Source organism: Pseudomonas sp. ChxA, from assembly GCF_030263855.1.
Lineage (GTDB): Bacteria > Pseudomonadota > Gammaproteobacteria > Pseudomonadales > Pseudomonadaceae > Aquipseudomonas > Aquipseudomonas fluorescens_CB.
Window position 1 is genome coordinate 1 of the sequence record NZ_JARPMK010000004.1, and the last position, 114,246, is coordinate 114,246.

108 protein-coding genes and 10 pseudogenes (1 of these 118 only partly in view) are annotated in these 114,246 nt (G+C 52.7%); 51 read left to right on the forward strand and 67 right to left on the reverse strand.

Annotated elements, in window-relative coordinates:
• The 3 genes from P5706_RS33885 to P5706_RS33895 all read left to right on the forward strand — a co-directional run.
• On the forward strand, positions 1 to 1,170 hold a 1,170-nt coding region (locus tag P5706_RS33885; RefSeq protein WP_285685013.1), incomplete at its 5' end, for a Y-family DNA polymerase.
• Positions 1,171 to 1,219: 49 nt separating this feature from the next.
• Positions 1,220 to 2,011 carry a hypothetical protein gene (locus tag P5706_RS33890; protein ID WP_285685014.1) on the forward strand — a complete coding sequence of 264 codons (792 nt, stop codon included), beginning with the start codon at positions 1,220 to 1,222 and terminating at the stop codon, positions 2,009 to 2,011.
• A 338-nt stretch (positions 2,012 to 2,349) separates the two neighbouring features.
• Positions 2,350 to 2,772, forward strand: a complete 423-nt coding sequence (locus tag P5706_RS33895; RefSeq protein WP_285685016.1) for a hypothetical protein — start codon at positions 2,350 to 2,352, stop codon at positions 2,770 to 2,772.
• Positions 2,773 to 2,936: 164 nt separating this feature from the next.
• Here P5706_RS33895 and P5706_RS33900 read toward each other — a convergent pair whose 3' ends face one another.
• From P5706_RS33900 to P5706_RS33925, 6 genes are all read right to left on the reverse strand, one after another.
• Positions 2,937 to 3,944 (reverse strand): aldo/keto reductase, encoded by a 1,008-nt coding sequence (locus P5706_RS33900; protein ID WP_285685018.1) that lies wholly within the window; start codon positions 3,942 to 3,944, stop codon positions 2,937 to 2,939.
• 77 nt (positions 3,945 to 4,021) lie between these two features.
• Positions 4,022 to 4,345, reverse strand: a complete 324-nt coding sequence (locus P5706_RS33905) for a hypothetical protein (protein ID WP_285685020.1) — start codon at positions 4,343 to 4,345, stop codon at positions 4,022 to 4,024.
• Positions 4,346 to 4,369: 24 nt separating this feature from the next.
• Positions 4,370 to 5,368: an NADP-dependent oxidoreductase gene (locus P5706_RS33910; protein ID WP_285685022.1), complete on the reverse strand. Its 999-nt coding sequence runs from the start codon at positions 5,366 to 5,368 to the stop codon at positions 4,370 to 4,372.
• A gap of 64 nt (positions 5,369 to 5,432) precedes the next feature.
• Positions 5,433 to 6,302, reverse strand: a complete 870-nt coding sequence (locus tag P5706_RS33915) for an alpha/beta fold hydrolase (RefSeq protein WP_285685024.1) — start codon at positions 6,300 to 6,302, stop codon at positions 5,433 to 5,435.
• 109 nt (positions 6,303 to 6,411) lie between these two features.
• Positions 6,412 to 7,194 (reverse strand): SDR family NAD(P)-dependent oxidoreductase, encoded by a 783-nt coding sequence (locus P5706_RS33920; RefSeq protein ID WP_285685026.1) that lies wholly within the window; start codon positions 7,192 to 7,194, stop codon positions 6,412 to 6,414.
• A 52-nt stretch (positions 7,195 to 7,246) separates the two neighbouring features.
• Positions 7,247 to 8,347 carry an alkene reductase gene (locus tag P5706_RS33925; RefSeq protein WP_285685028.1) on the reverse strand — a complete coding sequence of 367 codons (1,101 nt, stop codon included), beginning with the start codon at positions 8,345 to 8,347 and terminating at the stop codon, positions 7,247 to 7,249.
• A 168-nt stretch (positions 8,348 to 8,515) separates the two neighbouring features.
• Between P5706_RS33925 and P5706_RS33930 the strand changes: the two genes are divergently transcribed.
• Positions 8,516 to 9,118, forward strand: coding sequence for a TetR/AcrR family transcriptional regulator (locus P5706_RS33930; RefSeq protein WP_285685030.1), 603 nt, complete (start codon positions 8,516 to 8,518; stop codon positions 9,116 to 9,118).
• A gap of 1,028 nt (positions 9,119 to 10,146) precedes the next feature.
• Here the strand turns inward: P5706_RS33930 and P5706_RS33935 are convergent.
• The 6 genes from P5706_RS33935 to P5706_RS33960 all read right to left on the reverse strand — a co-directional run bounded on the left by P5706_RS33935 (position 10,147) and on the right by P5706_RS33960 (position 19,271).
• Complete coding sequence (locus tag P5706_RS33935) at positions 10,147 to 11,442, reverse strand: CobW family GTP-binding protein (protein WP_285685032.1); 1,296 nt, start codon at positions 11,440 to 11,442, stop codon at positions 10,147 to 10,149.
• Positions 11,443 to 11,551: 109 nt separating this feature from the next.
• Positions 11,552 to 12,424 (reverse strand): hypothetical protein, encoded by an 873-nt coding sequence (locus P5706_RS33940; RefSeq protein ID WP_285685034.1) that lies wholly within the window; start codon positions 12,422 to 12,424, stop codon positions 11,552 to 11,554.
• Positions 12,421 to 14,697 carry a hydantoinase B/oxoprolinase family protein gene (locus P5706_RS33945; protein ID WP_285685036.1) on the reverse strand — a complete coding sequence of 759 codons (2,277 nt, stop codon included), beginning with the start codon at positions 14,695 to 14,697 and terminating at the stop codon, positions 12,421 to 12,423. The genes P5706_RS33940 and P5706_RS33945 overlap by 4 nt, the downstream gene beginning before the upstream one ends.
• Positions 14,698 to 14,734: 37 nt before the next feature.
• Positions 14,735 to 16,882 (reverse strand): hydantoinase/oxoprolinase family protein, encoded by a 2,148-nt coding sequence (locus P5706_RS33950; protein WP_098949325.1) that lies wholly within the window; start codon positions 16,880 to 16,882, stop codon positions 14,735 to 14,737.
• Between the two features lie 41 nt (positions 16,883 to 16,923).
• On the reverse strand, positions 16,924 to 17,325 hold the full coding sequence (locus P5706_RS33955; RefSeq protein ID WP_178081011.1) for an acetone carboxylase subunit gamma: 402 nt from the start codon (positions 17,323 to 17,325) through the stop codon (positions 16,924 to 16,926).
• Positions 17,326 to 17,327: 2 nt separating this feature from the next.
• Positions 17,328 to 19,271 carry a hydantoinase/oxoprolinase family protein gene (locus tag P5706_RS33960; RefSeq protein ID WP_282411246.1) on the reverse strand — a complete coding sequence of 648 codons (1,944 nt, stop codon included), beginning with the start codon at positions 19,269 to 19,271 and terminating at the stop codon, positions 17,328 to 17,330.
• Between the two features lie 505 nt (positions 19,272 to 19,776).
• Between P5706_RS33960 and P5706_RS33965 the strand changes: the two genes are divergently transcribed.
• From P5706_RS33965 to P5706_RS37350, 3 genes and pseudogenes are all read left to right on the forward strand, one after another.
• The gene (locus tag P5706_RS33965) at positions 19,777 to 21,732 is read left to right on the forward strand and encodes a sigma-54-dependent Fis family transcriptional regulator (protein WP_285685043.1); all 1,956 of its coding nucleotides are present in this window, start codon (positions 19,777 to 19,779) and stop codon (positions 21,730 to 21,732) included.
• A gap of 1,528 nt (positions 21,733 to 23,260) precedes the next feature.
• A pseudogene (locus P5706_RS37345) lies at positions 23,261 to 24,043 on the forward strand (MCP four helix bundle domain-containing protein); the annotation flags it as partial.
• Positions 24,038 to 24,901 (forward strand): methyl-accepting chemotaxis protein, encoded by an 864-nt coding sequence (locus P5706_RS37350; RefSeq protein ID WP_371861816.1) that lies wholly within the window; start codon positions 24,038 to 24,040, stop codon positions 24,899 to 24,901. The pseudogene P5706_RS37345 and the gene P5706_RS37350, both read left to right, overlap by 6 nt.
• Before the next feature lie 75 nt (positions 24,902 to 24,976).
• On the opposite strand, the pseudogene P5706_RS33975 reads toward P5706_RS37350, so the two are convergent.
• A pseudogene (locus P5706_RS33975) lies at positions 24,977 to 25,410 on the reverse strand (chloride channel protein); the annotation flags it as partial.
• Positions 25,411 to 25,430: 20 nt separating this feature from the next.
• On the opposite strand from P5706_RS33975, the gene P5706_RS33980 reads away from it, so the two are divergent.
• Together P5706_RS33980 and P5706_RS33985 are read left to right on the forward strand one after the other, a co-directional pair.
• A complete protein-coding gene (locus P5706_RS33980; RefSeq protein WP_098949317.1) occupies positions 25,431 to 25,541 on the forward strand; it encodes a diguanylate cyclase in 111 nt (36 codons plus the stop codon).
• 212 nt (positions 25,542 to 25,753) lie between these two features.
• Complete coding sequence (locus P5706_RS33985) at positions 25,754 to 26,119, forward strand: histone-like nucleoid-structuring protein, MvaT/MvaU family (RefSeq protein WP_285685046.1); 366 nt, start codon at positions 25,754 to 25,756, stop codon at positions 26,117 to 26,119.
• Positions 26,120 to 26,216: 97 nt separating this feature from the next.
• Here P5706_RS33985 and P5706_RS33990 read toward each other — a convergent pair.
• Positions 26,217 to 26,276: pseudogene (locus P5706_RS33990) on the reverse strand (DUF2256 domain-containing protein); the annotation flags it as partial.
• A gap of 1,420 nt (positions 26,277 to 27,696) precedes the next feature.
• Here P5706_RS33990 and P5706_RS37355 point away from each other — a divergent pair.
• Positions 27,697 to 28,218 (forward strand): annotated as a pseudogene (locus P5706_RS37355) (methyl-accepting chemotaxis protein); the annotation flags it as partial.
• Between the two features lie 96 nt (positions 28,219 to 28,314).
• Here P5706_RS37355 and P5706_RS34000 read toward each other — a convergent pair.
• From P5706_RS34000 to P5706_RS34010, 3 genes and pseudogenes are all read right to left on the reverse strand, one after another.
• Entirely contained in the window at positions 28,315 to 28,854 is a 540-nt protein-coding gene (locus P5706_RS34000) for an SH3 domain-containing protein (protein ID WP_352231475.1), read from the reverse strand.
• 59 nt (positions 28,855 to 28,913) lie between these two features.
• Positions 28,914 to 29,390 (reverse strand): annotated as a pseudogene (locus P5706_RS34005) (hypothetical protein).
• Positions 29,387 to 29,595: pseudogene (locus tag P5706_RS34010) on the reverse strand (hypothetical protein). Before P5706_RS34010 ends, P5706_RS34005 begins: the two co-directional pseudogenes overlap by 4 nt.
• A gap of 187 nt (positions 29,596 to 29,782) precedes the next feature.
• Between P5706_RS34010 and P5706_RS34015 the strand changes: the two are divergent.
• The 3 genes from P5706_RS34015 to P5706_RS34025 all read left to right on the forward strand — a co-directional run bounded on the left by P5706_RS34015 (position 29,783) and on the right by P5706_RS34025 (position 32,054).
• Positions 29,783 to 30,031: a CsbD family protein gene (locus tag P5706_RS34015; protein WP_098949312.1), complete on the forward strand. Its 249-nt coding sequence runs from the start codon at positions 29,783 to 29,785 to the stop codon at positions 30,029 to 30,031.
• A 428-nt stretch (positions 30,032 to 30,459) separates the two neighbouring features.
• Positions 30,460 to 31,338 (forward strand): glyoxalase III HchA, encoded by an 879-nt coding sequence (hchA, locus tag P5706_RS34020; protein ID WP_285685050.1) that lies wholly within the window; start codon positions 30,460 to 30,462, stop codon positions 31,336 to 31,338.
• Positions 31,335 to 32,054 carry a PA1136 family autoinducer-binding transcriptional regulator gene (locus P5706_RS34025; RefSeq protein WP_285685053.1) on the forward strand — a complete coding sequence of 240 codons (720 nt, stop codon included), beginning with the start codon at positions 31,335 to 31,337 and terminating at the stop codon, positions 32,052 to 32,054. The genes hchA and P5706_RS34025 overlap by 4 nt, the downstream gene beginning before the upstream one ends.
• Positions 32,055 to 32,260: 206 nt before the next feature.
• On the opposite strand, the gene P5706_RS37360 is transcribed toward P5706_RS34025, so the two are convergent.
• The 4 genes and pseudogenes from P5706_RS37360 to P5706_RS34040 form a co-directional block, all read right to left on the reverse strand.
• A complete protein-coding gene (locus tag P5706_RS37360; RefSeq protein ID WP_502945542.1) occupies positions 32,261 to 32,584 on the reverse strand; it encodes a DUF7693 family protein in 324 nt (107 codons plus the stop codon).
• Positions 32,585 to 32,803: 219 nt separating this feature from the next.
• Positions 32,804 to 33,412 (reverse strand): annotated as a pseudogene (locus P5706_RS34030) (histidine phosphatase family protein); the annotation flags it as partial.
• Between the two features lie 68 nt (positions 33,413 to 33,480).
• Positions 33,481 to 34,482, reverse strand: coding sequence for a metallophosphoesterase (locus P5706_RS34035; protein ID WP_285685055.1), 1,002 nt, complete (start codon positions 34,480 to 34,482; stop codon positions 33,481 to 33,483).
• Between the two features lie 327 nt (positions 34,483 to 34,809).
• The gene (locus P5706_RS34040) at positions 34,810 to 35,277 is read right to left on the reverse strand and encodes a transcriptional regulator (protein ID WP_285685058.1); all 468 of its coding nucleotides are present in this window, start codon (positions 35,275 to 35,277) and stop codon (positions 34,810 to 34,812) included.
• Between the two features lie 296 nt (positions 35,278 to 35,573).
• Here P5706_RS34040 and P5706_RS34045 point away from each other — a divergent pair, with 296 nt between their 5' ends.
• From P5706_RS34045 to P5706_RS34055, 3 genes are all read left to right on the forward strand, one after another.
• Positions 35,574 to 36,131: a hypothetical protein gene (locus tag P5706_RS34045; RefSeq protein ID WP_285685060.1), complete on the forward strand. Its 558-nt coding sequence runs from the start codon at positions 35,574 to 35,576 to the stop codon at positions 36,129 to 36,131.
• A 246-nt stretch (positions 36,132 to 36,377) separates the two neighbouring features.
• Complete coding sequence (locus P5706_RS34050; RefSeq protein ID WP_285685062.1) at positions 36,378 to 36,773, forward strand: hypothetical protein; 396 nt, start codon at positions 36,378 to 36,380, stop codon at positions 36,771 to 36,773.
• Between the two features lie 22 nt (positions 36,774 to 36,795).
• Complete coding sequence (locus P5706_RS34055; protein WP_285685064.1) at positions 36,796 to 37,008, forward strand: hypothetical protein; 213 nt, start codon at positions 36,796 to 36,798, stop codon at positions 37,006 to 37,008.
• Between the two features lie 33 nt (positions 37,009 to 37,041).
• Here the strand turns inward: P5706_RS34055 and P5706_RS34060 are convergent, their stop codons facing one another.
• The 4 genes from P5706_RS34060 to P5706_RS34075 all read right to left on the reverse strand — a co-directional run bounded on the left by P5706_RS34060 (position 37,042) and on the right by P5706_RS34075 (position 40,704).
• Entirely contained in the window at positions 37,042 to 37,734 is a 693-nt protein-coding gene (locus tag P5706_RS34060; protein WP_169895438.1) for an ImmA/IrrE family metallo-endopeptidase, read from the reverse strand.
• A 189-nt stretch (positions 37,735 to 37,923) separates the two neighbouring features.
• Positions 37,924 to 38,409 (reverse strand): hypothetical protein, encoded by a 486-nt coding sequence (locus P5706_RS34065; RefSeq protein WP_285685070.1) that lies wholly within the window; start codon positions 38,407 to 38,409, stop codon positions 37,924 to 37,926.
• A 251-nt stretch (positions 38,410 to 38,660) separates the two neighbouring features.
• Positions 38,661 to 39,890 carry a three-Cys-motif partner protein TcmP gene (locus P5706_RS34070; RefSeq protein ID WP_285685072.1) on the reverse strand — a complete coding sequence of 410 codons (1,230 nt, stop codon included), beginning with the start codon at positions 39,888 to 39,890 and terminating at the stop codon, positions 38,661 to 38,663.
• Positions 39,891 to 39,921: 31 nt separating this feature from the next.
• Positions 39,922 to 40,704: a phage Gp37/Gp68 family protein gene (locus P5706_RS34075; protein WP_285685074.1), complete on the reverse strand. Its 783-nt coding sequence runs from the start codon at positions 40,702 to 40,704 to the stop codon at positions 39,922 to 39,924.
• Between the two features lie 404 nt (positions 40,705 to 41,108).
• Between P5706_RS34075 and P5706_RS34080 the strand changes: the two genes are divergently transcribed.
• The 3 genes from P5706_RS34080 (at position 41,109) to P5706_RS34090 (ending at position 43,953) form a co-directional block, all read left to right on the forward strand.
• Complete coding sequence (locus tag P5706_RS34080; RefSeq protein ID WP_285685076.1) at positions 41,109 to 41,444, forward strand: hypothetical protein; 336 nt, start codon at positions 41,109 to 41,111, stop codon at positions 41,442 to 41,444.
• 345 nt (positions 41,445 to 41,789) lie between these two features.
• On the forward strand, positions 41,790 to 42,668 hold the full coding sequence (locus P5706_RS34085) for a DNA-processing protein DprA (RefSeq protein WP_285685078.1): 879 nt from the start codon (positions 41,790 to 41,792) through the stop codon (positions 42,666 to 42,668).
• A complete protein-coding gene (locus P5706_RS34090; RefSeq protein WP_285685080.1) occupies positions 42,649 to 43,953 on the forward strand; it encodes an HAD family hydrolase in 1,305 nt (434 codons plus the stop codon). Before P5706_RS34085 ends, P5706_RS34090 begins: the two co-directional genes overlap by 20 nt.
• Before the next feature lie 244 nt (positions 43,954 to 44,197).
• On the opposite strand, the gene P5706_RS34095 is transcribed toward P5706_RS34090, so the two are convergent.
• Positions 44,198 to 45,067: an ImmA/IrrE family metallo-endopeptidase gene (locus P5706_RS34095; RefSeq protein WP_285685082.1), complete on the reverse strand. Its 870-nt coding sequence runs from the start codon at positions 45,065 to 45,067 to the stop codon at positions 44,198 to 44,200.
• Between the two features lie 14 nt (positions 45,068 to 45,081).
• Entirely contained in the window at positions 45,082 to 45,453 is a 372-nt protein-coding gene (locus P5706_RS34100; protein WP_285685084.1) for a helix-turn-helix domain-containing protein, read from the reverse strand.
• Between the two features lie 212 nt (positions 45,454 to 45,665).
• Here P5706_RS34100 and P5706_RS34105 point away from each other — a divergent pair, with 212 nt between their 5' ends.
• The 6 genes and pseudogenes from P5706_RS34105 to P5706_RS34130 all read left to right on the forward strand — a co-directional run.
• Positions 45,666 to 46,415 (forward strand): multiubiquitin domain-containing protein, encoded by a 750-nt coding sequence (locus tag P5706_RS34105; protein ID WP_285685085.1) that lies wholly within the window; start codon positions 45,666 to 45,668, stop codon positions 46,413 to 46,415.
• A complete protein-coding gene (locus P5706_RS34110; protein WP_285685086.1) occupies positions 46,390 to 47,586 on the forward strand; it encodes a ThiF family adenylyltransferase in 1,197 nt (398 codons plus the stop codon). Before P5706_RS34105 ends, P5706_RS34110 begins: the two co-directional genes overlap by 26 nt.
• Positions 47,583 to 48,026 (forward strand): ubiquitination-like system serine protease family protein, encoded by a 444-nt coding sequence (locus P5706_RS34115; RefSeq protein WP_266003047.1) that lies wholly within the window; start codon positions 47,583 to 47,585, stop codon positions 48,024 to 48,026. Before P5706_RS34110 ends, P5706_RS34115 begins: the two co-directional genes overlap by 4 nt.
• Positions 48,027 to 48,561: 535 nt before the next feature.
• A complete protein-coding gene (locus P5706_RS34120; RefSeq protein ID WP_266003049.1) occupies positions 48,562 to 48,762 on the forward strand; it encodes a hypothetical protein in 201 nt (66 codons plus the stop codon).
• 61 nt (positions 48,763 to 48,823) lie between these two features.
• Positions 48,824 to 51,016 carry a hypothetical protein gene (locus P5706_RS34125; protein ID WP_285685090.1) on the forward strand — a complete coding sequence of 731 codons (2,193 nt, stop codon included), beginning with the start codon at positions 48,824 to 48,826 and terminating at the stop codon, positions 51,014 to 51,016.
• A 40-nt stretch (positions 51,017 to 51,056) separates the two neighbouring features.
• Positions 51,057 to 51,212, forward strand: a pseudogene (locus P5706_RS34130) (transposase domain-containing protein); the annotation flags it as partial.
• Here the strand turns inward: P5706_RS34130 and P5706_RS34135 are convergent.
• From P5706_RS34135 to P5706_RS34175, 10 genes and pseudogenes are all read right to left on the reverse strand, one after another.
• Positions 51,212 to 51,689 (reverse strand): annotated as a pseudogene (locus tag P5706_RS34135) (IS21 family transposase); the annotation flags it as partial. The pseudogenes P5706_RS34130 and P5706_RS34135 overlap by 1 nt on opposite strands.
• Before the next feature lie 534 nt (positions 51,690 to 52,223).
• Entirely contained in the window at positions 52,224 to 52,826 is a 603-nt protein-coding gene (locus P5706_RS34140; protein WP_285685092.1) for a hypothetical protein, read from the reverse strand.
• Complete coding sequence (locus tag P5706_RS34145) at positions 52,823 to 53,134, reverse strand: hypothetical protein (protein WP_285685093.1); 312 nt, start codon at positions 53,132 to 53,134, stop codon at positions 52,823 to 52,825. Before P5706_RS34145 ends, P5706_RS34140 begins: the two co-directional genes overlap by 4 nt.
• A 296-nt stretch (positions 53,135 to 53,430) precedes the next feature.
• Positions 53,431 to 54,243: an inositol monophosphatase family protein gene (locus P5706_RS34150; protein ID WP_285685095.1), complete on the reverse strand. Its 813-nt coding sequence runs from the start codon at positions 54,241 to 54,243 to the stop codon at positions 53,431 to 53,433.
• Positions 54,244 to 54,497: 254 nt separating this feature from the next.
• Positions 54,498 to 54,902 (reverse strand): helix-turn-helix domain-containing protein, encoded by a 405-nt coding sequence (locus P5706_RS34155; RefSeq protein ID WP_285685097.1) that lies wholly within the window; start codon positions 54,900 to 54,902, stop codon positions 54,498 to 54,500.
• 507 nt (positions 54,903 to 55,409) lie between these two features.
• Positions 55,410 to 56,768: a hypothetical protein gene (locus P5706_RS34160; protein WP_285685099.1), complete on the reverse strand. Its 1,359-nt coding sequence runs from the start codon at positions 56,766 to 56,768 to the stop codon at positions 55,410 to 55,412.
• Positions 56,769 to 57,077: 309 nt separating this feature from the next.
• Positions 57,078 to 57,368: a hypothetical protein gene (locus tag P5706_RS34165; RefSeq protein WP_285685101.1), complete on the reverse strand. Its 291-nt coding sequence runs from the start codon at positions 57,366 to 57,368 to the stop codon at positions 57,078 to 57,080.
• Between the two features lie 549 nt (positions 57,369 to 57,917).
• Positions 57,918 to 58,508: a DUF6338 family protein gene (locus P5706_RS34170; protein WP_285685103.1), complete on the reverse strand. Its 591-nt coding sequence runs from the start codon at positions 58,506 to 58,508 to the stop codon at positions 57,918 to 57,920.
• A 116-nt stretch (positions 58,509 to 58,624) separates the two neighbouring features.
• Complete coding sequence (locus P5706_RS37365; protein WP_412072187.1) at positions 58,625 to 58,990, reverse strand: 4-fold beta flower protein; 366 nt, start codon at positions 58,988 to 58,990, stop codon at positions 58,625 to 58,627.
• A gap of 56 nt (positions 58,991 to 59,046) precedes the next feature.
• Complete coding sequence (locus tag P5706_RS34175) at positions 59,047 to 59,193, reverse strand: hypothetical protein (protein WP_010220512.1); 147 nt, start codon at positions 59,191 to 59,193, stop codon at positions 59,047 to 59,049.
• Positions 59,194 to 59,549: 356 nt separating this feature from the next.
• Between P5706_RS34175 and P5706_RS34180 the strand changes: the two genes are divergently transcribed.
• Positions 59,550 to 60,428, forward strand: coding sequence for a helix-turn-helix transcriptional regulator (locus tag P5706_RS34180; RefSeq protein ID WP_285685106.1), 879 nt, complete (start codon positions 59,550 to 59,552; stop codon positions 60,426 to 60,428).
• A gap of 59 nt (positions 60,429 to 60,487) precedes the next feature.
• Here P5706_RS34180 and P5706_RS34185 read toward each other — a convergent pair whose 3' ends face one another.
• Positions 60,488 to 61,321, reverse strand: coding sequence for a hypothetical protein (locus tag P5706_RS34185; RefSeq protein ID WP_285685108.1), 834 nt, complete (start codon positions 61,319 to 61,321; stop codon positions 60,488 to 60,490).
• A gap of 268 nt (positions 61,322 to 61,589) precedes the next feature.
• Positions 61,590 to 62,957 (reverse strand): annotated as a pseudogene (locus P5706_RS34190) (AAA family ATPase); the annotation flags it as partial.
• A gap of 119 nt (positions 62,958 to 63,076) precedes the next feature.
• Here P5706_RS34190 and P5706_RS34195 point away from each other — a divergent pair.
• From P5706_RS34195 to P5706_RS34205, 3 genes are all read left to right on the forward strand, one after another.
• Positions 63,077 to 63,295, forward strand: coding sequence for a hypothetical protein (locus tag P5706_RS34195; protein ID WP_285685112.1), 219 nt, complete (start codon positions 63,077 to 63,079; stop codon positions 63,293 to 63,295).
• Positions 63,296 to 63,569: 274 nt separating this feature from the next.
• Positions 63,570 to 64,160: a hypothetical protein gene (locus tag P5706_RS34200; protein WP_285685114.1), complete on the forward strand. Its 591-nt coding sequence runs from the start codon at positions 63,570 to 63,572 to the stop codon at positions 64,158 to 64,160.
• A complete protein-coding gene (locus P5706_RS34205; protein ID WP_285685116.1) occupies positions 64,157 to 64,726 on the forward strand; it encodes a hypothetical protein in 570 nt (189 codons plus the stop codon). Before P5706_RS34200 ends, P5706_RS34205 begins: the two co-directional genes overlap by 4 nt.
• Before the next feature lie 28 nt (positions 64,727 to 64,754).
• Here P5706_RS34205 and P5706_RS34210 read toward each other — a convergent pair whose 3' ends face one another.
• Positions 64,755 to 65,303, reverse strand: a complete 549-nt coding sequence (locus tag P5706_RS34210; RefSeq protein WP_285685118.1) for a hypothetical protein — start codon at positions 65,301 to 65,303, stop codon at positions 64,755 to 64,757.
• Between the two features lie 232 nt (positions 65,304 to 65,535).
• Positions 65,536 to 66,171 (reverse strand): hypothetical protein, encoded by a 636-nt coding sequence (locus P5706_RS34215; RefSeq protein ID WP_285685120.1) that lies wholly within the window; start codon positions 66,169 to 66,171, stop codon positions 65,536 to 65,538.
• Positions 66,172 to 66,867: 696 nt separating this feature from the next.
• On the opposite strand from P5706_RS34215, the gene P5706_RS34220 reads away from it, so the two are divergent.
• From P5706_RS34220 to P5706_RS34240, 5 genes are all read left to right on the forward strand, one after another.
• Positions 66,868 to 67,788, forward strand: a complete 921-nt coding sequence (locus P5706_RS34220) for a DUF808 domain-containing protein (protein WP_285685122.1) — start codon at positions 66,868 to 66,870, stop codon at positions 67,786 to 67,788.
• 591 nt (positions 67,789 to 68,379) lie between these two features.
• A complete protein-coding gene (locus tag P5706_RS34225) occupies positions 68,380 to 68,949 on the forward strand; it encodes a hypothetical protein (protein WP_078465775.1) in 570 nt (189 codons plus the stop codon).
• 10 nt (positions 68,950 to 68,959) lie between these two features.
• Positions 68,960 to 70,636 (forward strand): hypothetical protein, encoded by a 1,677-nt coding sequence (locus tag P5706_RS34230; RefSeq protein ID WP_078465774.1) that lies wholly within the window; start codon positions 68,960 to 68,962, stop codon positions 70,634 to 70,636.
• A gap of 224 nt (positions 70,637 to 70,860) precedes the next feature.
• Positions 70,861 to 71,298, forward strand: a complete 438-nt coding sequence (locus P5706_RS34235) for a hypothetical protein (RefSeq protein ID WP_078465773.1) — start codon at positions 70,861 to 70,863, stop codon at positions 71,296 to 71,298.
• Between the two features lie 55 nt (positions 71,299 to 71,353).
• Entirely contained in the window at positions 71,354 to 71,758 is a 405-nt protein-coding gene (locus P5706_RS34240; protein ID WP_078465772.1) for a response regulator, read from the forward strand.
• A gap of 98 nt (positions 71,759 to 71,856) precedes the next feature.
• Here the strand turns inward: P5706_RS34240 and P5706_RS34245 are convergent, their stop codons facing one another.
• Together P5706_RS34245 and P5706_RS34250 are read right to left on the reverse strand one after the other, a co-directional pair.
• Positions 71,857 to 72,249 (reverse strand): hypothetical protein, encoded by a 393-nt coding sequence (locus P5706_RS34245; RefSeq protein WP_078465771.1) that lies wholly within the window; start codon positions 72,247 to 72,249, stop codon positions 71,857 to 71,859.
• Between the two features lie 255 nt (positions 72,250 to 72,504).
• Positions 72,505 to 73,485, reverse strand: coding sequence for an IS5-like element IS1384 family transposase (locus P5706_RS34250; RefSeq protein ID WP_010466230.1), 981 nt, complete (start codon positions 73,483 to 73,485; stop codon positions 72,505 to 72,507).
• A 182-nt stretch (positions 73,486 to 73,667) separates the two neighbouring features.
• Between P5706_RS34250 and P5706_RS34255 the strand changes: the two genes are divergently transcribed.
• Together P5706_RS34255 and P5706_RS34260 are read left to right on the forward strand one after the other, a co-directional pair.
• Positions 73,668 to 74,555, forward strand: a complete 888-nt coding sequence (locus P5706_RS34255) for a prepilin peptidase (protein WP_078465770.1) — start codon at positions 73,668 to 73,670, stop codon at positions 74,553 to 74,555.
• Positions 74,548 to 75,813 (forward strand): tyrosine-type recombinase/integrase, encoded by a 1,266-nt coding sequence (locus tag P5706_RS34260; protein WP_233100538.1) that lies wholly within the window; start codon positions 74,548 to 74,550, stop codon positions 75,811 to 75,813. The genes P5706_RS34255 and P5706_RS34260 overlap by 8 nt, the downstream gene beginning before the upstream one ends.
• 803 nt (positions 75,814 to 76,616) lie before the next feature.
• Here the strand turns inward: P5706_RS34260 and P5706_RS34265 are convergent.
• The 3 genes from P5706_RS34265 to P5706_RS34275 form a co-directional block, all read right to left on the reverse strand.
• A complete protein-coding gene (locus tag P5706_RS34265) occupies positions 76,617 to 78,053 on the reverse strand; it encodes a hypothetical protein (RefSeq protein WP_078465767.1) in 1,437 nt (478 codons plus the stop codon).
• Positions 78,054 to 78,311: 258 nt separating this feature from the next.
• Positions 78,312 to 79,463 carry a DUF3800 domain-containing protein gene (locus P5706_RS34270; RefSeq protein ID WP_078465766.1) on the reverse strand — a complete coding sequence of 384 codons (1,152 nt, stop codon included), beginning with the start codon at positions 79,461 to 79,463 and terminating at the stop codon, positions 78,312 to 78,314.
• Between the two features lie 22 nt (positions 79,464 to 79,485).
• Positions 79,486 to 80,346 (reverse strand): DNA-binding protein, encoded by an 861-nt coding sequence (locus P5706_RS34275; protein WP_116827301.1) that lies wholly within the window; start codon positions 80,344 to 80,346, stop codon positions 79,486 to 79,488.
• 158 nt (positions 80,347 to 80,504) lie between these two features.
• On the opposite strand from P5706_RS34275, the gene P5706_RS34280 reads away from it, so the two are divergent.
• The 5 genes from P5706_RS34280 (at position 80,505) to P5706_RS34300 (ending at position 84,166) form a co-directional block, all read left to right on the forward strand.
• The gene (locus P5706_RS34280; protein WP_078466135.1) at positions 80,505 to 81,677 is read left to right on the forward strand and encodes a site-specific integrase; all 1,173 of its coding nucleotides are present in this window, start codon (positions 80,505 to 80,507) and stop codon (positions 81,675 to 81,677) included.
• A gap of 67 nt (positions 81,678 to 81,744) precedes the next feature.
• Positions 81,745 to 82,146, forward strand: a complete 402-nt coding sequence (locus tag P5706_RS34285; RefSeq protein WP_198834165.1) for a hypothetical protein — start codon at positions 81,745 to 81,747, stop codon at positions 82,144 to 82,146.
• 158 nt (positions 82,147 to 82,304) lie between these two features.
• Positions 82,305 to 82,631 carry a hypothetical protein gene (locus P5706_RS34290; protein ID WP_153045944.1) on the forward strand — a complete coding sequence of 109 codons (327 nt, stop codon included), beginning with the start codon at positions 82,305 to 82,307 and terminating at the stop codon, positions 82,629 to 82,631.
• A gap of 153 nt (positions 82,632 to 82,784) precedes the next feature.
• On the forward strand, positions 82,785 to 83,549 hold the full coding sequence (locus P5706_RS34295) for a ParB/RepB/Spo0J family partition protein (protein ID WP_078465762.1): 765 nt from the start codon (positions 82,785 to 82,787) through the stop codon (positions 83,547 to 83,549).
• 218 nt (positions 83,550 to 83,767) lie between these two features.
• Complete coding sequence (locus P5706_RS34300; protein ID WP_078465761.1) at positions 83,768 to 84,166, forward strand: hypothetical protein; 399 nt, start codon at positions 83,768 to 83,770, stop codon at positions 84,164 to 84,166.
• Between the two features lie 265 nt (positions 84,167 to 84,431).
• Here P5706_RS34300 and P5706_RS34305 read toward each other — a convergent pair whose 3' ends face one another.
• The 9 genes from P5706_RS34305 to P5706_RS34345 all read right to left on the reverse strand — a co-directional run bounded on the left by P5706_RS34305 (position 84,432) and on the right by P5706_RS34345 (position 90,367).
• Positions 84,432 to 84,620: a hypothetical protein gene (locus P5706_RS34305; protein WP_078465760.1), complete on the reverse strand. Its 189-nt coding sequence runs from the start codon at positions 84,618 to 84,620 to the stop codon at positions 84,432 to 84,434.
• A gap of 14 nt (positions 84,621 to 84,634) precedes the next feature.
• Positions 84,635 to 85,012, reverse strand: coding sequence for a hypothetical protein (locus tag P5706_RS34310; protein WP_078465759.1), 378 nt, complete (start codon positions 85,010 to 85,012; stop codon positions 84,635 to 84,637).
• Positions 85,013 to 85,022: 10 nt separating this feature from the next.
• On the reverse strand, positions 85,023 to 85,421 hold the full coding sequence (locus tag P5706_RS34315) for a hypothetical protein (protein WP_078465758.1): 399 nt from the start codon (positions 85,419 to 85,421) through the stop codon (positions 85,023 to 85,025).
• Between the two features lie 281 nt (positions 85,422 to 85,702).
• Positions 85,703 to 86,158: a hypothetical protein gene (locus tag P5706_RS34320; RefSeq protein WP_078465757.1), complete on the reverse strand. Its 456-nt coding sequence runs from the start codon at positions 86,156 to 86,158 to the stop codon at positions 85,703 to 85,705.
• A 304-nt stretch (positions 86,159 to 86,462) separates the two neighbouring features.
• Positions 86,463 to 86,969, reverse strand: coding sequence for a hypothetical protein (locus P5706_RS34325; protein ID WP_285685147.1), 507 nt, complete (start codon positions 86,967 to 86,969; stop codon positions 86,463 to 86,465).
• 97 nt (positions 86,970 to 87,066) lie between these two features.
• Positions 87,067 to 87,504, reverse strand: coding sequence for a hypothetical protein (locus tag P5706_RS34330; RefSeq protein WP_078465755.1), 438 nt, complete (start codon positions 87,502 to 87,504; stop codon positions 87,067 to 87,069).
• A 92-nt stretch (positions 87,505 to 87,596) separates the two neighbouring features.
• Entirely contained in the window at positions 87,597 to 87,980 is a 384-nt protein-coding gene (locus P5706_RS34335) for a hypothetical protein (RefSeq protein ID WP_153045942.1), read from the reverse strand.
• A 9-nt stretch (positions 87,981 to 87,989) separates the two neighbouring features.
• Positions 87,990 to 89,699, reverse strand: a complete 1,710-nt coding sequence (locus P5706_RS34340) for a protein-disulfide reductase DsbD domain-containing protein (protein ID WP_198834166.1) — start codon at positions 89,697 to 89,699, stop codon at positions 87,990 to 87,992.
• Positions 89,700 to 89,800: 101 nt separating this feature from the next.
• Positions 89,801 to 90,367, reverse strand: coding sequence for a hypothetical protein (locus P5706_RS34345; protein ID WP_078465752.1), 567 nt, complete (start codon positions 90,365 to 90,367; stop codon positions 89,801 to 89,803).
• A 309-nt stretch (positions 90,368 to 90,676) separates the two neighbouring features.
• On the opposite strand from P5706_RS34345, the gene P5706_RS34350 reads away from it, so the two are divergent.
• Positions 90,677 to 91,159 (forward strand): hypothetical protein, encoded by a 483-nt coding sequence (locus tag P5706_RS34350; RefSeq protein ID WP_153045941.1) that lies wholly within the window; start codon positions 90,677 to 90,679, stop codon positions 91,157 to 91,159.
• A 30-nt stretch (positions 91,160 to 91,189) separates the two neighbouring features.
• Here the strand turns inward: P5706_RS34350 and P5706_RS34355 are convergent, their stop codons facing one another.
• Positions 91,190 to 91,684, reverse strand: coding sequence for a hypothetical protein (locus P5706_RS34355; RefSeq protein ID WP_153045940.1), 495 nt, complete (start codon positions 91,682 to 91,684; stop codon positions 91,190 to 91,192).
• A gap of 494 nt (positions 91,685 to 92,178) precedes the next feature.
• Here P5706_RS34355 and P5706_RS34360 point away from each other — a divergent pair, with 494 nt between their 5' ends.
• The 3 genes from P5706_RS34360 (at position 92,179) to P5706_RS34370 (ending at position 94,530) form a co-directional block, all read left to right on the forward strand.
• Positions 92,179 to 92,415, forward strand: a complete 237-nt coding sequence (locus P5706_RS34360) for a hypothetical protein (protein ID WP_078465749.1) — start codon at positions 92,179 to 92,181, stop codon at positions 92,413 to 92,415.
• Between the two features lie 11 nt (positions 92,416 to 92,426).
• On the forward strand, positions 92,427 to 93,230 hold the full coding sequence (locus P5706_RS34365; RefSeq protein WP_186353504.1) for a M48 family metallopeptidase: 804 nt from the start codon (positions 92,427 to 92,429) through the stop codon (positions 93,228 to 93,230).
• Positions 93,231 to 93,789: 559 nt separating this feature from the next.
• Entirely contained in the window at positions 93,790 to 94,530 is a 741-nt protein-coding gene (locus P5706_RS34370; protein WP_169904209.1) for a TonB C-terminal domain-containing protein, read from the forward strand.
• Between the two features lie 50 nt (positions 94,531 to 94,580).
• On the opposite strand, the gene P5706_RS34375 is transcribed toward P5706_RS34370, so the two are convergent.
• Both P5706_RS34375 and P5706_RS34380 read right to left on the reverse strand, forming a co-directional pair.
• Positions 94,581 to 95,048: a hypothetical protein gene (locus tag P5706_RS34375; RefSeq protein WP_078465746.1), complete on the reverse strand. Its 468-nt coding sequence runs from the start codon at positions 95,046 to 95,048 to the stop codon at positions 94,581 to 94,583.
• A gap of 4 nt (positions 95,049 to 95,052) precedes the next feature.
• Positions 95,053 to 95,754, reverse strand: a complete 702-nt coding sequence (locus tag P5706_RS34380; RefSeq protein WP_078465745.1) for an ERCC4 domain-containing protein — start codon at positions 95,752 to 95,754, stop codon at positions 95,053 to 95,055.
• A gap of 173 nt (positions 95,755 to 95,927) precedes the next feature.
• Here P5706_RS34380 and P5706_RS34385 point away from each other — a divergent pair, with 173 nt between their 5' ends.
• Positions 95,928 to 96,845 carry an energy transducer TonB gene (locus tag P5706_RS34385; protein ID WP_153045939.1) on the forward strand — a complete coding sequence of 306 codons (918 nt, stop codon included), beginning with the start codon at positions 95,928 to 95,930 and terminating at the stop codon, positions 96,843 to 96,845.
• A gap of 78 nt (positions 96,846 to 96,923) precedes the next feature.
• Here the strand turns inward: P5706_RS34385 and P5706_RS34390 are convergent, their stop codons facing one another.
• The 6 genes from P5706_RS34390 to P5706_RS34415 form a co-directional block, all read right to left on the reverse strand.
• A complete protein-coding gene (locus P5706_RS34390) occupies positions 96,924 to 97,454 on the reverse strand; it encodes a hypothetical protein (protein ID WP_078465743.1) in 531 nt (176 codons plus the stop codon).
• Between the two features lie 39 nt (positions 97,455 to 97,493).
• Positions 97,494 to 97,691, reverse strand: coding sequence for a hypothetical protein (locus P5706_RS34395; RefSeq protein WP_078465742.1), 198 nt, complete (start codon positions 97,689 to 97,691; stop codon positions 97,494 to 97,496).
• Positions 97,692 to 98,437: 746 nt separating this feature from the next.
• A complete protein-coding gene (locus tag P5706_RS34400; protein ID WP_078465740.1) occupies positions 98,438 to 98,674 on the reverse strand; it encodes a hypothetical protein in 237 nt (78 codons plus the stop codon).
• An 84-nt stretch (positions 98,675 to 98,758) separates the two neighbouring features.
• A complete protein-coding gene (locus P5706_RS34405) occupies positions 98,759 to 99,334 on the reverse strand; it encodes a hypothetical protein (protein WP_078465739.1) in 576 nt (191 codons plus the stop codon).
• Between the two features lie 35 nt (positions 99,335 to 99,369).
• The gene (locus P5706_RS34410; RefSeq protein ID WP_285685160.1) at positions 99,370 to 99,789 is read right to left on the reverse strand and encodes an alpha/beta fold hydrolase; all 420 of its coding nucleotides are present in this window, start codon (positions 99,787 to 99,789) and stop codon (positions 99,370 to 99,372) included.
• A 509-nt stretch (positions 99,790 to 100,298) separates the two neighbouring features.
• Entirely contained in the window at positions 100,299 to 102,899 is a 2,601-nt protein-coding gene (locus P5706_RS34415; RefSeq protein ID WP_078465737.1) for an autotransporter family protein, read from the reverse strand.
• A 602-nt stretch (positions 102,900 to 103,501) separates the two neighbouring features.
• Here P5706_RS34415 and P5706_RS34420 point away from each other — a divergent pair.
• On the forward strand, positions 103,502 to 104,350 hold the full coding sequence (locus P5706_RS34420) for a hypothetical protein (protein WP_078465736.1): 849 nt from the start codon (positions 103,502 to 103,504) through the stop codon (positions 104,348 to 104,350).
• 74 nt (positions 104,351 to 104,424) lie between these two features.
• Positions 104,425 to 106,575 carry a hypothetical protein gene (locus tag P5706_RS34425; protein WP_078465735.1) on the forward strand — a complete coding sequence of 717 codons (2,151 nt, stop codon included), beginning with the start codon at positions 104,425 to 104,427 and terminating at the stop codon, positions 106,573 to 106,575.
• A gap of 8 nt (positions 106,576 to 106,583) precedes the next feature.
• On the opposite strand, the gene P5706_RS34430 is transcribed toward P5706_RS34425, so the two are convergent.
• Positions 106,584 to 107,150, reverse strand: coding sequence for an RNA chaperone Hfq (locus P5706_RS34430; protein WP_285685163.1), 567 nt, complete (start codon positions 107,148 to 107,150; stop codon positions 106,584 to 106,586).
• 316 nt (positions 107,151 to 107,466) lie between these two features.
• Positions 107,467 to 107,892, reverse strand: coding sequence for a hypothetical protein (locus P5706_RS34435; RefSeq protein ID WP_153045938.1), 426 nt, complete (start codon positions 107,890 to 107,892; stop codon positions 107,467 to 107,469).
• A 287-nt stretch (positions 107,893 to 108,179) separates the two neighbouring features.
• On the opposite strand from P5706_RS34435, the gene P5706_RS34440 reads away from it, so the two are divergent.
• The 3 genes from P5706_RS34440 (at position 108,180) to P5706_RS34450 (ending at position 112,073) form a co-directional block, all read left to right on the forward strand.
• Positions 108,180 to 108,536 carry a hypothetical protein gene (locus tag P5706_RS34440; RefSeq protein ID WP_078465733.1) on the forward strand — a complete coding sequence of 119 codons (357 nt, stop codon included), beginning with the start codon at positions 108,180 to 108,182 and terminating at the stop codon, positions 108,534 to 108,536.
• A 219-nt stretch (positions 108,537 to 108,755) separates the two neighbouring features.
• Positions 108,756 to 110,027, forward strand: coding sequence for a phospholipase D-like domain-containing protein (locus tag P5706_RS34445; protein ID WP_078465732.1), 1,272 nt, complete (start codon positions 108,756 to 108,758; stop codon positions 110,025 to 110,027).
• A 546-nt stretch (positions 110,028 to 110,573) separates the two neighbouring features.
• Positions 110,574 to 112,073 carry a Fic family protein gene (locus tag P5706_RS34450; RefSeq protein WP_078465731.1) on the forward strand — a complete coding sequence of 500 codons (1,500 nt, stop codon included), beginning with the start codon at positions 110,574 to 110,576 and terminating at the stop codon, positions 112,071 to 112,073.
• Between the two features lie 890 nt (positions 112,074 to 112,963).
• Here the strand turns inward: P5706_RS34450 and P5706_RS34455 are convergent.
• Positions 112,964 to 114,246, reverse strand: partial view of a Tn3 family transposase gene (locus P5706_RS34455; protein ID WP_010799689.1) — the 3' portion only. Its footprint extends 1,747 nt past the window's final position; only the last 1,283 of its 3,030 coding nucleotides appear in the window; its start codon lies off the right edge, out of view — the gene reads right to left on this strand; its stop codon occupies positions 112,964 to 112,966.

Sequence of the window (114,246 nt, forward strand, 5' to 3'; positions counted from 1 at the left end):
TATAATGACGGTTGTGTGATCGCCCGTTCCTATGACGCTAAGCCCTTTGTCAAAATGGGCGCGCCTTACTTCCAAATCAAAGACTATCTCGATGAAGCCGGCATCGCGACGTTCAGCAGCAACTACACGTTGTACGGCGACCTCAGTGAGCGTGTTATGACCATCATTGAGTCTATGGTGCCCAGGCTTGAGATCTACAGCATTGACGAAGCGTTCGCCGACCTCACGGGGATGCCTGGAGATTTATCTGAGCTAGGAATGAAAATTCAGAAAGCCGTAGGGCAGGGTACCGGCATTCCTGTGGGAGTTGGCATCGCCCCCACCAGAACGCTGGCCAAACTGGCTAACCACGTTGCCAAGCAGTACATGGAGAGGACAAAAGGCGTCGTCAATCTCTGCGACCCCAAGACACTACAATGGGTGTTGCGCAAGAGTCCAGTGGGCGAGGTCTGGGGCGTAGGCAGAAAGCTTCGTACTCAACTTGAGGAAATGGGAATCCACACGGCACTCGACCTTTCAAAAGCTGACCCGAGGCTGCTCAGGAAAAAATTCAGCGTTGTGCTGGAAAAAACCGCTCGTGAACTTGGCGGAGTTTCTTGTCTCGACTCCTCGGAGGCAGACGCCGCAAAGCACGAAATCTGTTGCAGCCGGAGCTTCGGAGCGCGGCTGACGGAAGTTGAGCCGATAAAGGAAGCTGTTGCGACCTACGTTCAGCGCGCGGCGGAGAAGCTCAGGCTTCAGGATTCGCTATGCAAGACGATGAGAGTGAACATCAGAACCGGATTCTTTAACCCTAATGAGGTTAAATATTCCAATGGCGCGACTGTTGATCTCCCTTATCCCACCAACGACGTCAGGCTGTTGATTCGCTACGCGACAGAGGCTGTGGGGCGGATTTTCAGGCCGGGAATAAGGTTCAGTAAGGCAGAGGTGCATCTGTTGGATTTACGCAAGTCCAACGAATTCACTGACGACTTGTTCAGTGAAGTACAGCCCTTGGCCACGTCAAAGGTCATGGAGGTTTTGGATGACATCAACCAGCGCTGGGGAAAAGGAACATTGCGGCCTGCAAGCGTGCCCACCGACCCGGAGTGGGCCATGAAAAGCGAGATGCGCAGCCAGAGATATACAACACAAATCAGTGAGCTGTGGACGGTTAAGTGCAATTAGACCTAGCAACTTAGCGAGGGATGTCCAAAGATTTTTAACGTGAGTGCATATGTTGAAAGACAGGCAAACGTACTACGTCGGATGGGATGTGGGGGGCTGGAATTGCGAAAAGAATCCAGCCAGCAGGGATGCCCTGGTAATTCTGGACTCAGCCAGAAAACTGGTCGGTATTCCTTGGCGGGGGAATTTGCGCATCACCCTCAATGAGGCAACTAGCTCCGAAATTCTGGCCACCAAGATCCTTGAATTGTGCCACGTGAAAATCGATCATGAAAATTCGTTCAGGTTGCTGTTCGCGATTGATACGCCGCTTGGATTCTCCAAGGCATTTACTGACCTGATTGTTTCCAGGTTAGCCGCCGGCCAGATTCTTTCTTCATCAACCAACCCCTATCTGCACAGAGAAACAGAGCGGTTTCTTTTTGAAAGAGGGTTATCGCCGTTGTCTCCTATTAAGGACATGATTGGAAGTCAGGCCACAAAGGGAATTCATTTCCTAGCCCGCTTTGCGCCAGATCTCGAGAGGTGCGGACTTTGGACAGATGGCCGCCACATTCAGGCCATTGAGGCTTACCCTTCCGCATGCAAGCGATCAGCTTGCATTGGTGCGATGCGCCGGCCTTTCTACGAAGGTTGTGGTGACAGTGTCCCAATTGAAAAGCTCAAGGCTCGCCCTGAGTTTCATCATTTGGATCTGGAGGACGCGCTAACATGTGCGCTGATAGCGTGGTCATTTGAGAATCAACCAGATCTACTCGAGCATCCAACGCCAACCATCGATCCTTCTGAAGGTTGGGTTTTTGTACCCTGTGATGGACTGAGAAATCTGGAGCACGTCTAACTGTCTTCGCAACTCTCGCGTAGTAGCCATCGGCAGATTTGCAAACCCGAGGTCGCGTTGATAGTTAGCGCCCTGAGATGTTGATCACCCTCGAGCATTAGCTCCGGGTTTTGATTTAAGGCGTCAAACGAAAATCGAATTTGGTCAGTGTTCCGGTCTTCGCTCGAGACCATAACCTGAAAAGCTCGGGATAGGGCGAGTGAGATTACGGCGTTGCTACCGCATAAGTAGGCGCCCGTTTAGCTACGCAAGGCGCGCTCCCCAGACGGTCACCAACATCTAAAGAAGTCCAAGTACAGGCCGATACAGCCGGTACTCTAATGTCACAGGATTTTCGCATGCTTATCAATGCTAGCAATTCATCCTCCGTACCAACCAGCCCAAGCACTGCGACCCCGGCGGACGCTACCACGACCGATAGCACCAGTGGCACGACTGTCAGCTTGCCCGCCAACGCTAAAGGTGCCAGCACTGCAGGTGGCGGTCAGGCCACATCACTCAAGCCGGAATCCGAAACTGTCAAACAGTTGAAGAAACAGATTGAGCAGTTGCAAAAGCTACTTCAAGCGCAGCAGCAAGCTTTGCAGAAAGCACAGGCTAGCAGCCAGAGTGCAGAGGCTAAGGAAGTGGCTGTGGCGGCTGCTCAAATGCAGATTGCAGGTACCTCAGCCGCATTGCAGACCGTGACTTCGGCACTATTGCAGGCAGTCACTGCCGAAGGTAATGCATCCACCGGTTCAATCGTCAGCACAACAGCTTGAGGCTGCATCAAAGAAACCCTTAATGGGCCCGAAGCGGTGTCCACTCAATTTAAGTACACGCCATGTCTGGGCTTTGCGGGGTTGAGTAGATGACTTGGCCGGACGGTTACGGATAGACCAAAATACGGAGGCCTTACCGTGCCTCCGTTTACGTTTCCATTACCCTAAGCAACGATCCGTGCGTGAGACTTATCCGCTTCATACCCTGATAGCCTCAAAGGCTCACCAGGAATCACACTGCTTACCGCATCCAGCTTGCAAAGCTGTTCATGTGTGAGGTTTACGGACAACGCACCCAGGTTGTCGGTAAGTTGCTGCTTGGAGCGCGGCCCGATGATTGGAATAGACCCGTGTGTGCTAGCCCACGCAATGGCAACTTGGCCAGCACTGGCGCCGATTTCACCTGCAATTTCCAGAACCGCATCCAAGATCAGGCTGCGCTGAGGGGAATTTTCAGCTTGAAATACTTTGCCACCGAAACCTTCGGCACGACCTTTTTCACCTTGTCGATATTTGCCGGTCAGCATGCCACCCCCTAAGGGAGACCACGTCACGATCCCAAGGCCCAGAGCATAAGAGGCCTGGAAAAGGTCAGCTTCAGGCTCACGGTGTACGAGGCTGTGTTCGAATTGAGCCGCTGCAATAGGTAGCGCATGGGTGAGCTCGGCTAATGTGACCGCTCGGGAAAGTCGCCACGCTGGAAAGTTAGATAGACCGGCGTACAGAATTTTCCCTGAGCGAGCCAAATCTTCGAAACCTCTGACGATTTCTTCCACCGGAGTTACACCATCTGGGTGATGTGCCCAGTAAATGTCGATCCGGTCGGTTTTAAGACGTCTTAGACTCGCTTCTACCGAGGTCACCAAGGCACGACGGCTGTTACCTGTAGCAAGCCTATTCGCGTTGGCTGCAGCACCGTTGGTGAATTTCGTGGCCAGCACGAAATCGTCTCGTCGTCCTTCAAGCAGAGTTCCGAGCAACTCCTCAGACTGACCGAATTGATAGATATCCGCTGTATCGACGAAGTTGCCACCGGCCTCTGCGTAGGCGTTAAAGATCTCCGCACTGGAGTCGGGATCTGCGCCGTAGCCCCAGCCAGTGCCGAAGTTGCCTGTGCCGAGTGCGAGTTCTGAAACACGCAGTCCGGTATTGCCGAACGCTTTGTAGTTCATAGCTGTCTCCGCGTGGGATGTTGATTTAATTGAGCCAACGAACGCAGCGGCTGCTGCCACCTGGGAAAACTGTGCTGTCACGGATCGAGCATCAAACCACGCCAAACAATGTTGGCAGGATTGTTGACGGTATTGGATTCAGGCTTTTTTCGAGTGTCTCCATTTTGTACAAACGGTGCGCTCGCAATCTCTCCGCTCAACTCCCTCAAGCGTTTCTCAACAGCATTTGCCGTTTGCCTTAGCACTTTGGCATCTTCGCCAGACAAGACAGGGGCTTCAGCGGAAAGACCGCTTACTACAATTTCTGCGAGCCTATCTCGAGTGGCGCGTCCTTCCGAAGGTAGATTTTCATCTGGCGATCCCACGACTGAAGCCGATGTTTCGACGTTTCTGCGGCCCATTTCTGGCTCCTCACCAAACACGAGTTACGCTACGGTAATCACTACTTTCCCTTTGGATCTTCCCTGTTCGACATATGTAAGTGCGTCAGCGATAGACGCGAACGGGTAGACTTTGTCGATAACCGGTGTGATGGCGCCCGACTCAACCAAAGACGTAATTTCTTTCAGTTGTGCGCCGTTGGCGCGCATAAAAACGAATGAGTATTTGACCCCAACTGCGTGTGATGCTTTTCGGATCCCGAAACTAAGCAAGCGCAGGATCTGCTTGACCGGCCAAGACAAACCTTGCGCATCGCCAAACTCGGGCGTAGGTGGCCCGGAGATGGATACGAGCAGACCGCCCGGCTTGAGGCACTTCACCGACTTTTTGAGAACAGCCGAATCCAAGCCATTGAGGACGACGTCATAGTCGTTGAGGACAGTCTCGAAATCCTGTTTTTTGTAGTCAATAACGATGTCGGCCCCGAGTGCTTTTACCCACTCAACATTTGACGTGCTTGTCGTAGTCGCAACGAAAGCGCCGAGATGCTTGGCAAGCTGAATGGCAAAGCTACCCACGCCTCCTGACCCTGCGTGGATGAGCACCTTTTGGCCTTTCTTAACTTGGGCAGTTTCAACCAGAACTTGCCATGCTGTCAGCGCGACTAAAGGCAACGATGCCGCTTGCTCCATACTGACGTTGCGCGGCTTCAGAGCTAAAGAGTGCTGGTTGACCGAAATAAGTTCGGCAAATGTACCAATTCGATCTTGCTCAGGCCGTGCGTAGACTTCGTCACCAGGTCTGAACATGCGGACATCTGATCCAACGTGAACCACAACGCCGGCAAAATCATTTCCCAATATCAAAGGAAAGGTGTATGGGAGAATCTGTTTGAATTCTCCTGTTCTGATCTTCAAATCCAGAGGATTGATGCTTGTAGCGTGTATTTGAACGAGAACGTCGTTGGCGCCGACTTTTGGTTCAGGTAACTCACCGATACTTCCACTGCTCTTACCGTATTGGTTGATATAAAAAGCTTTCATGATAGGTCAACTCTTAGTAGCCGAGAGCGGTGAGGTTGGTGGCTGCCCCAGTGTTTGTGGGCTTTCAAGTGCTCAGGAATGTCATCGCCATGGGAACGAAGTCAGCGTGATGCTGGAAAATTCCTCCATGTCCGGCGTCTTCATAAATGATCAGTTGAGCGTTGGGGATGCGGCTGGCCAGCTCAGTCGAGTTGACAGTGGGCACCATGATGTCGCTGTCGCCGTTGGCAATAAGGGTTGGAACCTGTATGCGACTGAGATTTTGAGGCGCCTGGCGACCCCAAGCAGTTATTGCCCTCAGTTGTCGTATGAACGCTGATGGGGTGGGGCCTTTATCGCGTTCTTTTTCTCTCTCCGTCAGCCGTTTTAGAAAAGCGCGCGCCGCACTCTGACCGTTAGCCGATGGGGTGAAAAAAAGGTAAAACTTTGGATCGCGCATTGTCACTAGGCCCTTCAGCATCAACGGCCAAGCCACAGACCACACTTTGTCGATGCCCTGGCCACCAGCAGGCCCGGTTCCGGTCAAAATGAGTTTTCGCACAATCTCAGGCGCTTTTAGCGCGATGTCTTGCGCTACAAATCCACCGAGTGAGAAACCCAATAGATCGACTTTCTGGAATCCCAGAGTGCGTATAACCGCAATCGCGTCGTTTGCCATTTCGCTAACAGTTAAAGGTGCGGTTCCACCAGAGCCGCCGATTCCGCGATAGTCAATGGCAATGACCCGATGCTTCTTAGCTAGACCGTCAACGATTCGAGGATCGAAGTTATCCAGGACGGCGCCCCAATGGTTCAATAGAACGAGCGGCGATCCGTCTCTCGGGCCCAAGTCCCGGTAGGCAAATGTTGTTCCTTCTACATTGACCCACAGGTTGGCGGATTGGACGAACAGCCCCTGCGGCCCAAGATGATTATTTGTGGATTGAGCGGTCATTTGCGCACCGTGTCCGTTTGAGGTACAGATTGGTGAGAGGAGAACAATGTGCAGCTAACGCTCTGCCTTTAGGGCACTGTGTGAGCGTTTGCTGCATCACGGTCACGCCTTATTTTTTATAGCGCTTGGCAACTTCGGCTTGGCGGATATCTGCCAACAAACCCTGGCGGGCAGTCTGTAGAACATCCCAGTGGGCCTCGTCTTGTACAGGTGGTATGGTCACTGGTTCTCGGCGATCAAAACCAACCATCGCGGCATCAACTAGGTCTCCGACTTCCATTATTTCGCTAATGGCATTGATGTCGTAGCCTCCGCGCTCCCAGATTTCGGTACGGGTCGCGGCTGGCAGTACGGCCTGGATATACACGCCTTTGGGGGCGAGTTCGAGGCTCAAGCCTTGTGAGAGAAAAAGCACAAACGCCTTGGTTGCGCCGTAGACCGACATTCCATATTCCGGTGCCAGTCCTACGACCGAGCCAATATTGACAATCGCTCCACTGCCAGCTTGTGCCAAGCGAGGGGCTATGGCGCTGGAGAGTCGTACCAATGCGGTCGTATTGAGAGCGACCATGTTGGCAACGCTGTCGGTGGATTGCTCAGTGAAGCTACCGGATAGAGCGGCGCCCGCGTTGTTCACAAGAGTGCCGATACTAGCGTCGTCGCGAAGGCGAGTTTCGACTGTCTTCAAGTCGGAGGTTTGTGTCAGGTCAGCCTGGATCACGTCAACGGCAACACCATGTTGCTCGCGCAGGCGGGAAGCCAAGGCTTCCAGGCGGGTTTTGTCACGGGCGACCAGCACCAAGTTGTGCCCACGTCCAGCGAAACGCTCCGCGTAAGTCGCACCAATTCCAGTGGAGGCGCCGGTAATCAAAACGGTTTCAGGGATGCTCATAACAGGATGCTCTTTAATTGATGTCTGTTAACGGTTCAGTCGCGATTACTGCTCAGCCTGGCGTGGCGCTGGACTCGGCGAGTGTCGGGTAGTCGACGTAGCCGGCTGCACCGCCGCCGTAGAGAGTCGCAGGGTCGAATGCGGACAACTCAGCACCGGTCTTGAACCGCTCTACCAGATCAGGGTTGCCAATAAACGGACGACCGAAGGCGATCAAATCAGCTTTGTCATCGTTGAGTTGGGAGGTCGCGAGATTCAGGTCATAGCCGTTGTTGGCGATGTAGGTGTTTTTGAAGCGATGGCGCAGGGAGCCAAAATCAAAAGGCGCGACGTCGCGCGGCCCACCAGTTGCACCCTCTACCACGTGGATGTAAACCAGGCCCAAGGCATCGAGTTGGTCAACGACGTAGTCAAATTGTGGTTGCGGGTCACTGCTTGAAATACCGTTGGCTGGTGACACTGGAGAAAGACGAATACCTGTTCTGTCAGCACCAATTTCTTCTACTACAGCGGCAGCGACTTCGAGCAGCAAGCGAGCACGGTTTTCGATGGATCCACCATAGGCATCTGTGCGCACGTTGGAGCCGTCTTTGAGGAATTGATCCAGCAAATAACCGTTTGCACCATGGATCTCTACGCCATCGAAACCAGCTGCAATCGCATTTGCCGCTGCAACCCGAAAGTCATTCACGATCCCTGGCAGTTCGCTGGCATCAAGGGCTCGGGGTTCGGAGGCGTCCTCGAAGCTGTTGTTGACGAAAACCTTCGTCGCGGCTCCCAGGGAAGAGGGCGCCACTGGCGCAGAGCCATTGGGCTGAAGGTCAACGTGGGAAACGCGCCCTACGTGCCAAAGCTGCATGAAGATGTGCCCGCCTTTCGCTTGAACGGCTTGGGTGACTGCGCGCCATCCTTCTATCTGCTCCTGCGTGTAAATCCCTGGCGTGTCCTGATACCCCTGACCTTGCTGCGAGATTTGAGTGGCCTCGGAAATCAGGAGGCCGGCAGAGGCCCTCTGGCCGTAATAGATCGCAGCAAGTTCACTTGGGACGAAACCCGATCCTGCGCGGTTTCTCGTGAGCGGTGCCATCACGACTCTGTTGGAGAGTGTGAGTGAGCCAAGTGTGTAGGGCTCAAACAAGGTCTTGTCGTTCATATCGATTCCATACTCGTTGATCAATGACGGCCATCTGCTCCCTCGCGGCAAAGATACGCTGCAGGGGCTTTTATGATGTCGACCATAATCAAAGGTGTCAACAGTTTTGATTGTGATCGACATCAGAGTATAGTGAGGCCAACATTAGTTAGGCTTAGGGGGGGCGCAATGAAGATCACCAAAACGCAATCACTCGCCAACCGGGCTCACATTGTGGATACAGCTTCAGAACTGTTTCGTGAGCGTGGATACGATGGTGTCGGTGTGGCGGAGCTGATGGCCACTGCTGGCTTTACTCAAGGCGGCTTTTACAAGCACTTCGGTTCCAAGGCTGATCTGATGGCTGAAGCAGCTGAAAATAGCCTTTCGCAATCGCTCGCCCGTGCCTCCGACCTCGATGTGGCGGGTTTCGTAAACATGTACGTATCTAGGGATCATCGAGACGGTCGAGGCGAGGGTTGTACGATGGCGGCACTTTGTGGTGACGCTGCGCGTCAGTCAGATGACTTGAAGGCAACCTTTGCCACGGGTATAGAGAGCACGCTGGCTGCGCTCGAGGAAAAATACCTAGAGGGTCTGGATGTGCCGAAGCAGGATGCTCGAGTGAAAGCGATTGACCTGCTAGCGCATGCAATAGGAGCTGTCATGTTGTCGCGTGCATGTCCGGATGACTCTCCTCTTGCAGATGAGATACTGGAAGCTTGCCGAACCCAGCTATTGACGTCGTTATCGGTCAAGGACAGCAGCCAGGATCGCAGCCGCAACAAGTGAATTGGACGCTTTAGCCTTTGTTTCCTCCAGAAGTGATTGTAGTACCTACGACCCCTGGGGCCTATACAGACGTTTCCAGAAGAGCAGGGCAAGATGATCCGTAACTTTGAGCTACCCTAGGAATTTTCTGAGCGCAGGTCGCGCTGTACGGACTGGTCACGCTTTAGAAGCGGCGTCGCAGCTCGCCGCGTCGCACACGCTTTTGAACGATAACCATTTATCTGGCTAGCCATCCAAGCTGATGCGAGCCCAATCATTCTTCTTTTCGCATACCTGTACCTTCTCGCCGCGTCTCACGTTGGAGATTACCCTGCAACCCAGCTTGTCACGCAGATTCAACCTATCCGCGTTTACGAACTGATTGACTGGTAGGGTCTGTGCTGGCTGGATTGCTGTTAACGGAGCAGAAACTAACATACTCCGGGTGGTCTGTTGGCTAAGCGGGGCCGGAGTTGGAGGCGTGTCTTTTCCCTCACGGCCCAAAGGACTGCGAATAGAATCAGAAGCGAGATGAACCGTGACTCAGATTTTACACGCACATCCTTTGCCTTCGTTTAGCTTGCTCCCGACGGTCGCTTTCCATAGTGCAGTAGTGACGTGACTGATAGCTTAGCCAAGCCTCCACTTTGCGCAGCCTGCCTACCTTAAAGATTGTTGGCTTTGCCGCGTCTATTATCTCGAGTAGTCGTTATTTCTCTAATGGGGATTGGCACCACGTGGCAATGATCTGAGCGTCAAGAGCAAACCTGACAACAACATCTGCAGCAGTTATATGGTGATCCGCGCTATATAGCTGTCGACCGCCTGCAGCCAAGCCACGCTTCGTCGCCCAGTGAAGTCAAAGATGCTCTTGCTGCCGATAAAACTGGTGGTGTGAATTGCCCCGGATTAACTAAAGCTTGCACGCTCATTGCCCCCATAGGGTTGAAGTCGATACCCGGTGCTGCTCTCATTAATTCACTCGATTTCTCCAGCAGCTTAAGTGGGTTTGATTAGGGCAAAGAACGTGCTCTAACGTGAGGCAGAGATTACTTCAGTTGAGCTGATTGGATGAACCAACCACTATGCTGCAGCTTTCGGTTGTCCATGAGAGGAACTCTTTGGGAAAACCAACAGCGTGTCGGAATGGTTAAGTCTGCCGAGCTTTTCCGTAATGCTGATCGATCTCCTGGTAAATTGGATAAGTCGTCGCAAAGAGACTCGATTTGATCCTTTTGTAAACCACGGGTAATAAACACCAGCCGGCTATACCCATCTGCGAATTCACCTTCTGTAGGCCAAGCGGGCAATCTTACGAGCGGATAAGCGATGTCTTGTACACATTGCACGACCAGTGGTCTGGAGTCATCAGCTGCTAACATCAAGCCCTTAACTCGCAGCAGGTGTTTACGGTATTTGCGCAGTATGTGCCCCATCACGAGTGAGAATCCGAACCAGGGGACTTCCTGGGTAAAGCGAACGACAAAACTTTGGGTTTCACTGGTGTGATGCACACTGGAATTGTATGTGCTGGAGCGCCAAATGCTTCTGTCGTTTTGCTCTGTAACGGCTTTGCCATCGTTGCTGACTTGTCTCAGACTCACCTCTGCTCCCTGCGTGAACTGAGTGCTCGCCATCCAGGTCGGGAGGCTTATTTTCTGCCGGTGCGCGTGCCCATACAGGCCATTGCCGGCCAATAGATCGAGGGGAGCCTGGCCTCTGCGCACAAGCGTTTGTGCAGCATGGGCATTGAGTTGTGAAAGGCTGGCTTGCAATTGCTCCACGGCCTGGGTTCCCGCCAGGTCGCACTTGGTTATCAAGAGACGATCCGCGGCTACGATTTGTCGCGTGGTTTCCGAGTAGTCTTGAAGCTGCTCCTGTCCATGGGTTGCGGAAACCGTCGTGAGAACGCCATCGCACAGGTAACGGGCGCTGACAAAAGCATCCTCCATCAATGTATAAATAACCGGCACTGGGTCTGCCAGACCGGTGGTTTCGATAATGACGCGGGTGATAGGTGCAATGTATTGGCGGGCACTTCTCTCGGACAAAGACTTGAGTGCACCAACCAAATCTCCTTGGGTGCGACAGCACAGACAGCCTGAATCCAGCAGCACAATCTGATCATTAATATGGTCAACCAAGTGATGATCAATACCGACATCACCAAACTCATTGACCAAAAGTGCCACGCCCGACATGCCGGGCTGGCTGGCCCAGTGGTTCAACAGTGTGGTCTTGCCCGAACCGAGGAAGCCCGTCAGGACAGTGACAGGAATACGGTCTACTGCGGCTTTTTTGAGGGCGTCGGTGGCGTGAGAAAGTTCAGGCGTCGAGGTCTTCATGATTGGATGAGTCTCCATGAGTTTGATTTTTTTGTTATAGATGGGCGTCTCCACGAACCCTAAACTGCCGGGTTCGGGGAGAGCACCACTTAACGTTGCATCAACCTACTCAGGCGCGTCTGCGCAGTAACTCCAAGGTTTCCAATACAGTCTCGGGATGAAGCCCGGGATTAACTGATGCAAAGTAAAACTCGCCGTCGGTCAGAGGATTGGGAACGCTGTGAGTGAACTCGGCGCTGATATCCCTACCCCGGGACAACGATCCAGTGTTGGCTCTTGCCTCTGTAATCACGGTGTCGAACTCATCCAGCCCGCTATCAGGTACCGAGGTACCTGGAGGCAAGCGCAGACCAAGCGACCAACCATAGTGCCGCACCACGTTGACGACAGAACTGTAGCGCTGCAGGTCGGCGGCGCTGAAGGCAGAATCACCCGCAGCTTCCTCCAATAACACTCCGCTTACAGGGGTGGTGGACACTGCCCGCAGCAGATCGGCCAGATACATGCTGGCATCCTCTACGATGTCAGCATCCGGTGTTTCGTCAGGTTGGTCGGCCAACCAATTGGCATGGCGCAACCAATGCCGTGGTGAAGGCATGGCAATCACCAGTGGCACCCGCCCCCGCAACTGAGAGTCCACCGCACCGATGACTTCAGCGAGCAATGCCTTGGGCTCCTCCTCACCTAACAAGGCACGCAACGCTGTCGTCGGACGGCGCCGCTTGGGAAGGCGGCTTTCTAATCCACCATTACGGGCTATCCATGAATCGAACAGCTCGCCTACTTCCAAAACTGCGACATCCGTTTTAAGCAAACCGTGGGCCTGTGAAAACCAGGCGAGAAAACTCGCAGAGCTAGTCCAGACATCGGCGTCTGCGCTACCTTGCAACAGACGCCGGGTATAGGCTGAGGATTTAAGCCATATACGTATGGCTCCGTTGCCTGCCGGTAGAGGCAAATGCTCGGCAAATGGCGTACTCATCTTTTTTCATCCATTAATGCTCCTGCTGCTGCAAGCCGGTTTTCCAGTTCTTCGATACGTACATCTTTTGGATGACGCATGTAGTTAGGCATGGGCTCGTTGGCATGGCGGGTTTTGTCCGGAGTGCCCATGTAGAGTGTTTCGGTGTCGTCACCCCAGCAACCGAAGAATGGAAGATGAGCAGGCGGCTTCGGTTTGTTCCAGGACTTGATGAACTCCGCGTAAGGGATGCCACGGGAGAGCCGGTCTTTGCGTTCGGTGTCGCGCAGCGTCCGAGTCGCCTGATGGTCGATAATGAGGGTGTCTGGAGCAATTTTGACCTTGTACAAACGCTCAGCCACACCATGTGAGATCAGCTCTTCTTCCAGGTCTTTAACGACCAAAGCCGGATCGCGTTCCAGCAAGTCGCCGTAACCCGCACCGGCCCCTTGAGAAATCATGAACAGCTCGCCGCGATTGGAAATCTCAAAACCCATGCCCATGTGATGGGTGGTGTAAGTGGCTCCATCAAAGGACTGATCGTTCATGATCTCCTCGATGGAGTGCTTGAATTTTTCTGGTTCATTGAGCAGCACATCGTAGACGTCCACGCCCTTGACCTTGGACAGCGGATAAGTGCCACAGGCATATCCCCCAAACAGACCCTGGAGCGGGGGAACCTTGGCACCTTGGGCGGTGGTCATGAAGCCCCATTCTTCACTATCTTTGGTCGCCACAATCATGGTGTAGCCCTGGCCGCCACGAAATTTGCCCGGGGCGATAGCGTCGCGGGTCATTTTCTTGGAGACCAGTTGCAGGAACGGTACGTCCTCTTCGTTCAGTTCTTGCTCGCCGACATCCGCCATGGTGGCGAAGATTGGCTGCAAGCCTGGCTCGCCATCCATGTCCACGCGTGCACCACCGCCCATGCCGTTGAGGTCAGCACACAGGTTGCCAAGCGTCTCGCCATGCTGGCTGACCCCGCCCCAGATGAAGGTGTTGATCATGTTGAAGCTGGGTGCATGGACTTTGGTGTATTTTTCCGGGCAGCTATAGAGGAATTTGGCGACGGCGTGTTGGCCGGCGGTAAATCCGGTGAATATGGACATCAAACTCTGCGAGTTGGGCGCGTTGTAAGACGAGTTGAGGATAGAGAAGGGGTCGGTGATTACTTCGATGGGCGCAAAGGCCGCTTGCCCACGGGGCAGATCGGGCCAGATGTAGCACATTACCAACTGCGAGAGCATGCCCTTGAGTCCGGCGAGGACGGTGTTAGTCGGGCGGTTGGTAAATTCCGGTGCAGAGCCACGGAAGTCGAAGATAAGTCTGTCGCCCTTTTTGGTCAGTTGGCAATTGATTTTGGCGATGCAGTTTTCACGCAGCGTGGAGTCTTGAACGATGAACGTGCGCACGGTCATGTCAGGCCATTCGCTGATACGACGTTTGACCTCGGTGCGCACGTTTTCCATGGTCAAGCGCAGGGTGGCAATCAGGGCATCCGGGCCATCGGTTTTGAGGACATCCTCAATGCGCTGCTTAATGCGCAGGCAGCCATAGAGTTTGACCTTCATGTCCTCGTACTGGAGCTTGGGCTCGCGTACCGAGTTTTGCAGGAATGTCAGCAAGTCGCGTTTAATCTGGTAGTTTTCCACTACCTTGAACGGGCTCATTTTCAGCCCTTCATCGCTGGGGCTCTCTGCCATAGACGGCATCCCCCCGGGTTCGATCGCACCGTTTTCGCCTTCATGAACCGTGGCGGCTACCCAGCAAACCAGTTTTCCTTCGTGGAAAATCGGAAGGATCATGCTCTGGTCGGTGTTGTGTACGTTGCCATAGCGTGAGTCATTGTGAATGAAGCCATCGCCGTCGCGGACACCCACAGTAGGTTCGTTGATCCAGTTCTTGATGATGAACTTAATCGGATGGTGCACCAAGGCTGAAAACAGCAGCACGCCGCCAGCACTGGCGATTGCTAGATCCCCCGATGCTGAGTAGACGCCGGTGATGACATCGCCCCATTTTGCACCCGGGGCAGCACCCATCTGTTCGACCATCTCATAGCCTTCGTCACAACCCGATTGCAGGCGGTCACGAATCTTCGCGATTGTGTGGGTGTCATTTTGTTTGTGGATGCTGATGTCTTCTTGTTCCGAACGCTCCATCAAGTCATGGTTGTTCATGATCTCCGGATCCGGGGCGAGGAATAGCGTCGTGTCTTCAAGGAATTTCTTGATCAGCGCAGCGTCTTCTGGACTGGGAGCCTGGCCGGGTGTCTTGATCGAAATATCGTTCATGTCTGGATCCTTTCTCGAGTTTTTTAAATTCAATTGATCAATGGGTGGATTGATCGCGAAGAAACCAAGAGGCGTTCTGCAGTGCCGCGACGAAGTTCCATCCAGGGTTAACCAGGAAGGTGGTGACTTCAGAGGCCACAATGGCCGGCCCACGTATTTGCACTCCAGGATCAATATCTGAACGATTCCAGACCGGTGTATCAAAGGCCTCCTTGTGGCCTGCGAAGTAGCATTGGCGAGTAGACGAAGGTGCTGGTGGTTGTTTGCGCTGCTCTAATGGCACTGGCTTGATGTTGCCAAACTGCACTGTCTCATGGTGCACATAAGCAGCCACTCGGATGGTGTTAATGCGGATACCGGCTTCTGGGGCTTGTGATCCTTCTCCGAATCGGCTGCCATAGTCAGTGGAAAACTGGGCTATGAGGGCCAATACATCGGCAGGGCCATGCACCGAGTGCTGGGGAATGACTGCCGTTGTCTGGACTAACTGGTTGCCGTAGCGCATGTCCAGTTCCAGGTTGTGACGGATGTCCTCGCGCTCGATGCCTTGGCGCAAGAGGTCTTGAGTGCCGCGTTCCTTGAGCGCCGCCACGATATCGTTGAATCGGTCGTAGTCGTCGAACAAGTGACGCGTGTTGGAGTCGTACAGCACCATGTACAGAGACTTTTCGTGGATATGGAGCTGGTGAATATTGCCCGCACCTACGGCTGAGAACACCGAGCTGAATGGCGGAGCAAGGATCCTGTCAATGTTGAGGTTCTGCGCAATGCTGCAGCAGTGCAACGGGCCGTTGCCCCCATAGGCCAGCATGGTGAAGTCTTTGGGGTCGTAGCCTCGAGCACGCAGTTCCGTGAACAGGCCGTTAGCCATGTTGTCGTCGACTTTCTCGCGGATGAGCAAAGCTGCCTCGATCACATCGCAGTCCAAATCTTCGCAGATGGTGTCTTCGATGGCCGTCACGGCCCGTCGCGCATTGAGGGGAATGGAACCTCCTGCATAATTTTCTGCGCTGAGATAGCCGAGTACCAAGTCGGCGTCCGTCACCGTTGGCTTCAAACCGCCACGGTCGTAGCAGGCAGGGCCAGGGTCAGATCCCGCTGACTCGGGCCCACATTTAACGGTGCTGTACATGCTGTCAAAGCTCGCGACCGAGCCACCGCCTGCACCCAAGGTCACCAGATGCACCATTGGTACCGAGACCATCCAGCGGTCGATGACCGGGTTGAAGTCGTAGTGCTTGATGCCCCCATCGACCACAATACCGATGTCGTAGCTCGTACCACCCATGTCAGTCGCAACGACGTTTCCGAGGCCCGCCTGCATGGCCAGATGCTCTGAGGCGGCAATACCCGATACCGGGCCAGAGTGGATAGTTTGCAATGCGTCGGTGGAGTTAAGCTGGGCCATGCCGCCCGAGTTATGAATCACTAACATCGGCTGTTCGTATTGGTGCGTACGCAGGTTCTGCTCCAGCGTCGAAAGCGCATGGTACATGGTGGAGTGGAGATAACCGTCGATGATAGCCGAGGCTGAGCGTACGTATTCGCCCTTACGACCCGATACCTGGTGCGACAGGATGATTGGAATGGCTCCTAGCAAATGGGAGGGATATTCCTCCTGCAGAATCTCTTCGATACGTTGCTCGTGTTCCGGGTTGACCACGGAATTGAGTAGTGAGACGACAATGATCTGTGCGCCTCTATTCACCAGTTCGCGGATCTGCAAGCGAACATTGTCTTCATCAAGGGCCATTACGAGCTTGCCCTCGAAATCCAGCCGCTCGCGAACGCCTCGAATCATGCTAGGTAGCACCAGTGGATCAGGTCGACTGGCGTTGGGTATGTCCGTTTGGCCGAGGATGTCCAGCCCCTCGCCGTAACCGCGACCACGGCTCAGAGGGACAGTTGCCTCATAGCCGCAGGTCACCAGCATGCCGATTTTGGGGCCCTTGTGTTCGATCAAAGCGTTGGTGCCGAGGGTGGTCGCATAGCGAACCGAATCCACGCTCGAGAGGACATCGGCCAATTCCAAGTTAAGCGTCTTGCAGCCTTTGCCCAGTGCTTGATTGAAACCCAGTGCGAGGTTGTGATGGGTGGTCAGTGCTTTGGTTTCGATGTATTTGCCATCCCAAACCACGAAGCAATCGGTGAATGTCCCACCAATATCGACAGAAACTCGTCTCATATCATTTCCCTTTTTCTTGTAATTGAGTGGAAGTGAATTGCTTAGTGTTTGTGGTCGTCTGAGCGCTGGATTACAGCAGGGCCGACGCTTACTTCGAGAACTTCAGGACGGCTCGCCCACTGTGCGCGCAAGGCAGGCAGATCAGGCTGCATGTCATGCAGAGGAGGGTGACCAGGAGGGACATACTCGGTTTCTACCTGGGTACCGCATTTGGCACAGTAATACTCAAGAATGCGTACCCATTCCGGATCGGGGCTGAAGGTGTATCGATATTTTTCCGGTGCCAGGATAGGTGGGTGGATATCCCGTGGATCACGGTCATATACCAGCATGCCTTCCTTGTATCCCTTATGGGCTGTACCGATGACGTGGTCGCAAACCCGACATTCCCATTGCTCCGCATCCAGGTCTAGGCGCAGGTATTCGGTCATTAATACTTTCATGTTCATGCCTCCCTGTTCAGTAAGATGTCTTGGTGGTCGCTGATGACAAACGTCCAACCGTCGAGCACCTTGCAGGTGAAGAAGTCCTCTTCGATGATCGCGGGCCCTTGGGCAAAATCGCCGACTTTCAAATCAGCTAATCGATAAACCGGAACATCAACGCGACCATTATTGCGAGTCAGAACATTGCGAGTCGTACTGGAGAGGGCGGCAGTTGTAGGAACGAATCGAACCGGCTGATTTGCGTCTTGACGCAATTGTTTGACAGCGGTGACTTCAAGTTCGGCGATGTGAGCCTCAGTCAGTGCAGATTGATAACCCGACTCACTTTGTAGTGGGAAAATGAGTTCCTGGCCTTTGGTATCGGTTATGACAAGGCGCGATTTGATGACGTAGTCGTCGGCTTGAAAGCCTTCAGCGAACATATCGCGCCCGGCCTTCAGACTCAGCTCTGTCAATGCGTCTTCAACATGGCCGTGGCTACGTTGGTCAGCGTCCAGCACCACGCTGTAACGATGGGAGATATCACAGGTGCCGATGCCGAACGCACTGAACACTGCTGCCATGTAAGGAACCGCTACACGATTGATGCCGGCGTTCTCGGCCACGCCACAAGCATTGAGAGGGCCTGCTCCACCAAAAGCAAGCAGTACGGTTTCCTGGCTGACTTGGGTGACGCGCAGTATCTCACTGGCAATCTTGGCCTCATATGCGCGCTCCATCTCCCTCAGGGCAGCGTCCGGCTCCAGGCCCAGAGGAGAAGCGATATGGATGGAGATAGCGGTCGCCGCGCGATCCAGATCCAGTTGCATGCCTCCACCAAAGTAGGATTTTGGATCAAACAAACCCGAGAGCAAGCTGGCATCGGTAATAGTTGCTTGCGTGCCGCCTCGACCAAAAGCCGCAGGCCCAGGTACAGCCCCGACACTGTCAGGGCCGATCACGATTTTGTTATCGACCACTTTGAAAATCGAACTACCACCAGCACCGGCGCTGGTGATTTCACTCAGAGGGAATGAAACACTGATACCTTCAACCCGACCTCGCCGCACTTCGGACACGCTTCCCTCGATGCATTGGCCGATGTCAGTGGTGGTACCGCCGACATCTATAGCAACAACGTCACTCATCCCATAACGGATCGCAAAGGATTTCATACCCTCCATGCCGCCACGGGGCCCGGAGCTGTAGGTTTTCACGGCGACAGTTTTGGCAACACGGGACGCATCGCCGTCGTTGCGAAATATCAGCAGTGGATTTTTCGTGTTGAAACCCCGGAGCCGATTTTCCGCATTGAACAGAAACTGCTCCATTGCAGGATGCAGAAAGGAGTTAATCAGGGCTGTCCAAGTGCGGCGTACTGGATCCGCATCCATGCTCAGGTCACTGCCATAGAGCGTAGGGACAGCGCCAAGTAGATGGCGGGGGTATTTGCGCAGCACGACTTTGCGGAAAATATTCTCCAACGCTTCGAAGTTCTTGTCAGAAAAACTGACGACGATGCGGTTGGCGCCCGCGGCGGTGAGAGTGTTTATGGATTTTACAATCTCCATCTCCGCATGCTCGATGCCCAGTGTTGAGGTGTCCAGCAAACTGACGCGTTGGCCCACCAAGGCATCGTACAAGTCAACATCGTGCTGTTTTATCAGTTCTGAGAGTTCACTGTCGTTGAGACTGGTGATCAACCCGAGCTTAGGGCCCTTTCTCTCGCATATTGCATTAGTGCCTTGAGTTGTGGAGTAGCGGATCAGGTCTACTTCCTCAAGCAGCCGCCGTACATCGGGCTCCCCATAAAGCACGCCGGAGGCTTTTTTCAGTCCTTCAAAAAAACAGTTGCTTAGATCATAGGGAGTGGTGAGTACCTTGGTCTTCTTGACGTCGGTATCAGTGAGTATGCAGATGTCGGTGAGTGTTCCACCGTTATCAATATTAATTTGTAATGTCACGGGTCTATGTCCTTTTGTTTGTTATCGGTCGAATGGTGTTGTTATGCACCGTCCTCCGTATTGCCGTTGCCGGCTTAGGCTCTTGAGCGTGTGACGCTTCACTGCATGTGAGCAGCTTCTTTGCGGCTGCGAAGTAAGAGAGAGCAAACGGCATGCCATAACGTCGATGATATTTAATCAATTGATTTCTATGGTATTAATTATTGACTCTAAGTTTTCTTTGAGCGGGTTTATGGGTAAACCGTTTGATTCTCGGACGGATGAGTGGATGATTTTCGTTCGATTCCAAGGGGAGGCAAATCTGGATGTCGTTCGGGCATTGAACAAACCAATGCGACGCCGCTGATCTTCTTCATCTGTGTGTGGGGGTGCGCGCGTGCGGGTGAAGGGGTACAGTTAAGACACACCTCTATGAGGTGCGTGGTTTGAATGGGCGTATTTTACTTTTAGCTCTCGCCCTGAAAACCAGACAGGGACATCAATAATAAGAATAGAGGGTGTGTCTATGAATGCTCCGTACCTGGAATTCGGCTACCCGAGACCAGAACACGACGGTCAGGTATTGGCCGCTTGGGAGAGCGTCCTCAATGGCGCTGAAACACCTGCTTCGGTCTTGCGCTATCCAGTGGGCGACTCCTGGAGGCGCTGCCTGGACAAAAACGTCAACCCTACGCTTCGACACGCGCCGGAACCGGTAAATCGGGCGCAACTCGAGACCATACGCGACAGTCAGGCACGCCTACTGGACGTCAGTACAGAGGCCATGGCGGTGGCCAATCAATTTCTTGCCCAAACCGGAACGATCATTGTATTGGCCGATAGCAGTGGCATGATTATCGAAACAGGCGGTGACCTGCAGACCCTCAAAAGCGCGGAACACATTCATCTGCTTCCTGGCAGTCCGTGGAGCGAAGATATTTGTGGGACTAACGCGATTGGCACCGCGCTGATGCTGCAACGTCCTGTACAGGTACATGCCGGTGAGCATTTTTGTGAAGGAATCCAGCGATGGACTTGTTCTGCCACAGTGATCCGCGACCCGTCTGATGGCCATATTCTTGGGGTACTGAACGTTTCGGGAGAGTCTCAGACCTACAACCGCCATACGCTGGCGCTGGCCGTCAGCACAGCTGAGCGGATTGAATTGGCCTTGGCCAGCCAAAAAGCCGAAACCGGCTATCGGCTGCTGGATGCGTCATTGGATCTGTGGCGGGATAGAGGCGATTGCATCATGTTGTTTGATGAAAAGGGCTTCCTGATAAAGGCAAATACCCATGCCTATGGTGCGTTGGTTGCTCGAGGCGTAGATATCAGTTTCACTCGTGATTTTCGACTGACTTCACTCTGCCTGGATGATAAAGGACGATTGACAGATGTCTTGCCACAGTGGCTGTCAGTCGACTGGCTGCAGCCGGTTGTTGCACAAGGTTTGCGTTTGGGAACATTACTCCGTATTCCTTCTAAATCCCTTGGCCGGCCTGGTGTTGACAGAACGGCCGACCATAGAGAAATGGAAACACTGGTCGGATTTGACCAGATCACCGGCAAGAGTCCGGCGCTGGTCGAAGCTCTTCGCAAAGCCAGACAATTGGCCTGCTCCAATGTACCGATATTGCTGCAGGGAGAAACCGGGGTGGGCAAGGAGGCCTTTGCCCAAGGCATTCATTATTCCGGCGTGGGTAAAAATGGCCCGTTTGTTTCCATCAATTGTGGAAGTCTCTCCAAGGATTTGCTCTCCAGTGAATTATTTGGCTACGCCGAAGGCGCATTTACCGGGGCTCGTCGTGGAGGTATGAAGGGCAAGATAGAAGCGGCAAACGGCGGCACTCTGTTCTTGGATGAAATCGGTGAAATGCCTTTGGACTTGCAAAGTTATCTGCTGCGAGCACTGGAGGAGGGGGAAATATATCGACTGGGCGAGACAGAACCGCGCAAGGTCAACTTTAGATTAGTTGCAGCGACACACCGCGATTTACGTGAGGATGTTACAAATCAACGCTTCCGCGGCGATTTGTTCTATCGGATAGCAGTGACGAGTGTTGGAATTCCCCCGTTGCGTGATCGCAAGGAAGATATTCCAAGGTTGGTAGAGCACCTGCTAACAAGCTTGGCCCATCGACACGGTATTCCAGTACCTTTAGTGGAAGACGAAGTGCTCGGCTATCTAGTTGCTTATTTGTGGCCGGGTAACGTCCGGGAATTACGTAACGTGATTGAGGGCATGTTGCTGATGGGCGGGGAAGTCCTGAGGCGTTCTGATTTGCCTTCCTACGTGCACGAAGTCGCGATTGTGCGCAGCGACAGACCCGTTGGTAACTTGAGGGAAAGCGAATGTCAGGTCATTGCCAGCACAATTGAGCGTTATCGAGGCAATCTTACTCTGGTAGCCAAAGAGCTTGGCATAGCTAAAAGCACTCTTTACTTGCGCATGAAGCGTTATGGAATTAACCGTCAAGCGTAAGGCTACTTTTCCCGCATTAACATCAGGCACAATGGAGCTCAAATCCCCATTGAAACCGGATCCACAATTAACTGATCGCAGCTTCTGCTGTCAACACCGCACTGTTGCTCAAGCGTTTAGTACCGGCGCGTTTAATTCTTTGCGGGGCTATTGCCCAACTCTGCCATCGGAGGGGGCTGTTACCAATTCGACCCCATATCAAGTGATGACGGGGTTCGCTATCGAGGCCAAAGAGTAGCCGTCCCACTTTTCGGAAATGCCTGCAGACAGTGCTGAGAAAGCAGCTCGCTCCGGGCTACTTGGGCTGAACGGCTTTCCGCACTGGCTTTCCAAGCTTTTCGGGTTGTACTCGCGTCTTATCCAAGGTCTGCGTCCGGGCATCACGCCTTGCGTGATTGAACTGGCTGTCATTTATGCTTAAGCATGCTCGATTTCACTCGCCCACTACGTCAGCAGGCGCGTGAGATCATCCTTTAGATCGGCGTAGATGACTTGGTCGGACGCACACAGACAAACACTTGATTCGATCCCTCCATCATTTGGTTATTGCGTCATAGTCAATGATGGATCTACTGCCATTCTCAAATCTAAAGGGATACCCGTCTTTGTCGTCTTCGGAGAACTGTTAATTAATGGCCGATATGCATTTTGAATGCCGAGGGAGTATCGCCAGGAGCGACCGATGGGGGAGAGTTCGTGGAAGCCAAGTGGGACGGTCACGCCTGGGTAATGCTCGAAGGTGTCCTCTGCGACCTGTCGATCTTTCAAAGCGGTTGCGCCACTAAAACGCCAAGCAACCTCAAACTTTTATCAGCCAGCAGTTTAGTAAGGGCAAGGGAGTACGAGCTTGCCGGCAGGAGCGCTCCGCTTGCGTAGGTTACTCAGCGCTTCCAACGTACTTCGTCTTACCAATGATATCCGCCTAATGATGACGGCTGCAGTTGATGCCAGGGAGCGTACTCTCCGATCTGGTTTAAATACACAAAGCAGAACTGCTTCTCGTCAACCTCTTCCAGAAGGGTGAGTACACCGATGATCTCTTTTTCAACTCCAAATCTAAGTCCACCGAGGGAGTCATGGGCGCACGGTATGCGATCAATAGACTATGGGGCAGGAGACCGCCTCCATACATCCTGATTGGGCTATGCAGAGAGATAGTGAGCCAAAGTTTCGCGACCTGTGTTGATAAATTTTTGACATTGTACTGCCGATAACTCGCAGTTCTACGAACTGTCAGACGGTACTGAGAGTACAACTAAATCACGGCTCAGCTTGATGAGTGCTAGGAGAGGTTTTTAGGCGGTAGCGTATTCTAGAATACATGTTCCAAACTACAGCAGTAAGAATTCGAAACGCGAATCATTATTAAAGGTAATCTTTTAAAATTGGCATGCATAACTGAATATATCTATTAGGCACCAGCAGCAAAAAAATAATATTAAATAAAAAAAGTTATTAGCCGATACGCTTTCTGATCAATGGCACGCCTCTAGGTTAACCAGATCTCCCACTATGAAGAGAAAATTCTATGATTTGGTTCCTGAATCTACGCCTTGCGGCAAAGCTGTCGATATCATTTTTGGTATGCGCATTGATAACTGTCGCGATCGGGTTCGTCGGGATGAGCGGTAACTCCAGGTTAGGCGACACAATCGCATCCATATTCGGCAACAATGTAACATCAATTAACAAGGTAAATGAGTCGCTTCAACAAGTAATTTATCACAATAGAGATCTGTACCTGCTGCTGGCACAAAAGGCTGGTAATGCAAGTGAAGCGGAACTCGCAACCACTCAAAAAGCATTATCTGATCGTAAGCGTGCGGTAGAGAGTTCATTCGCAATTTATCGTAGCACCCCTCTACGTGAAGACGAAAAAGTGCTGGGTGATAAATTTGAAACTGATTGGCCTTCCTACATAAAGGCGGCCGAGCAGTTCTCCAATACCTTGAACTCGGGGGATTTGCCAGGAGCGAGGTCGCTTCTGACAGGAGATGTAAGTAGTAAGTACGGTTTCGCTGAAAAGGAAATGCTGGGGATCATAGCATCTAATATTGATCAAGCAGACGATATGAAACGTGAGAGTGACGTACTCATTCAGAGCTCTAAGCTCACGTTGATTGCGGGCATGGTGATTGCTTTCGTTCTGGCAATGGGCTTGGGTCTTCTAATCACACGCCTTATTACGCGCCCCCTGTCTTACGCAGTAGCGGCTGCAGAGCTCATTGCCGCCGGTGATCTTACACAACGTATCGACGCAGGTAGCCAAGACGAAACCGGTCAGTTGCTTTCCTCCTTGGGTGGAATGCAGGCTAGCCTTAGAAATACAATCCAAAATATATCGAGTGCTTCAGATCGGCTTGCATCGGCAGCAGAAGAGCTAAGCGTCGTGACGGACGAAAGCACACGAGGCCTCACTCAGCAGAACAGCGAAATCGAGCAGGCAGCCACTGCTGTCAACGAGATGACAGCAGCTGTCGATGAAGTCGCTCGCAACGCTGTTACTACAGCAGAAATATCGCAACGCACGAATCAAGATGCCATGGCTGGTAAGAGCAAGGTTGGAGAGGCAGTTCTAGCAATTGAAGACATGGTTGGCGAAATAAATTCGTCTAGCTCGCAAGTTCAAGAGTTGGCTCATCAGACAAAAGAGATTAGCAAGGTACTTGAGGTGATTCGGTCGATTGCTGACCAAACCAATCTGCTGGCCTTGAATGCCGCCATTGAAGCGGCTCGAGCTGGGGAGCAAGGTCGCGGCTTTGCGGTGGTGGCTGACGAGGTGAGAGCCTTGGCTCATCGCACCCAGTCCTCCACTGTCGAAATTGAGGGGATGATTAATAGCGCGCAAACAAGCGCTACCTCAGTAGTACAAACCATGAGTAAGAGTCAGCGCCAGGCAGATAACACACGTCAGTTGGCGCAGGCTGCAGGCGTTGCGCTGGAATCGATCACTGAAGGCGTCGCTGCAATTACAGAGCGGAATCTGGTGATCGCAAGCGCCTCGGAAGAACAGGCACAGGTTGCTCGTGAGGTAGATCGTAATCTCGTGAACATTCAAAGCTTATCAGCTCAAACTGCTACAGGAGCACATCAGACCAATGCTTCGAGCCACGAACTATCGAGGCTTGCAGTGTCCTTCAATCAGCTGGTAGCCCAATTTAAGCTTTAGATCCGGATGAAAAGTACGTTTTACTGGCGCGCCTTTTAACTTACGTTACGCAGCACGATGCCCCGGTAAAGCCCATCAGACCGGATTCTTTGGCGTGGCATTGGGCTCTCCGGTCTGGAGAACGCTCCCTGCCAATTGCTCGTACAACTCATGCACCATTCTTGAGCTCACGGCCTTGGCAATCAAGGCTAGCGCGATGAGGCTGATCACCATAATGTGACTTTAAATCATCTCCATCACAATAGTGGCGGAGATGATTGGAGACTGAGTGACCGCAGCCAGAAAACCCATCACACAGAGTGCGATAGTTGGCTGCGCGGCCAGTTGGAACAGCTCTGCGGCATCCGCGCCGACAGCGGCTCCTACCGCCAGTGAAGGGGCAAAAATCCCGCCAGGGATACCCAAAAATATGTCACTACGGTCGCCAAGAAACGCGTAATTGGTGCGTGCCAGGGCAGGACAACACCGGATGCGATGACCTGGGAGGTAATGCCGTAGCAACTACCGAATTACATTCTGCCACTTCGCTATGGACGATATCGATCACTTCAAACAGATCAACGACAGGTATGGCCATCTGGCGGGAGATGCCACAAAAAATCAGTGTGCGCGACAACTGGCCCCACAAAACAACCTGTGATGCCTTTTCCCCCTGCGCGATCAATTGCGCTGTGTTCACCTTTGATCTTCTCACACTCTCAGCACTCTATTGTTAAGTATCAACCGCACGCATGCTAATTGGTTCATTCGTGAGGTGGATACACGAGCAGCTTTCTAAACATTGATACTTCTGCTTCATTCGAGTGTCTATTCTGTAGTAACGTGACTATATTAATCCCTCAGGAAATTCCCATGTCCAAACTAGCAGAATTCCGCCAGCTTGAGAAACACCTCGCCGAGCAACTCCAAGCTCTCGAAGCTCTTAAGGGCGACGCCGGTCTCAAAAAAGAAATTGAATTTGAAACGAAGCTTCACGATTTGCTCGCAAAATATGGCTACAGCCTGAAAGATGTGATCAACCTGCTTGATCCACAGGCTAGTCATCGCGCTCCAGTTCCTGCGCCAAAAACCGGCACACGTAAAGCCCGCAAGGTGAAGGTTTATAAGAACCCACACACCGGTGAAACCATTGAGACGAAAGGCGGTAACCACAGAGGCTTGAAACAGTGGAAAAGTGATCACGGCGCTGCGACAGTAGAGTCTTGGCTCGTCAAGTAATCTCTGGTGAGTACAAAGGGCCTATTGATGGCCCTTTTTTTGGCTCAACTTTTGGTGCGCCGGCAGCGCTCCGGCAATAACGAACCTCCTTCCATCAGCGCGCCCATTTCTTCCTCCAAGTAAAGGGAAGGCCGCAGGTAAAGCAGGTTTTACTGGAAGCTGCTCGCCTTCAACTGGCTTACTGGTACCCCCATGGCGATGCCCGTTGGCTTTGCGACTTCCCTCGTTGCATCCGACTGCCGTAGCCGCGCAGAAACGCCCCAGGCAACTCGCGAGGCCCACTGCAGAGCATACGCAACATTTTGATAGCAGTACGCTATCATGTCGGTGCGTATTACTAACTAGATGACCTTTCTCAGTCTACGTATCGTCAAGGCATCAAGCGTGATGGGCTGGTAGCACCGTTCGCGTCTTCCAAATCAACAGAGGCCTGTACAGGTCATGTTTCCGAGATATATATGAAGAAAACGCTTTCGTTGGCCACACGCATAGGGCTTAGTTTCGCGGCCATCCTGGCGCTGCTCATATTGATAACCTCCATTGGCATTCACCGCGTTGCGTTCATTGACTCCACCTTGGGCGACGTAAGCGAAAAAGCCTCAAAAGTGCAGCGCTATGCAATTAATTTCCGAGGCAGTGTCCATAACCGCGCCATCGCTATTCGGGATGCGGTGCTGGTGAAGACTGATACAGATTTGGCAAAACACCTATCGGAGGTCACAGCCTTGGAAAAGGCCTACTCCGATTCGGCGGCTCCAATGGATCAGTTGTTCAAGGACGCAAGCGTAACAGTCGAGGAGGTTCGATTACTGAACGCTATCAAGGACATCGAACAACAAACCCTTAACTCCACCAGGGTGGTAATCTCCCTGCGCCAAGCGGGTGACATACCAGGAGCCCAGGCGCTGCTGATGCGTCAAACGTCTTTGGATTACAGTGAGTGGCTGAAACGCGTCAATGCGCTGATCGACTACGAGGAAGTATCAATCAAGGCAAAGCTGGGAGCAGTGCAGGCAACCGCTAGCCAGTTCAGTACGCTGATGCTTATCGCGACAGGTATTGCTTTGCTGCTGAGCATCACGTTGTCGGCTGTAATTATTCGCTTCGTTAAATCCACGCTGGGTGCCGAGCCCACAGATGTTGCATTGGCCATCGAGCGACTGGCAGCTGGTGATCTGAATCAGACGATTTCCACAGATTATCCCGGCAGTGTGATGGGCGTCCTGAAAGACGCGCTAGGACATCTCGGAGAGACTATTCAGCAAGTACGTAAGGCGGCCCAAGAGGTCAATCACTCGTCCACCCAGTTGTCTGCCGCATCATCGGCTAACAATGAGCAGACCAGCTTACAAACCCGCGAAGCGGAGCAGGTAGCCGCGGCCATGATGCAAATGGCCGCGACGGTTAATGAGGTATCTGGATATGCCGCGCAGGCAGCTGATGCCTCCCGGTTGGCTGATACTGAAGTGGGAAGTGGGAACAAATTGGTTGCAAGCACCACGCTTGCCATTGAACAGTTGGCAGTAACTCTCGAGCAAACCACTGCTACCGTGAACCAGGTGTCCAAACACAGTGAAAATATCGCGTCAGTGATCGACGTAATCAACTCTATCGCCTCACAAACCAATTTGCTTGCCTTGAACGCTGCCATTGAGGCAGCGAGAGCTGGAGAGCACGGGCGTGGGTTTGCGGTGGTAGCTGACGAAGTGCGTTCTTTGGCCAATCGTACACAGCAGTCGACCGAGGAAATTCGGGAGATGATCAGTACGCTTCAATGGGGTACCGAAACGGCATCCCAAACTATGCGCGATAGTTGCGAGCTAGCGAGCCAAACGGTCACACAAACCCGCAGCGCGCAGAATGCATTGGCAAGGATCAGCGAGCAGGTTGCCGCAATCAGTCATATGAACGCCCAGATCGCGAGCGCCTCCGTGCAGCAGAGTAGCGTGACCGATGAGGTTGCTGAAAATATTAACCGCATTCATGGCTCGACTGTTGAGTCTGCCAACGGCGCGCGCCAAGTGGCGGCAGCTAGCATCGAGCTATCAGGTTTGGCGGATAGTCTTACCGCTAAAGTGGCGTTCTTCTCTGCGGCTTAGTGGATTCAGGACAGCTTTTCACAGCCGCACTGACGTTTATGTTCGACTGCTGGGCTACTCATCAGGATGTTTCGACAAGAAGTAATAAATATCCCATCAAACCCCATAGCGCTTGTTTCCCCCTGAGGTAATGCAGTATCTACCGCCCCTAGGCCCTATACAAACGGTGCCGGACGAACAAGGGCAGGAGGATCCATGACTCGGCGCTTGCCGAGGAACAGGCAGAGGAGCAGGTCTCGCCTGACGGACTGGTTCCGGTTTGGTAGCGGCGTAGCAGTTCGCCCCGTCGCACAGGCTTTTGGACGATAACCATTTAGCTGGCTGGCCATCCAAGCTGACGCGAACCCAGCCATTCTTCTTTTCGTATACCTGTACCTTCTCCCCGCGTTTCAGGGTGGAGATGACCTTGCCACCAGGCTGATTACGCAAATTCAATTTATCAGCGTTTACGAACTGATCGACTGCTGGAGGTCGTGCTGGCCGGGTTGCTGGTAATGGGGCAGAGACTGGCATGCTCGGCGTGGCCTGTTGGTTAAGCGGGGCGAGAACTGGATGCGAGTCTTTTTTTCCCATTGCCCAAAGGACAGCGCAGAGAATCAGAAGCGGGATAAACAAAGACTGAGCTTTTTTGCGCATATCCTTTGCCCTCGTTCAGCTCGCTCCAGGCGGCTGCTTTCCAAAGTGCGGTAGTGACGTTACTTCGAGCTTAGCCAAACCTCCACTTTGTGCAGCCTGCAAACTTTGAAGAGCTTCGGCTTTGCCGCTTCTAGGATCTTGAGTAGTCGTTGTTTCTCTGACGGGGAAGGAAATCAGTCATCAATCTCGACATTGCAGTGAGCAGAGTCGCTAAGTGCCCATTTCACGATCATGTCCGCAGCAGCCCTGTAGTGATCAGCCATGTACTGCCGCCGTCCCTCAACAGCACAGCCACGGTCAGCTAGCTGATCGGTGACGTCGGCGATCCCCAGGTCTCCAAAGTATCCGGTGGTGTTAGGATAATGAATGCCTGCCAGTGAAACCTTGGCCACACCTGATTCTCGCTCAAAATACGACAGAAAATGCCATCCACCCGTGGTGCTCCCTGCGTGCGGAAAATTGATCGCAGCTTTTCCAGTGATGTAGTGCTCGTGTGAGACACGTTTGAGATCAAAATGAAATAGCGGCGGGATCATGGGAGCTTGCTGAGACGCGCAAAGCCCTGTTTTATGTGGCCCGCGTTCTCGCCGATTGCCTCCAGAGCGCCCCGGACGTTATCTCCTACGTCCGCATGACCGTGCGCTTCTACGTTGAGGGTCAACTCCATTATTGCTGCCTCCAAGACGAGCTGGTTTGATACATCCTTTCCAGCACATCCGGCAGCGAGTATTCCTTTGGCATTGACATGTTCTCCTTAGGGGACGCTCAGCATAGCGCAGCACAAGAAATGGTAGGTGTCTTGCGGATGAATCCAGAGGTTCATCAACTTTGAACTAATCATTGAGCGCATCTCCCTAACTCTGTGCAGGTTGCCTCAAGCCCAAACTTCTCCTGGGCTACCCAATTACAGACGAAGTTTTTGTTAATCATGAAGAGCGAACAGGTCGAAGGTGTTGTAGAGAAGGTTGCAGGCAAAGCTCAGAGCGCCGTAGGCAAAATGCTGGGTGATTCAAAGATTGAAGCTGAAGGTGCTGGACGCCAAGCTGCAGGTCAGCTGACACAAACCTACGGCGATGCACTGGACAGCGTGTCTACGTTCGTCAAAGAGAAGCCAGTTGCTGCACTGGCAATCGGTGCTGTTGCTCTACTCGTGCTCAAGAGGTTGCTGAGTCGCTGAACATCAGTAACTTGAGTTAAGTTTCCCTCGTACTCTCTGGCGTTCCGTAGCTAGGAGTACGAGGGCGTTAAGTCTACGGCCTTTCGAGCTGTCATCAGCTCCCTTTATGAACTCATCGCTAGCAGCCATTACCATCAAAAACCGGTCACCTGCGTAGTTCTTTTGTCGCTTAGTGAAAGCCCTGAATACACTCAATCTTTCACTTAGATCGAACTGAGGGGTCAGAGGTTGCGAGCCCGATTCGCCAAAGTGATTACGTTCGCCAATCGCAATGGCCTAACCTCAGCCTAAATAGCCTATTCATTAGATTTGATCCTCGACGAGAACGTCGGATGACGGATCGGGTTTTTAGGGGAATTCCCTCATTGCGAGCTCTACGTCGCGCTACTAGGATTGAATTCAATATTTGGCCCAATCGAGGAAAGACCATGGCTACATCGCAGAGTGACGACAAACGCCCAGCGCCAGATCATGCAGAGGACAACGCCTTTTTCCCATCGCCATATTCGCTAAGCCAGTTCACTTCCCCGAAATCTGATCTCAGTGGTGCTGACTATCCCAACGCTTACAAAGGTGGGCGATGGAAGATCCTACTGATTGGCGCGGATGAGCGATATTTGCTGACAGACAACGGCACGATGTTTTCCACGGGCAACCATCCTGTTGAAACCTTGCTGCCTATGTATCACCTCGATAAAGCAGGCTTTGCTTTCGATGTCGCGACGCTGTCTGGCAACCCGGTGAAATTTGAGTTTTGGGCCATGCCTTCAGAAGATACTGAGGTGAAGGATTTCTACGCTAAATACCGCGAGCAGTTCAAAAGCCCTCTGAAGCTGGCTGACGTGATAGAAACAGCGTTGGGTGATGACTCGGACTACATAGGCGTCTTTATACCTGGTGGTCACGGGGCTCTGATTGGGTTGCCGGAAAGCACTGAAGTGAAACGTGTCCTGCAATGGGCCGTCGCTAACGACAAGTTCGTGATTTCCCTATGTCACGGCCCAGCAGCGCTGCTAGCGGCGGGCCTTGGGGAGTCTAAGTCCTCCTATATTTTCAACGGCTACAAGATGTGCGCTTTTCCCGACTCTCTTGACGCGAAGACACCTGAAATCGGCTACATGCCTGGCCATTTGACCTGGAAGTTTGGCGAGCAGTTAAAGGCGCTGGGGGTCGAGATTATCAATGAGGGGATTTCCGGGGCTATTTTCAAAGACCGAAAATTGCTAACCGGTGACAGCCCTCTGGCGGGGAATAACTTGGGTAAATTAGCGGCGGGCGCTCTTCTGAAGGAGGTTGAACCGACTTGAATAACGCGCTTGTAGAGGCAACGTTGCTCGCCGCTCTCGAAATTGAAGCGGCGCGCGATCTCGGCACAATCCAATATGTCGTCCGTCGGATTGCTAGGCCCTATGGGTATGATCGTTTTGTACTCTTTTCGGCTTCTTCCGCAAGCGAAGAGGTTGTCGAACGCCTTTATTGGGTCGAGGGGGATTGGTTTGGCGAAGGCCAAGGGGTTGATGCTGAGACGTACGTAAGACGCTGCCCGGTTACTCGTCATATTCTGAGTGCTCGTGAAGCCTTTTTCTGGAAGAAACAGCACCTGCATGGCGAAGACTGCTATCAGGTCATACGCTCACCTAGCGGGCCGGGTCTACAGGGATTGCAGGTTCCCGTATTCGGGCCGTTGGGGCTTGAAGGTGCCATGAGCTTTGGCGGTGAAGGGATAAATGGATCGGCGCGAGTACGGCTTGGATTAAGTATCGTCGCTACGGCGGCTTTTTTCTCCGCTCGACGTTTACTCGAGGCACCAGTGGGTGAGGTGGTTAACAGCCTTTCACGGCGAGAGCGTGAGGTTCTGGCTTGGATATCGGCAGGACGCCGGCAAGCGGATATAGCTGCAACTCTTGGCTTGTCTGAGCGTACTGTTGAGAATCACCTGCGCTTGGCCCGCCGACGTCTTGGAGTCGCAACAACTGCACAAGCGGTCAGGTTAGCGATTCGAACAGGTCAAATCGAAGGTTAAGACCGGAACCGTAGGCGGCGAATATCCTGTGTTGTCTCAATCACGATAAAATGTTGACCCGGCAATCCTGGTGGAAAAGTGAAGTGCGATCATTGGCAAGCGGAGCGCGCTGGCGGGAGGATGAAAGCCCGCAGGGCTAAGACTCGGGAGCTCGAGGCTTGGTTAACGACAGTCGCCCTCGTAGAGGCCCGCTCGACCTTGGCTCCCTAGAGCGCCTTTAGGAGACGCTCAAGCGCCTGATGTTCCCATGTACTGAGCAACGCTATGGGATCTGTTCCAAATCGATCCCCTGCGTCAAAAGACCACCGCCGTCCTTCCGGACTCACGCATTCTTCGCAGTAGTCGAGAGTGTCACAGTCGTTGTAGATCGATATCCGCCAACCCTCGACGCTCACCAAGAAATGGCCCGCATAAATCTCATCCCAAGACGCCTGACTCACCTTGGTAATCGTCCGTCGCTCGAAGGTGACCTCTCGCAATACCTGGCATACCTCTCTCGCAGAGAGCTCCGCCGCAGTGCTTTCGCTGATGCTACGTACCTGGGATGAATGCGCTGCCGCTCTGGCCTCTTTCAGCCTTTGCTCAGCGTACATAGCCGGATCATCGTCTGGCGGAGGGTAGCCTGCTGCTGCGAGAGTTTCGGCGCGCTCCTCAATGAGCAGACGTTCGGGATCTCGAGTGACTTGATAAGCTCTGCCCGGCACCCGCCAAGTAGCATCCATTCGTGGCTCCTCAGTGGCTGACCGGCTAACTCTCCAACCGGTTTCGTCGGAATTTTTCGAAAGAAGGCACTCACCACAATTGGGCACGTGGTTCGCGATTTCATACTGACGCCAGTCCACCATAGCTCCGCCATCTATGCTGAGCGGCTTGCGCTCAATCAGCCAGGCTACAGCGTTGATGAACTGGCCATGGGAAAAAGCAATGATGTCGCAGGCATGATGCGCTTCAAGACGCTTTAGGAAAGACCGAGCTCTAGACATGAAATCTAAAAATGACTCAGCGCCGTCACCATCCGTGAAACTAGGATCTGCTTGGGCCCAATAGGCCTCCACCCAACCTTGTCTCTGGGCAACGGTCGTGTTGATACACCGTGCGGGCTCAAGATAGGTAAATTCGTGGATGGGCCAAGTTTCAAATGGAGTGTTAGGGAAGGCAGCTACGGTAACCATAGCGGTTGACTGCGCTCGGGAGAACGGCGATGCGACGATTAGAGCCGGAGGCTGGATGATTGACCGCGCCACCAAGTGAGCCTGCTCGATTCCCCTAAGCGTGATAGGAATGGTCGCGTGATCCAAACTGGCTTCGCCGGCGTTAGCAGCACTCTCTCCGTGTCGCATTAGCCTCACATGCTTCATTAACGAACTACTCGCACAGATTCGGCTATCATTTCTCTTAAATCCCCAAGGTCACTGGTACTAAACCTTCAATCAAGAAGTCTCGATAGCAATCCCTCTATCTGGGTGCCTGCATGCTTGAATTTTAGCTCTTCGAGCTTAGCAGCCCTTCGTTCGCCGGTGAGCAAGCTTAGTCCGTGAAGCGCGTTAAGTAACTTCTGGACTTCGCTAATTTCCGAACGCAAGGTCAGCCAGGTAGTGTTCACTCGACGAGCTAGCTCGTCGGCCTCATGGCTCAAGCGTTGTGACTCAATTAGCTTGTTAGCGTTGGTGGTGGCCTTAAGATGACCTAAAGCCTGCTCAAGTTCGTCCAGTAGCTCGGTAACAGCCTCCGACTGGTCAAGCGACACGGGGCGCCCCTCCACATAAATAGTGTCCGCCTGAACGCAATAGACAGCTAGTGGCCCTTCACCCCCTCCGGTGCAATCCAGTGCAAGAACGTTCCCTAGCCGAACAGGCTCCGGAATCCAGGTGTGCCCCGTGCACACACGCCAGACCCCTTTGACACCTTCTCGATGGTGCTTTTTGATCCGCTCGCGCCCCCATAGCGCGATCTCTTCTAAAGCAGGGATCGATATGTCTCGGGTGAACTCGACCCATGACATCCCGGCAGGGACATCAGCATGAACAACGCCAACCAAACCACGAGGGGACTCTATTTCTATGACTGTGGGAAGGCTCTCGAGCTTCCCAATGACCATCTCTTTCGATTCGTCAGCGATGGTCGACCACCAGCCTGCACCATGAGCTACATAACGAGCGCTGGGGTTTTCCCTGTAAGCGTTGATAAGCATCTGCTCATGGTTACCTTGAACGGTGAAGAACCACGGCTCACCAAGAAGCTTCAGACCGTCGAGGACTCCAGGCCCGCGATCTATGAGATCACCCACCCCAATGACTCGGTCGATAGTTTTGTCGAAGCCTAGCTTCAATAATCCTTTGTAGAGATCAATCGTCTTGAAGTGAATGTCACCGATAACGAAGTCGCGACCGACGTCGTTGCGGGGAAGCCTCAGGACTTTCTGACTCATGCGCGGGTTCCTTCCTCAATGGCCACCTACCAAGTGACCAAACCCGTATTGTCCACCCCGCGACTGCACCTTCCAACAGAAATATGGAGGGATAGGATGACCACAATCCATTGCGCAGTGCTGAGGCATCCCTGGAGTTTCTTCCGTTGATGGAAATAACCAGAGCAAGCGGAGCGCGCAGGCCAGTTAGGCCGCAGGCGCGAGGATGGAAGCCCAAAGAGCCATGATTTGGCGTCAGCCATGGCACGGATTACGACCGCCGACCCGATAGGGCGGGCCATAAACCGCAATTTGCTCAGATTGCAGGATTGCTGATGCTCTGTAGGCTTATTTATTCCAATATTTTTGGACTGTGCTTCTGGCAATGCCGAGCTTTTCAGCGATTGTTTTTCTGTCGAAACCTTGCGCTTTCAGGACTCGAACGTAGTCCGCTTTAAGCGGCTGCTTAGGCTTACCTTGGGAGCGCTTGATAAGCTTTCCATCACTGAATTGCTCCTCTACCAACTGCCACCCTCCGGACATCTCGAATTCCCTGATTCGCAAGGCAGTACGTTGCAAAGCTTCTGAAGGAAGTTCTTCACCCTGCGCAGCAATGGCGAGAGTGACCATAGTCAAAAGGTCGAGGCCTAGGTAGTCAGCGATCTCGTCCAGTTTCTCCAACGTCGCATTCGCTCGGGCCTGCTCAAGCTTCCCGACGTACGTTCTGTGCGTCGCCCCCGCCAACTCTTCGTAATTCAACCCCTGATGAGCACGAGCTCCACGTAACGCCCCTGCCAGTGCTTCTTTCAGATGCATGAGACGGATCCTCAAAAGCGAGGATAGAGCCACGCGGAGCATGTTCCGATAAACAGACCATAGTGATATTATAGTGGCATTAGGTTCGTCAGGCGGTCGTCGATCAAGGCGGCACGTGCCAGGAGCGATGGTTTGATGATGAGAGCGGGCTGGTGCGCAGGCTCGGTGGCCTTGATGCGAGCCCCTCCATAAAGCGTGCATTGAATAGCCTCCGCGTGCCCACCTGCAACCATCATAGAAGGGCTCCTGGCATGAACCGAATGCGGTTTTTTAAGCGAAGGCAGGGATAGGTAGTAATGAAATTTGATTGCGTGAAGTTTTCTGGGAAAGTCGATTACGTCCGGCATACGGATCGTATAAGTGGAGGTTATAAGGCCACTGTCAGTATTGATGGGGCCGTGATACCGAAATTACAGCTGACGAATAAGTTTTACGAAGAACTGGAAGCTGGCGAAAATGTGACGTTGTACGGCGTTTTCAAAAATAAAAGTAAAAAAGAAGAAAACGACGGATTCATATATGGACTTCAGAGAGAGAGTGGCGAAAAAATGTTCGCGACTCACTACAGATATCAAGTTCCTATTTTTATGGCATTTACGGCAGCTATAGCTTTCTGCCTGACGTTCGTTGCAGGCTGGTTTGCGTCAATATTTCCAGTGCTGATGCTCTTTGGCAAAGATGATCCGAATTACATGTATAACACCACTGTATTGGCGACAATTGAAGCGAGTATGGTCGCGGCTTTTTTCCTGTGGCGGGCCTGGCGAATGTTCAGCGTTACTGCGGATCCAGAAAGCTGGGAAACCATTGAGCCAGCGACCCTTTCGAGCCGCTTCAGTAAGTTTTATAAGTAGCAAGGCTGGCGGTGAGTGGGGTACGTGCAACGCTTGCCCCCTCGCTAGAGAGCGCAGTCAGAATCAAGGTTCGCTGCGCCGGACTATCCTTACCGTGCCGTTCAGCAGGGCAAGCGGAGCGCGCAGGCGTGCTGGATGAAAGCCCGTAGGGCCGAGACGTGGCTTGCCACGGCTCGGTTCACGTCAGCCATCCGCCGAAGGCGGCACGCCATAACCACCGCCGAGCTTTGTGAAAAGGAGGCTGAAATGACCTGCGATTTACTCCGCGAACGAGAGAGGACTAGGCGAAGGGTTCTGTGGGCGCTTGCCAGCTTCCACCCCGGTGATTCAAATGCATCCGAACTCCTCACCATCCTTGATGAACTCGACGACCAAGAGCAAAGTGGCACGTCCTGTAGCGATAAGCCACTCGAGCTCATTGAGGTTCGTAATTCAGTCTCAGCGAAGCGTCACAACTCCGGCATCGACATCATTATGGAGCAGGCTATTCCGCAGCCGTGGAGGGAGCGCTTCCATCAGGCAAGCATCGGTTCGACCAGATTGGTTGATGGGTATTACGCTACAGACTGGGATAAATTCCTGGCGGGTTGGGAAGCAGAGATGCGGCACCTGGAGCAGCATAGGGCCGCAAGACATCAATAAAAAAGACTGAGCGGGTGAGGGCATGGGACAAGAGGATGACACGGTGTACTGCGATATCCAGATGCCGCTAGCCCAGGGCCGAGAGCTTCTGGAGTTGGTAAATGCACTGCGAGAATCGAAAGCTCATCCGCATCTCGACAAAGTCTTCGAGCACATGCAAGACGAACTCAGTACGTCCATCGATTTCGTCGAAAACCCACCAACTAGGGACTCGTTTGGGCCGGCGCACCACTGAGCATCGGCACTAGAGCATCAAGGAAGATGGAGGCTAAGGCCAGCGTACTAGCTGAAGCTCCTTGATTCGTATCGCCATCGCAATATCCGAAACCCCAAATTGAACCGAAAGTGGAATCAAATTACGGTTGTTGAACCGGGCACACCTTGCCAGCGAAATCTCTCGATCAAGCGAATCCCTTTCTGCGTTCAGAAGCGACCAAGGATCTGAAGGGTTGAGGTGGTAACAGGTGGTATCGGTGAAGGGGAAGGGGCCCTTCATTTGAAATTGAGCAGCAAAAGCATCCAGTAGAAGTCGGGCTGGTATCAAAAAACACGCCGCAAAGTAATCAGCCTCCCTTTCCTTGGGAGGGCGACTTTGTCCTCGTGCCGATCCGTCCAAAGGCTTATCACGATGCATTACCTCATCTTCATGAAGCACAAAGTGACCGACCTCATGAGCGCCGGTGAACCGGATCACATTTAGTGGGAATTCGGTGGAAACTGCTATGCGTCGAATCGAGCGATTCATTAAACCAGCAGCCTTGAAGCGCTCTCCCTCTCGCCCGAACAGTGGAGAGCCCAGGTCTGGAAGGAGCTGGTAATCAAGTCCTAAAATATGGGCCGCGACCTCAGGTGCCAGCATCTGAAATGGCGTCAGGTGTCGGTTTGGCCATAAGCGTTCTTGATTGTCCCAAATTTCTTTATGAAGACGATGGGCTGCTTGCTGGATGCTTTCACGATTCATAGCTTTGTACACCATATGATGTGCTGCTCTTTCAGCCCAATCACCATATGTAGTGTTGTCAACGACCTGTAATGCCAAGGTGATGTCGGGTTAAAGACATGAGTGGGCTGCCGGTGCTCGTGCGCTGGATACTCCAGCCCAGAACCCATCTCGGTGCTTGTTCTGTTGCGATCCAGACTACCGACTACCCTAGCTCAAGGTTTGCGTACGCAGCCACGCTTCCACTTTTTGCCATCGGCCAACCTTGGAAAGCTGTGACCTTGCTGTATCTAGAATCTCAAGCAGTGGCTGTCTTTCCGCACGAGAGGGGAACCAATCATCAATCTCGACGCTGCAGTGGTTGGACTCGCTCAGTGCCCATCTCACGATCATGTCTGCAGCAGCCCTGTAGTGATCCGCCATGTACAGCTGCCATCCTTCAACAGACCATCCGCGCTTTGCTAGCTCTTCGGTCACGTCAATAATGCCAAGGTCACCAAAGTAGACGGTGGTTTCAGGGTAATGAATGCCTGCCAACGACACCTTGGCCACCCCGGACTCCAGATCAAAATAAGAAAGGAAATGCCATCCACCCGTGGTGCTTCCAAGATGGGGGAAATTGATGGCGGCTTTCCCTGTTATGTAGTGCTGGTGCGAAACGCGTTTGAGGTCAAAGTCGAAAAGCGGCTGAGTCATGAGGGCTACGCTCGTTAGTGCTGGGCCGATATTCGAGCTACAAGATCAATCAGCCTAATCCATCAGGATCTTTTAAGAACTCTTGGGCGATGTGAAGTGTAGAAATGTGGTGAAGATAGACGATCAAGCTGTCACAGGGGCCGGCGGGGCCGTCTTATGTGGATAGACATTTGCCTTGGATTTGGCAGGTGATGTGACGGACGACTCGGTGGTCGTCGACCACATTAGGCTGTTCCATGTCCGACTCGATTTCATTTGGTAAAGAAGAAGCTTCGTTGCTTCTTGAAGGCGATGATGTCTGAAGTATGGATTTGGCTGGCCTTGCGTCTTGTTCCACCGGTAGCGGTGTGAATCTCGATCTCGTTGCTACCTAGTAGTGCCGTATTGATATCATCGCTATGGGCTGGAGTATTGTTATAAATCCTTTCGAAAAAATCTTTCACGGATAATGCGGGTGCCGAGTCGTGGAGGAATTTTGGAATGTCCTCCTTAAGCTGGTCTTTTGCTTGATCTCTCGCCGACTCATTGAAGAGGTAAAGCGCCTTACCTTCGCTAGGGTCATGCGCGAGCATGCCAAGGCCAGATCTGCCGAAATGAGCCTGAGTCTCGCTATTTTGGTGCAGCCGGTCATTGTAAACCTGGCGAGCACGATACGAATTGGCGAGGTGTATCAGCCAATATCGCCAACCACTAGGGTTGTTGATTGAAAAAGGGCTGACAAATTTTGCACATTTCTTGAAGTTTTCGAAGACGATGTTTTCCGCCACCCCGAGCCATGCTGTCTTCGATTGCTTCTCTTCAAGAATCTCGAAGTCCCGGCTGCTCAGCTGCAAGTATGCCAATTGGTTCGACAGCGTTTTTGGATCGTGCTGCTTCAGGAAGGCCAGTAGAGAAGAGATGACGAAGGTGTAGAAAACCTCCACCGATTCATTCAGATTCATCATGTCGATCAAGGTCGCAGTGGCAACATGACTGTGCCCACATTGATCTAGGTTGAAGATTATGTTCGGGTATTTCTCTGATTTGATCTGAGCTTTGATTCTTGGATAAGCATGTTCGAACAACTCGGTCGAGTAGCGGGTTTGGATTTTGAGCCGGCTATTCGAGATGCTATGGTGGAGGATAATTGGATTCAAGATTCCCTCCAAAATGCCGATTGCCATTCGCTCGGCGTCATTCAGGAAAAGGCTACACTCGATATCCACGAGGGGTAGATTGTTAACTGTTCTGTAGGTGTTGATGTCAGTTAACGCTCGATTCAGCTCTTCCACAAAAATTATGGGTGAACCGGCAGTGCCGCATTTATATCGGCCTGCGCCACTGAAGCCGTCTACTACAGCCAGGCGAAATTTTCTGACCTGCGGGTGCTTGCACCGTGTGATCACGTACTGATAAAAATAATCGCGAAGTATTTGATGCTTCTTCCTTGAGTGCTCTTCAAGAACTGCACCTTCTTCCCAATCATATTTCTTCTTAGCCATGGATATTCCTTGTCAGGCTACGGTATTTCCACTAGGCCATGCCCACCAGCTTTACAGGCATCTCATCCCAGGTTTTGCCACGGTATTCGCGACCGTTAGCTTTTTTCGAACGGCGGACATTATCTTTACCCCACGTCCCCCATTGTTTAAAGAAAAACGCTGTGTCACTTTCTAGGCATTGTGTGTAGATCTCATCAATCCACCCTTCTTTCACCGGTCGCGCTTTATTACCGCTCTCGCCGCCGACAATCGCCCAGTCAATCTGCGAGAGATCAATGCTGCCTACGGGGCCGATCAATGGCTCAAAGGAGATGAACCTGATCTGGGCGGGTGTGTCTTTCAAAAACTGAATGCGCCCAGCAGCATCACGGTCTTCCACGGAAGTACCCAGCCACACATTCGGCAGTACCTCAGTTATGACTTCATTGAGGATCTGTTTCATCCGCTCTGGCCGCTTGGTCAAAATTTGGTAATTGTGATGCGGGGTTTCTCGCATGACTTTCCAGACGGCAACTATGAACTCGTCGCTGACCTTCTCATGGAAAAGGTCGCTCATCGAGTTCACAAAAACCTTCCTGGGCTTCTTCCAGCGATACGGAATCGCCAAGGCGTCGTGGTCTTCGACGATGGTGCCGTTCCAGATTACGCGCTTGTTCTTTTTACGGGTTAAGCCCATGTATTTTGGAGTGCCCATGGCTTCAAGCCGACGTGCCATTTCCATGGCATAGCAGTTTTTGCACCCGGCACTAATGATGGAGCAGCCTGCTACCGGATTCCAGGTAGAGTCTGTCCACTCAATCTGTGTCTCTGCCATATCCTTTCCTAGCCCCCTCGTTTGCGTTCCTAATTGGCGCATTTCTGACCGAGAGAGCCGAATTCGATGGCCATCATAATGAATTAGTTGCCATTAGGGCAGGTATGAGGCGCTGATTGGGGCTCTGTCAATCGACTGCTGTGCATATGTACAGTGTACTGTCGTTTGCTCGATTTGGCCCTCTGAGGCCGACGCTTCCCGCCCAATGGCGCGTAGGGAAGGGAGGGACAAGCCGAAAAGGTAGGAATGGCCTTTGCACTAAGATCCGAAGCCAAGGCATGCACTCCAACCATAATCACAGGGCTAGGGTTTTCATCGTAGAATTCGTGCCCGCGATCAGCCTGCAGTGTTCGTCAAACGTCTCCGTTGTCGAGTGAGGGCTGAGTGCATTCGCCATTTAGGAAATGCTTCATCACGATTTATCAGCAATGACGTGCGGTCGCCCTAACCTTTCTCAAGAGAAGGTTCTGTGGGACATCGCGCTTAGCCATTTTGGCCCAGAGGCGCTGCACCAATTGGTACGCGACATCTGGTGTGAAGCCAAACCTCCCGCTCGCATACTTGTCGAGACGTTGGATATCAGCAATCTGGGCAGGGTGGTTTTGGATATTTTGCTAATTGTCAAAATTGAGTTGGAGATCGCTGTCCCGTACCGAGCGGCACGGCCAGACCAGATCACGTGGTACAGCCATCATGTTCAGCATTTAATCAATGGATTGCTCGACAAGATCCCTGCCTAGCAGCTCCCTAGAGACCTGAGGGGCTTCAAGTTGCCAGTGGACTTGGGGATTTGATGCTGGGAGGGTTGTACACCCGTCTGAGATGCTGCGAGAGCGATCCCAACTGTAAGGTTTTTTGCACGTCTGCCAGATGGCTTCCAAGGTGCACGCGCCAGGTAGATGGTTGATTCAGCGCCTGCGTGAAAGTACGCCGGTCGTTGCATTTTTTAACCCCTCCGGTAGCTTGCCATACACCCTTTCCTCAGTCATCTTGTGGTGGTATTTTGCCATTAAGTCTAGGTGGTCATGCATCCACGGTGTGCTGAGGGAATAGCCACAAAATCAGTCAAGGAGAGGATTCCACCTATGTATCTGGATCAATTGCATCTGAAACAACAACGTCTTGCCTGGATGCATGCGGTACTCGTGCTATCGAAGAAGATTGGCATTGGCAGTGCGAAGGTTAATGACGATCTGCGAAAAGCTTTGATGCAGGCAGGTTCGCTAGAAAATATCTACAACGACCATTTCTCGATGATCCCGGTCGACGAGGAAGTCGCGCGAAAGGTATTTGAGAAAATTCAAAAGTTCGACGCCGATTTCGATGCTGTGACGTGTCTGGACGAGCACTATCCTAACGTCTTAAATCAATATGCTGGCACTCCTCCGATCATCTATTTTCAAGGCGATCTAGATCTCGCGTCAATAGACCGGACTATCGGTTTTGTGGGCACGCGTGAGCTGTTTGATGAATCTCATCGTGATCATGGACGCCGAGTCATCCGTCGGTTGGTAAATTCGGGCTATGAAGTGGTGGTAAGTGGGCTGGCAGAAGGATCGGACACCCTAGGGCATGAAACTGCAATCGAGAATGGTGGGCGAACAATTGCTGTTCTCGGTACGCCATTAAATGTGCATTATCCAAAAAGTAATGCTGGTTTGCAGGACGAGATTGCGGCCCATCACCTGGTTATTACCGAGTACCCTATAGGTATTGGTTCCTTTGGTTCCTATTTTGCTAACAGGAACAGAACTACAGTCGCTTTATCTACAGGGGGAATTGTCGTTGCTAGGGCGGGCGACAAGAGTGGCACGCAGCACGCCATTAGAATTTGTTTAGAGCAAAATAAGCCAGTGTATGTCTTGGAGAATAACATTCGCGAGGCATCGTACACATGGGTTGTGAAAAATAAGGACAGGATTAAATTGATCAGGGAGAATTTTGATGCGGGTACTTCTATTTGATTTGGATTTTACGCTTGCCAACACTACTGCGTGCCTTCCATACCTAACAACCTCAAGAGGGCGAGGACAGGTTGTCGATGCACTTGAAGAGGGGGGAGTCGCCGTAAGTTTGTATGATGAACGGTTAGTCGAAAGTTTTAATGATTCATTCCGGGATGGCTTATGTGCTGTGGTGGTTTCTGACTCACCTAAAGCGTATTGCCTCAAGGTTTTAGAAAGGTGTGGTTACGAAATAGAATCAGACTTGGTTTTTGGAAATCAAAAAAAACCAATAGTCGATTTCGAGTCACTCAAGGACTCTTTGGAAGATACGCTGGAAATTGCTTCAGATGAAATGGAGTTTTTGGTTATAGGAGACAGTCCAAAAGATATCTATTTCGCTCACAGGATCCAGGCGCCTTCGGTTTTCGCTGCATGGGGATCGCGACATGATTTAAATTTAGCCCAGCGATCTAGACCAACAAGAGTTGCCAGAAACTATGAGCAGCTCCGAGCAGCCGTTATCGATTTTTTGAACGGTGAAGTGGAGTTCAATAATTATAATTTTTATAATGACTTTGAGTTTTGCGAACCTGAGAGTCTAGATTGTATTGAGTTAGATAGTGACTCGATTGGTAATGCTCGTGAATATGTTCCTAATTATGAACATTACCGGGGTGACAACGATAGGTGGGCTGCTCGAGATTTGCGGTGGGTAGTGAAACCTGCTAAAAATTATGGGATATGGCACCACCGGCGAAACCAAAGCATGACTCTGTATGGTGCTGACGGGATGTTCGAAACTCGGTCGCTAAAAAGCCTAGCTGGTATATACAAAAGGGATTTTATGGCGTGGCTCGATGAGCTCGACGTCCACGGCAAGGTTCTGCTCGTTCCAATTCCACCTTCGGTTCCTGAAGAATGTAATCTTAGTAACCCCGTTAGCATAATCGCTGAGTGGTGGAGTTCGTGGGTAACTGAAGCTTTGGATGACGTTGACATGAGTAGCTTCGATGTCTTCCGCAGAATTGTGCCAAAGCAGCCATCCCATGATACAGCTGGGCCTAGGCATTTGACCGACCAGTTACCCACGCTTGGAGTCATCCCTCGATCTCGATATACAGGTGGTAATGTGGACTACGTAATCATCTTGGATGACGTAGTGACCTCTGGCTCTCACATGAATGCGATTGCATCGATTATAAATTCTACGGGGCTTATACCGGGCGACCCAGAAATTCTTGGCTATGCGCTATTCAAAACTGTACATCCAGAAAACGAAGATGACGGCTGGGATACGTTTTAGCTAAGACGGCTTTTGACAACTCCGTCGATTACCAATGATACGGGCAACAAGGACTTGGTGAGCGCACGTGATAGTGCCTCCGGTCACTCAGGATACGAAATGGCCTGGGCAGGGAGGTCATGTTAGGGGCTTGCTTAGACATCTCAGCGACAACGTTGCGTTTCCCCATTTTAGGAACCGCCACGTTCCTCGTTGGCCCGCCTTGGAGACATTCTCGCACAGGTGAAAATCTCGAGGCGGGCCACTATCGATACTTAGACCAACCTGGCCGGCCATCCAGCTCTTCAAGAAGATCATCGTCATCGTGTTTCGCCCGATAGCCATTCGACACAGGACGCTGATCAAGCTCTTCGAAATTGAGGATTGACTGGGTCTGTCTGGTCGGTGCGTGATAGGTGGCTTGTTCATAGCACGCGAACCGCCGAGCATTATCACTGGAGCTCCAATCTGTCCCCTCAATGTCTGCCTCATGAGGGCCGCTGATGCCGGCCTTGTACGCTTTGGCTGCTGCGGAGTTTTGAGGTAACGGAATCCCCTTGGTGATCCACACTCTCGCTTCGCGCAACGCTTTTGACACAATGGAATACTTGACTACACCGTCCTCTGCAACGACGAATGCCAGATGGCCATCGGAAGCCTGAGCGAACCTTGACGCGATGCACGAGCGTGATGCCTGGAAGTGCTCCGCGAGCTCGCCAAGGTGCTCCAAGGTGAACTCCTTATCTTCCGCCATAGGTTGAATCAACGCCCATGGTGCCAAGCATTCGGCAGCGAAGACGTCACAGAGAATCTCTTCTGGATGACGGCCAGTAAAACGCTCCAGCTCATCAGCTGGCACCTTGTCCCCGTGCTTAGAGGGGAGTTCCAAAACGTGATGGGCAATCTCATGGAGAATGGTGAAACGCTGCCGCAGAGGGCTGTCGTTTTCATTGACCAGAATGTGTTTCTGCCCGCGCTTGATGAAGGTGCTACCCGCCTCAGTATCAGGCAGCTCCACGCGCGAAACTTTAAAGTCCAAAAAAACGGCGAGGGTTTCGACGTCAACAGGCGCTGCTTTAATGCCGGCGTCCTTCAGTAGCTTTTGTGCTCGTCCAATCGCAATGTTTTCGTCCATGAAAATCTCCTCTCCTACATCTGTTGGATGAGCTCGATCCGCTTCATCCAAGACTCTTTGGTGTTTGGGCGTTCACCCCGGAAACTCATGGTCGCAACATCCTCAAAGTCCTCCCATGGGATGTCCGTGCGCTCGAGCATCAACTGGTACAGCGAAGTTTCGACAGCTACCGACTTGGCCAACAGCTTAAACACTTCACTCTCACGATTGTCGAGTTCGAGTGCTTGGCCCAGTCGGGCGACTACTTCGTCAGATGGTGCTACTCGATCTCCCTTTTCAAGTCTCCAGATATAGGAGTGATCAAGGTCGTGTGCGCGCTTCTCTAGGTCACGGAAGCTCAGCTCTTTGCGTTCACGCATGGTGGCGATGAACTCGGCCAAATCCATTTTTTTCTCCAGGCACTTGCATTGCCCAAACGGGCGGGAGTAGTCTGTCGACTGGTCAGGCAACAGCTCGCAATTCATAGTTCATGATAAGCGGCTTTTTTTTGAAGTCCACTGTTGTCTGGCCAGTCGACGGCAGTTGTGCCGTTTTTTTAGAGTCGCAGTGTTGCCTGGCTAGGCGACGGCTCATCCAGCTCAAATCCGAGGATTCATCTATGAACCAGCTGAAAGATTTAGAGATTGAAGACGTTGCCGCCGCCCTCGCTGCAGGGCGCCAGGTACGTGACCATGGGCCGTACAAAATCCAGGTTGGTAACGAGAATCTGGAATACCGTCCTCTGGTGATCAGCGACCCAGTCCCGACTGGTCGTCAGGTGCTGGAGGAGGCTGGCTTTCGTCCCGTAGACGAGTACCTGCTGTACCAGCTTCTCATTAACGGTCATCTGGTTTTGCTCAACCCAGACAACACGACTGATCTGCGTGAGGCGGGTATCGAAAGATTCCTGACCTTCAAAAGCGACCGCTCTTTCCGCTTTTTTATCGACGGCGAGGCTCAGGACTGGGGGGGGCAGCGGATTTCCGGGCGCACCCTCAAGCAACTCGCCGGCGTCGATGCGGATAAATACGACATCTTCCTGGTGGTGCCCGGCGATGACGATGAGCTGATCGAAGACCGCGACTTGTTCGACCTGGCTCGTCCGGGTGTGGAGCACTTCGCTGCAGTTGAAATCAACATCAAAGTGTTCGTCAACACCCATCCGGTGTTCGTCCACACCCGCACTATGTCGTACTGGGAGGTGGTGCATTTGGCCTACCCGGACGCGCAGCCTGGGCCCAACGCTCACTTCACCGTGACCTATGCCAAGGGCCATGAAGGTAACTCGCTGACTAACCTGGTTGATGGTCAACACGTCCGTATCAAGAAGGGGATGCACTTCAATGTCACACCAACTGATAAGTCGTAGTCCTCATCTCCTGAGCCTGCGCAACGAAGGGTATGACCTGGATACCAAGGAGGGTTATCTCCTGGTTCGGGACGTGCCCTACGTGAACGCTGAACGTCAGGTGTGCAAAGGCGTGTTGGTTATGGCACTTAATCTGGTGGCCGATGTTGCAGGCAAACCAAGCGACCATACGGCACATTTCATTGGTGACCGCCCTTGCGATTCGCAAGGGCGTCCCCTCGAAGAGATCATCAACAACAGCAACGCGAACACGCTGCTGCCGGATCTGGTCGTTAACCACTACTTCTCGGCCAAGCTGCGGGGTAGTGAGTATGCCGATTACTACCAGAAGGTATCGATCTATGTATCGATGCTGGCCGGCCAAGCGCAGGCCATTGATCCTAGCGTGACTGCGAAGACCTTCGCTCCCGTTCGTTCGGACATGGAGGACACCAAGTTCGCTTACACGGATACGGCGTCACCGCGTGCAGGAATTGCAATGGCCACCCAGAAGTTCAAAGGGCTGAAGATCGCGATTGTTGGGCTGGGCGGCACCGGTGCCTACATCCTAGATCAAGTCTCGAAAACTCCAGTGGCGGAGATTCACCTCTACGATGGCGATCTGCTCCAGCAGCACAACGCGTTCCGCTACCCTGGTGCTGTGCCGTTCACCACATTGGAACGGGGCCTAAAGAAGGTGGAGTATCTCCATGAGGCGTACAGCCAAATGCACCTTGGCATCACTCAGCACCCGACAATGATCACCGCAGCGAACGTGGGTGAGCTGCGGCAGTTTGATTACGTGTTCCTTTGTGTGGACAACACCGCTGCGCGAGCAATGGTCGTCCGGGAGCTCAAAGGAACTCGGACATCATTGCTCGATGTGGGAATGGGAGTGCATCTGGTCGATGGTACCCAGCAAGTCTGGGGCACCTGCCGGGTGACCGCCCTGAAGCCAGATCATCACGATCATGCGTCTCGTACCATGCCGTTGACCGAGAATGAGGCAGAGGATGCTTACCGTTCGAACATTCAGATCGCAGACCTGAACGCGCTGAATGCGGTGCTCGCAGTGGGCATGTGGAAGCGGCTTTGCGGTTTCTATGTGGATAACTGCCAAGCTGGACAGGTCACTTACTCGACCAACCTCAACGAGATGGGCAACAGCGAGAAGGAGGAGGATGAGTTATGAAGGTGAAGCATTTAACGCCGCAGTTTGTCGAGAGCTTCCCTACCAGGCTGGAGCAAGGAGAGCTCTACCTCGCCATGGAGTTCGCAACTGCAGCTCACCTCTGTGCCTGTGGCTGCGGAACCAAGGTGATCACACCCTTCTCCCCAACCGATTGGCAGATGTTATTCGATGGCGAAACGGTGTCGCTCAGGCCTTCAATTGGTAACTGGACTTTTAAGTGCCGCTCTCACTATTGGGTGAGGTCAGGACGCATCGAGTGGGCTGGAAGTATGTCTGAAGAGGCGATCAATGCTGGGCGCAAGCGTGATGCCGAAGCGAAAGCGCGAGTGCAGTCGAGCAGGTCGGAGCAGCATGTGGTTCGTGAGCCGACACCACAGGCCCGGAAGCAGACCGAGGTGCCGTCTTTTATCGGCAAGCTCAAGAAATGGCTCGGGTTCTGATCCAAGGTGATCAGTGTAGTACCGATAAAGAAGGGGGCCGGGTTGGAGGAAGAAGGCCCTTCGATCATTCAGTCTGTCCACCTCCCCCCCCCTTGTAGTAGCCTGCACGCTGAGTTGTAGCTTCACAATGCCGCATCGATGCACCAAATCAGTGCAAAAATAATGGTAAATTACACTTTAAGTGTATGATTCCCATATGCCATACTCGGTTTATCCAATGAATTCCGCTGTGCTGTAGCACCTCCCTTTACGGAGGTTTTGGAGCTTCAACTCCGATAGCAGACGAGTTTGATCAGGCCGCTATGCGATTAGTTGACTGGTGATAAAACTACTTTTTGACAGATTTTGAGACTGTTTTTTCGTGAACCTTGGAGCATTGGCTCGGTCTGTTCTACAGTTAAGAAATGCAGCTGGTCGGCTGTCAAATGGTATTGCTTGTGAGCTCGGTGAGTGGACTTGATAATCCGCGCCGCCCTCGTCAGCGCGTTCAGCACCACGTCGCAGTCCAGTGGTCGTGCATTGGAGATAGGCTATCTTGAAAAATACCGACTTAGGGAAGGAAAATATGGGCCTGGAGCATCTGTTTGAGGAAACTCGCAAGCGTATGGGAGCTAGTCGTGAAGATCGACTGAAGGCTGCCCGTGACCGTTCTGAAGCGTTCAATCGCCGCGCAGCTGACGACTTCGCTGCCCAGCAAATGAACCGAGAACTGTTGGCCCGTACTTGCAGCCTATAAACATTTCCTAAACACTTTTAAGAGAGCAGCCTACTAGGCTGCTTTTTTTTGCGCGATCACAATGACTCCATACCTCGTTTCCAAATTCCAAAAAGCAACGTTGAGTGCCCTGATCCGTGAGAGCTTCGACGCCGATTTCGCGGACATCTTCTCAAAACCTCAGGTCTCTTACCTTTTCAAATACCTGAAGGAGTTAAAGGCAGAAGGTGTTCTGCTTGAGCCAGATTACATTGATCGAGAGTTTCTGGAGGATTTCTCGAACTACTACGTCAAGCGTTTTGGTAACGACGGCTACGTCTGCTCGCGCCTGCACTTCTTCAAATGCCCCATCAGTCACAATGACATGGACGAGCTCCTTCTCGGGCGGCCTGACGCGAAGCTGACAGCTGAGTATCTCCAAGAGAATTACTTAGGTTTCATAGTGGTTAAACCGTTGACCAAGACCTTTGTGGGCAAGACATGCCTGCGGGTCGTTGGCGAACCTAACTTGGGCCCGGGAGTCCGGAAGAAAATCGCACGTCGCTATGACGTCAGCCTGTTCGGCATTGACCTTTATGTAGACTCTATTGCTTTCCAGGAGCAGGACAAGGTTGTGGCTGCCTGCGCGACTACTGCAGTCTGGACGGCTCTCCATGGTTTTCCAGGCCGAGATGTGAGGAGCGTCACATCTTGTAGCCAGATCACCACAACCGCACTCGATCTGGAAGATAGCTCTGGTAACGGGTTCCCCAATCTTGAGCTCAGTAACGAGCAGATACAGCGTGCACTGGATGCTGAAGGGCTTCGGTATCACACGACTCAATTGAGAGAACGGTCTTCAGATTGGTTCGCCGACTACGTCGCAGCGCACGTTGACAGTAATCTGCCGATAATCCTGACTGGGATGGTTTACGGATTGAACCGGGCTCCGGAGAGAAAATTTGATGTCGTGGCTCGCGGCGGGCATGCGATCACACTGCTCGGTTATGACTTCCGTGATGGGGTTCGGTCGATTTACATGCACGATGATAGGCTTGGGCCTTATGCCCGTGCTCAGATCATTTCTCTTAAAAAGCTCCTCGGCAAGGATACACCGCCGGGGATGGCAGACACATGGGTGATTGCGATCTCCAGGCGCAGCGACACAGGCGTTTGGGAGAAAAAAGCTCATGAGTTTCTATTGCCAGAAGTTTCCGTTGCGTTGGCGGCCAAGAAGGCACGACTGGCGTACACCTACGCCCACACTACCGCGCAGCGGATCAATGTGGAGGTGGACAAGTGGATGTCCACTCTCAGTCATGTACTCGGCATCGACAATCAACCGACAAGTCACACTATTCAATTAGTCACCGTCTCGGAGGCGCGCCAAGGAGTGCTGGCTTTCGACGCATCAAGCCAGCTTGGCAGCTCGTTGGTGGCGGGTGAATATCGGCTCGAGGTGACCGAAACGATCTTGGAAAGGTGGGAGCAGGATAAGATCAAGTTTCTGACCAGCCACATCGCCCGGTGGCAATGGCAGATCGATTTTCTGTGGGGCGACCATAGAACTTTCCGAATCCTACTTGATGCTACAGACATCCCATCAGGTAACGCGGTTTCCGGCGTTTTCATCTTTGATCTGATCTACGGTCGGATCACCCTCGGAGCGTTCAAGGAGATCATGACCAAACTGGATCCGCCAGAGCAGCCGCATTTCTACAACGCCTTCCTGAGAAGCCTCAAGCGACATGCAGATGACTACGCCGGTAATTTGCAGAAAAAATATGGGGCGCTCCGTGCACCGAACTATCTGAAGGACGATGAAGTCTCGGACACTGGCGAGGGTAAGAACCGGACAACGAAGAGCTTCTATGACCCCTCTGAAAAGCGGCTTCGGAGTATGTTTAGCGCCATATCAAAGGACAGGTATCGCAATCTCATCTGGGCAATCGGTAAAGACGGGATCCTCTATGTGGCTGAGGACATCACAAAACCGGTAGTTCTGGGCCACCCAAGCATGACGGGCCTTCAGCCTGCACGGATTGCAGGTGAAATGTGGTGTGAGTTTGACGGGAAGAAGCACATTTGGCACGTGAACTCTGAGTCCGGTCGTTACAGCCGAGATTACAGCACCCCTAGTGTGTACTTGGAGAACGCGATCCGAAAGATATCGTCTATCTTTCCTACTGAGAAATTTGTTTTAGGAGGCCAGCGTCCACGCGCTGAAGAAGCTCCAGCGAATACACCTATCAAAGATAATATCGCCACTGATCCTCAGTCTAATTCGACAGCGTGACTCTCAGGCCGCACCTTCTGGATGCTGGAAGGTGCGGCTCAAGCTCAATGGGCATGAGCCGTATGCTTATCTGAAGCATGTACTGCCTCGTTTGCCGACTCAGCGGGCGAGTGAGATTGATCAACAGCTTTCGCATCGGTGGGTATGGGCATCGAACAACATCTCGTGGCCTTGGCTGGGATACGCAACCAACTAAAATGCGCGACTGGCGCACAGCTTCATGTGGGAGACCTAGATGCGTCGAAACAGGCCACTGATCAGCAGACCTTCTTCGCTCCAGTCAAACTGGAAGGCCTCTCCGAGTGCAAACGTCAGCGGTACAAAAGCGCATAAAGACTTGCCTTGCTCACCTCGCCACGAACGTACAAACGCTGTAAGCCGGCTGTAGCCACGGTCATAACCCTCGGCCTTGATCTGCTCGAAAAGTGCTTTGGCGCTCCTGCGGTTGTGCTTTGCCCGGAATGAATCGGCCTTCAGCGCTTGTTCCAGCGTCTCTTGGAATGGGCTGAGTTTGTTGAAGGTTGCGCTGCGCTGGTACGCCGGCTGAGTTGCTTCGGGCGCTCTGACCCATTTTCTGATGGTGTTCCTCGACAGCCCGGTACGCTTGGATATCTGATGCAGCGAGAGCTTGTCGCGGAAGTACATTCGCCGGAATTTTTCCCAACATTTCCATGCTGATCACCCTGTGTTCTCCTGCTCGAAAAGTGAGCAGAAGCAGTTGAACACCTGGGTCAGTTTTCAGTCGGCAGAACAGCCTTTATTGGGGCAGTTTTCGGTCAGTGGCAACAGCTATTTCTTAACTAAGCCTTTATACAGCTCTCGAGCGGAAACAATCTGGTCTCGAATCTCCTCTGGGTCAATGCGCATACCGCCTCTTGGTGTCACCTGCAGTGTCTTCAAACTGTTGGCTGCCTTAATGAATGCTCGCTCCTCTGCTTGAACCCATTCAGGGCGTTTGTCCTTCCAAAATGACCATGCCATTTCGCCTAGCCTCACTCCACGATGGATTGAAGCTAGTATGTGGTAGCCGCAGGGAATGTCCAAGCTAGGTGGTGACTTTGATCATTATGCAAGCGGAGCGCGCAGACCAGGAGGGTCGAAGGGCATGAGGATGAAAGCCCGAAGGGCCAAGACCTGTCGTAGGCAGGGCTTGGTTAACGACAGCCGCCCCTGCAAGGGCATGCCACGACAACCGCACGGTCGATGACTACCGAGAGGTGCGCTGATCAAATGATCGGGACACTACTCCCTGCGCGCAAAGATCGTATGTTCTGCGCAATGCCACCTCGTCACCAGACGACACCCTGAAATGGGTAAAGATCGTCGACAGAAAGCGTTTCCTTTCGCCGTTGCCGAGCTCAGACCAGATCCTCGGCTGCCCTTGTGCATCAGGGATCGCCAGTCGGTCGAGGAGATACTCCTCCAGGCTGTGCAGACGTTGTTGGCCATCAATCAAAATTTCACTGTTTTCGGCCAATGTCCTGCTACCGATTTCTGGCTCGTACCAGTCATTCGTGAGGTAGCTCCCCAGATCCGCGCCTGACCATACTGCAGTGATGAAACGAGACTTCTGACCGAGGTTCCACTCCAGCCCACGTGCCCAGGTTGGCACTGGCATGCCCATAACGAATCGCGCAGCCCACGGAAACTGCTCACGAGCGGAGGAGGGGTCTACCAGATACTTTTCCCAATGGCCGACTAAGACCTCGAGGGGGCAATGACTGACGGTCGTAGGCAGAAGACGCTGCGGCATATGGATGTGCAGGTCGGATGTTCCGCCGTCGGCGTAGCGTTTAAAAATGGAAGTCATGGTTTTCCTGGTAGGCTCAGGTTGGTCGAAGTATTCGGGTAAGTACGGGCGCAACGCCATGCATCCATCGTTGCAATGATCAGAAGATCTCGATCCGTGGAGATATTGATCTGGCCGCTGTCGGCCAAAGCCTGTGCATAGCCCTCGGCATAGGCCGCCGCTTTGTTGAATTCGGATGTGCAGGCTGCGGATTCGATGTAGCTGATCAGCCGATCCCATGTGCGCCGTTGGCGGTTGCCGAGCGTCGTGCAGGGGAACGATAAGGCGCCGCTCAGGCGCTGTGCGAAGTCATGTGTAGAGAGGGTCAAGGCCGTCGCTCAAAAAGGGTACTTACACATCACAAACGGTTGGTTTCGGAAAACCTTGAGCCTGAAGCGATTTTTTTTGAAGAAAAAACATGTTTGCCCAAATGCGGCAGCTGGGACTGATGTGTTGGAGGACTGTCACATCAGGCAAGCGGAGCGCGCAGGCACAAAGATGAAAGCCCGGAGGGGCAAGATAGCCATTGAAAATGGCTGGCTTGATTCACGACAACTGGCCCGAAGGGCGTGCCAAATGTTGGTCTGCATGAATGAGCTGTCTGACGGAACTGCATGCAGTAAAATTACTTAAACACCCTGTTCCAGTCCCGTTTATTCAGCTCGCTACAGGCATCTTGTGCGCCACCGAATACACGTCCAGATACCTTCGCCATGGTGGCTTCAGTCGTATATTGAACAGGTGCCCCATCCTCGCCAATCAGCACCCCCTTGGCACCACTCAACAGCGCATGACCAGCCACTACATCATGGGCGCTAACAGGGTAAAGCGATATACCACAAACCCCATCTCCTGCAGCAACTTTAGCGAGTCGATACGCAATGGATGGCATCGCGTAAAAATCTGCCGGCGCGCATAACTGGTTATTGATATCGGGCTTGCCAATAGCTGCAGCGCTAACCATAACGGTGGCTGTCTCAGAAAGTTTTTGATCAGAGAGGTCGACGACAATGCGATTGTTATTTCTGAGCAGATGATCCATACCCTTTGCCCAAGCAATGCAGTCAGAGACTCCGGAAGGCGTAACAGGGGCGTGCACCACTCCAAGGATAGGCTTGCCGTCATGGAGCATGCCGACGGATATTGCAGATCCCTTTAGGCCTCTTAGGAAATCGCTGGTGCCATCGTTAGGGTCGACTACCCAGCAGAAAGGATATCCAGTAAGAATGTGGCCTGTTTCCTCGCCCCACCAATCGCAATCCAGGAGTGCCAGCAGTTCTGCGCGAAGCAATACCTCTATTTCGACATCAATCTCGGCTTTGTCTCCACAACCCCTCCGGCCATCGGGACGTACGCATTCTTCTGCCAACAGAGCGCCGGCTCGTTCCACAACTTCGATTACTTGGTGGAGAATGTGCCGCAGCCATTGATTAGTCATGTTGATCTCTCGCGATAATTAGAGAGCGGGAAACAGAGGAGGAATCACTTGGCCTTCCAGCCAAGCTTAACCCTACCCCCTAGCCAGAGCTGCGGATCAAGCCGTTGATCGAGACGATCTCGTCATACGTCATCTAGTCTGTAGAGTTTGATCTTAAGCAATCTAAACACGTTGGCCAGATCGTGATCGTCTGGAAACCACTTGGAGAGTTCGACATTACAATGCACCGATTACCCGAAGGCCCAAGCGAGAGTTCATTCAGCGAAGCAAAGCTCAGCTTGCTGAGAATTCGTCTCTGAGCGATTACTTGAGGGTTTTGTAGAAGGGCGTGGCACTGGCAACTCAGCACACGACGAAATCGCCAGGTTTTTGAGAACTCCCTCATGACCTAGGCTCGCCAGTTCCTCTTGGGTGCGACGCAGCAACGCGTTAACAGACTGCCCGGACTCGGCGCAGAGAGTGATGGCTACTAGAGTGAGAGGGTTCACACTGAGCGGGCCACTCAGAGCAGTAATCATCTCAAGAGTGGGGCTTGACTGAGCTCGCTCCAATTTCGAGACGTATGTTCGGCTGCTGACTTCGGCGAGGTTTCTCTGAGTCAGTCCTTTGCCGGCACGCATCGCTTTAAGCACAGAAGCAAAAGCAATTTTGAGCGACATAAGCACGTTCCTGATTTGAGTCAGTCCATTTGAGCATCGATGCGCTGGAGAGAGCCATTCTAGATGAGTAGAAGGCTATCACGGTATCGCAGTGCTCTACGCTCTTGACGAACTGTGCGACGTGCATGTGCCGGAGATCATTCATTTGAGGTTCCTTAGAAGCTGACTAACTAACGCTCAAAGCGGAGTCAACTGGGTACGTGGATAGCATGTATCCGAATGTTCAGAACTGCTGGCGGTGATGTCTCTCAGTCAGCAGTGCATCAAATTGTGGGACACAAAAAAGCCGCCTAATGGCGGCTTCGTTGTGTGGGAGGCTCAGTAGCTATTCAAATGCTTGGCATTCGATTCTAGAATCTCACCAGCCAAAATTCTGCGGGCACGAGCAGACAGCTCTCTGCTGATCTCTTCGGCAGTCTTAGGGCGTGTTTTAGGTTTCGCAGCACAAGCTTTGCGAACCAGAGTAACGCGAACCTCACTGGTCATGATAAACCTCCGATAGGTACGTCAGGAATCACGAGTGGTCTTCAGTAACGCTAACATCTTGCCTAGATGGTAGCAAACCGGCACCATGAATTGGGCGAATTGATCAGCTCGGTCTGCGTTTAGCAGCATGTTCTCAGCGTTGCGGCTCACATTCAAGACGCCGATGAGCTCATCGTCATGAAAGACCGGTAAGCTTAGGATGGATTTCGCATGCTTCAGGTCACGGTAATACTTACCGATTTTTTGCTCATACCGGCCGTTCATTTCGCTGACTTCTTCACGTTGGGCGGTAACCCAGCTGCTCACCACGCTCGATGTGTTGGAGATATATTCAGGCTGCCCTGACGACGCGACGCGCGGCGCTCCAGGAAGATTAGGATGGTGGAACTCAGCATCGAAGTCCATATCCAAGGTGTAGGGTAGGCATACCTGGTCAAGTCCAGTATCTGCTCTATCACCGCCTGATGAAGTGGTTGTAAGTTCATCTTCTAGAAATAGGATGCCTGAGCAGCGCTGCAGTGCAACCTCATAATTCTGGTTGTGCAGGAAAAAATGGTCATGCATAACCCAAACCTCACGGGTAAAACGTCGAGCCCGCGCCGTTTCGGGTGATGCTGAATTGATCTGGGCCTGAGCCCCTGCGCCCGACTCACCAGCGGTGCCTGCAAGTTGTGCCGCCCCCTCACTAGCCTGAATATCGGCTTCTTCCTGATATACCTCCTCTGGTTCAGGCATCTGCTGCGGAAGCACAAGGCTGTCCAGTTCCACCTCGTCCTTAGGAAAAACACTCATGATATTGGCTTGGTAAGCAACATGCTTATTGGTACCTGATACCCCGTCCCACAGCCTTGTCAGCGCGAGAATGCTGTCCAGCATGGAGCGCATATGTTCAGCTACTTTTTCGCGGGTGATAGTGGGATCAGTTTTGGATGCCCTACGTAGCTGACCGATGGTGGCCTGGGTGTCTACATATTCCTGAATAAACTGTCGGGGGGGGAGGTAGGTCAATCTGCTTTCCATTTCCTCATTCTGCTTACGCAAGCTCACCTGCATCACTTCATTCTGGCGCTCCTTCTCGTCCGTGACCGCACTCAACGCGCGCTCCCGTCGATAAACCAGCCACAGAGCAATAGTCGAGAGTACGAGCGCACTGATAGTGTGCTTAAAACTTTCCTGAAAATTTAAGTCTGTGACACGGCCAAGCTCCGTAAGGATCGGGCCGCTACAGACGGAAATGAAAGCAGCACTGGATACGCTAGCTAACGCAAGTAGAAACGAGCCCCACTCAGAAGCAAAGAAGCTGGGCTCTTTTTTGGAGGATGCTGGATTTTGGATCTGCGCCTTAGCTTGGGAGGAGGCTTTGTTGGCATCACTGCACATGATCACTTCCTTGCGGTGTCCTGCTACGCTGTTCAAGACAATTTAGGTTTTTATGCTGGAAATTTGAAACTGGGCGACGTCAGAGATCTAATAAATCCATGCGTCCAACGTAGGCGGTCAAATCGCAGGCGCCGCCATTTCAAGCATTCAAGCACCATCAAATTTAATCAGATTGGGCCGAAGTTTCGAACATGTGACCCAGTCACTAGCTGAGATCCCTACCGTGCCGACGCGGGTGGGGACGCTGCAGAATCTAAAGCGTCTTAGGCAGGATGTACCCGAGGGCTGCTGTATGAGCGTTCGCGGCGGCTAAAGCCGAGCATTGATCCAATCCCATACTGCTTTATCCAGCCATCCTTGATGGGCTCCAGCAAAAACCTGGGTTACAAAAAGCCGGTCATTCGGATCGAGCCTACTTCTCAGGTCTACGCAGACTTGTTCCGCTGTAGCGCTGGAGCTAACCCATCGTACCGACTCCAGCCCGTGATCTGTGACGTTCTGATAACGATCCAGATGCTGAATTAGTGAGGCGCGTGCTTGATTGTAGGCGTAGGAGCCGTGCTCTTTGTTCAAGCTCCATGTCACCATGAATACTGACATCTATCACTCCTTGTTGAGCTAATGATGGCATGATCGAGATTAAGCTATGGATTTTCAAGCATCAACTTCGGATATGCCTGTGTCGTAAGTTTTCAGGCAGCAACCCGAAGGGCATCAATACACTCGTTGCAGGACTGTGCTGACACATCTCACCTTTTCGGAGGCGGCGGTGGCGGGGGAGCAGCAGGCCTCTGGCTGGTAGTCTGCTTATTTATGCCATTATTTACATGAACCTTGCCGCCGGATTGGTTTGTCATGGGATTACCTTTTGGTGGGAGGTGGAGGTGCTTTCGGAGGAACAGCAGGGCGTTGAGCAAGTGGCTTGGGCGTATTTGAGTGCCCACCACTTGGCTTGCGTGGTTGGGGCGATATACCTCTTTCCTCGTACATTTCGACCTCTATTTTTTCGGCGCTTTAGGGGGAGCAGGCGGTGGTGCTGAGGGACGTATGTTAGCTGGTGCAGGAGGATTAACATTCATCCCCTCATTACCAGTTCGCTGTTCAAGCACGTGATGCCTAGATTTATTTTCGCTATTCACTTCTGATCTCCTACTCTAGAAATTCGACTAGGTACACATCGCTGTTTGCAATCAAATAACTCTCGATGCCGGGCGTGTCGACCCACTCATTCTCTTCGTTCATCCAGCTCGGCTGTGTAATGAGGAAGTGCCCATCTTTAGGCTCGGTTGGCCATACTGCCGGGTACCCGAATAATCGCCGTCCATCAAGCAGGGTAAGCACCACGCTTTTGCCTTCGCGTTTGCGGAAGGCATAAATCCACTCGGGATACGACGAGCGAGACGTCAAGGTCAACCACCTGCCAAATCTGTACAGGTAGTCGTGGTTCGAAGCGAAGGCTAGCGATAGGCCTAGAGATGTCGCTAAGCCTATTCCCCAAACGCTTTCTACTTGAACCGTCCAATGCCCCAGCTGAAAATGATGCTCGCCGATGTAAAACAGCACGGGCTTGATGCCTGACACCAGCATCGTAATCAGCCCAGTGCTGATCAGTGCTTGAACTGTGCGCTCAAACTGCCCGGGCTTTTTAACATCGGCCAACCAATAGAAGATCATGGTGGTCAGAAAGCCAGGAACAAGCGTCTGTACCAATGGGATGATTTTCGTTGCGAGATCTTCCATAGCCTGTCTCTCTTACCTCATTAGTCGGAGGTCTGAATCATCCGTTGGCTCAAATCCGGTGCTTACACCGCTATCGTTCTTAACCATGGCCGAGAGAGCGGGCATGTCATTTCTTATCAAGAGAAAAACTCATCCCCAGGTATCTTTGATTGAAAGAGACGCATCAGAGCATAAAATTTTGGACGCCTTCGACATTTGAGATATCGCATTTGCTTGGGGCCCTTCGGCGGAGGGGGTAGGAGCCACATCTTCATTGAGCCACCGCCTGACTCTGGTGTGCGTAGCACGATGTGGCCGTGATTATCGCGAATGTAGCCATTCGCTATAAATCCTAGATGTAAGCCTGGATAGGAGTAGACCGAACCTTCGTGAAAGTAGGCGAGTGGACGGCCACAGTATGCATATAAGTGCTCGTCGTCATCTGTATACGCGATCGGCTTGTGTTGCATATCATAGAAATCTAGGCTCATGAGGCTCTTCATTGCAGCAATGGGAGAACAGGGCACTTGTGTGCCCCGAGCTCTGTTAAGCAGTCAAATTACTTGGCTGCTTTAGGGCGAATGACGATACGAAAGGGCTGACCGTTTGCACGTCGAATCACCTTCCCGGTTTTGGTGGTGATGGTCATGCGATAGATGACCTCACCTTCCTCGTCGGGCTTTTCGAACATCTCAATCTGGGACATAAATGTCTCCTGCTGAGGTAGGCTCAAACACAGAACTCGCTCCCTTGCGAAAGGAGCCCACAGGGGCTACCATCGCAAAGCTTTCTCATACGAAGCGCGAGAGACATCTGGAGTCTGTTCAGACGTCTTTTCCCAAAAGCCGGTCAAGGTGCGAACTTGATCGGCTTTTTTGTTTCTGGCTTTCTATCATCTCGTCCTATGCAGGCTCAGAAGCCGCGCAATGGATCTAGTGATGAATATGTGTCGCAGCCATTTTCAAAGCCTATCATCATCATTTTGATGACGTCAACTGCTCATGTGTTATGCTGAGTAAAAGGTGACGGGCTTCACTGACTTCTATATTCGATGGAGAACACATGATTGATCTGAGCGAGTACAGCCAAGCGCAACGGGAGCGCCTGGTGTACATCGATTTCCGCCTCTACTTCACGGGCGCCGTCTCACGTGCGGATCTCATGGATAGGTTTGGCGTAGGCGCCGCTGCCGCTACTCGTGATTTCGCTCAGTACAAGGACGTTGCCCCCCAGAACACGGAACTCGACACGGTAACGAAGCAGTACGTGATACGCGAAAAATTCTCTCCTTTGATCGCGCACGCATCTGAGCGAGTTCTTACTGCGCTTTCGCAGGGATTTGGCTATGGTCTGGATTCGTATGAAAAGCCGCTGATCCCCCACGAGTCGGTTTCGCTGCTCAGTAAACCTAAGGTAGAAGTTTTAGCGCCCATCACCCGGGCAATACACCTTAAGCGTGTCGTAAAAATCAGCTACACCTCCGGTTCAGGTCAGTCAGAGCGAACCATCGTACCGTTCGCTATTGGTTGTGACGGTCTTCGCTGGCACGTCCGGGCGTTTGATCGGAAACGTAAAAAGTTTGCTGACTTCGTTCTAACTCGAGTGGGGCATGCTGAGCTTCAGATGGGGGAGAAAGCAGGAGACGAAGAAACGCAGAAACATGACGATCAGTGGAATCGGATGCTTGAGTTACCTATTGTTCCGCATCCCGATAAAGACTCTACAGAGATCGTAAAGCGTGACTACGACATGCTTGATGGCGTGCTCAAACTACGCGTTCGCGCCGCCATGGCTGGATATGTCCTGCAGCAATATCACGTCGATTGCTCCCCTGATCACAGCAACACGGACAAGGCTTATCGATTGTGGCTCAAGGATCCTCTGGCGCTTTACGGAGTAGAGAGCTCCATGTTCGCTCCTGGCTACCAAAGTCCAAATTAATTGCCAGACAGAGGTGCAGCACTGGAGAAAACCTGTTCGTAACAGGCACTATTTGTTCCTCACCTGTTGTTGGCCAGTCGATTCAAAAGTGCCCGACTGGCCACCAAAGCTATATGAAGACGCATGGTTGAATGGTCTTCATCCGAGAGGCCTTTATGCGAACCATCTGAGTGCAACATCTTCATCAACCCGTTGAGCATACCTTTCCCATCTTGGCTCCATTCTGAACGGCTTTCCGATAAAAAACCGCGACTGGCCAACGCTTGAAAACCGTTGTTCAAGCCCGGGTGAGGAGGGAGGTCAGCTGACGCAATTTGCGTTGCTATCTCCAGAACGAGGCTTTCGATGAATGTCCTGATCTGCGCGTTTGCTGCCGCCCAGTCGCCTCTCGTATGCGCGTCAATAGCCTGATCAAGATGACCGCAAGATCTGACGAAACCAAATCGTTTCAGGTGCTCGTGAACTTGATCATCGCCTGCAGGCAAATCCACATTTTTTGGCAAGCTTCGCCTTAGCCAAGGAGGTGTGCCTTGTCCGCAGTCGCCAGCATCCCAGGAAACAGTGAACCCATCCCGCGCTAAGCAGCGCTCGAATTGTTCCTGTTGCTCATGTACGGAAGGCAAGCTCATGAGCCGAACGGCTTCACGAATCAGGGCTTCGCCATGCGTCATCTGACCTTCTCGAGCCCAGAAAACCAGCCCAGCCCGCTCCAAGAGTATCTTATTGAATACAACTCTTTTTTTCGGAACCGAAAGATCACCTCCGAAAGGTACCCACTGATCAAGCTCAAGCCGTTGCACCATCAAATCAAAGCCTGCGTTTGTTCCTGCTTTCTCAATAAAATCCGATGCAGCCAGCAGGGTCTGGCGAGTGAAACGCAACTGCTCAGACATCATATCCTCCAACGTTGGTAGTTATTCTGATTTGGAGTCAGGCGGTGATTGGGGATTCGGTCACCGGACTTGCCTTCTTTGTACGCGCCGCCTGTTTAGCATTTTTCAATCGTTGTTCAGCATGCATAGCGGGGTCATCTTCCGGCAGCGGGTAGCCAGCCTTTGAGAGTGCCTTGGCCCGTTCTTCTATCTGCACGCGCTTAGGACACGGCTGGCTTGATAAACCCTGCCAGGTACGTCTGTGCTATTGCTATCGGTCATTTGCCGCTCACCTAGACAGTCGAACCCGCAGTCGACGAGCACGCTCCTTAAACGCGGTCTCACCACCTTCGAGAATCTCGCATACCCGCTCACGGATCAACCTGTCCTCCAGTCCGCCCGATAAGTAGGTGATAGGAGGCAACTGCCCGTTACCATGAGGGCCGCATTCGGCGATGATAATTTGGTCGGCATCCGTGTTCACGACGAGGTTGGCATTGTGGGTCACCATAATGACTTGTCGAGTCGACTTGGCGGCCATGAACAGTGGGACGAGATCATTGTAAATTGACTTGGGGTCGAGGTTTTCTTCTGGCTGATCAATGATCAGTGGCCGGCTGTCTTTCGCATCAAGCGAAAGGTAAAGAAGCAACAGCACAATTCCTCTGGTGCCAGGAGAGAGCTTCTGGATTTCGACGCCGTCGTAATTTATGGCGTAACGTACAGAAATATGGTCGGTGCCGTAGAGCCATTGAGCCAAGCGTTTAGTCCACCGTCGATACTCCGCAATATCCGATGTGGCTACCGGCGCGTGCTCAACTAGCTGCTCCTGATAGTTTTTAATAAAATCTCTCAGCGCGAGAAGCACGCACTCGTCATCTCCATAGAGCCAAGGAGTATTCAAAGAATAGAGCACTTTCTCGCGCAAGCTTCCCCGGCCTCTGAAAGGGCCCTTTTTCGATAGGTTGAGCAACGACTCGCCCTCGGCTGCCCAAGCTTCAATGTCGACAGTTCTGGCTATTGAAAACGAAAGTTTATTGAGAGTCCCTTGGGCACTTTCCAATCGCTGTTTGATGGGTGAGTAGAGCTCCTGAAGGACTTGCTCCTCAGCTATCAGGGCAGAGAAAACCCGCTTGTATGACTCACAACGTTCACCTGCCAGAACTTCGAGACGCTGGGAGGCCCCCACATGGTCGTTTAGCTTCTCCCTGCTTGCCCGCAATAGCTCAGTTTCCGTTGTGATTTTTATTGAAAGCTCTTTGAATCGCTTTGCGGTGTCTTTGTCGATGCTGACCAACTGCTGGAGTCGATCAATTTCTGCCAGCAGCAACGAGAGATTGCATTCTTCAAGCTTGGCGCCTTCAGCGATAAACGGCTGTTGAGCGTCTTCGTTCGGAGTCGGTGGGGTTCCTACCCATGCGTCTCTGCTCTTTTGAGCCTTGAGTAGCATCTTCGATAGGATGGCTCCGACGTCGCCTTCGTAGTCCCTGAAAAAAGCACTCCACTCATCATTCCCCAGACCACTTTTGGTATGGCGTGCTTGGATGTCTCTAAGATCACTGGGCGCCACGACTTGGCGAACATTGTTGACCTCATCCTGCATCAAAAGAATCTGCTGCTCTTGGGCTTTGTAATACCTCACATAGCCGGCAACCCGCAGGGCCGAGACGCCGTCAGGCGGCATGGTGCATGACAGCCGTACCTTGGGCGCCCCAGTCCCCACGAATACGACTTCCCATTACGGTGAGCTATCATCGGGAGCAAACAGGAGGCTCTATGACTCGAGACACCAAGGACACAGTCTACTGTAATGTCCAGATGCCTATGGCCATGGGGCGAGAGCTTTCTCGGTTGGTGGCTGAGCTACGCGCATCAGGCAGTCATCCTAGACTCGACTCAGTCTTCGAAGAGATACAGTGCGAGCTGGATTCGTCGATCGAGTTCGTAGAAGAGCAGCTCCGTGGTGAAGGCGGATTCGGCCGGCGGCCACACTGATTCTTCTAAGTTGAAACTTTCCAACACCGGAGTCAGATGCAACTGGCAAGCGAAGCGCGCACGCCCTCAGGCCGAGGCGCGAGGATGGAAGCCCCCGGGCTGAGACGCGGCGAGCGGCTTGGTTCACGACAGCCGTCCCGAAGGGCGCGCACAGACAACTCCACGAACATTCATGTCATCGCGGCAACGTTGTCATAATTAATTTTCATGTCCGCTAAAGTTTTTTGAACGACAAACCGTTTATGTTTGTATTTAGCTGCAATGGTGAAGGTATATGGTTAAGACAGTTGATTTGTCGATGAGTACGCTCTTTAAAGCTGAGCGTTTGATGATATGTCGTGCCTTCATCGAGGAAAGGCCGTTTACTGCCTCGGTTGAACTAACGAACAATGTTGTGACGTGCACTCTCGATGGCTCTGATTACTGCTTCACAGCGCAGCAATGTGGGGAGCTGGCGGACAGCCTCGCAACCTTGGTGCAAGCCAGCTATGAGCAGGTAGGTAACAAACCTAAAGTGGGGCGAGCGCTGAAGGTGAATTATTGCAAGATTTTTTACCAAATGATTTTATCAACTACCCCAGCCGCCCCGTGCGACCAACTGCACGGCTATGGCTACAACTCGGACAATATGCACCTTGGTGCGTCTGGATCTTTCCGATATCGCGGTACGCGTGATTCTTACAAGCTATTCATAGGGTTCAATGATGAGCTTTGCCTCCCATTTTTGGGTATCGAGGACTGGGTGTACACCTTCAGCTTTGAGGAGGCATCCTGGCTAATCGAGCAGTTATGCGTTGGAGGCTATCTGCTTGCACAGATAGAACAGCCAGAAAAACCTAAGAAGAATGGAAGGAGTTATCAATGAGTGTATCCAATGCAGATCACGCTGTTGTACTAGAATTCAAACGCGACGTCCTGTGCTGGCGAGGTCGGGAGTTCGATGAGTTCTATGAATGCCGTGTTGCAGGAACTGACGGGAGAGGCGCGAGAATTGAATTTGAGTCTGAAGGGGTGGACTTCAGTGCAGAGGTCGCGGGAGAGATCGCCTTTTGCTTGTCCGAAGCTTTGGCAATCGCGGAGCAAACAGATGTAGAAAGCGTTACGGCCGCGGTACGTGAAGAAGGTTTGCTCAACAGAAAGTACCGATTGTTGTGCGGCGCATGGCAGTTCAGCGCGGAAGGTGCTGTACATGTTGAGAATGCTAACCTTGAGTTTCTTGACGGTGCCGTCGGCGCGGGCATCCTTGTTGCGGTTCGAACCATTGAGGAGGGCGGCTTCGAACTTCAGTTCGAGTGGATGGGCTTCTCATTTTCAGCGCTGGATGCATCTTGGTTGCAAGAGAAGTTACTTAAAGTTAGCCAGCAGCATCCAAAACAGTATCCTCGAGTAGGTTTACTTGAGGCCGCAGAAGAGGCAGCTGCTGGAGGTTAGGTGTTGGAGAGCCTACATGCTCCATGCTCTAAATACTGGCATCGTGGGCGTCCATCGCTTCCCTGAGTGAGTCGAACCATAGCAACGGATCGACACAATCAGTTGTCTTTAGTCTCTGTGCAATTCTATGCTCGAGCGAATTAGCGTATAAAAGCTTTTCGTCGCCAGAAAAGTAATTAGTGACTGCGATGGCGAACTTTTCTGTGTTCAAGCCTTGGAGGCAAACATAACGAATCGCTGTATTCGAGGGTTGGCGCCGCCAAGAGATGAATTGAACGTAATCACTGGCGCCGATTTCGTGTGTATTCTTTGTGTCTTGGTCGCGCTCCTGCTGCGCATTCGCAGGTCTTCTATGTGACGGAGCCACCAGGAGCTTTAAGGCATCCCGGCTGTCCAAAATTTGGTCGCGAATCTCTTCCGGATCAATAGACAATCCGCCACGTTCGGTCACTCGAAGTGTCTTAAGTTTGTTTGCGGCTTCGATGAAAGACTGCTCTTTCAGTTTTTCATGCTCGGAGCGCTTTCCTTCAAAACACCACGCCCACATAGCAGTGAGGAATTTAGTCAACCATCGCATGGAGCATATACTTCCTATGGCTGTATGACGCTTCGCTTCTGCGAAGCTTGCTATACGATTTGGTAGTGAGCGCCGGGAGCGATGTACCTGCGGCGGGCTTCATAATCGTGTAATAGTTCAGGTCTCCGCTTGACGGTAGGAACTGCCATCTCGTCAAGCGGTGCCTTAAATAATTACCGGGAAAACGGAATCCGCAGGCCACGATTATTTTTAAGGCGAATATAGCTTGCACTCAGCCTTTTGAAATATTAAAGCTAGCAGGCCCACAGTTATGGCATTCAGTGAGGGGGTTTGATATCGCGGGTATGTCGTCATAACTCGGGCAGTAACCAATCGGTTTTTTAATATAGCTCATTGTCAATTCTTTCGAATTATGACCCAAAGCAGACCTCACTCGCTCAAAGATAGTTTTAACGTCGGATCCATCCATCGCAGCAGTAGAGACTAATGTCCTGTAGTGGAGGGTGGTTTTTTTAGACAACTGAAGTGCTTCTTCAGATAGCTTCACGCCTGAACCACCTGACAGCGTGCGGAAAGCATGGAGATGTATGAAAGGCGACTTGCAGATTCGTGCGTAAATATCTTCATCGCTAATGTCTGCTGGTCGATAATATTTAGCTATTTCAGTTTTGAAGGTCGCAACGCTCTGTGCTTGCACATCTTCCAAAGAAGGGAATACAGGATCGGCACAGTCTGCACTCACCCTGACGTCATGAAAATCCACATAACCAAGGCATCTGCTCATCAGATTTTGGGCGGTGCTTAGCTTGATCTGGTTTTTTCCAGGCCAGTCACGCTGAAGGCATCTCGCTAAACGCAAAACACCTTTACCAGATTCGAGATCTTTCGAAAAAATGGGTACTCGCATGGTCATTCTCCAATGGCCTCGGCGGTGTCGGCTGCCCGCAATGACTAATGTTAAATGAGTTGCACAGAGCGGGGTGATGAACCTGTGAGTTACCATTGCGTGCCGACCGCTCGACCCAGGCTGGCCGATTAGCCAATCCTAGCACGTGAAATATGGAGGCTGTCCAATATATTATAAGAGTATGCTCCGAGCATACTTTGAGGTGCGGTTGGTGAGGGGGTTAAGGTAAGTTTTTTGGGGCTTGTAAGAAGTTTTAAGCGATAGTCTCAGAAGACTTCTGGATTCCTGGCTGAGCTTGGGGTTGTCTGCTAGTTACTGGAATTTCTTAAATATATGATATGTCTGGGGTGGGAGGTGAAGTGAGCCGTTTTAGGTGTTATTAAATGATTGTATGTATGTTTTTCTACTGTGGTTTTTCAGGGTGGGAAGTAATTAAATTGTAGGTGGGTAGTTGTCTATTGCCGTGAGGCAGTAGAGCTAGATCGAAGGGTTAACCCGGTCGTGCGTTCAAGCGACGTTTGTTGTTTAAGTCGCGAGCGATAAAGGATGTTATGGGTCAAGGATAAGATTTTTTGCACGCTTCGAACATGTATGCCATCGTGTCGGCTATTATGCAACCATTGGGATTGGCATTGGTTTTGATGGCGGTAGTTAGTTAATCCATGAATTGTGAAAATATACCAAGGGTGGAATGAAATGGCTGGTAGCAGTTTTTTTGCGTTGTTGGATGATATCGCGGTGCTGTTAGATGATATTTCTGTAATGAGCAAGGTGGCCGCTAAAAAATCGGCGAGTGTGCTCAGCGATGACTTGGCAGTAAACGCTGAGCAGGTCACTGGTATGAAGGCGGATCGTGAACTTCCTGTGGTCTGGGCTGTATTTAAAGGATCCCTAAAAAATAAAGCAATTTTAGTTCCGAGTGCACTTCTCTTGGGTGCTCTGCTGCCGGTAGCAATCAAGTGGCTTCTGTTGGCAGGAGGGGTCTACCTTTGCTACGAGGGGTATGAGGCTATTAAAGCTAAATTTTCACGCGCGGAGCATGGTGAAAAAAAGCTGGGCAAGAGTTACATGCGTAAAAACGCAGAAGAGCTTGCTGATTATGAAAGCCGCAAGATCAAAGGTGCGATAAAAACTGACTTTATTTTGAGTGCTGAGATAATAGTAATTACGTTGAATGTCGTTGCAGAGGCTCCGTTATATCAGCAGATTTTGACGTTGATAGTTATTGCCCTAGCGATGACGATAGGCGTTTACGGATTGGTCGCTGGCATTGTCCGACTTGATGACGCCGGGCTCGCGCTTGCGAAGTCGAAGGCCCGAGGAGTGTGGGGGAAAGTGATCAAAAAGTTTGGTCAGGTTTTGGTGTCGGCGGCTCCGTTTCTGATGAAAGGGTTATCATGGATTGGAACATTTGCAATGTTTCTTGTCGGAGGGACATTTGTAGCTGAAGGCATACCCCCCCTTGAGCATGCTATCGAGGCAACAGTTACGGCAAGTGCTGGATGGGGAGCGACTCTTAAAATTGCATTTTTCGGAGCAGTAGGCCTCATGGCTGGCTTTGTGGCTGCAGTCACTATTAGCGGTGTTTCAAGGTTCCGCAAACTGGGGGCGAATTGATCACGCTAATGCCTGACGGTCATTTCTATGCCGTTTTTGAGATATCGATTATTGTATATCGTGGCTCACTAGCGGGTGATACTCGGCTCCACAGGTGCCTGCCCGATCATGCCTGGCCGCCGGAGCTGTGCTGCGGATGAGCCGCTCAATAGCGGATTTGACGTAGAAATGTCCATTTTTTTGATGTCCATGTGGACACGGCTAGATGTTTTCAATATGCTGAATTTAAAGGAATTTATGGCGTCCATATCCGTATACATGGCGACTGGGTGGGCGGCGGAATTTACACACATGGGTTGCCTTTCCTTCACGTCATGAGTGAGACCGTAGTTGGAACCGTATCTAGTGTTGCAGTCGCCGGGCCGGCGCTGGCTGTAGTAGGGGCGCCTTTGTTCGATGGCATTGTCGGGATTGTCGTAGGGTCCTTGCTGGTCGGACTGTTCATGCTTGGGAAGCTTGTGCTTGGCCGTAAATCGCACTTAGGGTGACTGTCAAAGCCGCGCGGCTGAGGGCATCTGTGATCCTGTAATGGCTATTAAGTGGCACTGAATGGTGAGATAGTTGCGCATCTCATCATTTCACGGATTTATCATGGTCGCACAAGCTGCTGGCAGGGTTGCCTTAATCGTTGGCGGTGCGGCTATCGCTGCATGTGTGACGGTGCCCGGGATGTATTTGTGGAACCGCAGCGCCAATAAAACAGCCCACGCTGCTGGCCGGGCAAAAGGTGAAGCAGAAGAGAAAGCACGCCAGGAAATTCTGCGGCAGATGAATAATGCGGCTACAGCAGAGATGTTGGCCAAATACGCTGAGTCCCAAAAAGGGTTCAAGATCACCCTCGCCTGCGTCACGATCGGCGTTGCATGCGCGGCTACATTCGGACCTGTCAGCAATGATGACGTAGCCATGATCAAGGCATACCTTCTCGGAGTTTCCGAGGCGTACATACCAAGCTTTGTCCGGATCAAAGTAGACGAAGCCGTAGCAGCACCTCCATCTATCAACACCGCCTATGCACTTGCCGCTAAGGTCGGCTCGCCCGAAAACTGGAAGCTGTTCGATGAACTCGTAGACCTGGTCGCGCAATCTAAGCAGATGGCCAACGAACAATGCCGATCCTCATTCCGGTCGGAATGGCATCTGTTACGATCCGTCGGTTGAGGCCTTGTTGATGAGCGAAAGTGCCGATCGATTCCGTCAGACCCAAGCGTTGCTTGCACAGATCCGTAGTGCTCCCTCACTTGTTGTGCTGCCCTCCCCAGCTGATTCGCAGCGCGTACTTAATGCCCCAGTGGACGATCAGTTTCTTGCCCAGGCTTTTCCCACGGAATCTAGACTCTTGGGGCGAAATGAGGCCCCTGAATACGAGGTTCGGGCGAGATTATCCGAGCTTGAGATCGCCTTTCACTCACAGCGTATAGAGCGTCTTTTCTCTGACACACGTCGATCAGCTCTTCAGGCAATCGCCGGGCCTTTTGGGGTCGGGAAAATGCTCAGTGCCTATGACAAGACCGGCGGTGTAGTGGATACGATCCACAACGCCCGGGCCGGTGTGTATGCCACTGATGAGGCTGAACAGAAGTATGCGGATAGGGGTGAGTACACGAAGAGGGTGAAGGAGAACTATCACCACCGTGATCCCGCCTACAAAAAGATGAGCCAGGACAGCACAAGGGATCGGGTAGAAGGCAAGGTGACTGATGCCTACACCGGTGAGCAAATGAGCAGCCAGCGGAGTGATAGCCACAGCATTGATCATGTTATTGCCGCAGAAGAGATCCACAACGATGCCGGCAGAGTTCTCGCAGGATTGGACGGCGTTGAGCTTGCGAATGCTTCAACAAATCTGCAGATCACCTCGTACTCAACAAACTCGGCAATGGGCACCAAAACAGCCACTGAATATGTGCTGTGGCTTGAGCAGACGAAAGACACCCGAGCGAAGAAACAAGCAAAGCTACAGGCGAAGGTTGATGCCGGCGAGCCTATGAGCCAAAAGCAAAAAGACGAACTCGCCAAGCTCAAAGAGCAAGAGAAAATCGCGGCAAATCCGGAGCCTTTGCTTGAGGCAGATAGAAAGGCTCGGGCGGCCAACGAGAAAAAGATCAACGACGCCTATTATCGCAGCCCAAAATTCCGGAATGACTGCTTGAAGACAAGCGTCGCAGCCGGCGGCCGCGCCGCTTTTCAGTCAGCAATGGGGGCTATCCTGGTCGAGTTGTTCGCAGGGATATTTGATGAGGTAAGCGATTGGTACAAAAACGGCCGAGCCGACGGTAATTCAATATTTGCTGAGCTCAAGCGTCGTCTCAGGAAAGTCGGACTGAGAGTAGCCAAGCAGTGGAAGGCTGTGCTCTCAGCCGCGGCTGGGAGCTTTCTCAGTGGTTTCCTAGCTAACCTAGTCACTGTGCTGACCAACGCTTTCCTGACCACTGCCAAGCGGACTGTTCGTATGATCCGCGAAGGTGGCAATGCCTTGGTTGGAGCTTGCAAAGCTTTGATTGTGCGCCCTGAGGGAATGGGGATCCGAGAGGGCTTGCATGAGGCATCGAAGGTGCTAGTTGGTGGGGGCATCATAGTAGGTGGCGTTCTGCTGGAAGATGCTGTTAGCAAGTCGATGATGGCGGTTCCGTTCCTTGTTCCTTTTGCCGACACTGCTACAGCAGTCATCGTTGGTGCGGCTACTGGCATCATCTCTACCATGGCTGTGTACCTGGTCGACAAGGCAGACGTGCTAAGTGTGAATCGAAGCAAGATGCTAGCTGGCATTAACTCGGACCTTGACGCATCGCTTCTGCATCAGCGCGCTATTGAAGCCTCCCTGCTCGAGCAGTTCAAGGCACTCTGAGCCTCTCTTCTGGAAACTCCTTGCGTAAGTTTCACGTCAGGCGTTGTGCATCGGAGCGGGCAATCGGGTGTGAGCCTCTGCTGGTCTCATCAAGTGTTGTCGCGTGGAAAAGGAGCGCCTCTTTTGGCTATCGCCTTTATCTGGCCATGGGCTATGCTCGCCGGCTTGTAAATCGCAGTCCGACGGTTATAACAGACTGCTCAAAACACACGCCAGGATTTAGCATGAAACGTTTCACAGGTATCGCTGTAGCAATCTCTATGGTAATCGTAGCATCAGGCTGCACCACTCACCTGGCAGATGGACAGAAACAAGAGATGGAGGTGTATGAAAGCAAGGGGCTTGCTGTTGAAGAGAAGTCAGTCGCATTAGCCGCTGGACTGGGTGTTCTGCCAGCCGCTGGTTACTTTTATACTAATCATCCCGCAGTCGCAGTCTTCTCCATCCCGCTTTGGGTAATCTCTCTCGGTCCTCTGTGGATGCCTTTTGATACTGCTGCCGCAGCTGAAGTGCAAAACTTCTATGCCACTCGGCGCAAAGTAGAGTTTGAGAAGGCAAAAGATCTGCGAGAGCTTGATCATCGCCTTGAAGACAAGCAGTTGACCTATGAGCAACACTTGCGCGAACAACGTACCATTGAGCAGAAGTATTCTGCTTACTGATCCCAATGGTCTCCTTGTCCATGCCCTTCCCCTTCGTGTGATCAGGTGAAACAAAATGAGCACATTACTCATTGTCGATGATTCCCCCACCGACACTTATCTTGCTAGAAAGTGTGCAGCTGAACTTTTTGAAGAAATTCGTGCGGTGCACAACGCGGAGGGTGTGTTCCGGGAACTGGAGGAATTCAGGCCTTCTTGCGTCATCATGGACTGGACGTTGGACGACTTGATGAATGGAATATCGCTGATCGCTGAGATCCGCGACCGAAACGATGATGCTAGTGTGGTGCCAATCATCGTCTGCACAAGTCGATCAATGCCTGCAGACAAGCAGATTGCTGCTAATGCTGGCGCTTCGGCTTACATCGTCAAGCCAATTACTGCTGAGGCTCTTGCCGAAGTCTGTTCACGTCTGATCCCTGGATTTGCTGGCCCCAGCCTTCCTCGTTCCGATAAGTAACGCATCACTATGCTGCGCCTGAACAAATGGGCGCAGCTACCCTCCTCCGCCTTGCCATTCCCCACAAAATAATCAACTGTCTAAATACCTCACTATCATCAGTATTTAAACCCTTCCGGGATTTCACAGTACCCTAGTAGGGATGGTTGTACGTTGGTGCCGAAAACATGGATATCAGACATGTTCTCGACAATCTCGGGTGCTTCAATGGTTTCGAACCTAACGGCGAAAACCAGAAACTCCTGCGCGATATCCCTGCCGAGATGGGCTAAGCATGAACTGCTTTTCTTTGCGTAAGACACCGATGCTAATTGGCCAGTGCCCAAATCGAGCGATGATTTGAAACCATGCTTCAGTATTGAGAACAAATTCTTCTTTGGAGTTGCATGAAAGAAGACTAGGGTGTCCTGCTCTAATGCTCCGGCAAATAGGGAGTAATTGTTTTCTTCAGTAGGTTGGAATGATTCAAGTTTTCCGCATTCATTGTTCATGCTGGGCTTCACTCTTTCAGTTTGATTTCTAGTAATAACTGGCCAAGTATCGCGGCTAGCGCCATGGTAGGCCTGAATGGTGTTTTTCCGTTCAAAAGACTGGAAGTTAAGGATGGTCTGAAGTAGCCATGTATTTCCCCGGCATACCACCTAGCGCAACTTTTAAACTCGCCAAATGATCAAAAAACAATCAATTCGACGAGTATTTCTTACGTTTTCGCCACCCGGACCCCACTCCGGTGGCCATTTCCCGCATTACAGGCGCACCTCTCCTGCATTCGTCAGTAAATGTCGGCGCGCCATCCACAGGTTCGACAGAGCGAACAGTGTCACCAGTTGCGCCGTGTTTTTGGCCAAGCCGCGAAAGCGCACCTTGGTGTAACCGAACTGGCGCTTGATTACCCGGAACGGATGCTCGACCTTGGCGCGCACCTGAGCCTTGGCCTTTTCAATCTTGCGCTTGGCTTTGTACAGCACGCTGCGCTTATCGAGTTTTTTGTAGGTGCTGCGGCGTGCCGCCACCTGCCAGATAACTTCACGTCCTTCATGCTCGGGCCGCTTTTCGACACCGGTGTAGCCTGCATCGGCGCAGACCACGTTTTCGTCGCCATGCAGCAATTTGTCCACCTGGGTGACATCCGCCACATTGGCCGCCGTGCCCACTACGCTGTGCACCAGACCCGATTCGTCATCGGCGCCGATGTGGGCCTTCATGCCAAAATAATACTGGTTTCCCTTCTTGGTCTGGTGCATTTCCGGGTCGCGCTTGCCGTCCTTGTTCTTGGTCGAACTGGGCGCATTGATCAGCGTTGCATCGACGATGGTGCCCTGGCGCAGCGACAGGCCGCGGTCGCCCAGATAGCCATTGATGACAGCGAGGATGCCGGCCGCCAGCTCGTGTTTCTCCAGCAAGCGGCGGAAGTTGAGAATGGTGGTTTCGTCGGGGATGCGCTCCAGGTTCAGCCCGGCAAACTGGCGCAGGATCGTGGTTTCGTACAGCGCTTCCTCCATCGCTGGATCGCTGTAGCCGAACCAGTTCTGCAGCAGATGCACACGCAGCATCGCCATCAACGGGTAGGCCGGACGGCCACCTTCACCTTTCGGATAATGTGGCTCGATCAAAGCAATCAAGCCCTTCCACGGCACCACCCGATCCATCTCGATCAGGAACAACTCCTTGCGGGTTTGCTTGCGCTTGCCAGCGTACTCGGCGTCGGCGAAGGTCATCTGCTTCATCGGGAAACTCGGTGGGTGGGGTCGCGGTATTTTGCCAAATCAGAAAGTCTTTTTCAGAGTTTCCTTAAGTGAAGCACAGGTGAATTCCATGCATAGGTTTTGAGGTGTCGAATTTTCCAAGCCCGGTAAAATCAAGGTTGCGGGTTTGATTCCGTCTCCCAACCTACCACCGGTGACACACCATGACCACGTTGCACTTATTGAAGCTCTATCCAGCAGTCTTTGCGATCCTAGTGGGGATTGTAGGCCTGATGGTCGGCAGCTTCCTCAACGTTGTTGTCTACAGGCTGCCTGTGATGATGAAGCGATCCTGGCTGCAGGATGCCCGTGCTGCCCTTCAAATGGAAGCCACTCCGACCGAGCCGTTCAACCTTGCAATGCCGAATTCCCGATGCCCATCCTGCGGCCATTCGATCAAGCCTTGGGAGAACATTCCGTTGATCAGCTGGCTCTTGTTGAGGCGAAAGTGTTCAGGCTGTCGATCGCCGATTTCGGCAAGATACCCAATAGTTGAGCTGGTGACTGCCGGCCTATCATTCGGCACGGCCTGGCACTTTGGCTATGGTGCAGAGACTTGCTTCGCGCTTCTGATGGTTTGGGGCGGAACTGCACTTTTCCTTATCGACCTCGATGAGATGCTTCTGCCTGATACGATCGTTATTCCGGGCATATGGGTTGGCTTAGCTGCCAGCTTTCTTGGGCTTTTCTCGACGCTCCAGGATGGCTTCATTGGAGCTGTCACAGGCTACCTGCTCCTTGCACTGCCGGCGTTGATCTTTCAGGCGATCACCGGCCGCCAGGGAATGGGCAACGGTGATTTTAAACTGCTCGCCCTCTTCGGGGCCTGGCTCGGCTGGCAAGCACTCCCTTTGATAATTCTCGTATCTGCCGTGGCTGCATCAATTGTCGGACTCATTGCGGGTTTAGGGGTAAAATCTCGAAGCGAGCCTTTCCCCTTTGGCCCCTTTATCATCGCCGGCGGTTTACTAGCCTTGTTCTTCGACCATGAGCTGTACACGCTTTATGGTCATGTAGCCGGCGTCAACATTGGAGCACTACTTTTTGACTAAGCGAGTAGAGGCAATTCCTCCCCGCCCCCTTTTCGATACCATTGAATCGATCCTGGGTGACTACGCCGACTTTAAAGACCTGCATCCAGACATGGCCCCTTACCTGGCTGCTTTTCCAGCCGAGATCAGTGTTGAGACCGATCTTCGTCATGCTCGAGCTTTTTTAAAGTCCTACAGCCAATCGCCGTCCACCTTCAAAAACTACCGCGGTTATCTGGAGCGTTTGATTCTCTGGAGTTGGATTGTCCAGAGCAAGTCCGTACTGGATCTGACCCGCACTGATGCTGAGGCTTTCCTCGCGTTCAACGTCGCGCCACCACAGTCATGGGTTGGTGCTTCTGCGATGCGCAGATTTGCTCCCAAGGATGGCCTGCTTATGTTCAACCCTCGGTGGCGACCTTTCGGCGTGAAGATCGAGAAAGCTGACCGCAAGAGGGCTGCTGAGGCGCATGTGAAGCCCGTCGCCAGTCAGAAGAAACAGGGATCAGGAAGCACTGATCTGATCTACTCGGTTGCGTGTTCGTTTTATGACTTCTTGCTGCAGGACGGCATGGACATCGCTAGCCCGTTCAAATCTATCAAACGGGTGAAGGGCAAGCGGGGAAAACCTAAGATCAAGGCATTGACCACGCTGCAGTGGGACTACCTTGTCGGTGAGGCCGAGACAATGGCCAATGAGGACCCCAAACACGAGCGTACTCTGTTCATCGTCGTGGCCCTCTTTGCGATGTACTTACGGGTTGGTGACTTGTCTGGCCGAGATGATTGGCTTCCGACCATGAACTCTTTTTTCAAAAGAAATGGTTCATGGTGGTTCGAGGTTGTTGGGAAAGGCAACAAGGAGCGTGAGATCACGGTTAAGGATGCCTTTATCCCCTACCTCAAGCGGTACCGTGAGAGCTTGAATATGTCGCCACTGCCGACCAAGGCCGACGATGCACCGCTGCTCTATACAAGCCATGGCCGGCCCAACCTGACTGCACGCCAGATCCGGAATATTGTTCAGCCAGTTTTCGACCGCGCTCGGTCCAGAATGCAGGCCGACGGACAGCCTGAGGACGAGTGTCAGGAATTGATGGAGGTTACCTTGCACTGGTTACGGCACACGGGCGCAACGTTCGATGCCAAATTCCGGGACGCAAAGCACCTGCAAATGGATCTGGGTCACGAAAGCCTTTCAACCACCCAGGACATTTACTACAACGCAATTAATCAGGAACGCTCCGCAAGTAACCGAGGCAGTATTCGCGGTCGATAACCTGTCTTATCAGAAGGCAGCCTCTCAGCTGCCTTACTTCACGTCTCTCCACATCCATTCAGCGAACTGTTCGTAGTTCTCGATTCTGAATGTCGAACCTGGGCTCCAGGTAAAGCCACACCGAATAAAATGGCCGTTCGACTTATCAGCTAAGGTGGCGCCCTCCCCGTGGCAGAGCGCGCCATACGACGTCGGGCCTGTAGCCATCGACTCGCTTATCGTCAAAGGGCTCGCAAGTATCATGGAGTATGAGTCAGCGTTCACCCAGTACAGTCGTTCAGCGGTCATTAACATCCCCCATATGAGGAATGCCAGCCAGGCTGCTTTGATGAGTGAGTTGACTCCTTTGGTTGTTGGCACTGTCAGAAGCTCCACGTTGGTACGACGAGGACCACCAAGCTCAGAGATCCTGCCAAGCTAGCCAGTGCAATCAAAGCCTGTTTTCGTGTCGAGGTAATGATCTTGCCGCGCTCACCTGCTAGCTTGCGCAAGTGGAAGGCTTGCAATTGAGGTGAGCTATACCCGTCGCGATCGATGGCCCTAAATACCAGGTATCTGTAGGTGTAGCGGATTGTGATACAGATGCATATTGCTAGGCAGAGAGTGCCGGGTAGGTAGAAATTCGCTGGTGAAATGAATGGCTGTACGTCGTTCATGGGGAATTGATTGCTATTTGGTAGTTGAATACGTCCATGTTACCAGTTTGAACTGCTGGTCGGCCCCTGTGCCCCGTTCGACAGGCCGGTTAAGGGGTGTAGCGCTTGTGGCCTAACCACAGCGCTACGCCCCATTGCTCTCAAGTCCTAGACGAGCTTGAAGGCTCCGAGCACTGATGCTCGTACTGATACCGCACCCACAGTTCGGTTCAGGTGCTTGGCGCATTTTTCTCTGGCTAGAGTATGCACATTGGCTAAAAGCCAGGCATCGTCTTCGGCACTCCAAGGCGTGGTGACTTTGTTGGAGTGCAGCCCGAGACTTTGTGCTTTGTGCCTGATTCTCTCTGCGAGCATACCTAGCTTTGCAGCACACCAGATCGATCCTTTCTTAGGGTAATACTCCCTCAGAATTTCGATTTCAGCGCTGGTCCATTTCCGCTTGTTGACCTCTGCCGGCCGCACTGGCAAGTAGATGAGCCCGTCGACCCATTCTTTGCCTTTGGATTCAAATAGCCGACTCAGTCCCGCCCTTGAAAACTCAGAGGTCTCGTTTTTGAGGAATCGCACTCGTTTATCGACTGCATATTCAGGTCTGTTGATCAGCTTGCCAATCTCGGCGTTGGTCTTCTTCCCAAGATTCTGTAACAGCAGCTGATCGTCGTGACCTGTCCAGCCCGGGAATATACCCAGCTGCTTTGGACGCAGACTAACAGCAGCCATTGTCCGGCCCAACTGCTCTGCTACCCAAGGAAGCGGCTCTGTTTGGAGATGCTCGAGCAGGAAAATCGTTTCCTCGCGGGTCCAGGTAACCAGTGTGTTGGCTACCTTCAAGCGTCGAGCTCTGTTAGTGGTTTGGTAGTAGGACATTCCGACGTGGTCGGCTATCTGTTCGACCGGTTGGCTATGGTAGTGCTGCTTAAGGTAGTCGTCCTTCTCCTTCGTCCAGCGTGATCTAGGTGGCAAATCAGGAACGGGTTTAAGCAGGGATTCGTGCGGAGCTATGTGGAAACTGCTCGCAGCGGCGAGAAATGATTCGGCTGCCTTTCGGAACTCTTTAGCGGACGTTACGGCCGGCGGTACAAATGGCTCGAGCAGCATTGTCTCATCAGGATCCTCATCGCCCTTTGTTGCTAAGACATGTTTTGTGGTTGCTGATTTGTCTTGAGGTTTGCCATGCAGCGCCTGCGGGGTAAGGGGCATTGGGGTCAATGGCGGGCTACTTCTTCGCTCTCTGATAACTCTTTTGTTGGGTGCATCAGATGTTCCTGCAAGGGCCAGGGTTATGGTCATGGCCTCGACATCCTGAGGTGACCTGCCAAGCAGGTCAGCTATCGAAGCGATCGACTGGTGGCCAACATATTCCTGCCGCAGGATTCGTTCATCGCCACTCGGCCAGGCAGCTCCTCTGCTTGATCGTGGCCAAGGCCCAGCACCGTTCGGGGGAACATAGATGCCTAGAGCTACTGCCAGCTCATATGTTTCCCGCAGTGAGTGTTTGGTTTGATCGGCAGCTCCCTGTATGCCCTGCTGAGGCACGCTCTGCTCCAGGGTGGTTAGATCTTCGGAAGACCATTTTGCCTTCATGCCTGCGTATCTCCAATCGCCTCGGTCGGGGCTGTCGTTTAGGGCTTTCTGCCCACGCTTATGATTATTGTGTAGCTAGGTTTTGGTATCGCAAAGTTTGGTTCTGCCTATCACCTCTTGAAAACGATAATTTGAGGCTGACTAGGAACGCTTGCAAGCGTTTGACCCTGTTGGAAAGCGTTTATCACGATTGGCTGATTGGTTGCTGCAGACATTTAAGGGCCAGGCATTGATCAGCCGCACTCGTGCCGCGCTTCATCAGTCGCGGTACTCCTCCGGGTATTCAATCCCATGCAAGAACCACAGACTTTTGGCATTGCTCTCATGAGGTGCCTGATTAAAGATGAAGGCAGGGCATTCCTCATCTGCTTTGTCGATCAGCTTAGCCACCAGATCAGCGTTGCGGCGCTGTTGCTCTGACAGCTTTGCACTCGCTTCTTCCAGTTGATCAATGCTGCACTTTTCCATAAAGCTGAAATGTTTGCCCAGGAGTCCGCAGAGAATGTCCGAGATCTGTATGGCTGGTTCATTGTGTGAAATTGCGAACCGGTAGCTTACGGGCTGGCCACCCCACACAATTTCGTTGCGGTCAAGGCTTTCCCTGACCCGCGGTTCTTCGTCAAATACGTGAACCGACCTCACGAATGTGGCAAGTCTATGGATGAAGGCTGTATCAAAACCACTCACCAACTCATCCTTCTCGTTGCCGCAAAGATACACCAACGTAGTAACCCTGGCAGCCTCTTGGAGAAGGTCTGAGAGCGCCATTCTTGCCATGTTTCTGAACGTGAAGCCGCCCCTGAAGAGAAATTGGCGTACAGCTTTTAGGAATTCGGGTATTCGCGCGGCAGGTACGTTCGGGTAGTCGAAGGTCTTTAGTAGCCGGAAATACCCAAGTGGTTCTAGCCTCACTATGGCGTGGAGTTCGTTTTTCAGATCGTCCCGAATGGATCTGTAGGCCTCGAACTGATCATGGTCTAGCAGCGAGTCAATCAGGTCGACTATCGACCAGTTCAAGATGCTGAAGTTAGAGAAGTGAATGTAAGCTGGCGACGCCAGAAGCCATGTGAGGAACTGCTCCAGCTTGTTGGAGCTGAGGCAGGTGATGTAACCCCCTTGGGCAAGGTGCTTTAGCTTCAACTCTTTGACTGATGGCTGAATTCTCAATTGAGCCCTCAGGTCATGAATATCAGGCAGGCTGGCCCCTGGCCCCAGCGCTACACCCCCGAGCACAAAGCAATCCAGAACCTCATGATTGAGCCCGGTTCCAGTCAAGGATAGGCTTCGGATATTGTTCGTTTCGTCGTAATACAGCGTGTAGGCCTTATTGATGTTCTTCATCAGGTCCTGCCCGGGGAATCTAAACAGGCCGGCATCGATCACTGTTTTTTCGTAGCTGTCATTGATCATGGGTCTACCTGGACGTTGATTGTCAGTCCGTTTTCTTCTGTCCTGAGGTGCTTTTCGGTGGGCGCTTCGCTCGAGGTTTTGGTGCCGCCGCAGCCTTCCTGGTCTCAATCAATTGCTGTTCCAGCGTATCAGCTCGTGCCTGGGCCGCTGCTGACTGTTCACGTGATGATGCCAGGGCGCTCTGGTTTTCCTGCAGGGTCTTCAGTGTTGATTGAAGCTTGCCATTGGCTTCCTGCAGTTGTGCAGCAACCGATTTGAGTTCCTCTCTTGCACGGTCAACTTCTCTGTGAGATCGATCCTCAACATCGCGCGTGTAGCGCTCCTGCTCAGCCCGAGTGTTTTCGGCCTGAGCCGATGCTTCTACCAGCTTCTGCTCCGCGGCCGCGAGTTTTGCACGATAGTCAGTTCGCTGCTCACGCATATCCTCTAGGTCAGCATTTCGCTGATCCAACAATACCTGCAAGTCCTTCAGTCTAGTTTCAATGGCGAGTCGTGCGGTCTGTGCTTCGTTGGTTTGAGATCTTGCGAAGGCTACGTCCTTGCGAGCCTGCTCTTCGAGGCCGGCAATTCGCTCGCGCTCCTCTGCTAGCACCTTTCGCTGGACAGACATGCCCTGCTCCACCACAGCCTCTGCCATCAGAGTGGCCTGCTTCCAGATGTCCACAAAGGCGTGCGCCACTTCAGTGGGCAAGCCTGGCAGGCGCGTCTCAGCGCGCAGCCTGGCTGACAGGCGCACCCACCACTCATCAAGCAGGGCGCCGACACGCGCCGGGCTACCGCGCCCCAGCTTTTCTCGTACCCGCTCAACCGTTGGGCGCTTACCGCCCTCCAGCACGGCGTCAGCCGCATCAAAGACTTCCTGCTCAGGTACACCTGTCGACATGGGTCAAACTCCACTATTCTATATCCGATAAGGATTGGTTAACGGATCATGAATTAAGAAATAATACGTTGGACGTAATATATAATACGATTCCCGGAAGTAAAGATCGAAAACCCAAAAAAATGGGCCTTTGCATAAGAAGTTTGAGGGGAATGGGCATGAAGTCTGAATTGGTGAGTTCAACCACCGACGCATCTCTAGAGCGCCTGAAGAGCACCCCCCGCGGGGGATTGCTACAGATTGATACACTCAGCCAGGCAGCGCAGGACGCTGTAACGGAATTTTTGAAGGCTGGTACTGCGCCCAACACGGTTCGTAGTTACCAGAGCGCGCTTACCTATTGGTCGGCTTGGCTGCAGGTCCGTTATGGGCTGGCACTAGGGGATGGGCCAATATCACCGGCGGTAACCATCCAATTCATCGTTGACCATTTAAATAGGCCGCAGGATGACGGCACCTGGACACACAACCTCCCCCCTTCAGCTGATCAGGCATTGGTCGACGCCAAGATCAAAGCTACCCTGGGGCCTCACTCTTACAACACGGTCAGCCTTCGGCTGGCAGTCCTTGGCAAATGGCACGGGATAAAAGGCTGGGATAGCCCTACTGATAACAAAGAGGTCAAAGCACTGATGCGGGATGCGCAAAAGGCCCAGGCCCGGGGCGGCATTTCGGTTCGCAAGAAGACAGCGCTCGTGGCTGAGCCTTTGAAGGCAATCCTGGACACATGCTCAGTAGATGGAGTGCGAGGCATACGCGATCGGGCACTTCTCCTACTAGCGTGGAGTGGCGGCGGCAGGCGCCGCTCTGAGGTTGTGGCCCTTCAGGTCTCGGATGTTCGAAGGCTCGATGCTGACACTTGGATGTATTCACTTGGGGTAACCAAGACAGATACTGCTGGCGTCCGGCGTGAGAAGCCTCTGACGGGTGCCGCCGCCCATGCTTTGACTGCTTGGCTTAGTGTTGCCCCGATTGAGAGTGGCCCGCTTTTTCGGGGGATGCTACGAGGCGGCAGGGTGGGAACAGCACCCATGACTGGTCATGAGGTAAACCGAATCCTACAGAGGCGTGCAAAGCTTGCCGGCCTAGAGGGTGATTGGGGTGCACACAGTTTACGATCAGGCTTTGTGACTGAGGCTGGGAGACAGGGTGTGCCGCTGGGTGATGTGATGGCTATGACAGAACACACCAGCATTTCGACTGTGATGGGGTATTTCCAATCCGGCAACATGCTGAACAGCGCCGCTACGACCCTGTTAGCGGGCTATGACGTCCCTGAAGTGGAGGTGGACGATTCCAGCCCCGAATCGGGTTCTCATCTTCCGCGTTGATGTCTGGTGGGGCACTATTGTAGTGATGCAGCCCTTTCCGGGTGGCACTTACTCTGGGTACGAAGCAATGGCTAAAGGGATGAGGTCTTTGAAGTGGGGAATCATAGCGGGCTTGCTTGTGCCTGGCTTCGCCTCAGCTGACTCTTCAGGCGAAGTCGGGGTGGCGCTCAGCGCTTGGGCTCCAGAAAGTGTGACTGAACAAGGAGCCCGAACCACGGTTGTGCTTGATGAGAATACGGTTACAACGCAAATCTTTACTCAGGCCATCAGTAACGGTGTCTGCGCAAGAGTTTGGCTCAAACAGGCAAGCAGTGCGTATTTGGCCGGCATCACCGAGATTGCTGTCGTCAATAGATCACAGCGGCAAGGCTTCATCCTAGAAGGCGGCAAAGAGATTTGTGATGAGTTGGGGCTTGTACCTAGTAGCAAAATTCCTGAAGCGTTAGCCGCAAAGACACGGTCGCTTTGATCTTGGCCAGATGGTGTGTGACGCTCATATTAGTTTTCCGAAGCCAGGTAATGGGTTGCTTTTCGGCGGTATAGCATTAGCCTCAAGTCGTGAAAAAGATGATGTCCTACCGGTGGAAGCGAACAGCCGGTGGGGGCTACAGAGAAGACGAGGCAATGATGAATCCCGCAGAATTCAATGCGATCCTTAACACCGCAACCCCTGCTCAACAGCTGTCCCTTGAGTCGGCCCACTGGCGGTACATGACGCTCATTGGCCATGTGCGAGGTGTAGTGGATCCTGAAATTGCGTCAGGTGATCGCGAAGCTTTCCCCCGCTACTCTGTCAGCGTCGGACATTCGCTGGCGTTCTCCGAACCTGACTGTTGCCGATTCATGGTTGCAGTTACCGGCCTATCAGCAAAGTTATGTGCTGCATGGGCGGACCCTGATTTCTACAGCCTACAAAACGAAAACCACGACGCATCTATCGCGGACACCGCCTAGCAGTGCTGAATCATGATCGTAGCGGTAAATCGTGCACGAGGATTTTCGCTCAGCCGAACCCTGACGCACCTGCAAGGGATCCCACAAATGAACGGGGTTATACTGATTTCATCCTTATGAAATTGTTTAACCAAGGCAAAGGTTCCAGTGTCTATGATCATTCAGATCCCCCTTTCACGATTGAAATACTTCAAAGCCCTAGGCAGCCCTGCTGAACCCAATGCCCAGGTAGAGGCCATGGCCGCTGACATCAAAGTACATGGCATTCGCGAACCGCTGATTGTCAGGCCCGTTGGCGATCTCTTCGAAGTCGTATGCGGCTTGGTCCGCTGGAAAGGCGCAATAGTTGGTGGACTGGAGACAATTCCTGCTGAGGTTCGACAGCTTAACGACGCTGAAGCCCTTGAGCTTTCGATGATGGATAACATGCGGCCACTCGGAGAGCTGGAGTTCCCTCATGCTGAGATGATCGACCAGCCCATCGCGATTATGGATGTTGTCGGATTTACCTCGACGGCACCCTACAAGATCGACGAACCGCTTGGCACCGGGTTTTGCAGACTTTTAGAAAGCGACTTCTCCCTCGAGGACGTCCAACTCCTCATGAAAGAAAGTGCAGTCGACTCCAGTAACTTGGAGGCGGACCTATCCATGTTCTGGGAAGGCTTAGCGAACGGCCGGCTACACATAGAGGGTCGCGGTGATGATTGCGGCCAGTTCATCTTGACCTATATCGAGGCCTATTTCGACGTTGAGGAGCCCGATGTTGCATTCAGCGGCCCTAACATCGGGATCTGGCAGAACCTGACTGATGGAGAGCGAGAGCAAGTGGTTGCAGATGCGATTCGCCTAAACCCGATAGTTAACGCTGCTCTGTCTGTGATTTATGAACTTCGCGACGATGATGGCAATTTGTAGAAGCGAAAGACTAAGCCCCCAGGGATCACGGGAGTGAACGCACTGCCAGTTGTTGCACACAGCCCCATGCAGTAACTGGCCCTTTCAGCACGCGTTCTGCAAGTAAGCACGCTGGGCGTGAAAGTGTCGCAGACCATATTTCTGTAATTCTCTTCTGCGGGTTCTGGCACGCGCTAGAGTGGGTTGAAATGGCTCCACATTCATAGAGGAGCATCACCATGACACAAGCAGCCAACCCAGCAGCAGCAGCTAACTTTGACCGCACGAAAGCAAAGTCGGCTGTTGAGTGCATCCAGAAGGCCATGAATGGATTGAGCACCGGTTATGAGCTTGAAATTGGGAACGGTTCTTTTTCAGGAAGCGAACTGACTGTTCAGCTTAAAATCCGCATTCCGGGAGGCGTGAGTCAAGAGCGTACGATACTTGAGCTGGAATGCAAGCACCGAGGCGTCGATCCTGATACGACCCTGAAATCATCGTCTTACGGCGAGTTCAACCTCGTGGGATATCACCCTCGCCGGCCGAAGTACCCTTGGACTGTCCAAATTGTAGGTGGTCAACGTTACAAGTTCACTGATGAAGCGATTACTGACGCATTTAACCGTCTGAAAAACTAATTTCATTCTGACAAGAAAAGGGAGCCTCGGCTCCCTTTTCGTCATGGATCAATCCTGTTGGAGCTCCCTGTAGAGGGTACTCTTCTAAAGCGCTGCTGTCGGTTCTTGAAATAAATGCGAAATGCTGGAAATAACTGCTATTACCAAGACAAAATAGAGTCCGCATGAGCGGGCCGGTGGTGTGGAGCGTTTTTTACCTAGGCTTCTAAGCGCGACCGCTCAAGAGCTTGCACGACAACCTCGCTGGCAGATCCGCCGCGAATTTCTACATCAATTTGAGTTCACGAGCGGCTTCGGCCCAGGCCCAAGATTCGCGCTGTCCCCAACCAGCAACATTGCGCGATTTTGGGGTAATCAAAATTTTGTATCGCACCTTGCCACCAGCAAAAGTCCCAGTTTCTTTTACAGCAGTTGCTTCGGGATATTTACGAATGACCAAATCCTTCGCTTTCATACGGCTCTCCGTGATCAGTTGTCTTGGCGGTGAGACGAAGCCTTCCGTGCCTCTAGGGCGGACAGGAACGCTTCGCGAGTAAGGTCTGGCGAGATAGCCGGATTGACCCGCGTCCAATCCTCATAACCCTGGCAGTCTGCAGTCTGTACACAGCCAGAAGCGCTCATCTCGCTGACGTACTGGCAGTGGTGCAGGTCTTCGGAGCTGGCGTCATAGGCTTGGGTGATAGAGCCATCTGCACCGACCGTCGAACTTGGCTGCGCCTTGGCAGCACATGCAGCTGCAATCATCGCAGCCCCAAGTTCTTTGTTATAGGCCACGGTCTTGGCGTCGTCCCCAGCTAGAGCGTAGTTTGCAATCAGGCCGAGCAAGGCAGCGCAAATCAATTTCATCGTTGTTTTCCTAGGCCGCTGTGGCGGTTGCGTGGTCGACTGGATTTGCCCACTCGCGAACCAGCCCGTAAAGCGGTGGTTCGTCGAAATCGACACCTGCCGGGTTCAGCTCAACATCCTGTCGCTCTGCATACTCCAGCAGCTCTGTGAGCAACTGCGTACGGCGCGCATTGTCTTGCTCCAGGGTGTGAATTTGCATCGACTGCTCGTCAACTTTCGAAGCTTGCTCTGCCAGGGTGCGCACCACTGTCGAGACTTCTGCCAAGCCCTCGCCTGCGCCCATATCGGCCAAGTTGCGAACGTTGTTCAACACTTCTGCGGCCAGCTTGCCAGCGGCGCGGTAATGATCGCCCAGCACCGAGCTATCGCCCAGCGCGTGCAGTTTCCAAAGTGCGTTCTGAATGTCCATTTTTCGATTTCCGATGTGGCTGTGAGGGCTCACTTGAGCCCGTAATTACGCTTCAGCTTGACGATGCGAGCTGCACGCTGCTGCTTTCGAGGCATCCCGTTCGATAGCGGCCTGAGTATTGAGGATCGGGTACGGGCCGCCCAAACCGGGATCGCTCACGACTGCTTTGCTGCACCTGGTTCATTCGTGAATGCAGTAACCCAGCTTGCCGGCAGGGTGGCCATGGGCGATATGGAAATCGTGTCGCCTTAGCAGGCACAGAATCTTCATAGCCATTTCCCTTAACAGTTCTGGCTGGGCCGCAAGTCACTCATCTCCATTCCGAGCAAGCCCAATGCTTTCCCAGTCAGCGATTCGACTGATAGGTCATCGACGTGCCCTCCAATCGCCACTCGGACATGGCCCGAGTCAAAATTACGCTCCAGGTGCATGACGATCCGCTCACCTTGCAGCAGGTGCATTACCTGATCCAAAGCGGTGCCTGATTGACCAACCAAAATAAGAGGACAGTCGTTTCCGGCGCACCATTTGACAGCGCGGGTGACTATCTCTGTGATATTGGGCACGCGGGTGAAGTGGTCGATCACTACGGCATCTACCTCATCCTGCGGCGGCTCCCAGATAGGCTCTTGCATTAGGCTTGGCTCAAGCATGAGCATCTTAAGGTGCGGCCGCATATGCCAAAGCAGGAACGACTTTCCAGACGCAGGGCCTCCAGTGATTACAAGGGCTTTCATAAAGTGTCTTCCTGATGATCAAAGGGAGCGAAAAGAGCCCCTCTCCTAATGACTCGGCCCAGCAACGGCTGAGCTTGGAATGCAGCTGAGCGACTTCCCCTTGAAGATTCCACAGGCCGTCGCAGCTATTATGGACAGATCCTAGGGCAGTCGCATCAATTGCCATCAGCAGTCGCAGGTATTCCGAAAACCTGGCACCGCCGATTGAGGCTTTCACCAATCAGATGGCGCATCTATTTCAGAAACCTACAGCTGCGATCCTTCAGAGCATGCTTAAAGCGTATGGCATCGAGCCGACGCCCAACTAAAATTTCAGTTTAACTTTCGGAACGATGGTGCCGTCGTTGCCAAGGTTTGAAGCCACAACTTGGATCACGTGAGAGTTGAGCAATTCCTTTGCAAACTCCTCCGAAATGATTTCTGAATCGCCATTAAGCGCAACGAGGTAAGTCAGATGAGTATCCCCCGATATCTCCATGGAGTTACCGTTTTGCTGGGTTGTTCTGGTTATGATCGAAGCCTTGACGGAACAAACTGCTGCCCTGTCTGACAGCGGTTTTGCGATCATCTGGAAGCCGCGCACCACCTTCTGTTCGCGCACACCATCTTTAACAGTACCGGGCCTTACCAAGCCGGAGAATACAGCACTATGTCCGCAGAAATCTTCCAGCGCTCGCCGTGAAAAATCTTTCAAAGAAGCCGGTGGTATGACCTGGGTTTCAACTGGATCGGTATGCCAAATTGCATATCCAACGGCGATCCCTACCGCAAGAGCCAGCACCGTTAGAGCGGTGGGCATATTTCGTTTCATGTAAATTCCTATGAGGACTTTCGCCTAGTAACTGGTAATTTAGCAGCCAGTTTTAAACTGCCGAAATCAAGGGTTCAGGTGACAGACCGTTCAGCTATCAGTTGAGAGTTTTGCTAGCATTACCTTTTGACACCCCGTTGAACGCTACAAACGCATAAAATGCTGTCAAGGCACCTGGACCCACGTACATGACTGCTTTAGCCACAATCAAAGACATCGCCAGGAGACTATTCGCAATCTGATCCATTTGAGCATTGGCGCTTGATGTATCAAGAAAGGTATTGAAACCAACTCCAATTACCAAGACAACTGCAACAAAGAAAACTGTCATGAACCTCCAATATTTACGTGCAGGCTTCGACATAATTAGAAAGGCGAAGCATACGCTGAGGCAAATCATGTAGTAACGATAAGTCCATTCAGTAAAGCCAAGCAAATCGGCTCCGGCCCCAATTAGCTGGGTGAACAGAATTATTCCACAGGCAACAAATACCCCGCCGACCATTCCCCAAAACATTCCGACTAAAGTTTTCATATTTTTCACATACCTTAATGCAAAAGCGCAATATTTAAATAGATATCATGGCGCAGAATTGTAATTGGTTTATTTCCATATCGGTCTATCGGCTATCTACCAAGCCAGTAGAGCAGTCGGGAGGTGATGCTCTGTTTTTTGATCGCTGCCTCCCTTTTCACTTGGCGATTTTGGTAAGGAGAGTTGGCATGAGTTACAAGCTGCAATCCGGCCTCGGTCAGCAGGTAGACGTCACGTTTGCATTTCAAGCAACATTTCCCCTTGATGGCCAGGCCCCGTATTTGAAGCGAATTAACCGTATCCAAAAAGGTATTCGATACGTGTACCGAGAGCCAGGTTCGGTTGAATTTCCACTGAATCGCACTTCCTTGTACCCAATGACCCTTTGCAAGTGATCGTAAAGCTATGAATTGATCTTTCGTGAGCCGTCCACGGGCTTCATCCTGGCTAGGAGGTTTAGATTGAAGTGTATTCATTACGCATCCTCACTTATCCGTATAATTATCGATAGCCTGCAGCGACTTAGCGATCTCCTTGGCCGTGGTTACACCGACAAGCCTGGATGATTGAACCTCAACCCCATCAGAGCGATACACCTGAACAGATGCGGGGCCCAAAAGTCCGTTTAGCTCCAATAAGCTGCGAACCGAATGGCCACCCTGACTGAGGTCGACTCGAATAGTTTTGAAAGCCCCGAGACTGTCTCTTATCAATGTAACGTGCCGCGCTGTGTCGGCAACTTGGTCGCTCCCTGGGGCCCAACTCGCTACCCACTCCACAAGAGCCGGGCTTCCCGCAGTCTTAGCTTCAGCAAGGGCTATGGCCAACTGCTGTGGTGTGTTGACCAATATCCAGGGCTGTTCACGGGGGGCCTCTGAGGAGATGCCTGGACCCAGAGGCTGTAAGGGTGACGTTTCGCCTTTGAGCATCCCGATCCATGCGGCGATCCCATATAACAAGACGGCAATCGCGGCGACCCTACTTGACAGCGATAGCGCTGACCCCAGTGATCCGAAAACTCCAAGTGACACGGCCGAACAGACCGCCACTACCCCATAAAGGCCCAGTGTTACCGGCCCTGGCAGCACACGTCCAAGCACCCAAACTCCGACAATGGCCAGAAGCGCGCGAACGAACACCAGAATCGCCTCATTCCACTTCCCAACTGAGGAAAGCAGTCCTCCCAATGTCGCGGCAAACAGCACCAGCGGACTGCTCATACCCAATGCGATCCCGGCAAGTTGCGCTATCCCTCCAATGGGCTCACCCCCTGCCTTGAGGTACAGCATCACCGCTGCCATCGATGATGAGGTGAATGGTGTTGTGTAGATAAGGGATACTAAGCCCAGCATTACTGCGCATGGGGCGCCGGCAAAAAATACAAAGACTCTTCTGGCGTGATGTCCATGGACATCTCGCCGGGTTTTGCCAATGTGAGTTTCCATAACAGCCAGACCCAACAGAACTAATACTGACGGTACGAGTATCCATGCGGACTGAGCGATGGGCTGTATCTCGATGCCGGCTTCGGTTAGCGCTATAGCTGAGCTGAGGACCACAAGACCTGTCGCCATGGGTGCCGTGAAAGCTAGTCCTATAGTGATGCCTCTTCGGACTGAGGGTTTATCGAGTAGAAGCAGAAACGCGAGTAGTGGAATGACAGGCAAAACACCTGGTGTGAGGAACAGTTTCAGGCCCGCTATGAATGCGGAAACCACTGACATTGCGCTCCAGTCACTGGCGGCTGTAATCCCTGCATCCCCTTCTATACGGATGATCTGTTGATCAGGGGGATAGCAAAGACCTTTTTCGGCGCACCCTTGGAAGCCAACCCTCACGTCAAAGCCATCAGCACCATGGTTCTGAACTGGTAGGCGTACCACCAATGTGTCGTGATAAACCTCCACGTTTCCAAAATAGGGATCTGCTTTGTGCTCACCCGCGGGCAGCACTGCTGCGCCTGACCGAACACCAACGCCCTGAGCTTGAAAACTCAATTTGGACTTGTACAAGTAGTACCCAGGCGCTGCCAGGATGCGAATTTGTACGGAATCTGGAGTGCCAGTTGCGGAAACCTTGAACGCTTCATGGACTGGGAGGAAGTCTTGGTTTGATGTGAATTCAAACCCATGAGCAGGTACCAGCACCGCGAGACAGGTAAGCCCGATGATGGCAGAGATAAAGCTTCGGAACATTGAGGGCCGCACCTTCAGGAAGAGCAGCCATGTTAGATCACTTGCTTCGGGCAAGCCGCCCAAAACGGGTGGGGCTTTTCCACCTCCACTGGGACATCTGATCAGTTCAGGTTAGGGGCGCACACGAGGGCAAATGAGTAGCCGAAGTCATCGTCATGAGCGGATCCCGATGTTTTTTTCGAGTTGATTTCGTTCATTACAGAAGCGATCAGGTTGTTGATGTCAGGGAAGTTGCTATGCCGGGTGCCCTGCAGGCGAACGAACAGTGCCTGCCCGGCGGTTGGTGCTTCTGGGTGAAATGCCACAGGCTCGTCGAAGAACGATGGGCCTGGTACTTGTTCTTGGTACGCATACTTATGGGTTACGACCCCGTCACTACGTTCGCCTACCGTTTCGCCTTTGATGAGTTTCAGGAATACCTGGTCAAGCTCAGCAATTAAGTGCGCCAGAGTCGTCTGAGCGCTGCCATGGATCTCGATTACAACTTGCTTCAATGGGTATGCGTGATCTATCCAGCTCTGGCTTGGGCCTTGTTCTAGGTTTACGTCAATTGCTTGGATCCCTGGGGCTGAGCTATCGACTGAGGTGGCCTTGAGGAGAGCCGAATCGATATGCACTACAGGTTTGCGAGGCTTAAGGCTTAGCGAGTCGAAGAGTTTACGGAACATGATTGCTTTCCTGGGCGGGGGAATGAAAGGCCGGCCGTTGAGTTGACCACCGGTCGTAGTGACGAATAGCTCCGCCCTCGCTGGTGATGGGTTGAAGGGCAGCGGTCGTTGTTCCGGGCTGTGGGCGACCTGCTATAACCATCATTTCAACAATACCCTGCCGTCTCAACCCAAAATGACGGTACAAAATAGCGCTAGGGTTGACCAAACCCGTTACCCCTCCATCCATTGGGCCGTAGAGCTGGTATCGACTATTCAGTTCGCGCTGTTACCCTGCACTGAATGATCAGCCCCGCCATGGAGAGTGAGATGGCCCTTCCCGATTATTCAACCGTTTCAATTTTGAGCTACAGCCCTATCGTCGGTGTGCGGCGCGCAACTGGAGTCCCGATTAAGCTACTCAAGGATGCGGATGAGCGAAACGCTGTGTTCAGTGCAGATGCTACCCAGCTAACATCCCTCACAAAGCAACCGGACCCCAAGCTCCGACTTGTCTTCGGGCTCTGGGCAATGGATAAGGCTCCATCGCCGGATCTGCGGGATCTAATTCCCCTTGAGGTGATGATCGTTCACTACGTCCGTTCGCTGCCTACCTGGTCGATGTTGGGCAAGGCCCCTGCCCTGAATATCATCACTTTGGATTGGCCGATTGGTGACAGCTACGAGCTCAGAGCCTTCCTGATCGGAGGGGATGCGCCTATGCCACCTGAGCAGCTCCGGTATTTCTACGAACAGCAGAAAGGACTTTATCGCCCCGAGGTGGCTGATCTGATGCCCGAGGTGAAGGAGTAAGAAGGCGCGGGCGTCGGTTCAGCTCTGCGATTATTCGTCAATGCTCGTGATGTGTCGGCGTTTGAGCGAGTTAATTACTCCAGCTACGCCCTCAAAGAGAATCCCCGGCACAACTACAAGTCCCAGGCCCCCAATCATGGCAAGCGTGACAAGCCTGACGGCTCCGGTCAGCCCCATCTCAAGGGTGACCCGAATCCAGTACGTTATGAGCAGCCCTAATGATTGGACGCTGCTCCCGAAGCTCACATATGAGGCCGCTATCTCACTAGCCGCGCCGGCGAATATTGCAGTAACTCCCAGCATCAGCGAACCCTTCAGCCCAACTCGTACATCTGCCCAGCTTGGAATGGAGTGCATGGCGATCACCAGTATTCCCAGCAGTACAGTGAAACCCACGCCGCCAGACGCAGCCATCACGACAGTGGCATTCAACGTCCTAACTGCCTCATCAACGATCCAGCCTGGATCGCCAGATATCTCAGACGGCACGCTCACAAGACCTTGGCCCTTCAGGACGTAGTGCACGATCGTCGCACCTCCGATCAAGGGTGCAACACCCTGTACTGCCATTCCCGCGTTATTGAAAATAGATCTGGGGTTGGCTGTGAATACTACGTATCCAAGGCACCCATCTGTTCTGCCAGGCGTGTAAAGCGCTACCCGTTGGACCTGCAGGCGGAACGCGATACAGGCCAACAAATGAGATAGCTCATGGACAGGGGCCCCGATCGCACCAGTTATCTGGTACGCGCGCCATGTGAAACGGCTTATGCGGCTCAGGGCGAGGTGCCATACGGTGATTGCTGCCGTGGGTATAAGGAGCAGGGATAAGAACATCTGGAGCATCAGCTATACCGCTGGATTAAGTTGGGCGTCGATCAAGTATGAGGCCATTTCGGCTCGCATCATCCCCAAAAAAGGGGTATCAAGTGCCCCAAAATGTAGCCATTCAGGTTGCGGCCGTTATTCTTGTCCTCATGGCCAAGCCCCTTTTATCTGCACGGCCCGGGAGGTAAGTGATGTTCAGCCCTATTTTTCGAGGTTTCGTCCTCAGCCAATCCCAACTTGATGCTTTGGTACCTTTGCTGAACGAAGAGATGAGCAGAGCCAGACCCCGAAGTCGGAAGGCACTCGAGGAAGCAGCTGATGCTTTGTTCCGGGCTGCTGGTTGCGAAGTGAATGAAGTCAACAACGAGCGTGCCACCCCAGAAATGATTGCCAAGGCCGATAAGCGTGACCGCGGGAGTGTGAAGTGAAAAGGATATTGATGCTCGGCCTAGCTGGCTCGCTTGCCCTTCTGGCGGGTTGCAGCGGCATTCAGACAACCAATCCAGGCGTAGTAGGCGTGGATCGAACTCAATACATGTTTGCCGGCCTTTCTCAGAATGATGTCGACACGTCATATGCCCTGTCTTACCGGGCCGGGGTGAAAAAGGCCGAGGCGTCGGGAGTCCTGATCACGAACTCTCCACTTGGCAAACATGTCCAGCAGATTGCTGTACGGCTGGTTATGCAAACACACGTCTTCCGCCCGGATGCTGAAAAGTGGGGATGGTTCGTTAACGTCATCGATGCCGACGTTGTGAACGCGAACTGCGGGCCAGGCGGAAAGATCATTGTCTATAGCGGCCTGATCAAAAGGCTCAATCTCACTGATGACGAGCTTTCGATTGCCCTAGCGCATGAAATTGGGCATGCAATACGTGAGCATGGACGGGAGCAGGCATCGCAGAATGCTGTCTTTGAACTTGCAGGAGGAGTTGGAGCGAATGTCCTGGGTGCTGGTTCGTTAGGTAAGAGCGCTATCACTAAGGCGCTGAGCACCGGGGTAGGTTTGCCATTTAGTCGACGCGACGAGGAAGAAGCCGACTTAATCGGTTTGGAGTTGGCAGCTCGTGCTGGTTTTGACCCTCGCGCAGCAATCACCCTTTGGAAGAAGATGGCAGCCGTTAGCAAGGGTTCGTCCACCCCGAATTTCCTGAGCACTCACCCGAGCGATGGCGATCGGATGAAGCTGCTCGAAGCTGCAATTCCTAAAGTGATGCCTCTCTACCAAGCTAGCCTGAAATAGCCTTGCCACATTTGCGGCCGGTCAGGCTTCATCGAGTTCATGCAATTCCGAAGCCTGGGTTTGAGTAGTCATTTCATCACCGTTCGTTAAGCTATTCATCCATACCAACTCATTCAGTTGCTGAAAGCAGCCAGGCTGCCAGCGAATTCGCGATCGTCAAATCCGCACTACAAGCTCGCCTACTCTTAGCCCCACCCATTCCTATTAAGGTTCCTTCGAATGAAAGCCCATGTCCGCAAACAGAATTCCTTCGCGAGGGTAGCCATAGCTGCGACTTACGGAATTCTGGCTGCCCTATGCGCTCTGGCATCAGATGCCTCAATCCCTACTACGATAGGGGTTGCTATGGGTATCAGCGCTGGAGTTTGGATAAAAGCACCACGGCTGTTCAAGTTATCCCGCTGACCTCCCTCTCCGCTTATACATCCCCACGACCCGAGACGTGAATTTGGTGACCCCCTTTTGAATGGAGTCATCACTGGATCACGGGGAGAATATCCAGCGCTAGGCAGCCCGCCTAGCCGCCTGAAGGCGTGAATCCCTGAAGTGATGGAGCGCTATGCGAGCCCTAATTAAAAATCTTAGCCAGGTTGAGGGCGACGCCTCAACCGTTAACGTTAAGCGGACGACACTCGTCGCCGGCGCACTTATCACCATCGTCGTTCTGATGGTCCTGGTAGTCATCGCGTTCTATGCTTCCTTCAAGGCTATGAGTGCTGCGAATGCGGTGGATGATGCCTGGCAAAGTCAACGTGAGCGGATCCTCAACATCGAGGCTAAGTCAGTGCAGGCCAGCAGTGACGCGGCCGAGGTTAAGATCAGCCAAGCAGCCATCCAGCAAAAACAGCTTGCCTCCGAAAAGAGCATTGCCAGCCTGCAGCAGTCGATCGAACAGTCACAGTCCTACCGCACAGCAAAAGCCGCGCTCGATGCTGAGCAAGAGGCCGCTGTGGCCAAAATTGAGGCTGCGAAGGCTGACGCTCAGAAGCAGGTAGAAGAAGCAGAGAAGAAGGGCGTTGAGAATTTCGACAAGATGCTTGTCGCTCGCCTTCAGAGTCGATGGATGCGTCCTGAGTCAGCCACTTCTCCCGTGTCAGTAGAGGTTCTAGTCCAATTCGCTCCAGACGGCACCATTACCAACGCACTGGTGCCGACTTCCAGCGGTTCGAAGGACGTGGACGACTCAGTGATAAAGGCTGCTGCTGATTTGGCCAAAATTCCTGAAATGGCCACGGTGAATCGTGCGATATACGTGAAATATCTTCGCCAGCGCACAGTGAAGTTCGAAGCCGGCGCGTAAGCAATTGAGGTAGGGAAAGACAAGAAGGCCCCTAAATTAGCGGGCCTTCCTTATGCAGCTGTGGGAACGAAGTTCGCGGGTATCTCGTATGCTCGTATTCCAACAGAAGTACAGTCTTCAGACTCACTACACTCATCCTCAAGCGCTGAGTCATCAAAGCCCGAGACAGCCTCAATTTTCACTTGATAAGGTTTATGGTCTGGGCCTAGCTCAACAAATACCTCTGCATCAGCGCTATATCCCGTCAGCGCCTCGATAACTGCACTTGTCAGATCGTATTCTTCTTTCGAATCCCGGAGAAACCATTCTGGGTCATCAAGCGAGCTCGCACATTTCCCGTGCTGTATCTCAAAAGCGCGAATGAGCACTGAGATCCCGGCTTTTGAACTGGCATCCGCGACCAGTCTGATGCTTTCGATCGATACACAGTACGGCTCACCGTCCTCTCCAAGGGTCACAAAAATGCAGCTATCTGCATCAAACTTGCGAAGGGTCTTAACCAAGTTTGAAATTTTCATATGATTAAACCAGTGACTTAGGTGCAGGCTGGTCAGCCAGCAGGGTTGGCTGATCGTCAGCAGACACCCCTTCGGGCAGTTCGTAGTGAATCCCTTCGAAAATTGCTTGAGCCTTTTTTGGCCCTATACCTTTTACCGCGCACAGCTCATCTATCGAGGCGTTGTTGACCCTGAAAACAGAGCGGAAATGATTGAGCAGTTTTCGGGCGGCTACAGGACCACAACCGCACTTCCCCTCTAGATCGAATAGTGCCTGGCCAATACCCGCCGGTACTTTCCCTTTGCGCATGGGAGGTTCATACCCCAGCCCTGTCTGGGCGTGTTTCGCCATTCTATAAATTATCCCCGCAGCCCGCTTCGGGCTTTTGTACCAGATGACAGTTTGACCCAAAACCACTGCAAGGTAGCTCAACGCACCATCTAGTGCGTCAGGGTGGATCTGCGATCTGACGGCAAAAATGTCGCCTTCTATCAACCAAATGACTTTCTTGAAGTTCAGCCCCATCTTGTTGGCCTGGTTGATAAACCGGCTATCTATGATGCTGGCGCAGAAATCCGCAGCCGTCTTGCGCTCGACCACTAGGTTCGCTTCCAAAACGTAATCGCCAGTTTCGAGATTCCCGGTTGCGATTTCAGCACCCAGCTCACGAAGGGCTTCGGGGATGCGCGATGGAATTTCCCGGGAGTCGACAAATATCTTGACCATTTCGGTTCCTGGTCCGGTTTAGGAGTGTCTTCAATATAACGACTGTGCCCGTTTCTGCCACTTCGAACTGCATACTGAAAAACCATCATCCCTACTGGATTCGGGCACCCTGTTTTGGCTTTGAATTCCCTTATAAGCCGTTACCCTATCCGCACCAACAAGAGGGATGAGTGGTGACTGAAAAGCATCTGGCGCTCCTAGCGTCGACAATTTCATTGGTCCTAGCAACCATGTCTGCCACAGCGCTGATCATGGTCAACTCTGCACGCACCGAGATGAAGACCCAGCATGAAGAGAGCCAGCGGGAGATCGGGAAACTGAACTCGCTTGTTTCGCAGCTAAAAGATAACCAGATTGCCATGCTGCCGCTCCTGGGGCGCCCAAGTGAGATTTCCACGCCACAAGAGCAGGCACCCCAAGATGAGGTCCAGTCTGTTGCATCAAGTCAAGCCGATACGAGCAATGACCAGCCAGATGCGGCGACAGCCGTAACCGAACCCCACCCGACTCCTAAGGTTGCTGTACGGGAATCGCAGCACGATATCCCGGTGGGTATCGCAAAGCCCGAAATCCCTCTAGGGCCGGCTGCCCCGACTCCTGCCGGCGTAAAAGTCTTCAAAGCTACTGACTCTCGGATCGAAGAGTCCCCGGTGCGTGAAAGTGGAGCTCCTCAGGCGAGTATCGGAAATGCTGGGGACACAATCCTTGCGGCTTTCCAAACCCCAACAATGGGGTTAAAGCCCCACCCTGTACTTGATCAGATCAAAGCACCCGTTGTAGTCGAAGAGCCCAAGGTGCTGGAGAGTGTGGACGGGATTCTCGTATCGAAGATCATCTCAAACTGGAAGCGGCCTGAAAGCGCCCGGAACGGTATGGCCGTCGAGATCGTGATCAAGATGGGGCGTAAGGGTCATATTGAGTCGGCAAAGGTGGTCAAATCGAGTGGTGACAAGGCATTCGACTCCTCTGCGACTTCTGCCATCCTGGCTGTCAAGCAGCTGCCTGAAATGACCCAGGTCACCGACGGTACGTACAAGCGCCTTTACCAAGAACGCAGAGTTCGCTTCAGCCCTGAAGACCTCTCGGGCTAAACCAGCTGCTTCAAAAAAGCCGACTAGATGTCGGCTTTTTCGCATATGTACATCAGTCTACTTTCGACTGCTTGGCAGCTATGCCTGCACCGCCGTTGCATAAGCATGTTGAGCATCAGCGTCCTTAACAATTTCGACTTCAAACTCAACGAACTCTTCAGCTAAGGCCTTGTTGATAGCCTCAACCTCCAGATCCGTAATCCCGGTAACCCCTGGCCAGATTCGGACGTAAGCAGCTTCGCGCGGAAACATAAAACGGCCTCGGGTGTACGACTCGCGCAGGACAACATCCACGAGCGTTTTCTGAAAAGCATCGGAACTGATGATAAATCGTAAGTCTGACGAGAATTTGCCACTGAAGTGCTCGGCACCTTCGATTTCGATCACGTTAGGTTTTACGTTCAGATACACCCGATTTCGTACAGCTTTCCGAGTGAACAAAATCAGCCAAGTGCAAATAGCCATACAACTAGCTGTACAAACGGTTACTGGCCAGAAAATTTCTTTAGGTACATAGCCGCGCCACAGGAATGAAAGGCAGCACCAACCAATAAAAATCAACGGAGGTGAAATGAGCTTCCCAATTTGCTTGCCCTGTATTTCCTTCAAAGTGATTCCTCTTTAAGTCGTCAGTTCCAAAGCCGCCCATTAGCCTTTTAAAACAGGTTTTCTCGATCTCAAGCGGTATTTTCTGTACAGATGAATAAGGACAGCTTCAACACTGCTCACCACAACAATGGCTATCAAGAAATTGGTCAGCGTAGCGCTGAAATAGATGAGGCAAGCCATCATGGCCAGATGTCCCAGGCCACTGATGATCATGTTCATCCTTGCGATGCGTGTCATTGCTAACTCCCATACTGGAGACTTTATACGGCCTAATTCTTAGCGAGCGGCGTCTTCCGCCTGAACCTGGGTATCCAACAGATCCATCACTGACGGCGCATCAATCTCTCTTCCGATCCGCCCATACGCCGGCACAGTCTCATCACCTAACATGAGAGTGAGGGATGGTGTTTCATTCACTCCAAACTGCTCACGAATGCTGTGGGTAGCCGCGTCGGGGGTTTCGATACGAATAAGCCTATAGCCAGCAAGTTTGGGGTTTACGCTCGGATTCAAAACTGTCAAATCCAAAACTGAAGAACATGCAGTACAGCCAGGCGCGGTCCAAAGGATCAGACTCTTCTGTCGCGCCGCAACGGCCGCTGCTATCAGGTTCCGCCCTTCCCCTTCGTTGTTTGCAAGCTTCCATAGCGATTCATGTGTTTGTGCTGGTGGCTGCAAGCTCCTGAGCGGCGTTGTAGGGGCCTCGTGACCGGCGAGCCCACCACCAATTGCACAGGCGCCGTAAACGATTAGGAATACCCCGAGAGTCTGCCTCATGGCAGGGCGAAGCGGCTCAGTTCGCCTCATCAGGAAAATAACACCTGAAATAGCAGATAGGAGGCCAAAGGATGCAAGCCCCGCAGATGACCAGGTCGCAGCTGGCAAAACGGCGACAGCGGCAATCCCGGCCAAGGTGAAGGCTGACGCCCCCCAGAACACCGGTGAGCCAACTTTTAACCAATCGTGCCTACCTATGCGCGGTATCAATGCTTTGTTGCCTCTTCAGCAGATTCGGCTTCACTGGCTAGGAAGGTTTGAATCAGCTCAGGATCGGCCCCGACCCACTTCAACGCATCAGACATCAGATTAAATCCCCGTGTGCTCGCGTCGGTTTTGCTTATGGTTTTTTTGACCTTTTCATCCATGACGACCCATGTTTTCTTGGTGTCTTCAATCAGATCAACGACTGAAATCAAACCGCTCTTGGACGCGACTAGCATGGGTGAGTTCCTATGTTTTGGGGGGTGTGCCCATTCAGACCCAATGCTAGGTCCCAGATCTGTCACTAGCAAACCAAACACATGCTACGAAATCGTGTTGCTCGTTCGACCCTTGCAAGCTTTGATTAATCTGTGCGCGAGCATCGCCCACTTGAGGTAGGCATCAAGCCGCTCTACATACCCAGTGCCGGGCTTGCTCGTGCTTTCTCCGATTCTGAACAGCTGAAGCTCTGTATCACAAAGTGAGATCCTTAGAACCAGGATGCCGCGGATGGATTTTATGTGGTCATGAGCTTCTTTCGGCGACATGCCTGCCAGGCCGAACAGCGGCAGTTCGCAATAATGGCAACTAGAGAGATTTACGCCGTTCCACAGCAGCGAGGCTGTCCAAGGGTTTTTTGAGGCTTCCCCACTGTTTTTTGTGCACTCACTGCAGACGACCTGCCAACGCTTTCGCTTGCCCGGGCGCTTTACCTCGGTGAGGATCGCGCCACTTGAACAGGAGTCGCAATCGAAAAGCGCCACGACCCTTGGGTCATGAGAGCCAAAAGCAAGCGTTGGTACCGCACATGAACCCTGAGATGTGGCCAGAAGCAGTTGCAGCGCTTCTTTTTTGCCGGCCAAGCTCAGCTTCTGATGTCCCTTGGACAATCCAGGCATAACAGCATTCCTTGCTTCCGGCCGAAGCCGGCTATTTACCGCGACTTACAAAGCAACGGGGTGGTAGAAAAGCGATTCCACAGGGTCCCGTATCCATCATTGTGTGTTGCGTCTACGACAACGATTTCCACGCAAGAGCCGTCAAGCTGAGCGCTGTAGGCCTGCGCGACTGAAGGGGGAACCACTGGGTCGTTGGAACCAACAATGTGTCTTTGGGGAATCTGAGCAAGCCGTGCTTTGTACGCCAAAGGGGTGATGGGGGCTTTGAGTGGGCTCAGCTTGTGGAGCTTTGTCCAAAATACCGGGTCTACGTTGCCGGCAATGGTCTGCACCTGGTCAACATCATCGCGCATACCGGCCAGCACGAGCGCGACCTCACCACCGCCCGAGTGCCCAACCAGTTCAAAAGCCTCTACATTGAAGCGACGTTTCAAGGCAGTTAGGGCTGAATCCATAGAGTCGATGGCCGGCTTACCGAAGCGTGATCCAGTCCAGACATCAAGGGTGCAGGCGCTGGACCTTACAAACTGACATGGCCTGGCCAAGTACGCCGCGGATGTTAAATCCTCAGCTGCAAACTGAAGCATGAGTGAAGAGTGTGGGGTTGGATCAGTGCTCGGTTGGGAGGATGTTGCCCAGGCGTGGCCGTCCCCCTCTATGTACACACGTAGGTGCTTGTAAGTCCCCGGTGCGGGAACCATTCCCTGAATAGGAAATGTAGGTGTCTGTAGCACGGCTCCTCTCAAGGAGCCTGTCGAAAACTGGGCAAGGTTTACCGGTGATGCACAGCCTCCCAGCAAAGCAGCACTGGCTAGGGCGATGCTGGTGATCATAGTCTTAAGCATTTTCAGCCTCTCTCTAATGCATCTCTCGATAGCGTCCCTCAAGGAGGCTATCGGCAAGTGCATCCAAAAGAATAACGGCCAGCAATGCTGGCCGCTTCTTCTAACATCCTGAATTTATTCTAGAAATCGTATCGGGCCTTGACCGTGAAGGTATCGGCATTGAAGTCGGTTTTCTTGAGGTAGGAGTAGCTCGCGCCTACCGTAACCGCACCGATCGAGTAGTCAGCGCCCAGGCCCAGCTCGAGGCTGTTGCGAGCGCTAGACGCGCCCGAGGACACGAATGGAGAGCCGCCCAGTGTGTAAGTGCTGGTGGTGTTCGCCTTGTCTCCGATGAAGTCGTGGTAAGCCATGGCCGTCGCCGAAGGCTTCAGCGTACCGTTCATGAAGCTGAAGTCCTTGGCGACACGAACGCCGCCGCCGATTTCACCTACTTCGATACGCTGGCCACCGACGCTGAGAGCAGCACTGGAGTTTTTCTCGGTGTAACCATCGATCTTCAGGTTGCTGTAGCGCAGAGCAGCACGTGGTTCGACGAGGAAGCCGTTGTCGAAGTTGAAGCCGTAACCGCCCAGTACGTTGATACCGAACAGGTCACTGTCGTAGTCGCCTTTTGCAACGGTGTCTGCGATGTCACGCTTGCTGGTGTTTTCGTTCTTACCGATGGTCACGCTACCGTCTACGAAAGCAGGGCCTTGGTTCCAGCTGCCGTAGGCAGTCAAAGCGTATGCATCGACGTCGGTCTTGTTGTACAAGCCGTTCACTTTCGAGTTGATGTAGCTGTAGGCAAGACCCAAGGTCAGGTCCGGGGTCAGCTTGCCGTCAGCACCGATGACGATACCGCTGCTGTAAGCGTTGTAGCCTGCAACACCATCACGCGAGCCTTGGTCTGCATCCGAGTACAGTCCTTTGACCCATACGCCGGTATCTTTCAGCACGTCACCGGAGGACATGCCGCGAACTTCAGCATTGCGGCCGTTCAAAGCGTTGGAAACCAGAGATTGGCCGCCCAGTGCAGCTTGAGTCGAGCCACCGTTCACGTTCGGGGACAATTGCTCAGCCAAGCGAGCCAGCTGCTGTTCATCAGCATTGGCGAAGGCTTTGAAGACCTTGTCGTTTGCATCCAACTTGCTCAGGACGCTGTCAGTGAAGGGGCGGATAGCGCGGGATGCATTACCTGAAGCGCCCATCTTGGCGATCAGGTCGGCAACAGTCGAACCAGACTTGCCGGTAACGGTTGCGGTCACTTGGTCGCCGCTAACGTTGAAGCCGGTGATGTTCAGTAGTGCGGAGCTGCTCACCACGGACAGACCGTTGTCGGTCAGCGTACCGGCTTTCACCAGAGTGTAGGTGGTGCCTTGGCTGTTGCCGGTGAAGTCACCCGGGTTAGCGGTAACACCGATTTTGCTGCCACTGGCGAAGGTAGCGTTACCGGCCACATTCAGGATTGGAGTTGCCGGGTTGGTTTGATCGCTGACTCGAAGTTGCAGCGTCCCCGCCGAGGCTACGTTCATATCACCAGTAAAGCTGGTACTGGTAGAAGCCAGGTAAAGGGTGCCCGAGTTCACATCGACCAAGAATGCTTCGATCTCTTGGCCATTGAAGGTGCCATTGCCGTCGACCTGGACGAGGTTCAGGCCTTCCATGTTGCCGGTGATAGTGCCGGCAGTCCACTCGAGGCGGGTTTGGAAGTTACCGTTGATGGATTTCTCGCCGCCGACGATCGATCCGCCGTTCTGGTGAATTACAAACAGATTATTCGCATTGTCATCTCCGCCCTCGGAAGGGTCGTAGTTGACGCTTTCCACGCTGATCCCGGTACCAGTCGAAATGATGTTGCCGGTGTTGATGATGCCGTTGGTGGCAGTCTTCACTTCCGGGGCCAGTGAGTCGACGACGCGGATGCCCACCGCGTTGTCACCAGAGACCTGGATGGTGCCGATGTTGTTAAGGGCGTTAAAGTTCAGGCTTTTGATGACGATGCCGGAGGTGTTGCTGCCGCTGCCTGCGATAGTGCCTTCGTTGATGACGTCATGGCCGAAGTTGATTTTTTCCAGGCTGATGCCGGCCGAATCATTACCAGACACGGCGATATTGCCTTTGTTGATGACGTCTTTACCGATGGTGCCCAGATTACTTGTACCGGTGGATGTGAAGGCGTAAATGCCTTTAGAACCCGTGCCACTAACCGAGAGCTTGCCAGTATTGATCACATCGCCACCGATCTGGGTATTACCCAGTTCGATAGCGCGAGGGGTGTCGCTGTCGATGGTGTTGTCAGCGCCGACCAGGGACATGTTGCCATTGTTGACAAAATTGCCGCCGATCGTAGCGCCGTCAGTAACGATACCTACTGGGGCCATGCCGGAGAGTTCGAAGTTCCCGTTGTTGGTGAGGTTGCCACTGACGGTGGTAGGTACTGCATCGCCGTCGTCCGAGGAATCCAAGTCCAGCGCATCAACGAATTGACCGTGAGCGGTTACATTCGCGTTATTGGTCAGGTCGCCGGTAATGGTTGCACCTTTAAAGCCGGTACCATCTTGATCCGCTTCGCGGTTTGCGTTGCCGGATAGGGTTACATTGTTGTAACTGACTCGAGAGTAAGCCACCTCGCTGGCTCCACTAACATCCTTGTTCAGGTCGGCAGGAACAGCCAGTGCGCTGGCGCTTGCAGCGGTGATGGCCAGGGCCAGGAAGGTCTTGCTCAGTGTGTGTTGGCTCACTTGTTGAATCCTTGCAATGTGTGGGGGGTCCGGCGTCCGTAAGGGCTAAAATTTGCTTCGGATGCTGGCTGCGGAAAAGAGCATAACGACCAAAATCATTTCGACCAGTCAAAATGGGTGGACAAAATCCTCATCCGCAGAACGCCTTTGTAGCAACCCTGATACGTCTCCAAAACGGGTGCTTAGTTAGCACACTACCGTTCGTCAGACAAACTGAACTCTCAGGGAATTTTCAAACCACTGTTTTATATACGTTTTTTTTGAGGATAAAAAATTAATTTCCTCAGATTGGGACTGAATGCTCTGTGAAGGGTTTCACAGACGAAGGTGTCAATGTACTATCACTCCCCGAAGCCAATAAATTGGCTCATAAAGTTTGGCGTGCTGGGAATTATCCCGCCGTCAGACACACGTGTAGAGGGGGAGACCTGGTCTCTCTGCCTGTAGTTGACGGCACCGACGGCTGGGAAATATTTCCCCGCTACTCGCTAGGGAAGGTCGTACCCATTTTTTGGGCGCGGCCTCCGTCCCTGTCTTGTCTGCTATAAGGCCGAGTCCAGTCAATGGACAGCCCCCTCACAAATAAATGTAGGGGGTGAGCAGTGCACAATCAGATTCTGGACCTGAATCCGAAATTGGCTGATAAGGCTAAGGCAGCCGAAACGGCAGCCTTGAACGATTTCCACGAGAAAGTCGTCAAGCTATCTGAAACCTTCTCTATAAAGGAGACGGCCCGACTTCTTCGTGTCAGTACCGGATTTCTGAGGACGCACTCAATACAGCGCGGGGTGACGTTTGCCGATCGTGAAAGCCGCACCCCTGCAGAGAAGCGTAAAGTCAAAAAGCTCTGGGATCACTATCTGATCCACTATGAGACCCGTCAGGTCCAAGCCCCTACCCCATTTGTTAAGCCCGGTGACCTAGCCATCAATCCCGGTCTGGAGCTCAAAAGCCGCCGCGCCTGGGTCAATGGTCAAAATGCGTTCCTCGCCCGTTGTGTCGAACTTTCTGAACTGTTCACCGTTGCAGAAGCAGCTGACATCCTTAAGGTCAGCCATCGCTTCCTCAAAACCTACGCATACAATGAGCAAATCACATTCGTTGGCGGCCCTTCGCTGGATGTGAAGAACGAGTTCTATTGCCGAGCTGAGAAGCTCGCTGCGGACAAAGCGCCGATCCAGGCAGCTGCCCAGACCCTCAACGTCACCACTCGGTTCCTCACAGGATTTGCCAAACACTGGCAACTGCCCTTCATCTTCCCTGAGTCTGTCGATTCCGCCGCCGAATCCGACGATATCTCCTTTATGGAAGACATGTGCATCGACGAGGACGGTGATGACGAACTTGTAATGTCGGATGCTGATTCCGACAGCGACTCGGTCACCTCCTCCCCTTACTACGACCGGCCGACGAATAAGCAAGCTTACGGCTCTTCGTACGCTCAGTTCTAAATGGCCCATACGCCTGGGAATCCAGAAGTCTGGCGTTAGGTTGGGCTTCTCCCCTTCCTAACCAAGGACCAATCATGGACGCTGCCGTAGAAACTGTTTCAACTGCTGATACCGAGCTTTGTGTTACCGACATCTCGATTTCTGATCAGATTAACGGTAGCGGAGACTCCCAAGAGAGTGACGGAAGGCTCCGTCTCAGCTACATAGTGCCACCAGCATTCCGGCAACCAATGGTAAATCAGGCAGCCTGGACCACTTGGTATGGCTCTCCAAAGGCCATCGCTGACGTTACCGATGTTTTGATGCGGTTACGTAGCCCGAAGCTCAATAACGTTCGGGGCCTAGCCACTTTCAACCTGCCCAAAGGGCGGAGTGTGCCCCCGGCAACGATAATGCTTAGTTTTCTGGGCGTTGCCGAGCACCGGCACATTGTGGCCGAGGTTATGGGGGATGAGTTCGATCGCATTGACTTAGGCTCCAAGCTTGAGTTCAACCTCGGTCAGCTGCTTGGTAATAAGGCCCGCGATCAACTGCGCACCATGGCACAAACCTCCGCTGCTACTGATCTTGTCAGCCATATTGAAAGATGCTTCCCGATCATGCGCAGCCTTTTCCAGGCAGGCGTATTTTACCGTGAGCTTGCACTGCCGCTTTTATACCTGGGAGCACTGAAGGATCGGCTTGCAGATAGCTCTCAGAAGCTTAATCAGACCGATCGCTTTCGCATTGATATGGCTTTGTCTGTCTTGCTCAATGCACTGCCATCGCCGTTTTCTGGGGTGATCCTAGGAACCTGTGAGTCGATTCTTAAAGTGTTCCCTGAGCAAGCGGCCAAGGAAGAACGGTTGATCGCCAAGCGGGGTCCAATGGACCCTGCTGTGCCGCTTGCTGAGCAAATGTCTGAGAACGGGTTTGCAAGCCTCGTCCAAGAGGTTGTGACGTTCCACTACAGTTCGAGCGCAGGTCGAAAGCAACCACTCCCAGCCTTGCTCAATGCCGCCGAAGCAGCAGCTTTAGCCTTAAGTCCCGGCGAAAACGTGCTGACTATTGTATACAAGCAATTCTGTGATGACTTTGCACTCCCTCGATGGAACGCGCTCACTGAGTCATTGCAAAAGCATGCAGGATCGATGGAGGTGCCCTTTGATCACAAGGCTCTCCCGAGGGACCTCATCGGCCGGGCAATTGAGCAGCCTAAAGGTCACACCTGTGAAGCCGTCCAATTGCTTCGGGGGCTTATCCAGTTCAACCATGCGCATATGGATGTCGAAGCTTTCACAAAACGCGCAGATAAGCAGTTAGCCAAGGCCCGCGAGTTGGAGTCACAGATCTCAACGTTGGGCGCGAACCTTACCGCGAGCGCGATGATCAAGATCGCCAGCCTGGCTCAGGCCGGCAGCGAAGAGATCATGGCCAACCGTAATTGGTTCAAAACCGAGGTCGAAAGTCTTTCACCACTGGTACGCACCTGGCAGCGGTTCTATGAGGAGTGGGATCGTTTGCTGCGTAAAGGTTCGCCTGGTCCAAACAAGCACGCCGCTTCCTTGGCGGTCGTCGAGAAGCTCCACAAGCAGCCTGCAGCTCCTACAGCGACCTCACCAGAGGTTGAAGACCTTCAAACCCAAATTGAGACTCTTAAGGGCCTGCTTGAGCAGAAGGACATCGACAGCAACGAGATGCGTGTTGAGCTCTACAACCTGCGGCTTTTCAAGGAAAACCTGGGTCTGCCCGTTCACCGGCCTGAACCGTTGGCTTTGAACATGGACATGATGCGTCGCGTAGCTATGCGTGACTCGATTACGCCCACGGACGTACTCATGTTCATCGAATCTGTTTCTGAAGGGCGCGTTGTGGTGCTGGATTCTGCTTGGAAGTCTGCCAAAGAGGCGGCGTCTTTCCAGCAGACCGGGCGCATGCTGGACGTTATCACCACGATGGTATTTCCGTATTACGATTCGCTTATGGCCGGCAATCCCGACTCGACGGCACGGGCCATTCTCGGCAACTCGTACTCAGCAAACGAATCTGAAACTGTTAGCTCGCATCGCCGTCTGCGGGCGCAGCGCGAATTTGAATATCAGGGCGAGATCCATTTCTTCGAACGTCACCTCAAGGCTGGCAATGGCGCTGGTCTTGAGGGTATGCGAATTCACTTTGATATCATCGATGGCAAGGTAGTGATCGCCTACACCGGGCCACACCTGGAGTGCTCATCTAGTAACTGATCGAAGCATCAATTACCGTCGTCGCCCTTTACTTCAGATGGCGTCGACGGTTTATCTTTTGGGGCGACCATCTTCGACCTCATAGTCTTCTTCACCGTCACCTCCACTGCGCCCGGTGCCTTTTTCGGGACTGTTGGTGTTGGACTGGCTTTCCCGCAAAGGGCAGGTCTTGGTTTGCGAATTGGTGCAGTGCCCACCTGTGCGCTTGCAAGCATCTCGGCTTTCTTTTTCTTGCGCGCTTTTTTACGGGTGATGTGATTCCCTCTCCCTTTGTACTCAAGGAAAAGTGGCAATATTTCTTCTGCGCGAACGAGAGCAATGTAGGACTTCGGGATCATCTTAGGGATTTTCTCTACGCGCGTTGCGCCTAGGAGAATGCACTTCCGGTCGTGATCCACGATCTTCCCCTGCAACGCTCGACCTGAGTCGAGGTAGACCTTGATTAGAATTTCGTTGCGCTGACAATAATCTAAAAAACGATCCTGCTCATTTGTCGACCGATCGTGTTGGGGTATAGCTCGATCGGAATGCTCGTTCGTTATGCGGCCGTCCTGGTCGCTAATTTTTCTGGCCATCGTTCATATGGACACCTGCATATGGACACCTGTGAACGTCAATGCACACATAATACGACCGAAAGTGATGGCATAACAGTGCGCGCCGCGAATTGGGCACGGCAAATGGCCACACATCCACAGTTTTTGGTGGTATTCCGTCAAAACTAAAAATTCTTCAGTGAGGTGATTACCAGCCGTGCTGTGGCTTAGGTATTGGTCAAGGCTGAAGGTTCGGCTCCTACAAACAATATACCTATTATTCGTAGGAAATGTCGTACACACAGTGTAGATCAATTGGCTGCAACCCGCGTCGCACGGGCTTTGCTACGGCACCTCAGAATGGATCGCGTGGCCTTGGCGTAACCGACGCAGCAAGGCTATCAATAATCAAGATCAGTTCAATCAGGTCGCAGTATGGGACGCAGCCTTCGCCGTATTTTTTCCATATGAAGGACTTCAGCCCCTCAGGCCAGTCCTCCATCATGTAAAGGGCTTGGTTTGAAACCATACCTAAACGCCGTTCAGTTTCGTTCGGTGAGCAATCCCTAGGTCCAATGGTTTTGTGCACCCGTACCCAAAGAGACTTGAACCCGTCTCTATACGACTCTGGAGCATCATCAAATGGCGTCCTGAACTGATCCGAGTCGACTAGTGCAACATCGGATTTTGGCTCAGCACTCTGTGAATCAATCGAACTCAATGGTGTCGTTGATTTCTGATTACGCCGGCGCTCTAGGTATGGCTGGAATGCAATGATCATCGGACCTCGCGTGCTGTCGGATTGTGGCCTACGGCTCCCCGAGATTCTCAAGCTAACCCAGCTGTCCGCAACCCAAACCTCAATCTCGAATTTGGTTGGGGTGTTTCGGGTTGCTGGCTAAATTTGCCCGGTTATTCTCCTCTAAGACCTTCAGCATCGCCTGAAGCGCTTGTCTCTCCGTGCGGGAACTCGTTACCGCCGGCCTCAAGCGAACCGTCATAAATAGCCATTGCTGGACTGTGGCTCAATCAATATGCGGGCTTGGTGCCCAGCCTAAAGGAATGCCAATGTTAGTATCGATGATCGGAGCTCTCGCTCAACCTGTTGCCTTGGCCATGTCTCTGTATTCCAGCGCCGAGTCGCTCACTACGGTGATGCTGCACCAGGAGGCCCCTGTTGCAAAGGTAGCCACAGTAAAGGCTGTTGCAGCTACCAAGGAAGAGCTTTCTGAAATTACTGCCCCGGGCATCCAGCTCAGCCAATACCTGACACCAGCTGGCAAAGCCTCAATGTGTGCTGCATTGGCCCAGACACTGGGAACTAAGAGCACGTCGGCAGCTATGAATCAGGCCATGCGTGACTGTTACCCCGAAGCCTCCAACACCAAGGGTGTTGAGAGCACTATCTCAACGAAGGCCCTCTGACAGGCCACCTAAATGTCCATTGGCGCATGGGTCTTCACTTTTCAGGCTCATGTCGCCTCTCACTCGATCTAGTCAGATATGCGAGCCATCAATTATTGAATTTAGTCCTAGCCCTGCTGGATAGCACCCCCTCCAGCTTACGGAGGGTCCTGACTTCGTTTTTCTGCGGTAACTAGCGGCCCATGTAAACTGGCTGTTCACAGCAGCTAGGTTTTCGGCATGCCCACCTTTCCCGTCCACACCAATGGGCCTTCCAAGGACTACGTCCTTTCGGCCTATAGTCTCCTACTTGAATCCGCTTCAGTGCTAAGGCTCGCTGCGCCGTATTTCAATCGATCTGATGAGATTATCAAGGCCGCGCGCCGCGGTGCGACCGTACAGCTTCTAGTTGGCCTCAACTCGGCAACTCATCCAGGCGAACTGGCGAAGGTTGTCGCCGAACCCAACTGTACGGTGCATTACTTCACAGATGGCTTCCACTCAAAGGTTTTCATTGGAGATGACAATCAGGCAATGCTTGGATCAGCGAATCTCACTCAGGGAGGACTGGTCCAAAACCGCGAAGCAACGATCACGCTGGATCAGCCCCACGACGAGGCTCGCATAGCTGCGCTGCTACTGCATTTCGCCGAGCTTTGGGATGATGCAGCCATATTGACGCCGGCAGAGCTCAGCAAGTTTCGAATTATCTGGGAATCGGCAAAGAAGTTGCCCTCTGCAGACGCCCTGTTCGACAAGGGCCTGGCCCCCGTCACGCCTACCAACGTTTTGGTAGGTAGTGAAAAGAAATCACCACAGCGCCTATTCCTGGCTGACATGCAAAAGCTCATTTACAGCCAGTACATGCCCGCGTTTCGTGAGGTTGCCTCATTCTTGGAGAGTGGTGGGTATCGTCGACCTGAGCTCGCTAGTTTGGATATTTCGGCTGAAACCAACAGGTTTCTAAACTGGTGTCGCCTTACTCTGATTCTCGATGATGAAACCTGGAAGGAAGCGCCGGAGCTGGACCCGGCGGCGCGGCTTACAAAATTGGCGTCGATCTCTCAAGCGTGGGTAGATACGAGGGATCCCCGTATTGAGTCCGGCTACGTAAGTTCACAAAACCTTCTGCACCAGGTGTTTGGATCACCTGAGGCTATAGGTCAAAGCAGTCAGGAGCTGCTTACAGAGGGACTGCTGCAGGTGCATGCCTTCTCGGAGTTACTACGGTTTACCCGCGGGGGCTTGGCTCAGCTACCTGTGGTCTTTTGGAAGGACAACGGCGGCGACGTCACCCGGGTGAAAGCAAGCCTTACACATCTCCTATATGGGAAGGACGACTTTGCCGTCAGGATCTGTGACTTGCTGTGGTCTGAGAACTACAGACTGTCCAAAATTGGGAAGTTCTGCTCATTGGAGCTTGTCGGGATGGTCAAGCCTCACGAGGCGCCTCCAATCAACAGCAGGATGGCCAAGTCCCTGAAATTTCTAGGGCACAACGTCCGGGTTTAGGCCAGACCAACCACTCGACGCTCGACCGCTCCCAAAGCGAGCCATCCGGACTATCCCTGTCAGCATATGTCCGACTCACTGAATCAGGCAGTGTCAGCTTGGCATCGGCCACTGAGTCAATTCGGGGGCAGCGCCAGTGACTGAGTGAGGATTGAGCCGCCACGCTGCGCCGGGTGTGACTGCAAACTCCGGCTGCGGAGGTTCCAATCATGGGACTGCGCTCCGGCGCTTATGTCCTGCACATCAACGCTGTGAAAGTTGCTTAGCCGAGCAACCGAGACTTGGGCCTGGCAGGACGCGAAACAAAACACGTTACCAGCCCTCTTTTCGCTGATGTCAGGCTGCCATGCTTAAATCGTTGCCGTAATACAGCCGACAGGTAAACACACGACGACCACTACACAGATTCCCGTCGCGCCGATATGCGAAAGACCTAAAAAACGTGGTTCTGCGCCCATTTTCGGTTAATATTTTCTGAGTGATCTGGGCATATTTTAAGAAAATTCTGGCTCTGTTAAAAAAATCTAGCCAAAGACAGGGGGAATAATGGGAAATATGGTGGGTTACGCCCATTTGATCAATGAGATGAGGCTGAAGGCTATCGGGGTAAAGAACCCAGCACTCGTTCAACCCGTCACCCGCATTGAGCGGATCAACGGCGCGCTTGCAGTACCGCAGGCGGTTGCGCCGGAGGCTGGGGATTTTCTCGCCCACATCATCTTTGCGCTCAAACATGAGGGCGTCAACCTCTCTATTTTGGCGCAGGCTCTGCCTCGCATTGAAGCTCGAATCCTTGTCGAGGCCATAACCCAATCTCCCAGCAGCGGCTATCTGCGCAAAGTCTGCTTCCTCTGGGAAGCCTATTCCGACTTATTACTGGACTACACGGACAAGCCTCGGGGCCCTGGCGTCCTGCTGTTTGATCCAGAGCGGTACATCACGGGCCCATCGGTGCGAAACAACCGCTGGCGCGTGGACTTCAATGGTCTTGGGACGCTCCAATATTGCGCGACGGTAGAACGCACGCCTGAGGTTCAGGCCCTGCTTGAATACGACATTCTCGGCCGTTCGAAAGAGTTCATTGCCTCCTTGCCTAAGGAAATGATGGATCGCGCCATAAACTGGGCGTACCTGAGCGAAACAGATTCTTCATTTGCGATTGAAAAGGAAGCACCAAGCCAGCAGAAGTCAGAGCGTTTTGTTCAATTACTGCGCCAGGCACATGACCGCCAGCCGCTTACCGAAGACTACTTGGTTTCTTTGCAAAACAATGCGATTTCCCAACCGCTCGAATGGGCGGTGGCCTTCCGGCATGAACAAAACCACCTGACCAACTCCTTTCGAGGAGCGGCGGGGGTCACCTATATCCCCCCCCCTCCAGATCTTTGCCGGGAGCTGATGTTCGAACTCATGGCCTTCGCAAACCGTGCACCCTTGGAGCTTGACCCGCTGGTGGCCGCCGGCATTGCCTCATTCGGGTTCGTCTTCTTGCACCCCTTCATGGATGGGAATGGGCGACTGTCGCGCTTCTTGATACACCAGGCATTGTGCTGCAGTGGTGCGCTGGAGAACGGCTTGTTACTTCCTGTCTCCGTGGCCATGAAACGAGAGGAGCAACGCTATCTAGAAGCTCTGCAGAGCTTCTCAAAACCTGCACGGCAATTCTGGGACGTTCGTTGGATCGATGCCGACAACATGTCGCTTAACTTCACCGGCGACCCAAGCCTATATCGCTACTGGGATGCGACTGAGTGTGTGGCCTTCACGCTGGAAATGGCCAAGCGGGCATTGGAAGTCGAACTTAGGGAAGAAACTGAGTATTTGCAACGATACGACACCTTGCTCAAGGTGGTTAATGACAACTATGACGTGCGCGGCAACCTCTTGAGTAAGCTGATTATGCAGTGCTTAGACCAGAACGGGGTCGTATCAAAGGGTCGGCGCAAGCAATACAACGGGTATATCCAAGAGGAGGTTTTCGACTTCCTGGAAGGTCACGCCCAGGCCCTTCTGGCAGAAGCCTACACAGAGCCCGACGACGAATAGTTCAGCCCAAACCTTAACCCAGGGTACATAGCATTCTCGGCCCCCTGAACCACGCCTTGCCGTGTGACCTACTAAATAAAGTCTGTCGGAAACCGGTGTTGAGGCACCCAATGCATCGCGCCATTCAACGCACCTAAGGCTCTGATTTATAGGGTAAGCGGCGGATTTCAGCGACAGCATTCAAATGCTCTGCGACAGACTTTATTTCGTGGCTACACCTGGCGACAGTGCCACCCAAAGCGTTACCACTAAATAAATAACATCATAGCAAAGCGGCCCTATTTTCCTATGGCACCCCTCGAACTACCTGTTACATCTCCTGTGAAACGCTCTTCCTTTAAAAGCGTCCTACCCGGCCGGCCCAGGTGCACGCCGCACAGGAAAAGCTGGGGGAGAAGCAGAAAGAAAAGGGCCTGGCGACAGCCAGGCAAAGGAAAGAAAGGAAAAGCGGTTAATCAGAATGGTGGGTAGGTTCAGGCCCAGCAAATCTGGGGGAATTAGGGTGTGTCCTAGGAATAAAGGTTGTCACAAGCCCCCTTTTATTTCGAGGCCTCCAGCCAAAACCTGCGTGGCAAAAAATTAATAAACTCTGTCACAAATCTTGAATTTACAAAAAATGATGGGGTTTTTCGAAGAATAAAGATTGTCACAGCGGAGGATCAGAAGCCGAGGAGTCAGATGGGGCGGAAAAGCCCCCACTCAGTCATGATGTTATTTTTCTGACGGAAACGACCGCAACTGCATCAGTTGTGGTTTTAGAGTGCGGATTCCACAACACTTGGACACTCAGCCCACGATCATTTGGACACTCATTCCACGCTCACTTGGAGAGGCAGTCGGAGCGCAGCGACGCAGGTTGGGGTTGTACGCCGGAATCCCAGAAATTTCCGTCAGCCCAGCTCCAGTCCCGCCACGAGCGCATCCAGGTCGATGAACTTGCCGTCAGTCTGGAAGGTGTAATGCCCGTTCAGCAGGATGTGCCGCCAGGCCGCTGGCGACATCTGCGTGATCAACGCCAGCGCCTTGGCATTGCCAGCTGCCTCGTACTTCGTCAGCAGCAGGGACAGGATCGCCGAGTTGTAGAAGATGATCGCGTTGCCGATCAGCCTGGCGCACTGGTTGCTGATCTCGATTTCGATGTCGGTGCGGCCGGTCAATTCCTTCTTCCCACCGACTTGGGCGATGGTCGAGCGTAGCTGGTGATAGGACTCAATGCGGTTCTGCGAGCGGTGAACATTACGCTCCAGTTGCGGGTCGCGCAGGTAGCGCAGTGTGTAGATACTGCGGATGAGCTTGTCGAACTCGAAGATTGCGCGCCGCGTCGGGTTCGGCGCCGTATAGGTGCACAGCTTGCGGATCAGCGTGCCCTGCGTCATTTCCTTCAGGCCCAGTGTGGCGACGATTCGGTCGATGTTCGCCTTCTCACCGACGATGAGTTGCCGGTCGATCTGGCCAGCCGGCCGGATCAGGCATTTCTCGTACAATGCCAGATCATCGGCGCAATACAGCTCCTGCAACTGGTCGTCGAGGTCGGTGAAGCGCGGCTCGAAACGAAGTCCGAACCAGTGCAGGATGGCGAAGTTGGCCTTGTTGATGCTGTGCATGTCGCCGGTGATCGCGCTCGGCACGATGTCCGACGTGTTGCGGTACCAGATGTCGAACACGTGGTGAGCCTCGTACTCGTGTGCGCCTATCAGGTAGCCGTTCAACGGCACGTGATTGCACAGCAGCGTGTAGGCGACGACGCCCTTGCCGCGGCCGAAATATTTGCGCGAGTAGCGCGCCTTCACAGTTGGTCGCTCGACGCCGAATTTCTGCCCATCAACGGCACCGTACAACGAATCGAGGTCGAACGAGTAATGCGGGAAGATCGGCAGTGCGGCGATGGCGTTGCTGATGCAATCGTTGGCCACATGTAGCGTCGCCTGGCGCAGGTACTGCTGGTAGGTACTCTCCAGGACGTGGTACGGGATGTCGCTGGTACGTGCCATAACCTGGTTGCCGTGGTTCATGGCTTGGGCAATGATCACCGCCATCAGACTGTCGGCGTCGGCTACCTTCTTCGCATAGCGTGGCTGCAATGGTGTCAGCGCCGACAGGAACTGGCACTGGCCGTTGACGAAGCGAAACACGTCGGCGACATCGCAGTATGGCAGTTGCTCGTAGAGAGCTT

Coding starts and splice junctions, on each gene's coding strand:
- P5706_RS33890 (WP_285685014.1), top strand. CDS start 1,220: ATGTTGAAAGACAGGCAAACGTACTACGTCGGATGGGATGTGGGGGGC.
- P5706_RS33895 (WP_285685016.1), top strand. CDS start 2,350: ATGCTTATCAATGCTAGCAATTCATCCTCCGTACCAACCAGCCCAAGC.
- P5706_RS33900 (WP_285685018.1), bottom strand. CDS start 3,944: ATGAACTACAAAGCGTTCGGCAATACCGGACTGCGTGTTTCAGAACTC.
- P5706_RS33905 (WP_285685020.1), bottom strand. CDS start 4,345: ATGGGCCGCAGAAACGTCGAAACATCGGCTTCAGTCGTGGGATCGCCA.
- P5706_RS33910 (WP_285685022.1), bottom strand. CDS start 5,368: ATGAAAGCTTTTTATATCAACCAATACGGTAAGAGCAGTGGAAGTATC.
- P5706_RS33915 (WP_285685024.1), bottom strand. CDS start 6,302: ATGACCGCTCAATCCACAAATAATCATCTTGGGCCGCAGGGGCTGTTC.
- P5706_RS33920 (WP_285685026.1), bottom strand. CDS start 7,194: ATGAGCATCCCTGAAACCGTTTTGATTACCGGCGCCTCCACTGGAATT.
- P5706_RS33925 (WP_285685028.1), bottom strand. CDS start 8,347: ATGAACGACAAGACCTTGTTTGAGCCCTACACACTTGGCTCACTCACA.
- P5706_RS33930 (WP_285685030.1), top strand. CDS start 8,516: ATGAAGATCACCAAAACGCAATCACTCGCCAACCGGGCTCACATTGTG.
- P5706_RS33935 (WP_285685032.1), bottom strand. CDS start 11,442: ATGAAGACCTCGACGCCTGAACTTTCTCACGCCACCGACGCCCTCAAA.
- P5706_RS33940 (WP_285685034.1), bottom strand. CDS start 12,424: ATGAGTACGCCATTTGCCGAGCATTTGCCTCTACCGGCAGGCAACGGA.
- P5706_RS33945 (WP_285685036.1), bottom strand. CDS start 14,697: ATGAACGATATTTCGATCAAGACACCCGGCCAGGCTCCCAGTCCAGAA.
- P5706_RS33950 (WP_098949325.1), bottom strand. CDS start 16,882: ATGAGACGAGTTTCTGTCGATATTGGTGGGACATTCACCGATTGCTTC.
- P5706_RS33955 (WP_178081011.1), bottom strand. CDS start 17,325: ATGAAAGTATTAATGACCGAATACCTGCGCCTAGACCTGGATGCGGAG.
- P5706_RS33965 (WP_285685043.1), top strand. CDS start 19,777: ATGAATGCTCCGTACCTGGAATTCGGCTACCCGAGACCAGAACACGAC.
- P5706_RS37350 (WP_371861816.1), top strand. CDS start 24,038: ATGCAGGCTAGCCTTAGAAATACAATCCAAAATATATCGAGTGCTTCA.
- P5706_RS33980 (WP_098949317.1), top strand. CDS start 25,431: ATGGACGATATCGATCACTTCAAACAGATCAACGACAGGTATGGCCAT.
- P5706_RS33985 (WP_285685046.1), top strand. CDS start 25,754: ATGTCCAAACTAGCAGAATTCCGCCAGCTTGAGAAACACCTCGCCGAG.
- P5706_RS34000 (WP_352231475.1), bottom strand. CDS start 28,854: ATGCGCAAAAAAGCTCAGTCTTTGTTTATCCCGCTTCTGATTCTCTGC.
- P5706_RS34015 (WP_098949312.1), top strand. CDS start 29,783: ATGAAGAGCGAACAGGTCGAAGGTGTTGTAGAGAAGGTTGCAGGCAAA.
- hchA (WP_285685050.1), top strand. CDS start 30,460: ATGGCTACATCGCAGAGTGACGACAAACGCCCAGCGCCAGATCATGCA.
- P5706_RS34035 (WP_285685055.1), bottom strand. CDS start 34,482: ATGAGTCAGAAAGTCCTGAGGCTTCCCCGCAACGACGTCGGTCGCGAC.
- P5706_RS34040 (WP_285685058.1), bottom strand. CDS start 35,277: ATGCATCTGAAAGAAGCACTGGCAGGGGCGTTACGTGGAGCTCGTGCT.
- P5706_RS34045 (WP_285685060.1), top strand. CDS start 35,574: ATGAAATTTGATTGCGTGAAGTTTTCTGGGAAAGTCGATTACGTCCGG.
- P5706_RS34050 (WP_285685062.1), top strand. CDS start 36,378: ATGACCTGCGATTTACTCCGCGAACGAGAGAGGACTAGGCGAAGGGTT.
- P5706_RS34055 (WP_285685064.1), top strand. CDS start 36,796: ATGGGACAAGAGGATGACACGGTGTACTGCGATATCCAGATGCCGCTA.
- P5706_RS34060 (WP_169895438.1), bottom strand. CDS start 37,734: ATGAATCGTGAAAGCATCCAGCAAGCAGCCCATCGTCTTCATAAAGAA.
- P5706_RS34065 (WP_285685070.1), bottom strand. CDS start 38,409: ATGACTCAGCCGCTTTTCGACTTTGACCTCAAACGCGTTTCGCACCAG.
- P5706_RS34070 (WP_285685072.1), bottom strand. CDS start 39,890: ATGGCTAAGAAGAAATATGATTGGGAAGAAGGTGCAGTTCTTGAAGAG.
- P5706_RS34075 (WP_285685074.1), bottom strand. CDS start 40,704: ATGGCAGAGACACAGATTGAGTGGACAGACTCTACCTGGAATCCGGTA.
- P5706_RS34080 (WP_285685076.1), top strand. CDS start 41,109: ATGCTTCATCACGATTTATCAGCAATGACGTGCGGTCGCCCTAACCTT.
- P5706_RS34085 (WP_285685078.1), top strand. CDS start 41,790: ATGTATCTGGATCAATTGCATCTGAAACAACAACGTCTTGCCTGGATG.
- P5706_RS34090 (WP_285685080.1), top strand. CDS start 42,649: ATGCGGGTACTTCTATTTGATTTGGATTTTACGCTTGCCAACACTACT.
- P5706_RS34095 (WP_285685082.1), bottom strand. CDS start 45,067: ATGGACGAAAACATTGCGATTGGACGAGCACAAAAGCTACTGAAGGAC.
- P5706_RS34100 (WP_285685084.1), bottom strand. CDS start 45,453: ATGGATTTGGCCGAGTTCATCGCCACCATGCGTGAACGCAAAGAGCTG.
- P5706_RS34105 (WP_285685085.1), top strand. CDS start 45,666: ATGAACCAGCTGAAAGATTTAGAGATTGAAGACGTTGCCGCCGCCCTC.
- P5706_RS34110 (WP_285685086.1), top strand. CDS start 46,390: ATGTCACACCAACTGATAAGTCGTAGTCCTCATCTCCTGAGCCTGCGC.
- P5706_RS34115 (WP_266003047.1), top strand. CDS start 47,583: ATGAAGGTGAAGCATTTAACGCCGCAGTTTGTCGAGAGCTTCCCTACC.
- P5706_RS34125 (WP_285685090.1), top strand. CDS start 48,824: ATGACTCCATACCTCGTTTCCAAATTCCAAAAAGCAACGTTGAGTGCC.
- P5706_RS34140 (WP_285685092.1), bottom strand. CDS start 52,826: ATGACTTCCATTTTTAAACGCTACGCCGACGGCGGAACATCCGACCTG.
- P5706_RS34150 (WP_285685095.1), bottom strand. CDS start 54,243: ATGACTAATCAATGGCTGCGGCACATTCTCCACCAAGTAATCGAAGTT.
- P5706_RS34155 (WP_285685097.1), bottom strand. CDS start 54,902: ATGTCGCTCAAAATTGCTTTTGCTTCTGTGCTTAAAGCGATGCGTGCC.
- P5706_RS34160 (WP_285685099.1), bottom strand. CDS start 56,768: ATGTGCAGTGATGCCAACAAAGCCTCCTCCCAAGCTAAGGCGCAGATC.
- P5706_RS34165 (WP_285685101.1), bottom strand. CDS start 57,368: ATGTCAGTATTCATGGTGACATGGAGCTTGAACAAAGAGCACGGCTCC.
- P5706_RS34170 (WP_285685103.1), bottom strand. CDS start 58,508: ATGGAAGATCTCGCAACGAAAATCATCCCATTGGTACAGACGCTTGTT.
- P5706_RS37365 (WP_412072187.1), bottom strand. CDS start 58,990: ATGAAGAGCCTCATGAGCCTAGATTTCTATGATATGCAACACAAGCCG.
- P5706_RS34175 (WP_010220512.1), bottom strand. CDS start 59,193: ATGTCCCAGATTGAGATGTTCGAAAAGCCCGACGAGGAAGGTGAGGTC.
- P5706_RS34180 (WP_285685106.1), top strand. CDS start 59,550: ATGATTGATCTGAGCGAGTACAGCCAAGCGCAACGGGAGCGCCTGGTG.
- P5706_RS34185 (WP_285685108.1), bottom strand. CDS start 61,321: ATGTCTGAGCAGTTGCGTTTCACTCGCCAGACCCTGCTGGCTGCATCG.
- P5706_RS34195 (WP_285685112.1), top strand. CDS start 63,077: ATGACTCGAGACACCAAGGACACAGTCTACTGTAATGTCCAGATGCCT.
- P5706_RS34200 (WP_285685114.1), top strand. CDS start 63,570: ATGGTTAAGACAGTTGATTTGTCGATGAGTACGCTCTTTAAAGCTGAG.
- P5706_RS34205 (WP_285685116.1), top strand. CDS start 64,157: ATGAGTGTATCCAATGCAGATCACGCTGTTGTACTAGAATTCAAACGC.
- P5706_RS34210 (WP_285685118.1), bottom strand. CDS start 65,303: ATGCGATGGTTGACTAAATTCCTCACTGCTATGTGGGCGTGGTGTTTT.
- P5706_RS34215 (WP_285685120.1), bottom strand. CDS start 66,171: ATGCGAGTACCCATTTTTTCGAAAGATCTCGAATCTGGTAAAGGTGTT.
- P5706_RS34220 (WP_285685122.1), top strand. CDS start 66,868: ATGGCTGGTAGCAGTTTTTTTGCGTTGTTGGATGATATCGCGGTGCTG.
- P5706_RS34225 (WP_078465775.1), top strand. CDS start 68,380: ATGGTCGCACAAGCTGCTGGCAGGGTTGCCTTAATCGTTGGCGGTGCG.
- P5706_RS34230 (WP_078465774.1), top strand. CDS start 68,960: ATGAGCGAAAGTGCCGATCGATTCCGTCAGACCCAAGCGTTGCTTGCA.
- P5706_RS34235 (WP_078465773.1), top strand. CDS start 70,861: ATGAAACGTTTCACAGGTATCGCTGTAGCAATCTCTATGGTAATCGTA.
- P5706_RS34240 (WP_078465772.1), top strand. CDS start 71,354: ATGAGCACATTACTCATTGTCGATGATTCCCCCACCGACACTTATCTT.
- P5706_RS34245 (WP_078465771.1), bottom strand. CDS start 72,249: ATGAACAATGAATGCGGAAAACTTGAATCATTCCAACCTACTGAAGAA.
- P5706_RS34250 (WP_010466230.1), bottom strand. CDS start 73,485: ATGAAGCAGATGACCTTCGCCGACGCCGAGTACGCTGGCAAGCGCAAG.
- P5706_RS34255 (WP_078465770.1), top strand. CDS start 73,668: ATGACCACGTTGCACTTATTGAAGCTCTATCCAGCAGTCTTTGCGATC.
- P5706_RS34265 (WP_078465767.1), bottom strand. CDS start 78,053: ATGAAGGCAAAATGGTCTTCCGAAGATCTAACCACCCTGGAGCAGAGC.
- P5706_RS34270 (WP_078465766.1), bottom strand. CDS start 79,463: ATGATCAATGACAGCTACGAAAAAACAGTGATCGATGCCGGCCTGTTT.
- P5706_RS34275 (WP_116827301.1), bottom strand. CDS start 80,346: ATGTCGACAGGTGTACCTGAGCAGGAAGTCTTTGATGCGGCTGACGCC.
- P5706_RS34280 (WP_078466135.1), top strand. CDS start 80,505: ATGAAGTCTGAATTGGTGAGTTCAACCACCGACGCATCTCTAGAGCGC.
- P5706_RS34285 (WP_198834165.1), top strand. CDS start 81,745: ATGGCTAAAGGGATGAGGTCTTTGAAGTGGGGAATCATAGCGGGCTTG.
- P5706_RS34290 (WP_153045944.1), top strand. CDS start 82,305: ATGAATCCCGCAGAATTCAATGCGATCCTTAACACCGCAACCCCTGCT.
- P5706_RS34295 (WP_078465762.1), top strand. CDS start 82,785: ATGATCATTCAGATCCCCCTTTCACGATTGAAATACTTCAAAGCCCTA.
- P5706_RS34300 (WP_078465761.1), top strand. CDS start 83,768: ATGACACAAGCAGCCAACCCAGCAGCAGCAGCTAACTTTGACCGCACG.
- P5706_RS34305 (WP_078465760.1), bottom strand. CDS start 84,620: ATGAAAGCGAAGGATTTGGTCATTCGTAAATATCCCGAAGCAACTGCT.
- P5706_RS34310 (WP_078465759.1), bottom strand. CDS start 85,012: ATGAAATTGATTTGCGCTGCCTTGCTCGGCCTGATTGCAAACTACGCT.
- P5706_RS34315 (WP_078465758.1), bottom strand. CDS start 85,421: ATGGACATTCAGAACGCACTTTGGAAACTGCACGCGCTGGGCGATAGC.
- P5706_RS34320 (WP_078465757.1), bottom strand. CDS start 86,158: ATGAAAGCCCTTGTAATCACTGGAGGCCCTGCGTCTGGAAAGTCGTTC.
- P5706_RS34325 (WP_285685147.1), bottom strand. CDS start 86,969: ATGAAACGAAATATGCCCACCGCTCTAACGGTGCTGGCTCTTGCGGTA.
- P5706_RS34330 (WP_078465755.1), bottom strand. CDS start 87,504: ATGAAAACTTTAGTCGGAATGTTTTGGGGAATGGTCGGCGGGGTATTT.
- P5706_RS34335 (WP_153045942.1), bottom strand. CDS start 87,980: ATGAATACACTTCAATCTAAACCTCCTAGCCAGGATGAAGCCCGTGGA.
- P5706_RS34340 (WP_198834166.1), bottom strand. CDS start 89,699: ATGTTCCGAAGCTTTATCTCTGCCATCATCGGGCTTACCTGTCTCGCG.
- P5706_RS34345 (WP_078465752.1), bottom strand. CDS start 90,367: ATGTTCCGTAAACTCTTCGACTCGCTAAGCCTTAAGCCTCGCAAACCT.
- P5706_RS34350 (WP_153045941.1), top strand. CDS start 90,677: ATGGCCCTTCCCGATTATTCAACCGTTTCAATTTTGAGCTACAGCCCT.
- P5706_RS34360 (WP_078465749.1), top strand. CDS start 92,179: ATGTTCAGCCCTATTTTTCGAGGTTTCGTCCTCAGCCAATCCCAACTT.
- P5706_RS34365 (WP_186353504.1), top strand. CDS start 92,427: ATGCTCGGCCTAGCTGGCTCGCTTGCCCTTCTGGCGGGTTGCAGCGGC.
- P5706_RS34370 (WP_169904209.1), top strand. CDS start 93,790: ATGCGAGCCCTAATTAAAAATCTTAGCCAGGTTGAGGGCGACGCCTCA.
- P5706_RS34375 (WP_078465746.1), bottom strand. CDS start 95,048: ATGAAAATTTCAAACTTGGTTAAGACCCTTCGCAAGTTTGATGCAGAT.
- P5706_RS34380 (WP_078465745.1), bottom strand. CDS start 95,754: ATGGTCAAGATATTTGTCGACTCCCGGGAAATTCCATCGCGCATCCCC.
- P5706_RS34395 (WP_078465742.1), bottom strand. CDS start 97,691: ATGACACGCATCGCAAGGATGAACATGATCATCAGTGGCCTGGGACAT.
- P5706_RS34400 (WP_078465740.1), bottom strand. CDS start 98,674: ATGCTAGTCGCGTCCAAGAGCGGTTTGATTTCAGTCGTTGATCTGATT.
- P5706_RS34405 (WP_078465739.1), bottom strand. CDS start 99,334: ATGCCTGGATTGTCCAAGGGACATCAGAAGCTGAGCTTGGCCGGCAAA.
- P5706_RS34410 (WP_285685160.1), bottom strand. CDS start 99,789: ATGGATTCAGCCCTAACTGCCTTGAAACGTCGCTTCAATGTAGAGGCT.
- P5706_RS34425 (WP_078465735.1), top strand. CDS start 104,425: ATGGACGCTGCCGTAGAAACTGTTTCAACTGCTGATACCGAGCTTTGT.
- P5706_RS34430 (WP_285685163.1), bottom strand. CDS start 107,150: ATGGCCAGAAAAATTAGCGACCAGGACGGCCGCATAACGAACGAGCAT.
- P5706_RS34435 (WP_153045938.1), bottom strand. CDS start 107,892: ATGATCATTGCATTCCAGCCATACCTAGAGCGCCGGCGTAATCAGAAA.
- P5706_RS34440 (WP_078465733.1), top strand. CDS start 108,180: ATGTTAGTATCGATGATCGGAGCTCTCGCTCAACCTGTTGCCTTGGCC.
- P5706_RS34445 (WP_078465732.1), top strand. CDS start 108,756: ATGCCCACCTTTCCCGTCCACACCAATGGGCCTTCCAAGGACTACGTC.
- P5706_RS34450 (WP_078465731.1), top strand. CDS start 110,574: ATGGGAAATATGGTGGGTTACGCCCATTTGATCAATGAGATGAGGCTG.